93 protein-coding genes, 7 tRNA genes and 1 pseudogene (1 of these 101 cut by a window edge) are annotated in these 107637 nt (G+C 40.1%); 55 read left to right on the top strand and 46 right to left on the bottom strand.

Annotation, left to right across the window (positions count from 1 at the left end):
* The 8 genes from ACRC53_RS05285 to nuoN form a co-directional block, all read left to right on the top strand.
* Positions 1-1414: molybdopterin-dependent oxidoreductase (locus ACRC53_RS05285; protein WP_438642485.1), on the top strand; the 1414-nt coding region annotated here is incomplete at its 5' end.
* Positions 1411-2388: an NADH-quinone oxidoreductase subunit NuoH gene (nuoH, locus tag ACRC53_RS05280; RefSeq protein WP_438642484.1), complete on the top strand. Its 978-nt coding sequence runs from the start codon at positions 1411-1413 to the stop codon at positions 2386-2388. The genes ACRC53_RS05285 and nuoH, both read left to right, overlap by 4 nt.
* Before the next feature lie 25 nt (positions 2389-2413).
* Positions 2414-2953, top strand: a complete 540-nt coding sequence (nuoI, locus tag ACRC53_RS05275) for an NADH-quinone oxidoreductase subunit NuoI (RefSeq protein ID WP_438623120.1) — start codon at positions 2414-2416, stop codon at positions 2951-2953.
* An 11-nt stretch (positions 2954-2964) separates the two neighbouring features.
* Positions 2965-3495: an NADH-quinone oxidoreductase subunit J gene (gene nuoJ / locus ACRC53_RS05270; protein ID WP_438642483.1), complete on the top strand. Its 531-nt coding sequence runs from the start codon at positions 2965-2967 to the stop codon at positions 3493-3495.
* Positions 3495-3800: an NADH-quinone oxidoreductase subunit NuoK gene (gene nuoK / locus ACRC53_RS05265; RefSeq protein WP_438630226.1), complete on the top strand. Its 306-nt coding sequence runs from the start codon at positions 3495-3497 to the stop codon at positions 3798-3800. The genes nuoJ and nuoK overlap by 1 nt, the downstream gene beginning before the upstream one ends.
* Positions 3797-5644, top strand: coding sequence for an NADH-quinone oxidoreductase subunit L (gene nuoL, locus ACRC53_RS05260; RefSeq protein ID WP_438642482.1), 1848 nt, complete (start codon positions 3797-3799; stop codon positions 5642-5644). The genes nuoK and nuoL overlap by 4 nt, the downstream gene beginning before the upstream one ends.
* A 21-nt stretch (positions 5645-5665) precedes the next feature.
* Positions 5666-7183 (top strand): NADH-quinone oxidoreductase subunit M, encoded by a 1518-nt coding sequence (nuoM, locus tag ACRC53_RS05255; protein WP_438642481.1) that lies wholly within the window; start codon positions 5666-5668, stop codon positions 7181-7183.
* Positions 7184-7186: 3 nt separating this feature from the next.
* Positions 7187-8650, top strand: coding sequence for an NADH-quinone oxidoreductase subunit NuoN (gene nuoN / locus ACRC53_RS05250; protein ID WP_438642480.1), 1464 nt, complete (start codon positions 7187-7189; stop codon positions 8648-8650).
* Positions 8651-8783: 133 nt separating this feature from the next.
* On the opposite strand, the gene ACRC53_RS05245 is transcribed toward nuoN, so the two are convergent.
* From ACRC53_RS05245 to yciA, 5 genes and pseudogenes are all read right to left on the bottom strand, one after another.
* On the bottom strand, positions 8784-9896 hold the full coding sequence (locus ACRC53_RS05245; protein ID WP_438642501.1) for a methyl-accepting chemotaxis protein: 1113 nt from the start codon (positions 9894-9896) through the stop codon (positions 8784-8786).
* 12 nt (positions 9897-9908) lie between these two features.
* Positions 9909-10289: pseudogene (locus ACRC53_RS05240) on the bottom strand (cache domain-containing protein); the annotation flags it as partial.
* Positions 10290-10301: 12 nt separating this feature from the next.
* Positions 10302-10676 carry a hypothetical protein gene (locus tag ACRC53_RS05235; protein ID WP_438642479.1) on the bottom strand — a complete coding sequence of 125 codons (375 nt, stop codon included), beginning with the start codon at positions 10674-10676 and terminating at the stop codon, positions 10302-10304.
* 220 nt (positions 10677-10896) lie between these two features.
* Positions 10897-11292 carry a MerR family transcriptional regulator gene (locus ACRC53_RS05230; protein WP_438642478.1) on the bottom strand — a complete coding sequence of 132 codons (396 nt, stop codon included), beginning with the start codon at positions 11290-11292 and terminating at the stop codon, positions 10897-10899.
* A 228-nt stretch (positions 11293-11520) separates the two neighbouring features.
* Positions 11521-11961: an acyl-CoA thioester hydrolase YciA gene (gene yciA / locus ACRC53_RS05225; RefSeq protein ID WP_438642477.1), complete on the bottom strand. Its 441-nt coding sequence runs from the start codon at positions 11959-11961 to the stop codon at positions 11521-11523.
* A gap of 345 nt (positions 11962-12306) precedes the next feature.
* Between yciA and ACRC53_RS05220 the strand changes: the two genes are divergently transcribed.
* From ACRC53_RS05220 to ptsG, 3 genes are all read left to right on the top strand, one after another.
* Positions 12307-12798, top strand: a complete 492-nt coding sequence (locus tag ACRC53_RS05220; protein ID WP_438642476.1) for a glutathione peroxidase — start codon at positions 12307-12309, stop codon at positions 12796-12798.
* A gap of 287 nt (positions 12799-13085) precedes the next feature.
* Entirely contained in the window at positions 13086-14663 is a 1578-nt protein-coding gene (gene tyrR / locus ACRC53_RS05215) for a transcriptional regulator TyrR (protein ID WP_438642500.1), read from the top strand.
* Between the two features lie 683 nt (positions 14664-15346).
* Positions 15347-16804: a PTS glucose transporter subunit IIBC gene (gene ptsG / locus ACRC53_RS05210; protein ID WP_438642475.1), complete on the top strand. Its 1458-nt coding sequence runs from the start codon at positions 15347-15349 to the stop codon at positions 16802-16804.
* 171 nt (positions 16805-16975) lie between these two features.
* On the opposite strand, the gene ACRC53_RS05205 is transcribed toward ptsG, so the two are convergent.
* Positions 16976-18325: a dihydroorotase gene (locus ACRC53_RS05205; protein WP_438642474.1), complete on the bottom strand. Its 1350-nt coding sequence runs from the start codon at positions 18323-18325 to the stop codon at positions 16976-16978.
* Between the two features lie 255 nt (positions 18326-18580).
* Positions 18581-20638: a methyl-accepting chemotaxis protein gene (locus tag ACRC53_RS05200; RefSeq protein ID WP_438642473.1), complete on the bottom strand. Its 2058-nt coding sequence runs from the start codon at positions 20636-20638 to the stop codon at positions 18581-18583.
* Positions 20639-21004: 366 nt separating this feature from the next.
* Here ACRC53_RS05200 and hinT point away from each other — a divergent pair, with 366 nt between their 5' ends.
* From hinT to ACRC53_RS05160, 8 genes are all read left to right on the top strand, one after another.
* Positions 21005-21370, top strand: coding sequence for a purine nucleoside phosphoramidase (gene hinT / locus ACRC53_RS05195; protein WP_438642472.1), 366 nt, complete (start codon positions 21005-21007; stop codon positions 21368-21370).
* Positions 21367-21765 carry a YcfL family protein gene (locus ACRC53_RS05190; RefSeq protein WP_438642471.1) on the top strand — a complete coding sequence of 133 codons (399 nt, stop codon included), beginning with the start codon at positions 21367-21369 and terminating at the stop codon, positions 21763-21765. The genes hinT and ACRC53_RS05190 overlap by 4 nt, the downstream gene beginning before the upstream one ends.
* Positions 21766-21821: 56 nt before the next feature.
* Entirely contained in the window at positions 21822-22742 is a 921-nt protein-coding gene (locus ACRC53_RS05185) for a phosphotransferase (protein ID WP_438642470.1), read from the top strand.
* Positions 22743-22835: 93 nt separating this feature from the next.
* Positions 22836-23870, top strand: coding sequence for a beta-N-acetylhexosaminidase (gene nagZ / locus ACRC53_RS05180; RefSeq protein WP_438642469.1), 1035 nt, complete (start codon positions 22836-22838; stop codon positions 23868-23870).
* A 108-nt stretch (positions 23871-23978) separates the two neighbouring features.
* Positions 23979-24524 carry an alpha/beta hydrolase YcfP gene (gene ycfP / locus ACRC53_RS05175; RefSeq protein WP_438642468.1) on the top strand — a complete coding sequence of 182 codons (546 nt, stop codon included), beginning with the start codon at positions 23979-23981 and terminating at the stop codon, positions 24522-24524.
* 124 nt (positions 24525-24648) lie between these two features.
* Positions 24649-25941 (top strand): NAD(P)/FAD-dependent oxidoreductase, encoded by a 1293-nt coding sequence (locus ACRC53_RS05170; RefSeq protein ID WP_438642467.1) that lies wholly within the window; start codon positions 24649-24651, stop codon positions 25939-25941.
* A gap of 259 nt (positions 25942-26200) precedes the next feature.
* Positions 26201-26743: a heme NO-binding domain-containing protein gene (locus ACRC53_RS05165; protein ID WP_438642466.1), complete on the top strand. Its 543-nt coding sequence runs from the start codon at positions 26201-26203 to the stop codon at positions 26741-26743.
* 7 nt (positions 26744-26750) lie between these two features.
* Positions 26751-28088 carry an ATP-binding protein gene (locus tag ACRC53_RS05160; RefSeq protein WP_438642465.1) on the top strand — a complete coding sequence of 446 codons (1338 nt, stop codon included), beginning with the start codon at positions 26751-26753 and terminating at the stop codon, positions 28086-28088.
* A gap of 120 nt (positions 28089-28208) precedes the next feature.
* Here ACRC53_RS05160 and mfd read toward each other — a convergent pair whose 3' ends face one another.
* Together mfd and ACRC53_RS05150 are read right to left on the bottom strand one after the other, a co-directional pair.
* Positions 28209-31721, bottom strand: coding sequence for a transcription-repair coupling factor (gene mfd, locus ACRC53_RS05155; RefSeq protein ID WP_438642464.1), 3513 nt, complete (start codon positions 31719-31721; stop codon positions 28209-28211).
* Positions 31718-32290, bottom strand: coding sequence for a PilZ domain-containing protein (locus ACRC53_RS05150; RefSeq protein ID WP_438642463.1), 573 nt, complete (start codon positions 32288-32290; stop codon positions 31718-31720). Before ACRC53_RS05150 ends, mfd begins: the two co-directional genes overlap by 4 nt.
* Positions 32291-32620: 330 nt before the next feature.
* On the opposite strand from ACRC53_RS05150, the gene lolC reads away from it, so the two are divergent.
* The 7 genes from lolC to ACRC53_RS05115 all read left to right on the top strand — a co-directional run bounded on the left by lolC (position 32621) and on the right by ACRC53_RS05115 (position 39284).
* Positions 32621-33826: a lipoprotein-releasing ABC transporter permease subunit LolC gene (lolC, locus tag ACRC53_RS05145; RefSeq protein WP_438642462.1), complete on the top strand. Its 1206-nt coding sequence runs from the start codon at positions 32621-32623 to the stop codon at positions 33824-33826.
* A complete protein-coding gene (gene lolD, locus ACRC53_RS05140) occupies positions 33819-34523 on the top strand; it encodes a lipoprotein-releasing ABC transporter ATP-binding protein LolD (RefSeq protein WP_438642461.1) in 705 nt (234 codons plus the stop codon). Before lolC ends, lolD begins: the two co-directional genes overlap by 8 nt.
* Positions 34523-35767 carry a lipoprotein-releasing ABC transporter permease subunit LolE gene (gene lolE, locus ACRC53_RS05135; RefSeq protein ID WP_438642460.1) on the top strand — a complete coding sequence of 415 codons (1245 nt, stop codon included), beginning with the start codon at positions 34523-34525 and terminating at the stop codon, positions 35765-35767. The genes lolD and lolE overlap by 1 nt, the downstream gene beginning before the upstream one ends.
* A 25-nt stretch (positions 35768-35792) precedes the next feature.
* Entirely contained in the window at positions 35793-36746 is a 954-nt protein-coding gene (locus tag ACRC53_RS05130; RefSeq protein ID WP_438642459.1) for an SPFH domain-containing protein, read from the top strand.
* A complete protein-coding gene (locus ACRC53_RS05125) occupies positions 36740-37195 on the top strand; it encodes an NfeD family protein (RefSeq protein WP_438642458.1) in 456 nt (151 codons plus the stop codon). The genes ACRC53_RS05130 and ACRC53_RS05125 overlap by 7 nt, the downstream gene beginning before the upstream one ends.
* A 110-nt stretch (positions 37196-37305) precedes the next feature.
* Positions 37306-37842, top strand: coding sequence for a YaeQ family protein (locus ACRC53_RS05120; protein WP_438642457.1), 537 nt, complete (start codon positions 37306-37308; stop codon positions 37840-37842).
* A 344-nt stretch (positions 37843-38186) separates the two neighbouring features.
* Complete coding sequence (locus tag ACRC53_RS05115) at positions 38187-39284, top strand: ElyC/SanA/YdcF family protein (RefSeq protein ID WP_438642456.1); 1098 nt, start codon at positions 38187-38189, stop codon at positions 39282-39284.
* A gap of 83 nt (positions 39285-39367) precedes the next feature.
* Here ACRC53_RS05115 and ACRC53_RS05110 read toward each other — a convergent pair whose 3' ends face one another.
* Positions 39368-39796, bottom strand: a complete 429-nt coding sequence (locus ACRC53_RS05110; RefSeq protein ID WP_438642455.1) for a GNAT family N-acetyltransferase — start codon at positions 39794-39796, stop codon at positions 39368-39370.
* Positions 39797-39886: 90 nt separating this feature from the next.
* Between ACRC53_RS05110 and ACRC53_RS05105 the strand changes: the two genes are divergently transcribed.
* Complete coding sequence (locus tag ACRC53_RS05105; RefSeq protein ID WP_438642454.1) at positions 39887-41815, top strand: EAL domain-containing protein; 1929 nt, start codon at positions 39887-39889, stop codon at positions 41813-41815.
* 65 nt (positions 41816-41880) lie between these two features.
* Here ACRC53_RS05105 and ACRC53_RS05100 read toward each other — a convergent pair whose 3' ends face one another.
* Complete coding sequence (locus tag ACRC53_RS05100) at positions 41881-43470, bottom strand: ABC-F family ATPase (protein ID WP_438642453.1); 1590 nt, start codon at positions 43468-43470, stop codon at positions 41881-41883.
* Between the two features lie 258 nt (positions 43471-43728).
* Here ACRC53_RS05100 and earP point away from each other — a divergent pair, with 258 nt between their 5' ends.
* Positions 43729-44883 (top strand): elongation factor P maturation arginine rhamnosyltransferase EarP, encoded by a 1155-nt coding sequence (gene earP, locus ACRC53_RS05095; RefSeq protein ID WP_438642452.1) that lies wholly within the window; start codon positions 43729-43731, stop codon positions 44881-44883.
* A 45-nt stretch (positions 44884-44928) separates the two neighbouring features.
* Entirely contained in the window at positions 44929-45498 is a 570-nt protein-coding gene (gene efp / locus ACRC53_RS05090) for an elongation factor P (protein WP_438623153.1), read from the top strand.
* 72 nt (positions 45499-45570) lie between these two features.
* Here the strand turns inward: efp and ttcA are convergent, their stop codons facing one another.
* Positions 45571-46506 carry a tRNA 2-thiocytidine(32) synthetase TtcA gene (ttcA, locus tag ACRC53_RS05085; protein ID WP_438621823.1) on the bottom strand — a complete coding sequence of 312 codons (936 nt, stop codon included), beginning with the start codon at positions 46504-46506 and terminating at the stop codon, positions 45571-45573.
* Between the two features lie 320 nt (positions 46507-46826).
* Positions 46827-47174, bottom strand: coding sequence for a hypothetical protein (locus ACRC53_RS05080; RefSeq protein ID WP_438641009.1), 348 nt, complete (start codon positions 47172-47174; stop codon positions 46827-46829).
* 294 nt (positions 47175-47468) lie between these two features.
* Here ACRC53_RS05080 and ACRC53_RS05075 point away from each other — a divergent pair, with 294 nt between their 5' ends.
* A complete protein-coding gene (locus ACRC53_RS05075) occupies positions 47469-48389 on the top strand; it encodes a cation diffusion facilitator family transporter (protein ID WP_438642451.1) in 921 nt (306 codons plus the stop codon).
* 201 nt (positions 48390-48590) lie between these two features.
* Here ACRC53_RS05075 and uspE read toward each other — a convergent pair whose 3' ends face one another.
* The 10 genes from uspE to ccoN all read right to left on the bottom strand — a co-directional run bounded on the left by uspE (position 48591) and on the right by ccoN (position 57900).
* The gene (gene uspE / locus ACRC53_RS05070; protein ID WP_438642450.1) at positions 48591-49550 is read right to left on the bottom strand and encodes a universal stress protein UspE; all 960 of its coding nucleotides are present in this window, start codon (positions 49548-49550) and stop codon (positions 48591-48593) included.
* Between the two features lie 149 nt (positions 49551-49699).
* Positions 49700-50449, bottom strand: coding sequence for an FNR family transcription factor (locus ACRC53_RS05065; protein ID WP_438642449.1), 750 nt, complete (start codon positions 50447-50449; stop codon positions 49700-49702).
* A 65-nt stretch (positions 50450-50514) separates the two neighbouring features.
* Complete coding sequence (locus ACRC53_RS05060; protein ID WP_438642448.1) at positions 50515-51171, bottom strand: sulfite exporter TauE/SafE family protein; 657 nt, start codon at positions 51169-51171, stop codon at positions 50515-50517.
* A 13-nt stretch (positions 51172-51184) separates the two neighbouring features.
* Positions 51185-51412: a cbb3-type cytochrome oxidase assembly protein CcoS gene (gene ccoS, locus ACRC53_RS05055; protein WP_438642447.1), complete on the bottom strand. Its 228-nt coding sequence runs from the start codon at positions 51410-51412 to the stop codon at positions 51185-51187.
* A 3-nt stretch (positions 51413-51415) separates the two neighbouring features.
* Positions 51416-53911, bottom strand: a complete 2496-nt coding sequence (locus ACRC53_RS05050; protein ID WP_438642446.1) for a heavy metal translocating P-type ATPase — start codon at positions 53909-53911, stop codon at positions 51416-51418.
* Between the two features lie 59 nt (positions 53912-53970).
* The gene (locus ACRC53_RS05045) at positions 53971-54459 is read right to left on the bottom strand and encodes a FixH family protein (protein ID WP_438642445.1); all 489 of its coding nucleotides are present in this window, start codon (positions 54457-54459) and stop codon (positions 53971-53973) included.
* 176 nt (positions 54460-54635) lie between these two features.
* Complete coding sequence (ccoP, locus tag ACRC53_RS05040; RefSeq protein WP_438642444.1) at positions 54636-55640, bottom strand: cytochrome-c oxidase, cbb3-type subunit III; 1005 nt, start codon at positions 55638-55640, stop codon at positions 54636-54638.
* Positions 55637-55816 carry a cbb3-type cytochrome oxidase subunit 3 gene (locus ACRC53_RS05035; RefSeq protein ID WP_438642443.1) on the bottom strand — a complete coding sequence of 60 codons (180 nt, stop codon included), beginning with the start codon at positions 55814-55816 and terminating at the stop codon, positions 55637-55639. Before ACRC53_RS05035 ends, ccoP begins: the two co-directional genes overlap by 4 nt.
* Before the next feature lie 9 nt (positions 55817-55825).
* Entirely contained in the window at positions 55826-56446 is a 621-nt protein-coding gene (gene ccoO / locus ACRC53_RS05030; RefSeq protein ID WP_438642442.1) for a cytochrome-c oxidase, cbb3-type subunit II, read from the bottom strand.
* A 14-nt stretch (positions 56447-56460) separates the two neighbouring features.
* Positions 56461-57900, bottom strand: a complete 1440-nt coding sequence (gene ccoN, locus ACRC53_RS05025) for a cytochrome-c oxidase, cbb3-type subunit I (protein WP_438642441.1) — start codon at positions 57898-57900, stop codon at positions 56461-56463.
* Positions 57901-58163: 263 nt separating this feature from the next.
* On the opposite strand from ccoN, the gene ACRC53_RS05020 reads away from it, so the two are divergent.
* Both ACRC53_RS05020 and ACRC53_RS05015 read left to right on the top strand, forming a co-directional pair.
* Positions 58164-58640, top strand: coding sequence for a hypothetical protein (locus tag ACRC53_RS05020; RefSeq protein WP_438642440.1), 477 nt, complete (start codon positions 58164-58166; stop codon positions 58638-58640).
* Between the two features lie 132 nt (positions 58641-58772).
* Positions 58773-59234, top strand: coding sequence for an acyl-CoA thioesterase (locus ACRC53_RS05015; protein ID WP_438642439.1), 462 nt, complete (start codon positions 58773-58775; stop codon positions 59232-59234).
* A 3-nt stretch (positions 59235-59237) separates the two neighbouring features.
* Here the strand turns inward: ACRC53_RS05015 and ACRC53_RS05010 are convergent, their stop codons facing one another.
* Positions 59238-59960 (bottom strand): DUF3581 domain-containing protein, encoded by a 723-nt coding sequence (locus tag ACRC53_RS05010; RefSeq protein ID WP_438642438.1) that lies wholly within the window; start codon positions 59958-59960, stop codon positions 59238-59240.
* 328 nt (positions 59961-60288) lie between these two features.
* Between ACRC53_RS05010 and ACRC53_RS05005 the strand changes: the two genes are divergently transcribed.
* From ACRC53_RS05005 to ACRC53_RS04975, 7 genes are all read left to right on the top strand, one after another.
* Positions 60289-60364, top strand: a tRNA-Gly gene (locus ACRC53_RS05005).
* A 2-nt stretch (positions 60365-60366) separates the two neighbouring features.
* A tRNA-Cys gene (locus tag ACRC53_RS05000) sits at positions 60367-60440 on the top strand.
* 30 nt (positions 60441-60470) lie between these two features.
* A tRNA-Met gene (locus tag ACRC53_RS04995) sits at positions 60471-60546 on the top strand.
* Between the two features lie 64 nt (positions 60547-60610).
* Positions 60611-60686: transfer RNA gene (locus tag ACRC53_RS04990), tRNA-Met, on the top strand.
* 65 nt (positions 60687-60751) lie between these two features.
* A tRNA-Met gene (locus ACRC53_RS04985) sits at positions 60752-60827 on the top strand.
* Between the two features lie 65 nt (positions 60828-60892).
* Positions 60893-60968, top strand: a tRNA-Met gene (locus tag ACRC53_RS04980).
* 71 nt (positions 60969-61039) lie between these two features.
* Positions 61040-61115, top strand: a tRNA-Met gene (locus ACRC53_RS04975).
* A 446-nt stretch (positions 61116-61561) separates the two neighbouring features.
* On the opposite strand, the gene ribA is transcribed toward ACRC53_RS04975, so the two are convergent.
* On the bottom strand, positions 61562-62152 hold the full coding sequence (gene ribA, locus ACRC53_RS04970; protein ID WP_438642437.1) for a GTP cyclohydrolase II: 591 nt from the start codon (positions 62150-62152) through the stop codon (positions 61562-61564).
* A 297-nt stretch (positions 62153-62449) separates the two neighbouring features.
* Here ribA and nagK point away from each other — a divergent pair, with 297 nt between their 5' ends.
* Both nagK and cobB read left to right on the top strand, forming a co-directional pair.
* Positions 62450-63361, top strand: a complete 912-nt coding sequence (gene nagK, locus ACRC53_RS04965) for an N-acetylglucosamine kinase (RefSeq protein WP_438642436.1) — start codon at positions 62450-62452, stop codon at positions 63359-63361.
* A 139-nt stretch (positions 63362-63500) separates the two neighbouring features.
* Entirely contained in the window at positions 63501-64382 is an 882-nt protein-coding gene (gene cobB / locus ACRC53_RS04960; RefSeq protein ID WP_438642499.1) for a Sir2 family NAD+-dependent deacetylase, read from the top strand.
* A 163-nt stretch (positions 64383-64545) separates the two neighbouring features.
* Here cobB and potD read toward each other — a convergent pair whose 3' ends face one another.
* The 4 genes from potD to potA form a co-directional block, all read right to left on the bottom strand.
* A complete protein-coding gene (gene potD / locus ACRC53_RS04955) occupies positions 64546-65592 on the bottom strand; it encodes a spermidine/putrescine ABC transporter substrate-binding protein PotD (protein WP_438642435.1) in 1047 nt (348 codons plus the stop codon).
* Between the two features lie 122 nt (positions 65593-65714).
* Positions 65715-66488: a spermidine/putrescine ABC transporter permease PotC gene (gene potC, locus ACRC53_RS04950; protein WP_438642434.1), complete on the bottom strand. Its 774-nt coding sequence runs from the start codon at positions 66486-66488 to the stop codon at positions 65715-65717.
* Positions 66485-67342 carry a spermidine/putrescine ABC transporter permease PotB gene (gene potB, locus ACRC53_RS04945; protein WP_438642433.1) on the bottom strand — a complete coding sequence of 286 codons (858 nt, stop codon included), beginning with the start codon at positions 67340-67342 and terminating at the stop codon, positions 66485-66487. The genes potC and potB overlap by 4 nt, the downstream gene beginning before the upstream one ends.
* Positions 67326-68444 carry a spermidine/putrescine ABC transporter ATP-binding protein PotA gene (gene potA, locus ACRC53_RS04940; RefSeq protein WP_438642432.1) on the bottom strand — a complete coding sequence of 373 codons (1119 nt, stop codon included), beginning with the start codon at positions 68442-68444 and terminating at the stop codon, positions 67326-67328. Before potA ends, potB begins: the two co-directional genes overlap by 17 nt.
* A 425-nt stretch (positions 68445-68869) precedes the next feature.
* On the opposite strand from potA, the gene ACRC53_RS04935 reads away from it, so the two are divergent.
* From ACRC53_RS04935 to ACRC53_RS04915, 5 genes are all read left to right on the top strand, one after another.
* The gene (locus ACRC53_RS04935) at positions 68870-69523 is read left to right on the top strand and encodes a DUF2987 domain-containing protein (protein ID WP_438642431.1); all 654 of its coding nucleotides are present in this window, start codon (positions 68870-68872) and stop codon (positions 69521-69523) included.
* Positions 69524-69601: 78 nt separating this feature from the next.
* Positions 69602-70828 carry a peptidase T gene (gene pepT / locus ACRC53_RS04930; RefSeq protein ID WP_438642430.1) on the top strand — a complete coding sequence of 409 codons (1227 nt, stop codon included), beginning with the start codon at positions 69602-69604 and terminating at the stop codon, positions 70826-70828.
* A 310-nt stretch (positions 70829-71138) separates the two neighbouring features.
* Positions 71139-71513 carry an Hpt domain-containing protein gene (locus ACRC53_RS04925; protein WP_438642429.1) on the top strand — a complete coding sequence of 125 codons (375 nt, stop codon included), beginning with the start codon at positions 71139-71141 and terminating at the stop codon, positions 71511-71513.
* A 37-nt stretch (positions 71514-71550) separates the two neighbouring features.
* On the top strand, positions 71551-72060 hold the full coding sequence (locus ACRC53_RS04920) for a molybdopterin-dependent oxidoreductase (RefSeq protein ID WP_438642428.1): 510 nt from the start codon (positions 71551-71553) through the stop codon (positions 72058-72060).
* A gap of 44 nt (positions 72061-72104) precedes the next feature.
* Positions 72105-74351 carry a response regulator gene (locus tag ACRC53_RS04915; RefSeq protein WP_438642427.1) on the top strand — a complete coding sequence of 749 codons (2247 nt, stop codon included), beginning with the start codon at positions 72105-72107 and terminating at the stop codon, positions 74349-74351.
* Positions 74352-74366: 15 nt separating this feature from the next.
* On the opposite strand, the gene ACRC53_RS04910 is transcribed toward ACRC53_RS04915, so the two are convergent.
* The 13 genes from ACRC53_RS04910 to ACRC53_RS04850 all read right to left on the bottom strand — a co-directional run bounded on the left by ACRC53_RS04910 (position 74367) and on the right by ACRC53_RS04850 (position 89727).
* A complete protein-coding gene (locus tag ACRC53_RS04910) occupies positions 74367-75866 on the bottom strand; it encodes a SpoIIE family protein phosphatase (protein WP_438642426.1) in 1500 nt (499 codons plus the stop codon).
* A gap of 64 nt (positions 75867-75930) precedes the next feature.
* Complete coding sequence (locus ACRC53_RS04905) at positions 75931-76653, bottom strand: hypothetical protein (protein WP_438642425.1); 723 nt, start codon at positions 76651-76653, stop codon at positions 75931-75933.
* Positions 76654-76667: 14 nt separating this feature from the next.
* A complete protein-coding gene (locus ACRC53_RS04900; protein WP_438642424.1) occupies positions 76668-78869 on the bottom strand; it encodes an SLBB domain-containing protein in 2202 nt (733 codons plus the stop codon).
* Positions 78854-79288 carry a hypothetical protein gene (locus ACRC53_RS04895; protein WP_438642423.1) on the bottom strand — a complete coding sequence of 145 codons (435 nt, stop codon included), beginning with the start codon at positions 79286-79288 and terminating at the stop codon, positions 78854-78856. Before ACRC53_RS04895 ends, ACRC53_RS04900 begins: the two co-directional genes overlap by 16 nt.
* Before the next feature lie 95 nt (positions 79289-79383).
* Entirely contained in the window at positions 79384-79719 is a 336-nt protein-coding gene (locus ACRC53_RS04890; protein WP_438642422.1) for an STAS domain-containing protein, read from the bottom strand.
* A 55-nt stretch (positions 79720-79774) separates the two neighbouring features.
* Positions 79775-80410, bottom strand: a complete 636-nt coding sequence (locus tag ACRC53_RS04885) for a sugar transferase (RefSeq protein WP_438642421.1) — start codon at positions 80408-80410, stop codon at positions 79775-79777.
* Positions 80411-80412: 2 nt separating this feature from the next.
* Positions 80413-81603 carry a glycosyltransferase family 2 protein gene (locus ACRC53_RS04880; RefSeq protein ID WP_438642420.1) on the bottom strand — a complete coding sequence of 397 codons (1191 nt, stop codon included), beginning with the start codon at positions 81601-81603 and terminating at the stop codon, positions 80413-80415.
* A gap of 21 nt (positions 81604-81624) precedes the next feature.
* Positions 81625-82725, bottom strand: a complete 1101-nt coding sequence (locus ACRC53_RS04875; protein ID WP_438642419.1) for a glycosyltransferase — start codon at positions 82723-82725, stop codon at positions 81625-81627.
* Positions 82664-84178 carry a GumC family protein gene (locus tag ACRC53_RS04870; protein WP_438642418.1) on the bottom strand — a complete coding sequence of 505 codons (1515 nt, stop codon included), beginning with the start codon at positions 84176-84178 and terminating at the stop codon, positions 82664-82666. Before ACRC53_RS04870 ends, ACRC53_RS04875 begins: the two co-directional genes overlap by 62 nt.
* A complete protein-coding gene (locus tag ACRC53_RS04865) occupies positions 84168-84578 on the bottom strand; it encodes a hypothetical protein (RefSeq protein ID WP_438642417.1) in 411 nt (136 codons plus the stop codon). The genes ACRC53_RS04870 and ACRC53_RS04865 overlap by 11 nt, the downstream gene beginning before the upstream one ends.
* A 211-nt stretch (positions 84579-84789) precedes the next feature.
* Complete coding sequence (locus ACRC53_RS04860; RefSeq protein WP_438642416.1) at positions 84790-87273, bottom strand: hypothetical protein; 2484 nt, start codon at positions 87271-87273, stop codon at positions 84790-84792.
* 209 nt (positions 87274-87482) lie between these two features.
* The gene (locus ACRC53_RS04855) at positions 87483-88967 is read right to left on the bottom strand and encodes a glycosyltransferase (protein ID WP_438642415.1); all 1485 of its coding nucleotides are present in this window, start codon (positions 88965-88967) and stop codon (positions 87483-87485) included.
* Positions 88960-89727 carry an acyltransferase gene (locus ACRC53_RS04850; RefSeq protein ID WP_438642414.1) on the bottom strand — a complete coding sequence of 256 codons (768 nt, stop codon included), beginning with the start codon at positions 89725-89727 and terminating at the stop codon, positions 88960-88962. The genes ACRC53_RS04855 and ACRC53_RS04850 overlap by 8 nt, the downstream gene beginning before the upstream one ends.
* 144 nt (positions 89728-89871) lie before the next feature.
* On the opposite strand from ACRC53_RS04850, the gene ACRC53_RS04845 reads away from it, so the two are divergent.
* The 4 genes from ACRC53_RS04845 to ACRC53_RS04830 all read left to right on the top strand — a co-directional run bounded on the left by ACRC53_RS04845 (position 89872) and on the right by ACRC53_RS04830 (position 94991).
* On the top strand, positions 89872-91200 hold the full coding sequence (locus ACRC53_RS04845; protein ID WP_438642413.1) for a lipopolysaccharide biosynthesis protein: 1329 nt from the start codon (positions 89872-89874) through the stop codon (positions 91198-91200).
* Complete coding sequence (locus ACRC53_RS04840; RefSeq protein ID WP_438642412.1) at positions 91158-92549, top strand: O-antigen ligase family protein; 1392 nt, start codon at positions 91158-91160, stop codon at positions 92547-92549. Before ACRC53_RS04845 ends, ACRC53_RS04840 begins: the two co-directional genes overlap by 43 nt.
* An 82-nt stretch (positions 92550-92631) precedes the next feature.
* Positions 92632-93852 (top strand): glycosyltransferase family 4 protein, encoded by a 1221-nt coding sequence (locus ACRC53_RS04835; RefSeq protein WP_438642411.1) that lies wholly within the window; start codon positions 92632-92634, stop codon positions 93850-93852.
* On the top strand, positions 93849-94991 hold the full coding sequence (locus ACRC53_RS04830; protein WP_438642410.1) for a glycosyltransferase family 4 protein: 1143 nt from the start codon (positions 93849-93851) through the stop codon (positions 94989-94991). The genes ACRC53_RS04835 and ACRC53_RS04830 overlap by 4 nt, the downstream gene beginning before the upstream one ends.
* A 28-nt stretch (positions 94992-95019) precedes the next feature.
* Here the strand turns inward: ACRC53_RS04830 and ACRC53_RS04825 are convergent, their stop codons facing one another.
* Together ACRC53_RS04825 and ACRC53_RS04820 are read right to left on the bottom strand one after the other, a co-directional pair.
* Positions 95020-96090, bottom strand: a complete 1071-nt coding sequence (locus ACRC53_RS04825; RefSeq protein ID WP_438642409.1) for a glycosyltransferase family 4 protein — start codon at positions 96088-96090, stop codon at positions 95020-95022.
* A 265-nt stretch (positions 96091-96355) separates the two neighbouring features.
* Complete coding sequence (locus tag ACRC53_RS04820; protein ID WP_438642408.1) at positions 96356-97378, bottom strand: mechanosensitive ion channel family protein; 1023 nt, start codon at positions 97376-97378, stop codon at positions 96356-96358.
* Between the two features lie 274 nt (positions 97379-97652).
* Between ACRC53_RS04820 and ovoA the strand changes: the two genes are divergently transcribed.
* Together ovoA and ACRC53_RS04810 are read left to right on the top strand one after the other, a co-directional pair.
* Positions 97653-99788 carry a 5-histidylcysteine sulfoxide synthase gene (gene ovoA, locus ACRC53_RS04815; RefSeq protein WP_438642498.1) on the top strand — a complete coding sequence of 712 codons (2136 nt, stop codon included), beginning with the start codon at positions 97653-97655 and terminating at the stop codon, positions 99786-99788.
* A 138-nt stretch (positions 99789-99926) separates the two neighbouring features.
* A complete protein-coding gene (locus ACRC53_RS04810; RefSeq protein WP_438642407.1) occupies positions 99927-100871 on the top strand; it encodes a DUF808 domain-containing protein in 945 nt (314 codons plus the stop codon).
* 169 nt (positions 100872-101040) lie between these two features.
* Here the strand turns inward: ACRC53_RS04810 and ACRC53_RS04805 are convergent, their stop codons facing one another.
* Positions 101041-102363: a Na+/H+ antiporter family protein gene (locus ACRC53_RS04805; RefSeq protein ID WP_438642406.1), complete on the bottom strand. Its 1323-nt coding sequence runs from the start codon at positions 102361-102363 to the stop codon at positions 101041-101043.
* 229 nt (positions 102364-102592) lie between these two features.
* Between ACRC53_RS04805 and rlmG the strand changes: the two genes are divergently transcribed.
* From rlmG to ACRC53_RS04790, 3 genes are all read left to right on the top strand, one after another.
* Positions 102593-103714: a 23S rRNA (guanine(1835)-N(2))-methyltransferase RlmG gene (gene rlmG, locus ACRC53_RS04800; RefSeq protein WP_438642405.1), complete on the top strand. Its 1122-nt coding sequence runs from the start codon at positions 102593-102595 to the stop codon at positions 103712-103714.
* 184 nt (positions 103715-103898) lie between these two features.
* Complete coding sequence (locus ACRC53_RS04795) at positions 103899-104318, top strand: H-NS family histone-like protein (RefSeq protein WP_438642404.1); 420 nt, start codon at positions 103899-103901, stop codon at positions 104316-104318.
* A 519-nt stretch (positions 104319-104837) separates the two neighbouring features.
* Positions 104838-106697, top strand: a complete 1860-nt coding sequence (locus ACRC53_RS04790) for a peptidase U32 family protein (RefSeq protein ID WP_438642403.1) — start codon at positions 104838-104840, stop codon at positions 106695-106697.
* Between the two features lie 105 nt (positions 106698-106802).
* Here ACRC53_RS04790 and ACRC53_RS04785 read toward each other — a convergent pair whose 3' ends face one another.
* Positions 106803-107637 carry the 3' portion of a 3-deoxy-7-phosphoheptulonate synthase gene (locus tag ACRC53_RS04785; RefSeq protein WP_438642402.1) on the bottom strand. The gene runs 215 nt beyond the window's last position, so only the last 835 of its 1050 coding nucleotides appear in the window; its start codon lies off the right edge, out of view; its stop codon occupies positions 106803-106805.

Here is a 107637-nt window from a genome sequence, read left to right as displayed (position 1 = left end):
TATAGCTGATATAGCTGATATAGCTGATATAGCTGATATAGCTGATATAGCTGATATAGCTGATATAGCTGATATAGCTGATATAGCTGATATAGCTGATATAGCTGATATAGCTGATATAGCTGATATAGCTGATGTTGCTAATATTTTGCTTAATGCGAAAAAACCACTGATTATTTCGGGTACATCTGCAGGGTCTTTAACACTGCTTCAAGCCAGTGCGAATATCGCGATGGCATTGAAAAAGCATAAACCACAGGTTGGATTGAGCTTGGTTGTTCCAGAAGTGAACAGCTTAGGGCTGACTATGCTAGGGGCAAAACCACTGGATGATGCTTTTACCCGTATCAGCACAGAGAGCATTGATACAGCCATTGTTCTTGAAAGCGATCTGTATAGAACGTTTGCCGCCAATGTGGTGACTAACGGGCTAAAATCATTGCAATCAGTGATAGTGATAGATCATCAGCATACCGCGACTGTTGATAACGCAACTTTAGTGTTGCCGGCAGCCAGCTTTGCTGAAGCTGATGGCACAGTAGTCAACCACGAAGGGCGTGCACAGCGTTTTTATCAGGTTTACTCACCGGCCTATTACTCTGATGCAAACTTAGTCAATGAAAGTTGGCAGTGGCTGAGTGCGCTAAAAAGTCAAATAACGGATAGAACGATACAATGGGCTGATTTTGATGCGTTATTAAAACATTGTGCTGATTCTGTACCCGCTTTACGATCAATTACTGATGCCGCACCAAAAGCTGATTTTCGTATCCGCAGTTTGAAACTGGCTCGTTCACCGCATCGTTACAGTGGCCGTACGGCATTAAGAGCCAATATTAGCGTGCATGAGCCTCGAGTTCCTCAAGACAGCGGAACACCATTTTCATTTTCAATGGAAGGGTATTCCGGTACCAAAGAGTTATATCCGGATATCCCGTTTGCTTGGTCACCTGGTTGGAACTCACCACAAGCGTGGAATAAGTTTCAGCAAGAGGTGGGAGGATCATTAAAAGCTGGTGATCCCGGTCTGCGTTTGATTAATCCGAACCCTGATGCGGCGACTATTGCTCTGTATCCTGCAAGAATAAAAAACATTACTGCTCAGAAAAATAAATGGTTGGTTGTTGCTGATTATCATATTTTTGGCAGTGATGAATTGTCACAACGAGTGGGTGTTATTCAGTCACGGATCTCTACTGCATCAATGGGATTAAGTCATGCTGATGCACAACTATTAGGTGTTAATCAAGGCAGTGCCGTTTCGTTTACTTGGCATGATAACTACTACCGTCTACCTATTAGAATTAGCCCACATTTAACGCAAGGTATTGTTTCTATTCCCGTCGGTTTTGAAGGGTTACCCTTGAGTTTATTAGGGAAGTATATTACAGGCATTCAGGAGGCCGTATTATGATGAGTTTCTCTCCTGAGACGGTTTTGATTATTAGCTCTGTATTAAAATCAATTGCGATATTGTTAATAGTCGTCGGTTGCGGTGCATTCATGAGCTTCATTGAACGGCGGTTGCTTGGGTTATGGCAAGATCGCTATGGCCCTAATCGGGTTGGCCCGTTTGGTCTGTTTCAGATTGCCGCTGATATGATTAAAATGTTCTTTAAGGAAGACTGGATCCCTCCTTTTGCCGATAAACTTATTTTTATCCTTGCGCCACTCATTGCAATGGGGGCGTTTTTACTCACGTTTGCCATTATTCCGATAACACCGACATGGGGCGTTGCTGATCTGAATATTGGTATCTTGTTTTTCTTTGCGATGGCAGGTCTCGCTGTTTATGCAGTGTTATTTGCGGGTTGGTCGAGTAACAACAAATACTCATTACTGGGAAGTTTACGTGCATCGGCACAAACATTAAGTTATGAAGTCTTTATGGGGCTCTCTTTAATGGGGATCGTTACGGTAACTGGCTCATTTAATATGCGAGATATCGTTGCTGCACAGCAAGATATTTGGTTTATTGTGCCGCAGTTTTTTGGATTTGTGACTTTTCTTATCGCAGGTATTGCAGTCACACACCGTCATCCTTTTGACCAGCCTGAAGCAGAGCAAGAGTTAGCTGATGGATACCATATTGAATATGCTGGTATGAAATGGGGTATGTTCTTTGTCGGTGAGTATATTGGTATCTTGCTGGTCTCTACTTTATTGGTCACATTATTCTTTGGTGGTTGGTTAGGGCCATTTTTTCCACCCATTGTGTGGTTTGTCTTGAAAACTGCGTTTTTTGTTATGTTTTTTATTCTACTACGTGCGTCATTACCGAGGCCTCGTTATGATCAAGTCATGACATTTGGCTGGACATTTTGCCTGCCGCTCACGTTGCTTAATTTAATTGTGACCGGTGCCGTTGTTTTATATAACGCCCAATAAACTAGCATCACCAAGGACGATAAAGATGTTAAAAGAAATTATCATTGGTACGGGCACTCAGTTGCGAAGTTTATGGATGGTATTTGCACACTCGTGGCGTAAACGCGATACATTGCAATACCCTGAAGAGTCAGTTTATTTACCTCCTCGGTATCGCGGAAGGATAGTATTAACACGAGATCCTGATGGTGAGGAGCGTTGTGTTGCGTGTAACTTGTGTGCCGTAGCCTGTCCGGTGGGTTGTATTTCACTACAAAAAGCTGAAACATCCGATGGCCGTTGGTATCCGGAGTTTTTCCGTATTAACTTTTCACGTTGTATTTTTTGTGGCTTATGTGAAGAGGCTTGTCCGACGACAGCGATTCAATTAACACCTGATTTTGAAATGGGTGAATACCGCAGACAGGATTTAGTATACGAAAAAGAGGATTTACTGATTTCTGGGCCAGGAAAATATCCTGATTATAATTTCTATCGGGTTTCAGGTTTAGCTATAGCAGGTAAACCAAAAGGTAGCGCACAAGATGAAGCTCAACCGATAGACATTAAAAGCCTGTTACCATAAGGAGAGAGAGAATGAATATCCCTTTTTATGCAGCAGGTGCTATTGCGCTGATCGCCACATTTCGAGTTATCAGCAATCGCAGCCCAATGCATGCATTGCTATATTTGATTATCTCATTGCTGTCAGTTGCCATGGTGTTTTTCACACTAGGAGCTGAGTTTGCAGGAGCAGTTCAAATTATTGTCTATGCCGGTGCCATTTTAGTTTTATTTGTTTTTGTCGTCATGATGCTTAATATTGGCACATCAGAGGACCAAGAAAAACAGTGGCTAAAACCAAGAGTCTGGATAGGCCCCGCTATTTTATCTGCTTTACTTTTAGTGATTATCGCTATTGCTATAGGCAGTTTAGGTAGCGGTGTTATCGGTAGTTATGACGTCCCCTCTAAAGCGGTAGGAATATCACTGTTTGGGCCGTATGTTTTAGGTGTTGAGCTAGCATCTTTATTATTACTGGCCGGTGTTGTCTCTGCTTATCATTTAGGACGTGAAAATAAAGCAGCAGACAGTGCAATAAACCGTTCACAAGGAGACAAGAGATAATGGATATACCTCTTGAGCATGGATTATTGCTATCCGGCGCACTATTTGCCCTTGGTTTAACAGGGCTGATGATAAGACGCAACTTATTGTTTATTCTGATGAGCTTAGAAATAATGATGAGTGCCGCTGCATTAGCATTTGTTGTTGTTGGGAGCTATTGGGGGCAGGCTGATGGGCAGGTGATGTATATTTTTATCGTGACACTGGCCGCAGCAGAAGCAAGTATTGGATTGGCATTGCTGTTACAGATGTACCGGCGCCATCATACCCTCGATGTTGATGTCGTAAGCGAGATGCGCGGATGAATCTCTTATTTTTGACAGTCGTATTTCCATTGCTAGGTTTTTTAATTCTGGCTTTTTCTGCTGGTCGCTTAACTGAGAACATCAGTGCTGTGATCGGCGTTGGCTCGGTCGGTTTATCTGCATTGATTGCTGCCTATGTTGGTTATGACTTTATTAGTGTATATCCTGAAGGGGGAATATACACTCAATCCTTATGGCATTGGCTTTCGGTTGGTGATTTAAACGTTAATTTATCTCTCTATTTAGATGGATTATCACTGACTATGTTGTCGGTAGTTACTGGTGTGGGATTCCTTATCCATCTTTTTGCCTCTTGGTATATGCGTGGTGAAGAGGGGGTCTCTCGCTTTTTTGCTTATACAAACTTATTTATTGCCAGTATGCTTTTTCTGGTTTTAGGTAATGATTTATTGTTTGTATATCTAGGCTGGGAAGGTGTAGGGCTGTGTAGTTACTTACTTATCGGATTTTATTATCAGCACAGTAAAAATGGAGCGGCGGCATTAAAAGCCTTTGTGGTAACCCGTGTGGGTGATGTGTTTTTAGCTATTGGTTTGTTTATTTTATACCAGCAACTCGGCACGTTAAATATTCATGAAATTGTTACGCTGGCACCACAAAAATTAGAGCAAGGTGGGTGGCCTATTACACTTGCAACATTGATGTTACTCGGTGGTGCAGTGGGTAAGTCTGCTCAACTCCCCTTGCAAACATGGCTAGCTGATGCAATGGCTGGTCCAACGCCCGTTTCTGCTCTGATCCATGCCGCGACAATGGTGACGGCAGGTGTTTATTTAATTACCCGAACACATGAGCTATTTTTATTAGCACCTGATGTTCTTTATCTCGTGGGTATTATCGGTGCTGTGACACTGTTATTAGCTGGTTTTGCTGCGCTGGTTCAAACGGATATTAAGCGTATTTTAGCATATTCAACCATGAGTCAAATTGGTTATATGTTCTTAGCGCTGGGTGTGATGGCGTGGGATGCGGCAATTTTTCATCTGATGACGCATGCATTTTTTAAAGCGTTACTGTTCTTGTCTGCCGGTGCGGTGATTGTTGCCTGTCATCATGAGCAAAACATTTATAAAATGGGGGGCTTACGTAAATCACTGCCATTCATCTATGCTTGCTTTTTGGTTGGTGGAGCAGCTCTTTCAGCGCTTCCTTTTATTACCGCAGGTTTTTACAGTAAAGATGAAATTTTGTGGCAAGCACTCGCTTCTAATCACATTGGGTTGTTACTTGCTGGTTTAGTAGGGGCATTACTTACCTCTATTTACACGTTCAGATTGATTTTTATTGTATTTCATGGCCCAACCAGTATTGATGCGCATTCAGGTAAAGGTGTGAGTTACTATTTACCATTGGGCATATTAATGCTGTTATCAACATTTATTGGTGCACTCATTACGCCTCCATTAGCGGGGGTATTACCTATAAATGAAACAGTGTCTGATTTTAGTGCGAAACATCAACTTGAGCTTATTTCGGCATTGGTGGCATTGGTGGGTATTGTTATTGCTGCTACTTTATTTTTAGGTGATCGTCATCGGGTGAATAAGATGGCGCACTCTGCGCTAGGCCAAAAATTAGCTGTTTTATGGTTGAATGCATGGGGTTTTGATTGGTTGTACGATCATATTTTTGTAAAGCCTTATTTACTTGTTACGCAGAAATTACAAGCAGACCCACTAAATAGAGTGCTTAATATTTTCATGCTGGTGACTCGGCAAGGGAATAAGCTCGTTGTATCTACAGAAACAGGGCAGTTACGCTGGTACGTAACGTCAGTAGGGTTCGGTGCGCTGTTTATTTTAGCGTTGCTGGTGTTGTTTTAATTAGAATGGATTCTATCTGCCATGACACTACTGTGGCTCATCCTTATCCCCTTTATGGGTGGTTTTTTATGTTGGCTGGTTGAACGCGGCCAGTCTTTAATGCCACGTTGGATTGCATTGTTTTCTATGGGGTTAACACTAGGATTAGCCTTATATTTATGGATTACAGAGGATTTTACGCTATCGGCTATAAATGGTGTTCCACAATGGCAAGTTGAATATCAATTGCCGTGGATACCTCGTTTTGGCATTTCACTGCATTTAGCTCTTGATGGCTTATCATTGCTAATGGTCATACTCACGGGTTTACTCGGTGTATTAGCTGTATTGTGCTCATGGAGAGAGATTCAACGGCACTTAGGTTTTTTCCACTTAAATTTATTGTGGATTTTAGGTGGTGTAATTGGTGTATTTTTATCTATTGATCTTTTTCTATTTTTCTTTTTCTGGGAAATGATGTTAGTTCCCATGTATTTTTTGATCGCTTTATGGGGGCATAAAGCCTCTGATGGTAAGACAAGAATTACGGCGGCTACAAAATTCTTTATTTATACACAGGCAAGCGGGCTATTAATGCTTGTTGCGATATTGTCTTTAGTCTTTGTGCATTATCAAGCTACAGGAGTAATGACATTTAGTTATGAGGCACTGCTGCATACTCCAATGACTAAAAACATTGAATATGTATTGATGTTAGGCTTCTTTATTGCTTTTGCTGTGAAAATGCCAATAGTGCCATTACACGGTTGGTTGCCTGATGCCCATAGTCAAGCGCCTACTGCTGGTTCTGTTGATTTGGCAGGTATTTTACTTAAAACGGCAGCATACGGTTTATTACGTTTTAGCTTACCGCTTTTTCCTGAAGCATCAGCTAATTTTGCACCTATTGCTATGTCGTTGGGTTTGGTTGGCATATTTTATGGCGCACTACTGGCATTTGCACAAACAGATATTAAACGTTTAATCGCGTATACCAGTATATCCCATATGGGGTTTGTGCTTATTGCTATTTACTCAGGAACAACACTTGCTTTGCAAGGCGCTGTTGTTCAAATGATTGCTCATGGATTATCAGCTGCAGGGTTGTTTATTCTGTGTGGCCAAATTTATGAACGCTTACATACACGTGACTTACGTGAAATGGGAGGGTTATGGGGGCGAGTTCGTTATCTTCCTGCGCTATCACTGTTTTTTGCTGCAGCATCACTTGGGCTACCAGGTACAGGAAACTTTATTGGTGAGTTCTTAATTTTATTAGGAAATTATCAACTTACGCCTAAAGTAGCAGTGGTTGCAACATTTAGTTTAGTGTTAGCTTCAGTATATTCGTTAATTATGATTCAACGTGCATTTTATGGGCCAACTAAAGCAAATTCGCCTTTAGCAGAAATGAGCCAAAGAGAGTTCTTGATTATTCTTTTATTGGCATCATTACTATTATTGTTAGGGGTATACCCTCAGCCAATTTTAGATACCACAACGCAAGTGATGCTCAATGTTGAGTACTGGTTTAATTTAATTCCTGTGAATGGAGTGTAGATCATGGAGTTCCCACTACAGTCACTTATTGTTGAGCTACCGTTAGTTATTACCGGACTAACAGCACTTATTGTGATGATGGTTATTGCATGGAAACGTGAACACTTTTATGTAGCAACAGTGTCAGTGATTGGTTTAAATTTAGCCCTATTATCTGCATTGTTCAGCTCACACATACCTGCGCAGCAAGTTACACAACTATTACAATTTGATGGCTTTAGTCTGTTTTTTTCTGCTCTTATTCTAATTGCAACATTAGCTAGTTGTACTTTTGCATACTTATGGTTACAAGGTTATCCTGATAATAAAGAGGAGTTTTATCTTCTATTACTGATTGCGTCTTGTGGTGGATTAGTATTAGCAGGAGCTCGTCATTTAGCTGCATTATTTATTGGGATAGAATTAATTTCATTACCACTATTTGGTTTGATTGGCTATAGCTATCGAGAAAAGCGATCATTAGAAGCCAGCATTAAATATATGGTGCTTTCTGCTGCTGCTTCTGCGTTTATTTTGTTTGGTATGGCATTAGTGTATGCAGAAACTGGAAGTTTGATTTTTGTTGATATAGGGTCCTCACTACAAAACCATACGTTACATGAGCCATTGCTACTTGCTGGATTTGGTATGATGTTAGTTGGATTTGCGTTCAAACTGTCTTTAGCCCCATTTCATTTATGGACGCCAGATATCTATGAAGGTGCTCCAGCACCGGTTGCTACTTTTATTGCTACAGCAGGTAAAGTCGCTATATTTGCGGTATTTTTACGATTTTTATTGAGTACCCCTGCTGCTAATCACTTTGCAGTACAGCAAGTACTGAGCATTTTAGCTGTGTTATCTATTCTTTTTGGTAACTTATCAGCACTAATGCAAAATAATATTAAGCGTATGTTGGGTTACTCTTCAATTGCACATTTTGGATATGTGTTGATTGCTGTGGTAGCAGCAAAAAATATTGCAATGCCTGAGGAGTCTGTTGTTGTATATTTAGTGGCTTATGTGCTTACAGCACTAGGTGCTTTTGGTGTAGTAAGTTTAATCTCTAGCCCATATCGTGGCCGTGATGCTGATTTATTATATAGCTATCGTGGTTTATTTTGGCATCGACCAGTATTAGCTGCTGTATTAACTATTATGATGTTAGCACTAGCAGGTATCCCATTAACTCTTGGCTTTATTGGTAAGTTTTATGTTCTTGCTGTAGGAGTAGAATCAAAAAGTTGGTGGTTAACGGGTACTATTGTTTTAGGGAGTGCTATTGGTTTGTATTACTACTTACGCGTGATGATTGCACTGTATTTAGCCCCGCAAATGGTTAGAGCACGTGATACAGTAGACAATTGGGCAATGAGTGCTGGAGGCGTCGTGTTATTATTGTCAGCACTGTTAGTATTAATTTTTGGTGTTTATCCTCAGCCATTATTAACATTAGTTTCAATAGCAAGGATTATCCCGATACTATAATACGAGTAATAAACTGAATGATTGCTATTGTAATAGAATCTGAATGTTGAGCATAACTATCAACATATAAAAAAGGTACGCGTAATTATTAAGCGTACCTTTTTCGTTATTGACTTTATGTTTATAAAATAGATTACAATTTAAATTGCTGAACTTCGCTATTTAGCTGTTGAGTTAATATTGCAAGATGTTTGGCCTGTGTGCTTGAATATTGTGATTCTTGTGATAAAACAGTAGAAACCTCACGAATTGACTCTGTGTTTGTATTTATTTCTGCAGTGACAGAGGTTTGTTCTTCTGCTGCTGTTGTAATGTGGCTTGCCATATCGGATATACCTGCAATAGCAGAGCTAATTTGTTGTAAGCTATCACTGGCTGAATTAGCATCATTGACACTGGTCGTTGCTAATGAATGGCTGTTTGCCATAGTTGAAACTGCTCGTGATGTAGTATGCTGTAAAGTTTCTATCATATTTTGAATTTCTTGTGTAGAAGAGTGGGTGCGTTGCGAAAGAACCCTAACTTCATCTGCTACAACAGCAAATCCTCGGCCTTGTTCTCCTGCTCGTGCAGCCTCGATAGCTGCATTTAGTGCAAGTAGATTTGTTTGCTCTGCAATACCGGTAATCGTGGCAAGAATAGAGCTGATTGCGTGTGCATTGTGGTTTAGTTCGCTAATAATATCACTGGTGCTAGAGACTTCATTTGCTAGTTCACGAATGGAGTTCTGGCTTTGGTGCACTTGATGTTGCCCTTTAGTGCAGAGGGCAACTGCATTTTGTGCAGTATTAGCCGTTTGTTCAGCATGAGTAGCAATTTCTTGCGTTGCACTGGCCATTTCAGTTACCGCAGTAGCAACCATTGTAATTTCATCTTGCTGGGTTGATAGAGCAATACTGTTATTATTGGCAGAGTTGAATGTGCTAGATGATTGTTCCGTTAAATCATGAGTAATTATGGTTAATCGGTTAACCATGGTATGTAATCTTGCAACAAACAAATTAAACCCTGAGGCTAATATTCCTATTTCATCATGTTTATTTTTCGTTGTGATTTTAACAGTTAGATCGGCTTCTCCTGCTGCTATATCATTAATGGCCTTCGATACACGCTCAAGATCTTTAAATTGTTGCTTAAATACAAGAGTAAGGAATAAGCTGGATATAATAAGTAATACAATTGCAATTGTTGTTTGTTGGTAGATAAGTTGGGTAGTATGGCTCAATATAACCTTTGGGTTTATCATGTAAATGAGTGACCAGTCAGTATTTTTGATTTTTATCGCATAGACCAAATTATCTTCACCTGAAACATTAATCTTATTAATTGAGTTTGATGCTTCTAGTGATGCAATATAGTCAAGTGATAAAGAAGGATAGATACTGCTGATGTTTTTTTGCCATACAGATTGGTTTGGGTGGGCAACAATTAAACCATCTTTATTAATTAATATAGCATAACCATTACCAGGAATATCCATAGAGATAATTTCTTTCACTAATTGCTTTAGTGAAAGATCAGCGCCTACAACGCCAATTAATTGACCATTTTGATAAACAGGCTCAGCCATTGTCACAACCATTACGTTTTGAGTTGCACTTAAATATGGCGGAGTCATACTTAACTGATTGTGTTGACTAGCAAGTTTAAATCATGGTCGTTCGCGGGGATCATAATCTGCTCTGTTTAAACTTGGATCTTGACGGTACATTAGGCCTTCTGTTGTGCCATAGTAAGTTAGGCTAAATGAACCACTTTCGTGAGTTTGTTGAATGGCTGAAACAATATGGGTACTAGGAGCGTTTGCTAATGATTTTTTTAATGCAGAGAGAGCATACCCCTTGTTTAAAATCCAATCACTAACACTTGTTGCATAGGTTGAACCTAAGCGTTTAATTTCTATTTTTGCATTATTAAGAGCATCATTGCTTACTTTATAATTGGAAATAACAACAAGCGAAAAAGCCATAATCACAACGGCGCTAAGACTACAAGTAAGTAATCTTGTTTTAAGAGAAAAAGACATGTTGCTTCCTGCGTTGAATGTTTATTTATATGTAAGCGATAGGAGCAGTGCGAGGCGAATTTTAAATAGATAAAGCGGGTTTGTCTTTGCGCAAGATCACACCCATAGGTGATCTATGCACATAGTGATTTGACAAGTTCATTGCTTTATAACGATGTTACATGTAAATCGTCATTTTATTGGCGACATATTTTTGGCGTGCGATAAAAATATAGGTGGATTATTTTTTTGTTATTTGATTGGCTGCTTTTATGCAAATATTTTCAGCATGATTTAATTCATTCAATATAATGTGTATATCATTGAGTTGTTGTTTGAGTAGTATTTTTTTATCTTCAATTAAATTTTGCATATTTCTTATTTGAACTCTGTTGTTTTTAGGTGAGTCATACCAGTGAAATAATGTTTTTATTTCACTTAAACTAAACCCTAATCTTTTCCCTCGTAATATTAATTGTAGCCGGGTCCGATCTTGTCGACTATATATTCGCGTTAAGCCTTGCCGTGTAGGTGTCAGTAAACCCTCTGCTTCATAAAAACGTAAACTGCGAGGAGTAATCTCAAATTCAGTTGCCAAATCAGAAATAGTGTACTTTATTACTGAGGTGTTTGACATGAGTATCCCTATTTTTATAGTATGAAGCAAAAAATATTCATTAATGCTTTATTAACAATTAAAATAAATGAATATTTCAATTGATTGCATTATTTCCTTGTTAAATTGTGTATAGCGTCACATTTGTCATTCATAAATAAAACCGATAATAAATAAAAGCTATCGGCTTTATTGTATAACACAATTAAGATTGTACGATATGTTAAATCGTATTTATTAAATATGATATTACTTATTTATGGTTGATATCGCCAAATCATATTCAGGATTTTGTGTTTTAGGTACAGAACGTGCTAGCCCGTTAGAGTCAACGGCAACATAAGTAAAAATAGCTTCAGTAACACAGTACCGTTGACCGATTGGTTCACTAGATACTTTTTTAACCCATACTTCCATTCTAATTTTCATTGAGCTATTACCAATGTGCACCGCTTTACCGTAACAACAGACAACATCACCAACAGCTACGGGTTTAAGAAAGGTTATACCATCTACTGCAACAGTGACAACACGGCCATGGGCTATCTCTTTTGCTAGAATTGCGCCTCCGATGTCCATTTGTGACATAATCCAACCACCAAAAATATCACCATTAGGGTTGGTATCAGCAGGCATTGCTAAGGTACGCAGTAATAGCACACCTTCAGGTTTTCTAGGCTGTTCAGTCATACAGTGATCTCAATTTTTCACAAAGCAGCAAAATAAAAGGTAGAGTGCAACTTATTGGGCGCTTATGGCTGTGCACTTAACACTATAATTGTAATATAAAAAGTTAACATGCAAATACACGAATAAACTCGTAGTCAGGGTTGCAACAAATTAGTAGAACTTGCGAATAATGTCGATAAATTTTGTTGTAAAAATGAGGCTGCTGGATTGGTCACTGTATTTTATAGCGTAAGACACCTAAGGTTAGGTTTTGTATACACATAAAATTTAATTTGTGTAAGTAATGTTCTGTTAAAGATGAATCATTGTGCTAAAACTAGAGAGGCGCGTTAAAGGAGGTAACTAATGACATCGTTATATGATTTTGAGTTAACCGAGTTGACCGGTCATCCATTTGATGTGCAATCATTGAAAGGAAAAGTAGTGCTGATTGTTAATGTAGCAAGTCGGTGTGGTTTTACTCAACAATATGAGGGATTAGAGGCGTTATATCGAGAACTCTCTTCATTAGGATTACAGATTTTGGCTTTCCCTTGTAATCAGTTTGGCGAACAAGAGCCGGGAGCAGCTGATGAGATTATACATTTTTGTACATCAAATTATAATGTTACGTTTCCTATTATGCAAAAAGTAGAAGTAAATGGTGGAGGATCCCATCCCCTTTTCCGTTGGTTAAAAATACAAAGACCAGGTGTGTTAGGAACTACTGTAATTAAGTGGAACTTTACAAAATTTTTGCTTGATGGAAAGGGGAATGTAGTTGAACGTTACGCCCCTCAAACTGCACCAGAATCTTTACACGCTGATATAATTAAATATTTAGATCACCAAAAATAAGGTGTTTTAAGCTCTCTTTAACACTAAATTTATCTAAATATTCGTAATAAATAGCATTTTATTAGGTAACTGTTGCTGTTCTTTGATAGAAATATGTAACTATGTTTGAGAGCTATGCTGTATCTAACTATATGATGTTTATCTATTTATTGTTATCACTTAAGTGTGGACATTCTTTGGTTAGGGGTATCTCTGTCAAGAAATAATGACACGTATCTTCATCTACTGCACATAGCGGGGTATTATTGACTATATACGAAGCTAAACATCGTAAAGGTCAGGTAGATATGCGGCTGGAAGTGTTTTGTGAAGATCGCGTTGGGCTAACACGTGAGTTGCTTGATTTACTGGTAGGGCGAGGAATTGATCTTCGTGGTATTGAAATTGATATCTGTGGGCGAATTTATCTTAGCTTCCCTGAAATTGATTTTGAAAACTTTAGAAGTTTGATGACAGAAATTCGGCGAATAGTCGGAGTCACTGATGTACGTAAAGTTCGTTTTATGCCTGTTGAACGTGAGCATACTGAATTAAAGGCACTCATTCATGCTCTTCCTGATCCTGTTTTTTCAGTAGATGTCCGAGGGCATATTGACTTAGCTAATCATGCTGCGTTAGCTCTTTTTGCGATGAGTGAAACGCAGCTACATGATGAAAGTATTCAAACGCTACTATCTGGTTTTCATTTTCACCGTTGGTTTGAGCAAGATGAACCGGTTGCATGTATTGCTGAACATGTCAAAGTGCGTGGGCAAGAGTATTTGATGGATCTTACTCCTGTGTATATCACGCATGATGATAATCCACAGCAACCTTTATTGGCAGGTGCAGTACTCATGTTGCGTTCATCCGCAAAACGAGATTATGAATTAAAGCCAATACATGTGCATGATGAAGATAGTTTCGCTCATATTTTGGCTTATAGTCCAAAAATGAAGCAAATTGTCCTGCAAGCAAAAAAACTCTCTATGCTCGATGCGCCTTTATTAATAGAGGGTGAGACAGGAACAGGAAAAGAGATGCTTGCACGTGCGTGTCATTTACGAAGTATGCGTGGAAACCAGCCATTTTTAGGTTTAAATTGTGCAGCATTACCTGATTCTGTTGCTGAAAGTGAGTTGTTTGGCCATGCACCAGGCGCATATCCTGGCATCGTGGAGAGTAAAAAAGGTTTTTTTGAACAAGCAAACGGTGGTACTGTTTTTTTAGATGAGATTGGTGAAATGTCATCTCAGATGCAGGCTAAATTATTGCGTTTTCTCAATGATGGTACGTTTCGGCGGGTAGGTGAAGATCACGAGGTGAGTGTTGATGTTCGAGTGATTTGTTCAACACAGCACAATTTACTTGATTTAGTACACAAAGGTATTTTTCGTGAAGATCTTTACTACCGTTTAAATGTTCTAACATTAACAATTCCACCTTTACGGGAACGTCAGTTAGATATTCCGGAATTAGCAATGATGTTCATGGTACAGATTGCTCATGAAATGCAGATTGAGCAACCTATTGTTGTACCTGAGTTGATGCCATTTTTAACACAATACACATGGCCAGGAAATGTTAGACAGTTACGCAATGCTATTTACCGAGCATTGAGTCAGCTTGATGGACATATGATAACACCTCAATGTATTGATCTTCCAGAGCTTGAGGCTGAAGTAAACGTTGCAGATGATCAATTAATGGGCTCATTAGATGATATTACTAAACGTTTTGAACGTTCGGTATTGACTCGGTTGTATAGAAGTTATCCAAGTACACGTAAATTAGCTCGACGCTTGGGCGTTTCACATACTGCAATTGCAAATAAATTGCGAGAATATGGTTTAGGTAAACAGCATAGCGATGAATTTGATAAGTAAGCTGTTTAACTTAACGTTACATTGTGTTTCTTTTTCAAGCTGATTGTTTTGACTTTTTATTAAAACCACACGGTTAAATTACGCAGTAGGGCGTTTTAATCGATGTGGTTTTTTTGTATTAAAAACAGGCCATTATAGTTTTTAGCTGTTTTTATAAGGGTAAAGTATTAGAGGTTAAGTGTGCCGATAGGTTCGCATGCTGGTGAACTCTATATTATGCTTAATGAAAGAAAGGAAGTTGTACTTTCAATATATTGTCAATGCACTTAACCATAGAGTTATGTTGAAAAAGTGTAGGAATTTGTTTTTTTACAAAAAAAAATAACTTTACGCTTCTTTTTGTAATCATTACTTTAAAGCTTAAAATAAATTACTTTTTAAAGATTTTAATTGCACATTCTATCATGTATACAAAACATTTTTTATCTTGAATAATTACTTCGTTATCTGAAATATTTATTTTGTGATGCTAGTTGGTTTTTTTTGCAGGTTGATGATGTGATCTAGCTAAAAAAAATGATACGTAGTGCTGTTTGAGCTTGTTTTAATCTGACCGTCGTCAAACAATACGCCGACTTTATTTTCTATTATACCGTTAGATTACAACACAGCTTTTAACTTGCCATATCAATGGCTAACAAAAAATGTAACGATAATAAACTCACTCAGGAGTACAGAATCACATGATAAAGGATGCCTTTGCTGGCCTACAGAAAGTAGGTAAAGCGTTGATGTTACCCGTATCGGTTTTACCGGTTGCGGGTATTTTACTCGGTGTTGGTGCTGCTAACTTTAGTTGGTTGCCAGAGATAGTTTCTAACATTATGGAGCAGGCAGGTGGTTCTGTATTTGGCCAAATGCCGTTGCTATTTGCTATTGGTGTAGCATTAGGTTTTACCAATAATGATGGTGTTGCTGCATTGGCTGCAACAGTTGGTTATGGCGTTATGGCCGCGACACTGACTGTAATGGCCGGTGTTATGGGTGTTGAGAAAATCGATACGGGGGTGCTCGGTGGTATTCTGGCGGGTGCGTTAGCAGGATATATGTTTAACCGCTTCTATCGAATACAACTACCTGATTATCTTGGTTTTTTTGCCGGAAAGCGTTTTGTTCCTATTATTACAGCGTTTAGTTGTATTGGTTTAGGTGTGATTTTGTCTGTGGTATGGCCTCCGGTAGGTGCAGCTATTCAGGCATTCTCTAACTGGGCTGTACACCAAAATCCGGCTTTGGCATTTGGTATTTATGGTGTTGTTGAGCGTTCACTGATTCCGTTCGGTTTACACCATATCTGGAACGTACCGTTCTTCTATCAAGCCGGTGAAACCTGTGTTATCAACAGTAAAGTTGTTGCTGCTATTACTGCAGAGCCTGCATGTTTGGCTGAAGGTGGTAAGTGGATTACCGGTGAAATTCAGCGTTACCTGATGGGTGATCCAACTGCCGGTAACATGGCGGGTGGCTATATGTTTAAAATGTGGGGGCTACCTGCTGCGGCTATCGCCATGTGGCATACTGCGAAACCTGAAAACCGTGCAAAAATCGGCGGTATCATGATTTCAGCGGCACTGACTTCATTCCTAACTGGTATTACTGAGCCGATTGAATTTGCGTTCATGTTTGTTGCACCTGTGCTGTATATCATTCATGCTCTGTTGGCAGGTTCAGCGTATGTTCTGCTGATTTTGCTGGGCATGAAGCACGGTATGACATTCTCACACGGTGCAATTGACTTTGGCTTGTTCTACCACCTGTCTACAAATGGTTGGATGTTCTTTATTGTTGGCCCAATTTATGCCGCAATTTACTACATTGTTTTCCGTGTCGCGATTGTGAAATTGAATTTGAAAACACCAGGCCGTGAAGATGAAACAGCTGCAAGTACAACTGCATCAGGTTCAGAAATGGCGCAAGCATTGGTTGCTGCGTTTGGTGGCAAGCAAAATATTACCAGCCTAGATGCTTGTATCACTCGCTTACGTGTAGGAGTTGCTGATATAGCAAAAGTTGACCAAGCTGGCTTGAGGAAGTTAGGTGCTGCAGGTGTGGTTGTTGCAGGTTCAGGTGTCCAAGCAATTTTTGGTACTAAGTCAGACAACCTGAAAACAGATATGGATATCTACATGAGCAGCAATTGATGTTGTTTATTTAATGTTATCTATTGATAGATAACGTAGTTATATCAGTGTTGTATTTGTACAAAAAAGGGAGCTTTTGCTCCCTTTTTCTTTTTTTATGTTTTTCGTTTTATTTTCGTTGTTTTGTGTTTGTGCTGATTTTAGGTAATTTAATTAACTGTTTTTCGAAAATTAACGGCGATTAAAGCTAAGACGCTGACCTGGGCGTACACCGGTATGTGCTGCATTGCGGAAAACAATTTGACCATTGACAAAAGTAGTATCTATGCGAGCAGGAAAAGTGTGACCTTCAAACGGTGACCAACCGCATTGGTAAAATAAATTCTCTTTATTCACACTAAAGTGTGTATTTGGGTCAACTAAAACTAAATCGGCCCAGTAACCTTCACGAAGGTAGCCTCTGTCTTGCAGTTGGAATCGTTCAGCAACAGCATGGCTTGTTTTTTGTACTAACATTTCAAGGCTTAATGTACCTTGTTTATGCAGATCCAACAGTGCTAGCAAAGGGTGTTGAACTAATGGCAACCCTGATGGGGCATTAAAGTAGGTGTTTTGCTTTTCATCCCATGTATGGGGGGCGTGATCGGTAGCGATAATATCAATAACACCCTGACGTACGGCATCTTGCAAGGCGAGCTGATCTGCACGTGTTTTGACTGCTGGATTACATTTGAGCAGATGACCTAATTGGTCATAGTCTTGCTCATTAAAAAAAAGATGATGGACGCAAGCTTCGGCAGTAATCTGTTTGTTGCGTAATGCTTCTAATGTGGGAGCCGCTTCAAACAGCGCCAGCTCTTCTTTTGTTGTTATGTGTAACACATGTAAGCGAGTACCGTGTTTTTTTGCCAGTTCCACAGCCAGAGTCGAGGATTTTAAACACGCCTGAGTTGAACGAATATAGCCATGTTCATGTGCAGGAATGTTATCGCCATAACGGGTACGATACTCATCTTCTAGCAACTTGATGGTTGGAGTATCTTCACAGTGTGTTGCAATTAGCACAGGGCTTTCAGCAAAAATAGCCGCTAAAGTATCTGCATTATCAACCAACATGTTACCCGTTGATGCGCCCATAAAGATTTTAACGCCACAGGCTTGCTCTGGTGCAAGGCGACGAATTTCGTCAAGGTTATCGTTAGTTGCGCCGAGGTAGAAGCTAAAGTTTGCAACAGAGGAGAGTGCTGCCCGTGAGTATTTATCTTCGAGTGCTTGCAGGTTGGTGGTTTGTGGATTGACATTTGGCATTTCCATATAGCTGGTAACACCACCTGCAACTGCAGCGCGTGACTCGCTGGCAATTGTTCCTTTTAGAGGGAAGCCTGGCTCGCGAAAGTGCACCTGATCATCAATCATGCCAGGAATTAACAGCTTACCAGCAGCATCAATAACTTCTATTCCATTTGCTGCACAAATATTGCTGTGAATATGGCTGATTCTGCCATGCTCAATGAGCATATCGCCTTGTGTTTGGCGGCCTTCATTGACCATAGTGGCATTTTTTATCAATAACTTAGTCATCACTTCATCCTTCCAGCGTGGGTTATTTACTATACTGGAAATGTTTCGTAACGGGAATTAGCAGTAACCGAATTTCCACATGACAAGTTGTTTATTTTGAAGGGATGTTCGACATACACATATTCATGGTGTGTATGCCGAAAGAGAGTGATTTGATCAATAAGAGATCTGTATATTTATGTGCCCATATCGTTGTCTACATATACCTTGTAAAAGGTTAATCACAATGTAAATTAGATCGTAATATAAATGAGATCATAGTGTAAATTGCTTAACGAGCCGTTCTTGTGAAGTAGCTAGAGTTTCGAGTTGAGTACTGTTTCCCGCTATTTTTTCAATACTGTGAAAATTTTGATCAGCTAAACGCAATATCTCTTCTAAATTGCGGGCAATATCTGTTGATGTGGCTTCTTGTTCTGTAGCTGCATTGGCTATTTGCGCGTTCATATCGCTGATTTGGCCAAGCCCATCAAGAATAATTTTCATTGCATTACCGGTTTGGCTGGTTTGATTGACACTCAAAGACATATCATTAAGGCAGTTATCCATATTGCTCAGTGCAGTATGTGTACTGGTTTGTAATTCAGTGATCATTTTTTCGATTTGTCCGGTTGAGTCCGTGGTGCGTTTTGCTAATACACGCACTTCATCGGCTACAACGGCAAAACCACGGCCCATATCACCGGCACGGGCTGCTTCAATAGCGGCATTAAGCGCCAGCAAGTTAGTCTGATCGGCAATACTGCGAATAACGTCCAAAATTGAACCGATTCGCTCACTCATTTGGGCAACTATCTTAACTTCAGAGGAGGTATGAGTGAGCCGAGAAGAGAGTTGTTGGCTCGTGCTGATGTTGTTTTGTACTAAACTATCACTTTGTACCACAGTCTGTTCGAGTATGAGCACTTGATCAAGCGTGTGGTTAACACTGCGAGCGATCTCTTTTACTGAGTGTTCCATTTCTGCCATTGCGGTAGCGACACTGGTTGTTTGTTCACGTTGTGATTCTACTGCGGTATGTGCATTGGTTGTGTTAGCCTGATTAAGTAAAGTGACATGTGATAATTGTGTTGATGCATGGCCAATTTGTTCGAGGATATCGTGTAATCGTGTTGCCATTGTATTGATATGATTAGCAATTAAACCAAACTCATTGTTAGAGATTGTATTAATTCGACTTGTCATATTACCTGATTCAAGATCATGCAGTGTTTGCAAAATAGTGTGTACTGGTTTACGTATTGAACGAGCTAAAAACCAACCTGTAAGGGTAGCAAGTAGAACAACAATCGTTGAAATTGTGATAGAAAACCAAAAACCACCAGTATAGTTATTATTGGCTTGCTCGGTTAGCGTTGTCACTTGTTCAGTAGATTGTTGGCGTAATGCTTGTAGGAGTGCTAATGCACTTTTCATCAATTTAGATAATTCAGTGATATCTTGATCGACGGCATATTCACTGCGGGTAAAGTTATCATGTTGTTGTAAAACACCATCTTTACGCCCTGCATCAGTTAAAAAACCTTGAAACAGTTCACCATAGCGTTCGTGCAATATAGGCTCTTGTGTGGCGAGTGCTTTAAAAGAGTAATTGAGTCGGACAACATTCATTTTATTTTTTTTGATAGCAGCTTCAATGCTTGTAATATCCTTTGTGAGCAACGCCTCTGATGTGGTGTTATCCACTTCACGTAAGCTGTTGAAAAAAGACTCACTGGTTAATTTGAGTACATTATTATTACTATTATCAATCAATGCTTTTAGCCCATATTGTAATTCAAGCTTTTTATTTTGGAACGCTTGAACAGCTTGATTTAAGTTCTGGCGGCCTTGAAGTATCTGTTCGTAACGGGTAAATGTTGTGCTCGCAAGCGTAGAATAACGTTGTTCAAGATGATTCAATTGCATAATCTTTTCAGCATCTACAGGTTGTGTATTACCTGAGTGTTCAGTTGACGCGAGAGCTAGTGTTTTTACAGACAAGGTTGAGTCAATCAACTGATCGAGATATTCAATATGTTGGCGAAATTGCTGATGACCAAGATCAAATGTTTGCTGATAATGTGCAATCAATGTGGCATTTTGATTTGCAATAAAACCCGTGAGTGCATTATCCATTGTCAGCAAATTAAGCGTAAGTTCTGATGAGGTGTCTGTAACAGGAATGGCTTTTTTTATGACAACATCAAGACTATCTTTTAAACGTCCAGCAACATCGAGTGAAAATAAACTTGCAGCAATAAATGCACCAACAATAACAATGAAACTGATTGCCATATGGCGAATGACTGACGCGTTATTTTTTTTATCCATAAAATTCAACACCGCAAAAAGAGAGGAGTAACATCAATGTCTAATATGTGGTCTATCGGCTAATGACGTTGGGTGTTAAATCATAACTGCAATATGTTATTTCTTTTTCGAGACAGATAACGAAATAGTTATCATGTTGCGAGATATATACATTTTTGTGACTTGGGGTTTGTGGCTTTAATATTGTGTGATGACATGATAAAGCGAATGTACTTAATGGATGTTCGTAGTGTGCTATAAATGGTGATCCTTACGATATGATATTGTGAGTATATTATTGTTATTTTTAAATATCACTACAGTTGCAGTACAATAGTGTCAGCAATATAGTGTACGCAGTGCCTAACGTAATAAAGGAGTATAGATATGGCTGAAGAGACTATTTTTAGTAAAATTATTCGTCGTGAAATCCCGGCAGATGTCGTGTATCAAGATGAGTTAGTTACCGCATTTCGTGATATAAATCCACAAGCTCCAACCCATATTTTAATTGTACCTAATCACCTTATTGCAACAACCAATGATGTGACGATTGAAGATGAAAAAGCACTCGGCCGAATGATTACTGTTGCAGCTAAAATTGCATCAACAGAAGGTATTGCGGATGATGGCTATCGTTTAATAATGAATTGCAATCGTCACGGTGGGCAAGAGGTTTATCATATCCACATGCACCTTGTTGGTGGGCAGGTGTTAGGGCCACTATTAAGTACAACGGTGAATACACATTGATACGTTGTTTTGGGCGACTTGTTGGGTTAATTGTATTGACATGCGTGGTATTGTCAGGTTGTACAGCGACAACTTCTGGTTTTAAGATCGATCAGCAACAGCAAGTCGTTGTTGCAGATGCAGACTCTAGCCATGTCATTAAGGTTGAGCGTATTGATTCAACTAAAAAAAACCAGCGATTAACTGTACAAGTAGTGATTAAAAACCAACAAAAAACGGCGAAATTGTTGGAGTACCGTTTTTACTGGTACAACGCACAGGGGCTGGAAATTGATAGTGATAGCACACTTTGGCATACATTAACCGTATTAGCGAATGAGATTGGCCGTATTCATGCAGTGGCAACCGATCTGAATGCAGAGTATTTTCGGTTATATGTGCGTACCAAAAAATAAGTCTGCACTGTGCGTTTTTCTAGGCTGGCATATATGGTAACGGGTATGGATAAGGTATGTTGATAACCGACGATCCCATATTGCAGATTCTTGCTTTACCTTGCTGGCATAACCTAAAAGTTAGTTCGGTTGTGCCATTGATGGGCTTATCTGGGGGCAGTTTTCAGATCCGACTTGAAAATAATACTCTGTTCGTGGCGCGTAGAGGTGGTGAGCATGCTAAACAATTGGGGATTTGTCGGACTCAAGAGCAACAAGTGTTGCGATATTTAGCCATAGACCCCCATACAGCCTATCGAGCACCAACACTATTTTATGATAGCCCACAGTGGAGTATTTTAACGTGGGTTATCGGTAATATTTGCCCTGTTGATTATTTACAACATAAACAGGGTTTACAGCAGTTAGCAACGTGTCTTCAAGCTGTCCATCACTGCACATTGTCATTATCACCAATGTTGCTTAAACAGAGTGTTCCTGTCTTTGATATCAAGCAGCGTTTAGCTTTGTACTGGCAACACACAGTATCGTCACGAAAAACATCCGATTTACAACAACTATACAACGCATTTTCAGTACAAAAACCACCTTGTTTGAGCATGCCAATCCTAGCTCATCACGATCTGCACCCTGCTAACATGGTATTAACATCAACAGGGCTTGCACTCATCGATTGGGAATACGCCGCAGTAAATGCTCTTGCATGTGAAATGCTTTTTTTGTGTGATGCAAACCAATTTAGTGTGGAACAGTTACACGTGTTTTTACAATACTATTTGCCAGATCAACAAATACAATCGCTACTGTTAGAGGATATGGCACATTGGCGGCCATGGTGTCATTTTCTCACGTTATTATGGTTTGAAGTACGTTTTGGGCAAACAGGTGAATCGCAGTATGCAACGTGGGCTAGGCAGTATCAACATACGTTAAGACATAAAAACTTAACACAGATCCCCTCTATATTTGCCAGATGACTAGCTGCTTCCGCCAAATAGGGCATTACGATAAATTTTTTCCACTCTGATACACAATCAACGTTAGATGCAGGTAATTACAGGAGAAACACCATGGGCCCAGTCATGCTTGATGTGCTTGGTTATGAGCTTGATGCAGAAGAACGAGATATTTTGCGTCACCCACTTGTTGGAGGCGTGATTTTTTTTGCGCGTAATTATCACGATCGGGCACAAATGCAGGCTTTAATTAAAGATATTCGCCAAACTGTACAACGCCCATTACTGTTAGCTGTTGATCAAGAGGGTGGGCGCGTTCAGCGTTTTCGTGAAGGATTTACTCGCTTACCCGCTCCGCAATCTTTTGCTGCTTTAAATGCATGGCCACAGGCGTTATCGTTGGCTTTTGAAAGTGGCTGGATGATGGCCGCTGAACTGTTGGCAATGGATATTGATCTTAGCTTTGCGCCTGTGCTTGACTTAGGGCATCAGTGTGCGGCAATTGGTGATCGGGCATTTCACGATGACCCACAAAAAGCACTGGATCTTGCTCGCAGTTATATTGATGGTATGCACAGTGCAGGCATGAGCGTTACGGGTAAACATTTTCCAGGGCACGGTGCAGTACTTGCTGACTCGCACAAAGAGACTCCGCATGATAATCGCAGTAAAGCAGAGATCATGAACCACGATATGGCGCTATTCCGCCAGCTTAATCAGGAAGGGCGTTTAGATGCAGTGATGCCTGCTCATGTCATTTATACTGAGTGTGATGCTCGCCCTGCAAGTGGTTCTGAGTTTTGGCTTAAAGAGGTGTTGCGAAAGCAGTTGCAATTTGATGGTGTGATTTTCTCTGACGATCTGTCAATGGAAGGTGCTGCGATTATGGGCAGTTATGCCGAGCGGGCAGAGGCTTCACTCAGGGCAGGATGCGATATGCTGCTCGTATGCAATAATCGGCAAGGTGCTGTTGAAGTACTTGACCGTTTACCACTGACTCGCTCTGAGCGTATTGTGCATTTATTGCATAAACCTGCGCTAATACAAACTGAGTTAGAGGCTTCCACTCGTTGGATAAATAGCCATCAACAGTTACAGAATTTGGCTGTGCGCTGGCAAGATCATAAAGATAAATTACACGCTAACTAGCCATAGCAGTATACATAACAGTGGTATGCATAAGCGATGTGCGTAACGTTATGCATCAATAATCCATGAAAAAAACGTATCGTACTTATCACGTTTAAGGAATAGACCATGATCATCTATTTACACGGTTTTGATTCAACGAGCCCAGGTAATCATGAGAAAATTTTGCAATTGCAATTTATTGATCCTGATGTTCGGTTTATCAGTTACAGCACATTGCACCCGCGCCACGATATGCAGCATTTATTAAAAGAAGTGCACAAAGCTATTCAGCAAAGTGAGGATAAAACACCACTAATTTGTGGTGTTGGATTAGGAGCATACTGGGCAGAACGGATTGGTTTTCTGTGCGGCATTCGCCAAGTCATGTTGAATCCTAATTTACATCCTGAAAATAACATGGCAGATAAAATTGATCGGCCAGAAGAGTATTTCGATATTGCGACTAAATGTGTAGAAAATTTTCGTAAAAAAAATACAGGAAATTGTTTGGTGATCCTTTCCACTCAGGATGAAGTATTGGATAATCAAGCCTCTCAGGAAGAGCTAACAGAATTTTATAATATTGTGTGGGATAACACGCAATCCCATAAATTTAAAAGTATTTCTTCTCACCTTCAACGCATTAAGGCATTCAAACTGCAAGCATCATAGGCGATATAGTCTCTTTTTTAGTCTTAATCTGCTCTATCAAATAATGCATGCTTGAACAGTAGCCTTTGTGTGTTTGGTGTGATTTTTCATCATTCTGACCAAAAGTGGTAACGGGGGCTACGCCTTGAAAAAAATTATTGTTGTTGGCGGCGGTGCTGGTGGCCTTGAATTAGTAACCCGTATGGGGAATAAGCTCGGTCGCAAAGGCAAAGCAGAAATTACACTGATCGACCGCAACCAGACCCATCTGTGGAAACCGTTGTTGCATGAAGTTGCAACAGGCTCAATGGATGACGGTATTGATGCACTGAGTTATCGTGCACATGCGCATAACCACTATTTTCAGTTTCAACAAGGTACACTGATTAATGTTGATCGTGAGCGTCGTTCAGTGACATTAGCTGAAATTCGTGATGAAAATAATGAGTTATTAGTACCTGAACGTGAGCTATTTTTTGATGTTCTGGTTATGGCTCTGGGCAGTAAATCAAATGATTTTTGCACCGAAGGTGTGGCAGATAATTGTATCTTCCTTGATAGCCCTGATCAGGCAAATCGTTTCCATGAAGCGATGTTAAACCAGTTTATGAAGTTCTCAGCACAACCTGAGAAACAAGATAAAGTGAACATCGCTATTGTGGGTGGGGGAGCTACAGGGGTAGAGCTTTCTGCTGAACTGCATAATGCAGTGAAGCAACTGCACAGCTATGGTTTTGAAGCACTCGATAGCCGTCATCTGAATGTCACATTGGTGGAGGCCGGTGAGCGCATTTTACCTGCACTGCCAGTACGTATTTCATCTGCAGCACACCTTGAGCTGACCAAATTGGGTGTCAACGTGCGCACGCAGACAATGGTAACGAAAGCTGATGCCGGTGGTTTACATACCAAAGAGGGTGATTATATTCCTGCCGAGTTGATGGTTTGGGCTGCAGGGATCAAAGCACCTGATTTTATGAAAGATATCGCAGGGTTGGAAACTAACCGAATCAATCAGTTAGTTGTTGAACCAACATTACAAACGACCCGTGATTCACATATTTTTGCCATTGGTGACTGTGCAAGTTGCCCACAAGAAGATGGCTCGTTTGTGCCACCGCGCGCACAATCAGCACATCAAATGGCCAGCTTGTGCTATGACAACATTTTGGCACTGTTTGACGGGCGCGACCTGAAAAAGTACGTGTATAACGATCGTGGTTCATTGGTTTCACTGTCTAAATTTAGTACAGTAGGTAGCCTAATGGGGAACTTAATGCGCGGTTCAATGATGATTGAAGGGCGTATTGCACGGGTTGCTTATATCTCATTATATCGAATGCATCAGGTTGCGTTACACGGTTATATTAAAACCGGCTTGATGATGTTAGTTGGTCGTATTAATCGCGTTATTCGACCAACATTGAAACTGCACTGATTTTGCATTAACCCGCTGTGGTTTAAAAAGCATCACGTTATCGTGGTGCTTTTTTTATTTCAGCCGGTTATAAACAGCTTAGATCGCATTTTAAGGGTTACACCTGTAAATCTTGCTACTTTCATGGAGTAAGCCGAAAGAATGAACTAAGGTTTATAACAAGGGGAGTATCAAGAAGTATTTATCCTCCATATTAAACATAAGTGCGCAGCGACTAAAAGCTAACCACACATTAGCGTAATCGACAGAGAGTATGCAGATGAAAGGGATCGTGTTTACTGAATTTATGGATATGGTATCGCATGTATTTTCAGAGGATATGGTCGATGATGTAATAGATGACGCAAAGTTGCCACACGGTGGTGCCTATACCTCAGTCGGCACATATCCTTTTAGCGAAATGGCAAGCTTAGTAGCCGCTCTTTCCCAGCGTAGTGGTATTCCGCCTGGCGATCTTATTCATCAATTTGGTCAATTTCTGTTTGGCCGTTTTAGCCAGTTATACCCACAATTTTTAGTGGGCCACTCCACCACATTTAGCCTGTTAGCGGGCATTGAAGATGTTATTCATGCGGAAGTAAAAAAACTGTATCCCGATGCTGAGTTACCTGCCTTTGAGGTGCTTGAGCAGACAGAACAGCGTCAACTGTTGCAATATCGCTCACCACGTTGTCTAGATCGTTTAGCACAAGGCTTGGTTGAAGGCGCATTATTGCATTATTGCCAAACCGGTTGTGTTATTTTGCATCCACAGCAAGATAAATCGACATTAATTGAAATTACGCTTACGTTAACTGCTTAATATTATTATGGATAACGCTCACTCTGATATTCTGAAATTACAACGGCGCATAGAAAGAGAGCGCAATGCGCGTAAAGAAGCCGAGCGTTTACTTGAGGTAAAGAGCCTTGAGCTCTATTCAGCCAATATTCTATTAGAGGGTGCAGCGAAAAGCCTTGAAGCGCAAATTGCCGTTCGTACCGAAGAGTTAAAACAAGCCCTTATTCGATCAGAACAAGCAGTGAAAGCAAAAAGTGAATTTTTTGCGATGATGAGCCATGAAATTCGCACACCAATGAATGGAGTGCTGGGCATGGCAGAACTGCTTGCAGCTACACCACTTAATGTAGAACAGAATGAGTTTGTTGAAACTATTCGTTCATGTGGTCAGTCGCTCATCTCTCTTATTGACGGTATTCTTGATCTTTCGCGTATTGAAGCTGGAAAGTTGAGTTTAGAAGAGTCTGTGTTTGATTTAAGTGAGCTACTTTACAGTATTATTACACTCTTTAGCCCTAAAGCAGTAAAACAAGGCACTGGCTTAGAGTTAAAAGGGGCGAAGGGAAAACACTTTTTTTATGGGGATATGACACGATTACGGCAAATTATATCGAATTTAGTCAGTAACGCTTTGAAATTTACTGAACAGGGTTGCGTAAGTGTTAAGTTAGAATTAATGCCGATATTTCCTGAATTAGAAGAACAACGTTATTTTCAAGTAACTCTACATGTAGAAGATACAGGTATTGGTTTAACTGATGAGCAGCAAAGCCGTTTGTTTAAGCCATTTGAGCAGGCAGACAGTTCAACAACACGCCGTTTTGGTGGAAGTGGATTAGGTCTGGCAATTAGCCACCAGCTTATCCATATGATGGGTGGGCATATTTCTGTGGTTAGTGAATGGGGTAAAGGCAGTTGTTTTACCATTAGCTGGCCAATGAAAGTAGCAACAGGCATTGATCAACCTCTATCGATATTACCTATGTTGCCTGAATACATTAAACTACAGCATATCTTATTGGTAGAAGATAACAAAACGAATCAACGTCTTTCATTAAAAATTTTAGAAAAACTGGGGTTACAGGCACAACTTGCAGAGAACGGTGCTGAGGCAGTTGCGTTTGTACAGCAGTTTCAGCCTGAAATTGTACTGATGGATATTCAAATGCCTGTTATGGATGGCCTTGAGGCAACACGCCAGATTCGTGCGTTGCCACTGTTACAACCCGTGATTATTGCGTTAACGGCCAATGCTATGCTGCAAGATAGGGAAGAGTGCCAAAACGCAGGAATGGATGGTTTTCTCAGTAAACCCTTTTCAACACAAGATTTAGTCACGGTTCTTAGCTTGCACGCAAATCGGTAATTATGTTGCAGACAGCGTTGAAGAATAAAAAAGCACAGCCTGTTTTTTGATGCTGTGCTTTTTAATATTAGTGAGTATGTATACTTAACATAACTCATATTGAGCTATGTATAGCTTAACTTACTGATTGATCTTATGCGTTTCAAAATTGCCAAGCAGTTGTTCGATATATTCAATGCGCTTTTTACGATCAAGTAACTGAGCAAAAAACTTGAGCTTAGTTGGGCCATCCAACCGGAATTGCTGTGGTTGCTGTAACAGTGAAATCAGATAAACAGGGCTAATGTTAGGTTGGTCATTAAACTCAATATAACCACCACTGTCAGAGGCCTCTACACGTTTGATACCCAAGCGATGTGCTCGCAGACGAATCCGTGCAACACTGAGCAAGTGGCGTGCAGGGTCGGGCAGTAAACCGAAACGATCAATAATCTCTGATTTTAGCTCATCGAGTACCGCTTCATTTTCTGCGCTGGCGATCCGCTTATAGAGCGATAGCCGCATATTCACATCTGGCAGATAATCATCTGGCAACAGAGCAGGAATGCGTAGCTCCACTTCCGTTTGTCCGCGAGTCAAATCATCGAGTGAGGGCTCTTTACCATTACGCAGCGCATCGACAGCACTCTCTAGCATCTCCATGTACAAGGTAAAACCGATAGACTCAATCTGCCCGCTCTGATCATCGCCCAGTAGCTCACCTGCACCCCGAATCTCCAGATCGTGCGTTGCCAGAGCAAAACCAGCCCCCAGATCTTCGAGTGAGGCAATAGCCTCTAGACGCTTGCGTGCATCGTCAGTCATGCGTTTGGGCGGTGGTGTGAGCAAATAGGCATAAGCCTGATGGTGTGATCGGCCCACTCGTCCGCGCAACTGGTGCAATTGAGCCAGCCCGAAATGATCGGCATCATCAATAATAATGGTGTTGGCAGTCGGGATATCAATACCTGTTTCAATAATGGTGGTACACACCAACACATTAAAGCGTTGATGATAAAAATCAGACATTACCCGTTCTAAATCGCGCTCACGCATCTGGCCATGGCCGATGGTGATACGCGCTTCTGGCACTAATTCGGCCAGTTTTTCAGCAGTTTTCTCGATACTGTCAACCGCATTATGCAGATAATAGACCTGACCCCCTCTGAGTACTTCACGCAGAATGGCCTCACGGATGGTTAAATCGTCATACTCACGTACAAAGGTTTTCACTGCCATACGGCGTGCTGGTGGGGTGGTAATAATAGATAAGTCACGCATACCGCTCATGGCCATATTCAGCGTGCGCGGAATAGGGGTTGCCGTTAGAGTGAGAATATCAACATCGGCGCGCAGTGCTTTGATCTTCTCTTTCTGGCGGACACCAAAACGGTGCTCTTCATCCACAATTAACAGGCCGAGATTGCTGAATTTAATATCATTTTGCAGCAGTTTATGCGTACCAATTAAAATATCAACTTTACCTTCAGTCACATTGTGCTGTATCGCTTGCTGCTCTTTTGCACTGCGAAAGCGAGACATCACTTCAATATTCACCGGCCAGTTGGCAAAACGATCACGGAAGTTTTCAAAGTGCTGTTGTGCTAACAAGGTAGTGGGCACGAGTATGGCTACCTGGCGGTGGTTTATCACAGACAAAAATGCTGCACGCATGGCCACTTCAGTTTTACCAAAACCAACATCACCACAAACCAGCCGATCCATCGCATAAGGCTGAGTCATATCGGTTAATACGGCATTGATCGCATTGCGTTGGTCTTCGGTTTCATCAAAAGGAAAGGTACTGCAAAATTGCTGATACTGTTCACGATCGTGCTTAAAAGCAAAACCGGGTTTCAGTGCTCTGCGGGCATAAATATCGAGCAGCTCGGCGGCAACATCACGCACTTTTTCTGCGGCTTTACCACGGGCTTTTGCCCATGCCTCACCCCCAAGTTTATGTAGCGGCGCAGTTTCATCTGCACCACCACTATAACGGCCAATTAAGTGCAGTGATGAAACAGGCACATACAGTTTGGCTTCACCCGCATACGTGAGCACCATGTATTCTGCGGTAATTCCGCCAGTTTCTAGTGTGGTTAACCCACCATAACGCCCCACACCGTGTTCAAGATGCACCACCGGTTGCCCGATCCGCAATTCAGCAAGATTACGGATAATCGTTTCGGTGTTGATGGTTTTTCGGTTATCGCGTCGGCGTTGGCTAATTCGCACACCGAGCAAATCACTTTCGCAAATCAAGCCAAGAAGAGGTTGAGTTGCTGCATCATAGGTGGTGATTTTTTCATCAGGCTGTGTGATATCTCTTGTATTCAGGATAAAGCCTGTTTCGGCACTTCCAACCATTAACACCGGCTCTGGCTTGCGGGTATCTCTAATTTCGTGCAGGTGATGAATGGTTTTTGGGCGTAATTTCAGTGGTGAAAGTAAATCGAGCAGCGTTTCTCTGCGGCCTTCACTCTCAACAGAAAACACAACTGCACCGGTAAAGTTTTCAAGAAAATGGCGCAATGCCTGTAATGGTTCTTTATGCTGATGCTGGAGTTTTATCTCAGGAAGAGCCACTAGGGGAAGGTTTTCGCGGCCAGCTCGTACATCCAGCGGGGCTTGTTGCAAATGAATATTGGGGTACTGCTTAAGATGGCCATTAAGCTCATCAACCCGTTGCCATAATGCCGAAGGATCAAGCAGTGGGCGCATTGGGTCAATTCCCCGATCATGATGGCGTTTTGTGGCATCACTGTAAAAACGGGTTGCGGCTTCAGCGGTATCACCGACTGTTACAATCAGTATATTATCTGGCAAGTGATCAAACAGTGTGGTCATCTGCTCAAAAAAGAGCGGTTGCCAATATTCAATGCCGGCAGGAAGCGTATTTTTACTGACTTGCTGATAGATATGTTCAGGATCGCGGCGGATCTCAAACTGCTCACGCCAGCGGCTACGAAAGCCCTCTATGGCTATTTTATCCGTTGGGAACTCACGCGCAGGCAACAGATCAATATGTGTAACCTCACTCAGCGTTCGTTGTGAGTCTGGATCAAATGTTCTGATTGAGTCTATTTCATCATCAAAAAAATCGAGCCGAAATGGTGTCTGGCTGCCCATCGGGAACAGATCTAACAGCGCACCACGGGTCGCAAACTCACCGTGTTCCATGACTTGTTCGGCAGGGCGATAGCCTGCTTGCTCTAATTGCACACGCAGTTTATCAAGTGAGAGTTGATCCCCTTTTTTGACCAACAGGGCATGTGAGAGTAAAAAATCGCGTGGACATACCCGTTGCATTAATGTATTCACCGGCATCACTAGCATACCACTGTGCATTTTTGGTAACCGATATAAGGTTGATAGCCGTTCAGAAATAATATCTTGATGCGGCGAAAAGCTATCATACGGTAGTGTTTCCCAATCGGGAAAAAGCACGGGTGAATCGTCACTAAATTGCCGGATCTCTTGTGTTAGGCGCAAAGCTGTTTGGCTGTCTTTTGTGACAAGCAAGAGAGGGCCATTATGCTGCTGACCAATTTCTGCTGCGGCTAAAGCGAGTGACGAGCCAACTAATTGCCCGATATATCGGTGATCACCGGCATTGACCGGTAAGTTCAGATTAAGATAATTACTTTGTGTCATAGATTAGGCTTTACTCTGAGTTCGGCACGTTGTTTAAGCTGTTGCTGTTGTATATATAAGGCGGCTCTGATTAACAGATCTTGATCGTTATCACGTAAATGGGTAAAGCGAATCTGTACAAGAGGTTGGCCCTGTTCTATTTCAATCGCCATAACTTCACCGTAGCAATAAATGGCCGCGGCAGGATGAGGCAAAAAAATCTTAATACACATATGCGTATTAATAGCAGGAAGATCTTTACAAAAATAGCGTAAACCTCCAGCACTGAATGAGTGTGTGGTATAGCGATGAATAGGTTGATCTTCTTGCCATAAAATCGAGTGGATTAAGAGATCAATTTTTTGTTGTTGTATCTGCAAGCAATTCACTAAATCATCAGCAACAGCACCTATATTTTGCAATGAACGGATACTGCTCGCATCAAGATGGGCAATTTCTGCAGTAATACGAAAAGGCAAGGGGATCTCTTGTTCAAATGTGACCTGATCAGGTAACGGAATATCTGTAGCTAACGGCGAGATGTTGACAGATAAACACTGTTGAACAGAAAAAAAGTGTCCTTTATCCATAGTAAAGCGAAAGCCTGATTTATATCGTTAAGAGAATATTATCAGAGATGTTATACAAAGAGAAAATGCAACAATAAAACGATAGTAAGTGAGATAAGATGCATAACCTAACATAGGTTTACCTCTACTTCTTAAGAGTTAAGGGGAATGTTTGTGCCAGATTGTGATATCTGGCAATGTTAAATGCTAATCTTGTGTAAGTTTCGCTATAAATAGTGAATAATATCACTCAGTAACCTTGTGTATTTATTCCGGTTGGCAAGAAAAAACGCTGATTTTCTGTTTCATCGGGTTAATCTCATTTTCACTTTACGGTCAAGCCTACTTCTTATGTTTACTCCGGCTTCAATATTTATTGGCTTACGTTATCTGCGCGGTCGCACGGGTGATCGTTTTGGGCGTTTTGTTAGCCGCTTATCCACCATAGGGATAACGCTTGGGGTATTATCCCTGATCATTGTACTGTCGGTGATGAATGGCTTTGAACGCGATTTGAAAGATAACACTCTGAATTTAATGCCTCAGGTCTTGATTACTTCAAAAGAAGGGGCAATTAATCCAACGTCGGTTCCATTTAGCCAACTGGCAATGATCCCAGATGTTGTAAAGCATGCCCCCTTGGTAATGGGCGATGTCATTATTCAGAGTGCAAAAAATATTGGTGCAGGTGTTATGTTGGGTATTGATCCGAAAGAGGGAGATCCACTCTCTTCGTTTCTTGTTGACTCCTCGCTCGATTCATTAAAGCCCAGTGAATACCATGTAATTTTAGGGGATACTCTGGCCAGTCAACTTGGCGTTATGCAAGGTGATAAAATTCGCCTCATGGTCACTAGTGCTTCGCAATTTACCCCAATGGGGCGTATCCCTAGTCAACGTTTGTTTACAGTGTCAGGTATGTTCTCTGTTGGCAGTGATATAGATGCATCACAAATTTTAGTGAATATTCAAGATGCTGCACGGTTAATGCGTTTACCAAGCGGCGATATCAGTGGGTGGCGTTTATTTTTAAAAGACCCATTTGATGTAGAACAAGCGGCTAAAACCCCACTTCCAGACCACCTCATTTGGGAAGATTGGCGCGCGCGGAAAGGTGAGCTTTTTCAGGCAGTAAAAATGGAAAAAAATATGATGGGATTACTGCTGAGTCTCATCATCACGGTTGCTGCTTTTAATATTGTTACCTCATTGAGTTTAATGGTCATGGAAAAGCAAGGCGAAGTTGCAATTTTACAAACATTAGGGCTTAACGCACGCCAAGTGATGGTTATTTTTATTACCCAAGGGGCTTCTGCTGGCGTGATAGGAGCACTGTTTGGGGGAGCGTTAGGTACGCTTATTGCTACAAATCTTAATAATATTTTATCCCTTTTGGGAATCGATCTTTTACAGAATACAGCATTACCCGTCGTTATTGAGCCATTGCAAGTTATCACCATTATTCTTTTTGCCGTTATCGTTGCTCTGTTATCGACCCTATATCCTGCTTGGCGCGCATCAGCTGTCAAACCTGCCGAGGCATTACGTTATGAATAAGCCACTGTTAGTTTGTGAAAATCTTGTCAAAACCTATCGCGAAGGTGGTATGGAAACTGACGTATTGCGCGGAGTTTCATTTACTTTAGCAAAAGGGGAGCTCGTCGCCGTTGTTGGTAGCTCTGGGTCAGGAAAAAGCACACTGCTGCATTTACTAGGTGGGCTAGATAAACCTACTTCAGGGCAAGTGTTATTTCAGGGTAAAGATGTGTATGCCATGAGCAATACCGAACAGGCTAAACTGCGTAATGAGCATATTGGCTTTGTGTATCAATTTCATCATTTGTTGCCTGATTTTACCGCATTAGAAAATGTGGCCATGCCACTGTTAATTGCTGGCGAGTCACCTAAATTTGCCCAACAACGTGCACAAGATATGTTAACAGCAGTAGGTTTAGCTCGGCGTGTAGAACATCGGCCATCAGAAATTTCAGGTGGTGAACGTCAGCGCGTTGCTATTGCTCGCGCACTGGTCAATCAACCTTCACTGGTCTTGGCTGATGAGCCTACGGGTAACCTTGATCAGCGTACTGCTGACGGTATTTTTGAGCTATTGGGTGAATTAAACGCACGGCACGGCACAACCTTTTTAGTTGTAACACATGATCTGAATCTGGCAGGTCGGTTAAGTCGACAGCTAGAGATGCGTGATGGTTTGCTTACCCGTGAACTTAGTGTCAAAACAGGAGGGCGCTAATGCTGCGTCCGTTATCACTGTTTATCGGGTTACGTTATAGCCGAGCGCGCCGCCGCAACGGTATGGTGTCATTTATCTCGGTTATCTCTACACTGGGTATTGCACTGGGTGTTGCTGTTTTAATCATGGGCTTAAGTGCCATGAATGGTTTTCAACGAGAACTCAATGACCGTATTCTGGCCGTTGTACCACACGGTGAAATTACCCCTGCAGAAGGTAGCCTGCTTAATTGGCAAAAAGTCGAGACAAGGTTACAACGTCACCCCGGAATTGTGGCAACTGCGCCTTATGTCACCTTTACTGCATTAGCAGATCAAGGAACACAGCTTAAAGCCGTACAAATCCGTGGAGTTGATCCGGCCTCTGAAGAGAAGATCAGTGCATTACCCCAATTTGTTTTAGGGGATGCATGGAAAACATTCCGTTCTGGTAAAAATGAGCTTATTTTGGGAAAAGGGGTTGCTGACTCACTTGGTCTTAAGGTTGGCGATTGGTTGACACTGATGATCCCAAACCCAGATCCTGAAATGAAGCTGCGGCAGCCAAAACGTATCCGTTTACAAATTACAGGATTATTGCAGTTACATGGCCAGCTTGATCACACCTTTGGCATGGTTCCCCTGCGTGACGCACAAGAGTATCTTGACTTAGGTGAAGGGGTTAGTGGTGTAGCCATGAAGGTCGATAAAGTCTTTGAAGCAGCAAAAATTGTGCGTGATGCAGGACGCTTAACGGGCGTATATGGTTATGTACGTAGCTGGATGGGCACATATGGCTATATGTACCGTGATATTCAGATGGTTCGTGTGATCATGTATCTGGCTATGGTATTAGTGATCAGTGTGGCCTGTTTTAACATTGTCTCTACGCTGGTTATGGCCGTAAAAGATAAACAAAGTGATATTGCTGTGTTGCGGACAATGGGCGCAAACAACCGAATCATCCGTAATATTTTCCTGTGGTACGGTATGATGGCTGGAATGGTTGGCTGTGCTTTTGGTGTAGTTGGTGGGGTTGTATTATCACTGAATTTAACCCGTATTATTCGTGCAATAGAGACACTGGTTGGGCATAAATTTTTGTCGGGTGATATCTATTTTGTTGACTTTCTTCCTAGTGAATTGCGTATACAAGATGTGGTTTTAGTTGCTCTTACTGCCATTGTTTTAAGTTTACTGGCCAGTCTTTATCCGGCATGGCGGGCAACGAAAATTGATCCTGCCCGTATATTAAGTGGCCAGTAATTGAAATAATCAAGGATGTTAACTGATGGATATTACTGTATTTTCACCTGTATTTGCTCTTGTCATTGTGGCATTTATTATTGTTGTTACTGCATTTAAAATTGTTCCGCAAGGTTATCAGTGGACAGTCGAGCGTTTTGGCCGTTACACCAATACACTCGTGCCTGGCCTAAATTTTGTAATCCCCTTTATTGATCGTGTTGGGCATAAAATCAATATGATGGAGCGGGTATTAGATATCCCTTCACAAGAAGTTATCTCTAAAGATAATGCAAATGTCACTATTGATGCAGTCTGTTTTGTTCAAGTGTTTGATCCGGCAAAAGTTGCGTATGAAGTCAATGATCTGGAGAACGCGATTCGTAACCTGATTATGACCAATATTCGCACCGTATTAGGTGCACTTGAGCTTGATGAGATGCTCTCACAGCGCGATACCATCAACAGCCGTTTGTTGCGGATTTTAGATGAAGCGACCAATGCATGGGGAGTAAAAATTACCCGTATCGAGATCCGTGATGTGCGCCCACCACAAGAGTTGATTGCCGCAATGAATGCGCAAATGAAAGCTGAGCGAAATAAGCGTGCAGATATTCTTGAAGCAGAAGGTGTTCGTCAGGCAGAGATCCTGCGTGCTGAGGGTGATAAACAGTCACAAATTTTAAAAGCTGAAGGGGAGCGTCAAGCCGCATTTTTGCAGGCTGAAGCGCGTGAGCGTGCTGCAGAAGCCGAAGCACGTGCAACCCAGATGGTTTCTGATGCAATCAGTGCCGGTAATATGCAAGCGATTAACTACTTTGTCGCACAAAAATACACAGAAGCGTTGCAGGCTATTGGTCAGGCTGAGAACAGCAAAATTGTGTTAATGCCATTGGAAGCGAGTAGTTTAATTGGCGCTATTGGCGGCATCTCCGAGTTATTAAAAGCAGATCCGACCGTTAAAAATAGTGCAAATAAACAAGGCGAACGTTCGTGCTAAGTGCATTTTCTGCATGGTCAGCGTTGCACTGGATTGTTTTAGGTCTGGTGCTATTAGCTTGTGAAATGCTCGGTACTGCGGGGTATTTGCTATGGCTTGGGCTTTCTGCATTAACTGTTGCATTACTGCTCTGGTTGATCCCACTGACTCTTGCTGTGCAGTGGGTTTTATTTGCAGTATTCAGCGTAGTGGCATCGTTACTTTGGTGGCGTTGGCAATATAGAAGAGATAAACAAGATCAACAACATACCCAATTAAATCAACGTGGAAATACGCTAATTGGGCGGCAAGGAAAACTGACTGAACCCATGCAAAACGGTATTGGCCGGTTAACCTTAGGTGATACAACATGGCGCATTCAATCTGACATTGATTTACCCGCTGAGTGTGTTGTTGAAGTTGTGTTAGTCAACGGCATTACTTTGCATGTAAAAAAGATATCGATATAACATATTATATAACTATGTAATTACCTATTTATCACCCCTTTCTTTCTGTTGCCATAAAGCCTATGGCAACACGTTATTGTATTAAAAAAGCAGATTACAAAGAGAATACCATGGCCTTAAAAGCGACTGTCTATAAAGCAAATATTAACATTGCAGACATGGATCGCCATCACTATCAAGATGTAGATTTAGTCATTGCCCAGCATCCATCAGAAACTGAGTTACGGATGATGGTACGTTTATTAGCATGGATTTATCATGCTGATGAACGATTATCCTTTACTAAAGGGTTATGCGCAGAAGATGAGCCAGAAATTTGGATTAAAAATTATCATGGTGGTATCGATTTGTGGATTGATGTTGGCCTTCCTGATGAAAAAAGAGTTAAAAAAGCCGTTAATCAGTCAGAAAAAGTAGTGTTATATACTTACAGTGAACGCTCTGCTCGTATATGGTGGGAGCAGAATAAAAATAAACTTAGCCAATATAAAAACCTGTCTATTTACTTTGTTCCTGATGAGCAAACAACAATATTAAGCCAATTTGTACAGCGAACTATGCATATTCAGGCGACTATCGAAGATAGTATAGTATGGTTTTCTGACACAACAAAAAATAGCCAAGTTGCATGTGAAAAATGGCAGTAATTAATATTTTATTACTCAATAAGTAAGATTAATTAAGTGAGTGTAGATAAAAATAGAGATTATTTTAAGTAAGCTACCATAAGTAAATAAGAGAATTTTTTTTATTAATGGATCTGATGACTTAATTCTAGATAAGGTGTCACTTATAAAACAACAAGGTGACACACTTATTATAACAGTGTGTTTTTATTTCGTAAAAACAGTTGGCCTTATAAAAAACGTGATCTAAAAAGCAGTAGATATTAATAAATACGTATATTCTTTAAAATACCGAACAATAAGGTAATTTACTGATATTTTTTTATATTATCTACCTTGGTGCATGTTGTATTTGTGAGGGTTCAATGAAAAATAAGACTCATAGTTTAATTGCATATTCTCTTGCTGTTGCGTTGCTATCGCCAACATTCTCTGTATTTTCTGCAACTGAAACGTTACATCCGCAAAGTAAATATACTGAGTTAATGACACAGCGGCAGGTTGTCGATCAATTACTTCAACAAGCAGTAGATGCGTTTAAATCACCTGCACGTATATCGCATGCCGGCTTTACCGCTAAACTACCAAGTAATATGGAGACAGTGGCTGAGCGTTTATTAACGGCATATACATTAGAACCATATCGTGCAGATCTGCTTTTTAGTGCTGCAAATGCTTATATTTACAATAAAGATATCAATAAAGCGATTCAAATTTTTGAAAAAGTACTTACTTTAGCGCCTGATGATTTAGATGCTCATACCTATTTAGCCACATGGCAGCGATTTAATGATAATCAAGCAGAAGTAGATAAGCATTTAAACAGCCTTAAAGTACTGAGCCCAGCACGTTATCAGCAACTACAAAAGCTATTTGCTGTTGTTGATACGGTAAGTAAAATGCCTATTCGTGATACATTACCTGGCCCTTTAGGCGCTGATTCAGCAATTGTAGTACTTGGTTATGCACTTAATCCTGATGGTTCTATGCATGATATTTTAATTAAGCGTTTAGAGAAGGCATTAGAACTGACAAACCAAAGCCCTCAGGCTTTAGTGATTGTTACAGGGGGTGTTCCACACAATAACCAAACTGAAGCTGATTTAATGCAAAAATGGTTAGTTCAAAAAGGTGTTGATGCTAAACGTATTGTTCAAGATAACTATGCCACTTCTACGGTAGAAAATGCATTGTATAGTCGATATGCACTTACTCAACACCGTATTAAACAAGCAGTAGTGTTGAGTTCAGGAAGCCATGTACGTCGAGGACAGGCGTTGTTGCAAATAGCAACATGGGAAACTGGTCCACATGATATTACATTTGAGTCTATTGCAGCACCAGATAAAGCATTAGAGGAGTTGCAACAGGTTTCTAAAGATGATCTTTTAGGTATTTATCGTGATTCTTTACGTGTTATGGGGATGTGGAGCTTTCGAAGCTCACCTCTGTTAGAGCGTTAATCGATATATCACATCAACCTTAACAATATTGTTGGAGTTGATGTGAAGCAAATAAACAGAAGAATAAATATAAAATATACAGTTTAGCGAGTAGATTTATATAGAGTATATATAACGTCCTCTCTATTTTTTGTAGTACTTTTCACCCAACCTTGTGCTTTATAAAAATGATCTGCACGAGTATTTATCGCCGTTTCTAATGTTATACAGTCAGTGCCACGCTCAAATAACCAATCTATCGCCAATTTAAGTAATTGTTTACCTAATCCCATACCTTCATAGTTTGGATTTACAAATAACGCCCAGATAGAGTTATCTTCTGAAGCAGCATAAGAAAAACAGACTACTTTTCCATGTATTTCACATACCCAACCTTTTCCACACTTATCTAAGTAATCTTTATACATTTGATCTGTAATTACATTCGGATTTGAAAGTGTATTTTCTTTTACAGCTAATCGAATCTTTGACATAGCTGGAATGTCAGCTACTGTAGCTTCACGGAATTTCATATAATTACCATAATGTTTTTACTTAGTACAATATTATACTTGTTATATGAAAAATAATCTCTATTGAGAAAGATGGTTAGGTTTGTGTAAATGCACTATCTTTTAATCATGATACGCGTTTTTTCAGAGAGTGAGTTGAAAAGTATAGGTTTACATGCGTTTGATAAATTTGATGGGATGCACAGTATGAATACTCTATGTAGAGCATTGTTATATCGATTGACCCTATTATTAATAGTGCTTTGTACTGCACTTATGTTAGCCATATTTTTACTCATTAAATATGTTCTGATCCAACCAGAGTCAGTTGTTTTTCACAAAACAACCGAATCTGATTTTTTTGAATCGACATTTATATTGCCATCATTATCATTCCATTATATTGAACCGATAATTGATGACGAGAGTAAAAAGGCATTAACTCTAAGAGGGAAAGAAGAATTGAGTGGTACGTTCAACTTTTTACTCTTGTGGTTAGCTCTTTTTTCTACAGTATTTATTATTATTACTGTAGTCGTTTACCGTATTTTTTTGCAAAAAATTTTAAAACCACTATATGAATTAGTAGAAAATCTTCCAATGTTTTTCATTCATCATATAGAAGGCGGTGATTCAAAACTTTATAATTCGCAGTCAAATATTAAAGAATTTAGTGCTATTTCACTCGCTTTTAATAAAATGCAACAAAAATACATCTGCGAATTTAATGCTCAGATTGAGGAAATATCACGATTACACCGTGAGGCTTATCAAGATGTCACTACTCATTTAGCTAACCGCCGATGGTTTCGTCAACAATTAGATACTGCTAGTCATGAAGGTGTTGCGGGTGTCCTCTTTATTATCGATCTTGAAAAATTGTCATATTATTATGAAACAATCAGCAATCAAGATGCGGATAGAATAAGTTTGCGTATTGCCACATTGTTGCGTGAACAATGTGCTACTTATCCTAATGCTCTTATTGCCCGTACACGTTTAGCAGAGTTTGCAATTTGGTGTCCACGATTATTGGCTGAAGTGGCTGATCAATGGGCAAAAATATTATTGGAAAATATTAATCAAACAATAATTGAATATGAGGATATACAACTTAGTCAGACTCATAATACGTGTTCAATAGAGTTACCTACATTATTAGGTGGTGCGACAACACATGGTCGCCAAACCAGTCAAGCACTCTTGAGTGCAGCAGATATGGCGCTGCAACGGGCGAGAAAGTCAGCAAAACACTACTATATTCATCAGGATACATTTTCACCGGTATTGAATGATAATCATGCATGGCGTGCGGCTATTTTACGTATTATTGAGAGTCCAGCACAATGTATGAATGCTATTTTGCAACCTGTTTTTGATAAAGAGGGAAATATATTACATCAAGAGGCTTTTATTCAACTAAAATTAAATGAACAGTGGGTTATGGCTGAAGATTGGTTGCCAATGGTTGAAGCAGTTGGGTTATCTGTACAGCTGGATATGGCAGTAATCAGTTATTTAGCCCAGCAGCAGGCTGATAAAGCGGTGGCGATTAATATTAGTATGCTGAGTGTGCATAGCCATGATTTTATCCGTTATTTACAACAGGCTAAATTTTTACATCAACATCTTATTTTAGAGGTTTCAGAGTCCGCACTATTGATGAATATAGAGCGCGCTAAATTTTTTATTCAGCATATAGAAAATAGTGGCTGGCGATGGGGGCTTGATCAATTTGGGCGCATTGCAGAAAAAGGGAATTACCTTGCTCAATTTAAGCCAGAATACATTAAACTTGATTACAGTTATACCCGTTGTATTGATGCTAGTGCAGATATGATGGCGCGTAATGTTGTTATTTCATTGTGTCGGTTAATTTATCAATGTTCATTATATGCGATTGCAACACGAGTAGAAAGTTTAGAGCAAAAACAGCAGTTGGCTCAGTTATCACTCAATGGATTTCAAGGGTTTGGTATTTGTGTATCACAAAAAGAGACAACACAATTAAGTTATCAATTATCAAAATATGAAGAATAAGAGCTCTCATCGTATAAATAAAACAGAGAGCATTTAGCTCTCTGTTTTTATTTATTAGTGTTGTATTACAAACCTTGACGACGCAAATACTCATCGTAAGTGCCGTTAAAGTCTTGAATACCCTCAGGGGTTAATTCAATAATACGGGTGGCAAGTGAAGAGACAAACTGACGGTCGTGGCTGACAAAGAACAATGTGCCTTTGTAGTTTTCCAATGCCAAGTTCAGAGATTCAATAGACTCCATATCCATATGGTTAGTCGGTTCATCCATCACTAAAATATTCGGCTTTTGCAGCATCAGCTTAGCAAACAGCATACGGCCTTGTTCACCACCGGAGATCACCCGTACTGATTTGAGAATATCATTTTGCGAGAACAGCATCCGGCCAAGCATGCCACGGATAACCTGCTCATCATCGCCCGGTTTTTTCCACTGATCAAGCCAGTCATACAGGTTCAGATCACAATCAAACTCGTCGGCATGATCTTGTGCATAATAACCAATGTGCGCATTTTCTGACCACTTAATCGTGCCGCTTTGTGCTTCCATCAAGCCGACTAAGGTGTGCAGCAGGGTAGACTTACCCACACCATTCTGGCCGATAATCGCAACGCGTTCACCCACTTCAGTCATCAAGTTAAAGCCAGAGAAAAGGGTATTGCCATCATAGCCCTGAGCCAGCTTTTGAACTTCAAGTGCGTTACGGAACAGCGTTTTTTCCTGTTCGAAACGAATAAATGGATTCTGACGGCTTGATGCTTTTACTTCCTCAAGCTTAATTTTATCCATCTGACGCGCACGTGATGTTGCTTGTTTTGCTTTTGAGGCGTTTGCAGAGAAGCGGCTGACGAAAGATTGAAGCTCGGTCAGTTGTGCTTTTTTCTTGGCGTTATCTGCTAATAGACGCTCACGCGCTTGTGTTGCCGCAGTCATGTACTCATCATAGTTGCCAGGGAATAGGCGTAGATCACCATAATCCAGATCGGCCATATGGGTACAAACACTGTTCAGGAAGTGGCGGTCATGCGAAATAATGATCATGGTACAGTTGCGCTGATTCAGCACATCTTCTAGCCAACGGATAGTATGAATATCCAAGTTGTTGGTTGGTTCATCAAGCAGCATGATATCAGGTTCAGCAAACAGCACTTGTGCCAGTAATACCCGTAGTTTCCAACCCGGTGCTACGGCACTCATCAGGCCAAAATGCTGCTCTAGTGGAATACCTACACCAAGCAAAAGCTCGCCAGCACGCGCTTCAGCAGAGTAACCATCCATTTCAGCGAACTGAACCTCAAGATCGGCTACTTTCATGCCGTCATCTTCGCTCATTTCAGGCAGATTATAGATGCGATCACGCTCTTGCTTAATTTCCCACAGCTCCTTGTGCCCCATGATGACGGTATCAATTACGTTGTACTCTTCATACGCGAACTGATCCTGACCCAACTTGGTCATACGCTCATTGACATCAAGGCTGACATTACCAGCGCTTTGCTCTAATTCACCGCTCAGAATTTTCATGAAGGTGGATTTCCCACAACCGTTAGCCCCGATCAGACCATAACGATTACCTTCACCGAATTTAACGGAGATATTTTCAAAAAGCGGCTTGTCGCCGAATTGCATTGTGATATTGGCTGTGGAAAGCAAGGGTGCGTACCTAAAACAGTGAATGAAATGAGATGATGAGCATCACACAGATGTTCAATTAGAGGCGCAGACTACAGGTTGAACGGCTTTTGAGCAACCGTCAGCGGGAAAAAATCGTGCTTGCAGGCAGAGATCACTGCTTTTTAATGCAATTCCTCAGTAGTGTGATTGAGATCTCACCATTCAAGGCACTCATTTCGCAGATGAAATAGCGTAAAATAACCTATAAAAGGCTAATCAATGTGCAGGCAATGCAGTATGAGTGAACAGCGTTATGACTGGGATATTTTTTGTACAGTCGTGGATAATTATGGCGATATCGGCGTGACGCTGCGTTTGGCGCGTCAATTGACCACTGAGTATCAACAGAGGGTACGCTTGTGGGTTGATGATCTGGCGTCATGTGCCCGAATCTGTCCCGGAGTAGATGCACACCGTGTGCAGCAGCAGTATGTTGGGATAACCCTCTGCTTGTGGCAAGCAAAGCCACAGGGTGGAGCAGAGCCTGTGATACCCGCTTACAATGTGATTGAGGCTTTTGCCTGTGAGCTGCCAGAGTATTTCAGAGCACAGATGCGCCAGTGTACGGTAGCACCTTGTTGGTTAAATTTAGAGTATCTGAGTGCCGAGCCGTGGGTCGAGGGGTGTCATGCACTGCCATCACTGCAGTCTGATGGCCTCACTAAACACTTTTTCTTTCCAGGATTTACAGCAAAAACCGGCGGTTTATTGCGTGAGCAGGGGTTATTGGCTGCGCGTGAACAGTGGCAAGCTGATCCGCATGCTATCGGTTGTTACTGGGAAGAGCGGGGAATCATGCCTAAGTGTGAGAATGAGCAGTGGGTCAGCCTGTTTACGTATGAAAACCCAGCTTTACTTACACTTATTCAATATTGGGCTGACGCTGAAAAACCGGTGCGCTGCTTAGTACCGGAAGGGCGAACCTTAACCTATCTGACAGAACAGCTCGCATTGCCAGCATTACAGGCAGGCGATCACTGGTGTAACGGTCATCTTCGCTTGGAGGTATTGCCGTTTACTGATCAGGCCGGATTTGATCGTTTACTCTGGAGTTGCGATCTGAATTTTATTCGCGGCGAAGACTCTTTTATCCGAGCTCAGTGGGCAGGCGTTCCTTTTATCTGGCATATCTATCCGCAAGAAGAACAGGCACATATCGAAAAATTAGATGCCTTTTTAACCCGCTATCTTGAGGCATGGCCAACAGCGCTGGCCGAACCTATGAGGCAGTTTTGTCAGGGTTATAATTCAGGTCAGTGTGAGCTAAAAGCATGGTCTACTTTAGATAATGAGTATGATTTGCTGAAAAAACAGGCACTCGAATGGGCAAATACGTTAGCTTTGACAGAAGATTTAGCTTGTCAGCTAGTGAAATTTTCACAAAGCAGTTAGAATACGGCGCTTTTCAAAAACTCTTGTTGAATACAGGAAATACCGATGAAAGTTGCTCAGGAAATCCGTGCCGGTAACGTAGTTATGATTGGCGGCGAGCCAATGATTGTACTGAAGTCCGAATTTAACAAATCCGGTCGTAACTCTGCCGTGTGTAAAATGAAGCTGAAAGGCCTGCTAACTGGTGCGGGAACCGAGACAGTCTTCAAAGCTGACGAAAAAATGGAAGATATCATTCTGGAGCGTAAAGAGTGTACTTACTCTTACTTCGCTGACCCAATGTATGTATTCATGGACAGTGATTACAATCAGTATGATATCGAAACTGAAAACTTGGGCGAAATGCTGCACTACATGGTAGACGGCATGGAAGATATCTGCCAAGTGACCTTCTACAACGATAAAGCTATCAGCGTAGAACTGCCAACCACTATCGTTCGTGAAGTTGCTTACACCGAGCCGTCTGCGCGTGGTGATACTTCAGGCAAAGTGATGAAGCCAGCAACACTGGTCGGTACTAACTACACGCTGACCGTCGCTGACTTTGTACAAATTGGCGATATGATCGAAATCGATACCCGTACCAATGAGTTCAAGCGCCGTATCAACAAGTAATTGATTGATCGTGTAAGAACATGTTGGTGTGAAAATAAAAAGAGAGCGCAATGCGCTCTCTTTTTTTTGCGGTTATTTCAGCTCAACAATATCAAGACGTTCGCCGATATTGACGACCAAATCTTCATCATCTTCTAAACCCACTGGTTGCAGAGGGATCTCTTGTCTATCAAACGCAATATCCCCGCCATCAACCACTTCGCTGCCGGCATGAATAGATTTGAAATCAAACAATGCGCTATCACACATGTGTGAAGGAACAATATTTTGCGTTGCGCGGAACATGGTTTCAATTCGACCCGGATGGCTCTTATCCCAGCCACGTAACATCTCTTTGATGACCTGACGCTGCAAGTTTGGTTGTGAACCACACAAGTTGCACGGAATAATCGGGAAGTCACGCACCTCAGCATAACGTTCGATATCTTTTTCACGGCAATATGCCAGCGGACGGATCACCACATGCTTACCATCATCACTGACCAGTTTTGGCGGCATACCTTTGAGTTTTCCACCGTAGAACATATTTAAGAACATCGTCTCGAGGATGTCATCACGGTGATGCCCTAATGCAATCTTGGTTGCACCCAACTCAGTCGCCGTACGATATAAAATACCGCGGCGCAAGCGTGAGCAGAGCGAACAGGTAGTTTTACCTTCGGGGATCTTATCTTTAACAATAGAGTAGGTATCTTCTTCAACAATTTTGTACTCAACACCGATACTTTCCAGATAAGCAGGCAGGATTTCTGACGGAAAACCAGGCTGCTTCTGATCCAGATTTACGGCAATCAGTTCAAAATTAATTGGCGCACTTTGCTGCAAATTACGCAAAATATCGAGCAGCGTATAACTGTCTTTACCACCGGACAAGCAGACCATAATTCGGTCGCCTTCCTCAATCATGTTAAAGTCAGCAATCGCCGTGCCGATTTCACGGCGTAAACGTTTTTGCAGTTTATTGAAGTTATACTGTTGTTTTTGATTAAGATCTTGTGTCATCGTCATATTTCTAATGCTGATATTCTCTAAGATGCAAACATTGCATCTGGTACAATAAATCTATGCCGCGTATGGTACGGTTTTCTGCCGTTATTACCACAAAAATTGCGACAAAAAAAAGCCCGCAGAGCGGGCCAGTAGATTACTCTTTTCCGTGATAACTGTTCAGGGCAGCCATTCCGTTGGCTTTGGCAGATTCAATATCTGCCCATTGAAGTAACTCGTCACGAGTCATGGCCTACTCCTGAATAACGGCATATCGAAAATTCGATACGTTGAAGAATATACCTTGAACATGTGACAATAACTAGACTCTCAGGCTGTTCTCAGCAGCCACCACAGCTTCCGCAGCGCCAATCGGCCAGATTAATGGCCTCATAAAACCAGCGTAAGTGCATTTCATCAGCCGGAATTGCGTGATCAATAAAACAGTCAACAACCCAGTCGGCATGCTTAATAATCCACTCATCACAATGTAGCCCTTCGGCAAATAGTGGGTCATCTGGTGACATAAAAGAGTAAATCCCATATGTATCCATATGATTTTCATTATTTTTATCAGGAATGTTCAGTAATGCATCGTTGTAGGTAATGATCCAATGTCCTAAACACAGCGTATTTCCTGCTCGACTCCAGCGTGCCGAGAAGGGGTTTTCAGAATTTATTGTCATCATGATGATTAGCGTAAACGTGCTTAAAAGTGTGTTTTTAATATCTTTTGTGATTATAAAACGATAAACACGATAAGTCTTATCGGAAAGAGGAAGATAGAGTCGGGTACAAATATTATCTGTATGCTATCTTCTAGCTGTTTTTGACTCTACAGTTGCGGTCTGAGCAGGGCTTAATGAGCCACATTCGACTCCCTGTCCTATATGGCGTGTGCTGCATAATTTTTGCTATCTAAAACGTCGGCTCAAAAACATCACTCATGTGTATCATTTTTTTATTTGAATGGAGGAACACTTATGGTTGCTATTAACCATGCCCTTATTAGGGAACGTCAGGCTTTAAAACTGTCATTGGCCGGAACAATCATTATGTCTGGCTTTGGTATTGGTTATGGTTTATCTGTTGGATCTGATGCTATCTTTATGGATGGTTTGTTTTCATTGCTCAGTATGGCGATGACAGGGCTCGGGTTAATGACCGCCTATCTGGTTGCTCGTCCAGATGACCACCGCTTTCAATATGGCTACGCTCACCTTGAACCTCTGATTAATGTGGTAAACGGCAGTATTATTTTACTGACGTGTATATACGCATTTTTCAATGCTCTTCTCTCTATTCGTACCGGTGGACATGCGGTTAACCTCGACAGTGCATTAATCTATGCATCGCTATCAACCCTATTTTGTTTAACGGTATATTGGTTTGAATCTCGGGTTGCCCGCTCGGTAAACTCAGAGCTGGTCAGTGTAGATGCCAAAGAGTGGTTGGTAGATAGCTTATTAAGTGCCACCATATTGGTTGGATTTTGTATTGCTAAATTGCTCGAACCTACCCAATTTGCTTGGATGAATCTATACATTGACTCCGTAATGGTGTTGGTACTTGCTTTGGTTGCGATGCTGATCCCCATTAATGTGTTACGCCGTAACTTACGTGAAGTGTTACTTGTTGCACCGCGCTCCTCACTTTCAGATCATTTAGATCAAACATTATCGCATATTGCCACTCGTCACGGGTTTATCGAATACTCCAGCCATTTGGCAAAAATTGGTCGTCGCTATGAAGTTGAAGTGAATATTCTTGTTCCATGCGAAGGGGATTGGGGTATACACCGACAAGATAATATTCGTGCTGAATTATGGGCTGAGTTGGGGGATGAGCTGGGGAGTGACCCATGGCTGTCGCTCTGCTTTACCAGTGAGGCTCGCTGGTTATAAAAGAGTATAAAGATTTATATATAATCAAGCGAATTAACACAGACGACATACAACTCAAAGGCCATAAAAATAAAACGGCAAGGCTAATAAAAGTAAAGAGAAATAAAAATAGCCTTACCGAATATGTATAGAAAATAATAGCTATGCTGTATTGATTATGTATACAACAAAACTATGTTTATACATGTGCTAATATGTTAATTAACTCTCTGCATCAATGGGGCAGATAAACCCTTCTGGTTTTACGGCCAATAAATCACAAGTAAGCCGATCAATCACATGTTCAGCCGTATTACCGATAAATGCGGCTGAAAATCCAGTGCGACCAATTGTGCCTAAAATGACTAATTCAGCATCAAGTTGAGTCGCGATATCAGGAATAACCTCTTCAGGTAAACCCTCAACAACATGGGTATGTTCAACATCAATATTATTGTGTTGGCGTAATGCCTTCATACCTAATAAGTGATGCCCACGAATAGCATCATTATAAGTTGTAGGATCAAACTCAGGAATATCAATAGTAATATTGAGAGGTGTTGAGGGATATGCGTTGACTAAATGAATTTCTGATTGTGGCAGTGCTTTACTCAAGGTTTGAGCTTCGTCGAGCAATTTTTGGTTCAATTCCAAATGGTACTCTTCGTCACTGGATAGATTTACAGCCACGATTAACTTATTATATTCCCGCCATGTTTGCGCTTTTACCATTAAAACAGGGCATGGGCACTTGCGTAACAGATGCCAATCTGTTGGTGTAAAGATGAGTGACTCTAATCCATCATGCTGATGAGTCGCTTTGATCAGTAAGTCATGCTTTCCTCGAATTACCTGTTGAATAATAGCTTCAAAAGGGCGGTTATGCCAAACAACGTTAATGTTAATAGAAACGGCATTCTCTTTATACGCATTAGAATGCGTACATTGAGCCAGTATATCTTGAATCCAACTAATACGCTGCCCAACAACACCATTACGCATAGCTTGCCGTTCATCGGCAGAGAGCATCGATGTCATTTCATACGAAAAGTCATAGATAGATAAAAAAGCAGTAATGGTTGTACCTTCTTCTTGTTGAGCAAGATAGATAGCACGGCTTAATGCAGGTTGATCTTCTTGATTAGGATCAATTGCAACAAGAATATTACGGTATTTAAGCATACAGTCCCCCTATCTTTGAGGCTACTGGTTATGGAATGACAGATATTGATCGTACGTATTATATAAATAGCAGAATGAGAAAGTCAGAAGAGAGACACGGGTCAAGAATATGAGTAATCGTTGACCCTTGTTAAGGTTTTGAGTTAAAACTACGCTGATTTATTGTTACCAGCCAACACTGAAAGAGCATCGATATCATTGATAGTAATGTATTTACCTTTAACTACTAAAATATCAGATTTTTGAAAACGGCCAAGTAAACGGCTAATCGTTTCAACGGTTAAGCCAAGGTAGTTACCAATATCACCCCGTGTCATCGTGAGTCGAAACTCACGCGGTGAAAAACCACGTGCAGCAAAACGATGTGATAAATTGTAGATAAAAGCAGCTAAACGTTCCTCTGCATTTTTCTTTGATAGCAGCAAGATCATGTCTTGATCAACTTTGATTTCACTGCTCATTAAACGCATCATCTGCTGACGCAGTTTGGGCATTTTACCTGAAAGATCATCAAGCACTTCGTAAGGGATTTCACACACCATTGATGTTTCGAGAGCTTGTGCAAAACTAGGGTGTGTCATTGAATTAATAGCATCAAAACCAACGAGATCACCGGCTAAGTGAAATGCAGTAATTTGCTCATCACCTTGTTCGGTAATGGTATAGCTTTTTATCGTTCCAGAACGGATCGCATAGAGCGATTTTAATTCATCACCAGCTTTAAACAGTGCTTGGCTTTTTTGTATTGGTTTTTTTCTCTCGATGATATTATCTAACTGATCCAATTCACTTTCATTGAGGGTAAATGGGATACACAATTGACTAATGCTACAGTCTTGACAATGGATAGCACAGCCACCGGATTGGATGCGACGAATTGTCTTTTTCTCTGGAATCATACTGTATAACACTGCCTAATATTGATTTTAGTCAATTTTATCACGTTTGTTTGTCAATTGGCTAATTATGTCAGTTGTTGAATGGCAACATAAGCTGTTTGTAATCCATAAACAAACAGTAACAATGCCGATGTGCGTTTTAGCATTAATGTTGTAAGCCATTTTCGCAAGTATTCAGCCACATGACCGACAGTCAGCATAGTTGGCAATGTACCTAAGCCAAAAAATAACATGATGATTGCCCCTGATATTGCACTACCAGATGCTGCAGCCCAACTTAAACTAGAGTAAACAAGCCCACAAGGTAGCCAGCCCCAAATAAACCCCATTGGAAAGGGTATCAGTGGGTGACGTAGCGACAACATCTTTTGTGCAATAGGCGTTAAGCCACGCCAAAAAAACTGCCCGATACGTTCAATTTTTTGCAGACCAAACCACCATTGCCCCATATATAGTGCGAGTAAAACCATCATTCCAGCAGCACATAAACGCAATATAGCTAGAGTATATTTTGCAGTACTCAGTTCAGTCAGAGAAGCAAATACTCCACCAATAACAAATCCTGCAAAAGTATAAGCAGTGATCCGCCCAATATTATAAAGAAAAAGAGCCCTTATTTTTTGTATAAGTGAATGATCTTTAGGTAAGGTAAATGTTAATACAGCAGAAATGCCACCGCACATACCTAAACAGTGCCCAGCACCTACAAGGCCAACTAACATAGCTCCTATTGCATCAAACGCGATCATGATGAGTTTGGTTAAGAGAAGTCGGGCGTGGTGGCGTGTTTTTTTCAGGTATTATTGCGCTATTTTTTTCTGTGGCCTCATCTTCAAATAAAATTTGCATACCTTGACGATTTAAATCTTCAAATTGCTCTGATTTTACTGCCCATAAAAAAATTAGAACAGCAATTAGTACAAATAGCATAGTAATTGGAACAAGAGTATAGATAATATCCATGTATTACCTCATTAGCCGCAATGAATTAATCACGACAATTAAAGAGCTCGCAGACATACCTAAAGACGCAATATAGGGTGGTAACATTCCAGCTATTGCTAAAGGTAAAATAATTAAATTATATCCTAATGCCCAAGCTAAGTTTTCACGAATAATTTTACGAGTACGTTTAGCCAGTTCAATGGCAAAAGGAATTTTAGCTAAATTATCTGATAGTAAAACAACATCTGCAGCATTTTTAGCAAGCTCAACACCACCTCCCATAGCAACGGAAATATGTGCACCTGCAAGTACAGGTGTATCATTTATACCGTCACCAATCATCATAACAATATCACCTTGTTGCTGTTTTTGTTTTAGGTAATGGAGTTTTTCAGAGGGAGATAAGCCTTTTGAACAATGATTAATAGAGAGTTGATGTGCAACATGATTAGCTGCTGTTGATGGATCACCGGTAAGCAAATGAACGTGAATATGATGTTTGTGTAAATGCTGTAAGCATGTTTTGGCCGTTACTCGAATAGGGTCTTGTAACCAAAAGCATGCGATAACTTGGTGGCTATTGGCTAAATAAATAGGCAGATTACCTTGCTGTATGTGTGCGAAGCTATCATCTTCATTTTCTGTATTAGGGAGTGTAATATATTGCTCAATAAAGGAACGATGACCTATTCGATAGGTTTCTCCGTGAATAATACCAGATAGTCCATTACCAATGTATGTGGTAATTTGCTCGGCAGTAAGAGAAGAGTCTTTAATTGTACGTTGAAAAAGCTGTGCTATAGGGTGAACACTGTGCATTTCAAGCGCACAGGCATAAGAAAATGCACGTTCTTTTGTCCAACAGTATTGATTGTCTTGGCAAGCTACTTTAGCTTGTTCTGAGTCTACGAGTTGATGATTTAAATATGGTGTTTTTTTTATGTGTGGATATAAGATAGTATCGATACAGATCATCTTTCCTTCTGTTAATGTGCCGGTTTTATCCATTGCGACACAATTAACTTGGCATAATGTTTCTAATACATGACTTTTTCGAATTAATATCCCATTTTGGCTCATTCGTGAAATAACACTGGTTATTGCCGTGGGTGTCGCTAATGCCAGAGCACAAGGGCAAGTTGCAACTAAGACTGAAAGCGTTATCCAGAATGCTTTTTCTGGTTGATACAGATGCCAGCCACACCACGTTAATCCTGCAATTAATAATAGCCCCCAAACGAAATAACGTGCAATTTGATCAGCAAGTAAAATAATCGCCGGTTTTGTTTGTAAGGCTTGGTCTTGTAAACGTAATATCTCAGCAATAAGACTATCAGGCCCCGTATGAGTAACTTGTGCAAGCAAATTACCTTCACCATTAATTGTACCGGTATAAATACAATCTTTCGGGTTTTTAGTCACGGGTAAATGTTCACCGGTTAACATGGACTCGTTGATATCACTACGGCCAAAGATAATTTTTGCATCAGCCGGTATAGCTTCACCTGGGCGAATAATTATCATATCGCCAGGCTGTAAACTTTTGGCTGCCACTTGTTTACCCGATTCAAGTGTGGCAATAGTAGGAATAAATTTAAGTAAGTTGCTTGTTGCCTCAGTTGCAATGCGCCGAACTCGCATTTCAAGAAAACGGCCCAAAAGCAAGAAAAAGGCAAACATGGTGATAGATTCAAAATAAACCTCACCACTATCAATAATAGTGGCATATGCACTAGCAATATAAGCGCCAATAAGAACAAAAGAGACAGGAACATCCATATTCAATGCGCGAGCTTTTAAACTACGCCATGCACTATGATAAAAAGGAAGAGAGGAGTATAAAATTACAGGTGTTGACATAATAAAACTGACCCAGCGAAGATACCACCGCTGTATGTCATCAAGATCGCTAAATGCATCTAGATAGAGTGCTATAGCAACCATCATCACTTGCATGCTGGCTAAACCGGCTACGCCGAGTTTACGTAAATAATTATTCATCGCATAGCGATATTGTTGTTCGTGTTGTGTAATTTCAAATGGTGCTGCGTGATAACCAAGCTGTTGTAATGACAGTAGTAGTGTACTTAATTTAACACGCTGATCATCCCACTTTAAACGTGCTCTTTGTGCAGTTGCATTTACTTGTATTTGGCTCACACCTGCAATTTTACTAATATGTTTTTCTATTAACCATGCACATGCTGCGCAAGTCATATTATCTAACGATAAAGTGACATCAGATACTCCTTCTTGTTGCTTCACAAACTCAGCTTGCACTTCTTTAATATCGTAGTGCTGTAAAGTGTTTAACTCTGTAGGAATAAGTTCAGCTTTTTCTGCTGTTGCAGTACGGTATTGGTAGTAAGAAGTGAGACCGCTATCTACAATGGTTTGTGCTACAGCTTGGCATCCAGGGCAACACATAGGTTGACGATGGTTAAATATAACCACAGAAAAGTCTGTGCCAGCAGGGATTGAATCATTACAGTGGTAACAAACACTGATGGTATTCATATTATCAAAACCTACTTAATATGCTGCTATAACAGCAGTCTTGAGCACTATAAACATACTCATGTGTGCCCATAAACAGTAAATGTTTGATGACTAGGAAGCATAATTTGAGTTTGCAGTCGCCATTTTTTATCAAATGGCTCAATACTGACGTACCATTTACCTTGTATAGCTAAAGGTAATACAAAGCGATAAGTACCACTATAATCTGCGTTAATCATCAAATGTAGATCTTTATCTTGTAGAGTTGGATGATAAAAGTAAATTTTTAATGCTGGATAATGAGGTAATTGACCTTTATCAAAATTTAATGAGGCTTGTGTCCCAGTAATATACAATGAGGCTTGAATGCCAGCATTATTTGCGGTTTGAAGACGGCTAATATCTTCGTTAATAGCCTTACCTTTATTGTAATAATCATCTACAACAAGGCTATCTTGGGTATTCATTGCTAGTGTTAGTGTGTAAAAACTAGCAATAACAGCAACGACAGGTAAAGTAATTAAAAACCAAGGCCAGAATTGTTTGTACCAAACTTGTTGAACCATATTTCACATCCATGCTTAATGTATGGTGTTATATTTCACAGATACATTAATGTATTATTGTAAGTTTATATTTTATGCTGTTGTATGGCTAACGTTTTTAGAGCTATGTGTTAGGGTATAGACAATTATTTTATCTATACCCTAGTTTATACGTTATTGTTTTGTTCAAAAATCACTTATTTGTGTGTTGCCATATCAGTTGTACTCTTATTGCTGTGGCTAAGGCTATAGACATAGGCAGACAGAATATGAATTTTTTCATCGCCTAAGACTTTATCCCATGCAGGCATAACACCTTGTCGGCCATATTTCACAGTCTCTTCAACTGTTGCACGGCTACCGCCATATAACCAAATTTGGTCGGTAAGGTTAGGCGCTCCAACAGCAGGATTTCCTTTACCGTCGGGCCCATGGCATGCAGAACATAATACAAAGCGACTCTTTCCTGCTTCAGCCTCACGCGGATCAACTTTTCGACCAGATAAACTTAATGTATAGCTTACCACCTCACGGACACCATTAGGGCCTAGTGTTTCTAGCCATGCAGGCATTGCACCTTGACGGCCATGTAAAATAGTGGTTTTAATAATTTCAGGTGCACCACCATAGAGCCAGTCATTATCTGTTAAATTAGGAAAGCCTTTTTGTCCTCTAGCATCAGATCCATGGCATAACGCACAGTTTTGTAAAAATAGGGCGCGGCCTACTTTGAGTGCATTATCATCTGTGGCGATTTCTGTTAATGGGCGTAATGTTTTTCCATCAGCTTGATAAGCGAGGCGTTTAAAGGTTTCGCCATACACTTTATCAGCGTGTACTTTTTCTTGATCATATTGAATATATTGACCACTTTGTTCAGCTTGTGTGCTCGCACTTGTTGATTCTTGAAGAGATAGCACATTTTTATTAGCACTGTGCCAATTGAGCAGATTTCCCCAAGAGCCTAATCCGGGATAAAGCACAAGATAACCGAGTGCAAATACAATGGTCATCCAGAACATATAACGCCACCATTTTGGTAGGGGGTTATTGATCTCTTTAATACCATCATAGGTATGGCCCATGTCGGCACCTTCATCGATACCGGTTTTATCTTTCGTACACCACCGTAATAGCAGAGCACAGCCAAGAATACTGCCAAGGGTAATAATGGTAATCCAAAGGGTCCAAAATAGACTCATTCTTGCTTACTCCCTGCTTGCGGCACAGATTGTTGTGGTTTTTCATCAGCAAAAACCAAATTAGCCGCTTCCTTAAACCGAGCATGACGTTTTTTACTGTAAGCCCAAAATATAATGCCTAGAAAACTGACAAAAACGGTTACGGTATAGATGCTATGGATAATGCCAAAGTTCATTGTCCGCTCCTACTGTTTCATTGCCAAGCCAAGAGATTGTAAATAGGCTATTAGCGCATCCATTTCTGTTTTCCCTTTAACATCTGTTGGCGCAGAAGCAATTTGCGCATCAGTATAAGGAACACCAAAATTATCGCGAAAGAGCGCCAGCTTTTTACCGGTTAACTCGCCGGTTAATACATTCTCTTCTAGCCATGGGAATGCAGGCATGTTTGATTCTGGTACAACAGCGCGTGGGTCAATTAAGTGTTCACGGTGCCATGTATCAGAGTAACGGCCACCAACACGTGCCAAATCAGGTCCAGTACGCTTTGAACCCCATAAGAATGGATGTTCCCACACTGACTCTCCAGCAACTGAGTAGTGGCCATAACGCTCGGTTTCTGCACGTAATGGCCGAATCATCTGGCTATGGCATACATGGCAGCCTTCACGAATATAGATATCTCGGCCTTCCATTTGCAGCGCGGTATAGGGTTTTAGATCGGAGACTGGCTGAGTCGTCTCTTTTTGGAACATCAGTGGAACTATCTCGACTAATCCACCAAGGCTAATAGCAATAACAATAAGAATTGCTAACAAACCGATATTTTTTTCAATGATCTCATGGCGATTACGTTGGTTGCTCATGACTATCTTCCCTGTTATACCGACTCAGAGGTTGGTTCAATAGCTTCATGTTCTTTGTTATCTGAAATAACGGTTTTATAGGTGTTGTATGCCATGATGAACATACCTGCCACAATAAATAGACCGCCAACAAAGCGAATAAAGTAGAACGGATAGGAAGCTTGTAATCCTTCAACAAAAGAGTAGGTTAATGTTCCATCCATATTAACTGCACGCCACATAAGCCCTTGCATTACGCCTGATATCCACATTGCAACGATATATAATACAGTGCCAATAGTGGCTAACCAAAAATGGACATTAATAAGCCGCACGCTGTACATCTGTTCTTTATGAAAAAGAATAGGAATTAAATGATACAACGATCCAATTGAGACCATAGCGACCCAACCAAGTGCACCAGAATGTACATGGCCGATTGTCCAGTCAGTGTAGTGTGATAGAGCATTGACGGTTTTAATGGCCATCATCGGGCCTTCAAACGTTGACATGCCATAAAATGAGAGTGAAACCACAAGGAAGCGGATAACAGGATCATCACGCAGTTTATGCCATGCACCTGATAGTGTCATAATACCGTTAATCATGCCGCCCCAAGAGGGAACAAACAAAATAACTGACATGACCATACCTAAAGATTGTGTCCAATCGGGTAGGGCTGTGTAGTGTAAATGGTGTGGCCCTGCCCAAATATAAAGGGAGATCAACGCCCAAAAGTGGACAATAGAGAGCCGATAAGAGTAAACTGGGCGGTTTGCTTGTTTAGGGACGAAGTAATACATCATACCTAAAAAACCGGCAGTGAGTAGAAAACCCACCGCATTATGGCCATACCACCACTGTACCATGGCATCTACAGCACCAGAATAGAGTGAATATGATTTAGTGAATGTAAGGGGGATCGCCATGCTGTTGATGATATGCAATGCAGCTACAGTGATAATAAATGCCCCAAAAAACCAGTTTGCAACGTAAATATGTGGTGTTTTACGTTTAGCAATTGTGCCAAAAAAGCAAATAGCATACGCAACCCAAACAACAGCAATTAAAATATCAATTGGCCATTCGAGCTCTGCGTACTCTTTAGACGTGGTATAGCCTAAAGGTAATGAGATGGCTGCACTCACAATAACTAATTGCCAACCCCAAAAAACAAATTGAGCTAATTTAGGGCTAAAAAGAACGGTTTGAGTTGTGCGCTGTACAACATAAAAAGAGGTAGCCATGAGTGCCGATGTACCAAAGGCAAAAATGACTGCATTAGTATGTAGTGGGCGTAAATGGCTATAAGTGAGCCACGGTGTTTCGAAATTGAGTTGGGGCCAAATAAGCTGTGCTGCAATTAATACACCTACAGACATACCCACAATACCCCAGACAATAGTCATCAGGGAGAATTGGCGCACGACTGTATAGTTGTAGGTTTGCTCAAGCGTATTCATCTGTTGAGTCATGATGATGTGCTTCCGCTGTTGTCGCTATCAACTACACTAATGTTTCCCTGTGCAGGAACATCTCTCTTTTGTATGCCATGTACTTTTGCTAATTGCTTTAAAACGTGGCATTTTTCGTTTGTGATTCTACTTTAGCTGCAAATAAAGCGCAGCAAAAAAAACACACATTTGTTACGGTGAAATAACAAAATTGTGTGTCTTGTAACGCTAGGTTTTAGCTTTGTGTGAAATTCGTGCAATTACCAACAACAAGAGGGGGTCTTGTGGCGGCAGAAAAATTAACACGTTTGCGTTTTATTCAGATTGTTTTCATCATGGTTTTTTTTCTTGGTTTGTTTGTATGGAGAACATTTGACAACCCTGTTGGAAAAAAGATCACACGCATATCAACAGCGTGTTCTTTAAATGAAGGGGCGTGTTCTTTACAGGAAAGCAGTACCGTGGTTAGTGCTAGTAAAGTCAATATTGCCAAAGTCACATTAAGCTCTTTGCCACCTAAAGCGGAGTATCCATTACAATTAGTGATTACGGGGGTTACTAAAAATACAATAGTCTCTGCCTATGTAGAGGGGAGAGATATGTTCATGGGAAAGATCCCTGTTGTTTTTTCGTTTGAAAATGGTCGCTGGATAGGTGATTTTACGGTGGGGTCGTGCACCAGTGAGCAAATGGTGTGGCAAGTCAATATCACACAAGGGAATACATTATCAACAGTCTTTTTTACTGTGAAGAGGGCATAAAAAAATAATTACGAAAAAGCTAATATATAACTGTAGCACATAAGTATAAATCAATGCGTACCGTAAGTTCATCGCGTGTATTTTATACAATCGGTAATTCATGGTTATTGATATTCAAGGAGGAGGTGGGCAATGAGTGGGTTAAAAAAGAGTGAGCAAGAAAATATTGCTATATCAAAAAGGGGAGTGAAATCTGTAAATATTACAGTCAGAGGATACCATCTTGATGTTTATCAGCATGTTAATAATGCAAGATATTTGGAGTTTTTAGAGGAAGCTCGTTGGCAGTGGCTTGAAGAGAGTGGTGATCTTGCATGGTGTGAAAAACATGCGGTAGGTTTTGTGGTGGCGAATATCAATATCAGTTACCGGAAACCGGCTTTGTTAAACCAGCATTTGCAGATTAGTTGCCAACTGACGAAATTGAGTAAGCACAGTGGGTTATTAACCCAATTCATTCATTGTGCAAAAAGTGGCGATATAATTGCAGATGCAATAATCACTTTTGTATGTGTAGATTTACAAACCCAGCGTGTATTGTCCATTGAGGGTGAACTACAACAACGTCTGGGCCATTGGCTGGTTATTGAGTAAGCCTTATGTGACATTACTCTGTTGCATAAAAGTTGTTTTGCGCTGTTCAAAACGTTGGATGAGATCGTCGATAGCCTCTTGTTGATAAGGCATTAGGCCACTGGCAACCATACGTTTGCGTCCAACACCAATCTCTTTTCCCTGTTCAGAAAAAATAAACTCTAGCGTTACGTTGCCACGTTTACCTTCAATATCCATCGTTGCATTACTTAGTTTAACGGTGGGATTGGTAAAATCGAGCGAATCCATTTCGAGAGTCATGCTTTCGTAAATAACAAGGGGTCTTGTTGGATGGATCATATGCTGTGATTGTTCCATTAACGGAACCATGATATGCGGGAAATTCATGCCTGAGAATGCAACGTAGTTTCGAATCACTTGCTCGGTGATCTGTTTATTGGTTGTGATATTACCCGCCCGTGTTAGGTTGAGGTAATTTTTACCCTGTTGATCTGTCACACACCAGCGGTCATTTGATTGAGGTGAGAGTGTTAAGTTGATACCATCAGTAACCATTCCTGCAAAATCAAAGTGCATTTTCTGGCTTAAACCTAGCTTATTGATAGTTAATGCAAATAGCAAATCACCAGGAACACAAAAACGCTTTGCGTCTGTATCATGAATAGGGTTGAAATCACCAGCAACTTTTTTAGCAAAATCACTGGCTTGTTCACGGCTAAAATAGAAGTGTTCAGGATTACTGTGATAAAACGGAGCTAGAAACATGAGTCAGTATCAACTTAAAATAAAGAACATGTATGCAGTGTAGCGAAAAATGCGGATGAAATGGTCTAGCCAGTGAAAATATTAAATTTAGACCTGTATTAAAACTAGAACAAGTAAAGTGTGATCGGTACATTCTTTTTATAAAAAAACATCAATTTGATTGATATTCACTCAAGTCGTTTGATTATCATGCAATTGCATTTTTTTGATAGAATAGTTTATTGACATCCTGCAGTAATCAGGTAATATCTGCATCCGTTCCCGGTAACAAATAAACATAACATGTTGAAGTTAAAGGGAAAGTAAAAGCATGTTAAATGTCGTAAGTGCGGGAATAGCTCAGTTGGTAGAGCACGACCTTGCCAAGGTCGGGGTCGCGAGTTCGAGTCTCGTTTCCCGCTCCAAAGGCGTGTTAACAAAGTGGTTATGTAGCGGATTGCAAATCCGCCTAGTCCGGTTCGACTCCGGAACACGCCTCCAAATTACGGTTTAGCAAAAGTGACATTTAGTCGCGGGGTGGAGCAGTTGGTAGCTCGTCGGGCTCATAACCCGAAGGTCGTTGGTTCAAGTCCAGCCCCCGCAACCAGTTTAGAATCAGGTGTTTGGCTTTTGTTTTATTAGAGTAAAACTTCTGAAAGGTAAAGATTAGTCGCGGGATGGAGCAGTTGGTAGCTCGTCGGGCTCATAACCCGAAGGTCGTTGGTTCAAGTCCAGCTCCCGCAACCAGTTAAAATCAGTGTTTATGTATCTTAGGTCTTAAAGATACATAAATATTTGAAGTAAAGATCAGTCGCGGGGTGGAGCAGTTGGTAGCTCGTCGGGCTCATAACCCGAAGGTCGTTGGTTCAAATCCAGCCCCCGCAACCAGTTAAAATCAGTGTTTATGCATCTTAGGTCTTAAAGATACATAAATATTTGAAGTAAAGATCAGTCGCGGGGTGGAGCAGTTGGTAGCTCGTCGGGCTCATAACCCGAAGGTCGTTGGTTCAAGTCCAGCCCCCGCAACCAGTTTAAAAGAAGAGAAATATTTTGTTTGCTGTTTAGGGCATAAAACAAATATCAGTACAGTAAAGATCAGTCGCGGGATGGAGCAGTTGGTAGCTCGTCGGGCTCATAACCCGAAGGTCGTTGGTTCAAGTCCAGCTCCCGCAACCAAATTTAAAACCACAGAGAAATCTGTGGTTTTTTCTTGCTTCAGAGATCCGCTTATTCTGTCATAAAATACATAGACTATTTATATTGCTAAATAGTAGTGTATTTTATTTTTCTCGCCTCATCATGCTATCCCATTTTCTTTTTTGATCGTTAATCTGCTGCTGTTTTAAGCGTATTTTTTTTATGATCGCCTGTTTTTTCTGCTTTTTTTGTACGATATTGGCAATAAAAAGAAAACAAAAAAAGATCAGTAACAGTATCAAAAAATTTGCAGACATATACCAACCTTATGCGACTAATATCGACATGAGCAGTAGACTGTATAGTTCATCATGATTACATATAGTATATGAAGTATACAGTCTGTAATGTTAGTATTTTTGTGCTATTGTTGAAGAGTTATAATAATAAATATAGGTATAAAATATCTAATGATAAAAGAGGGATTATTGATCGAGCATATGCCCCATTTTCATCGCTTTTGTTGCTAAATAGTGCTCATTTTTGGGGTTTTTACCAACTAAAAGTGGGACTCGTTCGACAATATTTATTCCAGTTGCAGATAGAATATCTACTTTTTTAGGGTTGTTAGTTAGTAAACGAATATTTTGAACGCCAAGTTGAGTAAACATGTCTGAGCATAAAGTAAAATCACGCTCATCATCTGCAAACCCTAACTGATGGTTTGCTTCTACTGTGTCAGCACCTTGATCTTGCAATGCATAAGCACGAATTTTATTTAGCAAGCCGATACCTCGTCCTTCTTGACGATGATATAGCAAAACTCCACGACCTTCTTCTGCAATACGCGTTAATGCTGCTTCAAGTTGAAAACCACAATCACAGCGCAAGCTGAACAAGGCATCACCGGTAAGGCATTCTGAGTGAACACGCGCTAAAACAGGATCGTCTCCTGAGATATCACCAAAAATCAGAGCAACATGATCTTTTCCCGTTTTGAGTTCTTCAAAACCGATCATTCGAAAATCGCCCCAAGGCGTCGGTAATACGGCTTCCGCCACCTGTTTTAATTTCATTGTTTTACTCCTGCAAATAGATTGCATTAACTCATTGAGTAAGGCCGGTAAATAAACAGTGCATTTTGCTATAGCAACCGGATGAACGTAGCTCATTCTACCTTGAAAAGATGGAGAGCAGAAACAGCTATGTTTATGCCAATAAATTGCGAAATAGCCCATGATATTACACTTGATATTCTAATTTTGTTCGACCAACTTTAGTTTTGTGCAATAATTAACCTATTGATTATTAATGAATACCGCAGCATAAGCAGGGTTTGTAGCGATACAGTAAACTTTATAAGGACGTGTGCGATGTATTATGGTTTGGATATTGGCGGAACAAAAATTGAGTTTGGTGCATTTGATACTGATTTAGTACGAGTAATGCGTGAACGGGTGACGACACCAGCGAGTAGCTATGATGATTTCTTATCTGCTATTGTAAATTTAGTGCGTGCTGCTGATGCAAAATTAGGCGTAGAAGGGAAAATAGGAATTGGTATCCCCGGTATTGCTGATGTTGATACGGGTAAATTGCTGACATCAAATATTCCGGCAGCCATGGGGCAAACGTTAAAACATGATCTTGAAGTGCTTCTAGATCGTGAAATTAGAATTGAAAATGATGCTAACTGCTTTGCCTTGTCTGAAGCCTGGGATGACGATTTGCGAGAGTATCCCTCTGTGCTTGGCTTGATTTTAGGTACGGGTGTGGGGGGGGGGATTGTTATCAATGGTAAAGTACATGCTGGACGAGCCAACATTGCAGGTGAGGTTGGCCATATCCGCTTACCTTATGATGCCTTGAAGCTGTTAGGTATGGAGAATGCCCCTATTTTTTCTTGTGGCTGCAAGAAAATGGGTTGTATTGATAATTATCTCTCTGGGCGTGGTTTTGAGCTTCTCTATGCTCACTATTTTGCAGAAAAGCTTTCTGCACAGGAAATTATTGAGCATTACTATGCCGGAGAGCGATGTGCTCTACAGCATGTTGATCGCTTTATCGATTTATTAGCTATTTGTCTTGGTAATATTCTGACGGTGCTTGATCCACATGTTGTTGTTATCGGTGGGGGCTTATCAAACTTTGCGTTGATTTATGAAGAGTTACCTAAGCGTTTGCCAGAGCATTTGCTGAATGTGGCTAAAGTGCCGCGGATAATTAAAGCTCGCCATGGTGATGCTGGTGGGGTACGTGGGGCAGCATTTTTACATTTATCATAACCTTTGATAATAATCACAGATTGCTAGTGAGTCAGCCATTATCTGCTCATTAGCAGTCTGTTGAAATGTGGTTGTTACACTAAAGGCGAACTTTCTTTTTTGTTATTAGCATGACATGGTTATCATGTTTCGGTGGATTATGCATCGGGAAGATAGCGTGTTCGGGTCGGTAAGCGGTAAAAGGTCAATGAGAAAAAGAGTACGCCAACGTTGCCGTATCTGGCTTTTTTATCGAAAAAAAGCGAACCGCTTGAGTCTATCTTTTGCTAAAAATGAAAGAGGTTACAGTGTGCAAAACAATAATCAGATTGGAAAAGTTGTTGTATTAACCGGTGCCGGTATTTCCGCTGAATCTGGCATTCGTACTTTTCGAGATCAAAACGGGTTGTGGGAAGAGCACCGTATTGAAGATGTCGCAACACCAGAAGGTTATCTGCGTGATCCTGTATTAGTTCAGCGATTTTATAATTTACGCCGAAGTGAGCTACTTTCTCCGGCATTAGAACCGAATGCTGCGCATCTTGCATTGGCTCGATTAGAGCAGGCATTGGGTGATGATTTTTTACTGGTGACACAAAATATCGATAATTTGCATGAAAGAGCAGGGAGCCGGCGGGTGATCCATATGCACGGTGAGTTATTAAAAGCACGTTGCTCTGAGTCAGGCCAAACAATTGACTGGAAAGGGGATTTGACTGTTGATGATACTTGTCATTGTTGTCAGATACCCGTACTGTTGCGTCCGCACATTGTCTGGTTTGGTGAAATGCCATTAGGAATGAATGATATTTATACCGCATTGGCAGATGCTGATGTGTTTATTGCTATCGGGACATCCGGTAATGTGTATCCGGCAGCAGGTTTTGTGCATGAAGCAAGCTTGAGTGGCGCACATACAGTTGAGCTAAATTTAGAGCCAAGTTTGGTGCAAAGTGAGTTTGCGGAAAAACAGTATGGTATTGCCAGCCAGTTAGTACCGGAGTTTGTGGCCGCGCTGTTGACTAAACCTGTTGTTTGTTAATCATGGTTTACCGATAAAACGTTAACATTAACAGATAAAAAAATGCCGATCATGGTGGTGATCGGCATTTTTTATAACAAGGGTGCAGAAGATATCATCGCACCTGATGACCAGTGTGATTACTCATCGATAGTGCGATTATGCGTTCCTTATCAGTAGACGATTAACGTCCGGCTTTGAGCTTTTGAAAATAACTTTCATACAGTTCATTAGCTGAACCAACATCGCTTTGCCATTCACCAGCCAAAATGGTTTTTTCTTCCGGATAAATAGTTTTATCGGAAACCATCTCTTTTGGCAATAACGGCTGTGCGGCTTTAACCGGTGTAGGGTAGCCAATTTCTTCAGCCACTTTTGCTGCTACATCAGGGCGCAGTAAGAAGTTGATTAGCTTGGTCGCGCCTTCAGTATTTTTTGCATTTACAGGGATAGCTAGGCTATCCATCCAGAAAATAGCGCCCTCTTTTGGCCAGACAATCTGTACAGGAGTACCTTCCTGACGGGCCATATAGGCTGAACCATTCCACAGCATCCCCAGATTGACTTCACCAGCAATGTACGGGTTTGCGGGGAAATCTGAATTGAATGTCAGCACATTTGGCATCAGTTTTTGTAGCTCGTGGTAAGCTGCTTCAATCTGCTTTGGATCGGTTGTGTTTGCTGAATAGCCTAATTTACGCAGTGCAAGATGGAAAAATTCACGTGCATCATCCATCATCAGCAGGCTGCCGGCATATTCAGGCTTCCACAGATCAGCCCATGATGTGACGCTGCTTGCATCAATCACATCCGTATTTACACCGATCCCTGTTGCACCCCAAATGTAAGGAATGGAGTAATCGTTGTTAGGGTCAAAAGGTTTGTTAAGCAGAGCAGGGTCTAAGTTTTTATAGTTAGAGAGCTTTGCTTTATCAATTTTTTGTAGCATACCCTCTTTACGCATTTTATCTACGTAATAGGTTGAAGGTACGACAAGATCGTAAGCATTGGCTTTATCCAATGTCTTGAGCTTAGCATACATGGTTTCGTTAGATTCATAGGTAGAGTAAATTACCTTGATTCCAGTCTCTTTAGTAAATTCTTCTAACAAGCCAGAAGGGATATATTCTGACCAGTTATAGAAGTAGACCACATTATTCTCTGCCGCATTCGCAACTTGAATGCCGAGCGCCATCATCCCCGCAACAAGAAGACGTGACCATCGTTTCATTCAAGACTCTCCTCTAAGTAAATAGAATAATGAGGGGATCATTAAAAAATGTGTTATCCCCAGCCAGTTTTAAAATATCAATTTTACGATATATCACTACGTTTGAATACATATGTAAGTTTTTATGTCACTTTTTTGCGTAACAACAACTGGCTTGTAATGATCAACACTAGCGATCCCGCTAACATGAGTGTTGCGAGTGCGTTGACTTCAGGTGATACACCCACTTTAACCATAGAGTAAATCTTCAGTGGTAAAATTTCGTAGGTTGGGCCAGTCACAAAAGATGACACTACAACATCATCAAGTGATAGTGTAAAACTGAGCAGCCATCCAGCGGCAACCGCAGGCATAGCTAATGGCAGCAAAATCTTACGTAAAATGACGGTTTCACTTGCGCCCAGATCTTTTGCAGCTTCAAGCATTCTGACATCAAATCCTTTCAAACGTGAGTACACAGTAACCACAACAAAAGGAAGGCAAAAAGTGATATGTGCAAACAGTAATGACCAAAAACCCAGCGAAATACCTACTACAACAAACAGTGCTAAGAGTGAGATGGCCATGACAATATCGGGTGACATCATCACTACAAACAACATGCCACTGACAAAAGGTTTACCTCGGAAACGATACCGAAATAGCGCAACGGCTGCCATAGCACCAATCAGTGTTGCCATTGTTGCTGAAAGCACAGAGATAGTAATGGAGTGCAATGCAGCTTGTATCAGGCTGTCATTGTTCATTAGTCGCTCATACCAGTTAAGGCTAAAACCTTCCCACCTAATGCCATATTTTGATTTATTAAAGGAGTTAGCAATCAAAATGCCGATAGGAATATACAAGTAAGCATATACCGTAAGCATAAAACCGCCACGAAATATACGTCCTATCATTCTAGCTCACCCTTACGATTGAGCAGTTTTCCTACTCGATAATAGATAAATAGCAATAGCCCCATCAATAGTGTTAGCGTTACGCTAGTTGCCGCGCCAAATGGCCAATCACGGATATTAAGGAACTGGCTTTTGATTACATTACCAATTAATAAGTTTTTTGCACCGCCAAGTAAATCAGAGACATAAAACATCCCCATGGCAGGAAGTAAAACCAAAACGCAACCGGCTACAATCCCTGGCATTGTCAGGGGAAGGATCACTTTGATAAAACGCTGAAGTTTATTTGCACCTAAATCACGTGCAGCTTCAATGTAAGCATCATCGAGCTTTTCAATGCTGGAATAGAGTGGCAGCACCATAAAAGGCAAGAGAATATACACCAACCCCATAATAACAGCCGTTTCGGTATACATTAGCCGCAGAGGTTGATCGATGATACCAACAGAAAGCAGTAACGTATTAAGCAAACCTTTTGTACCAATGAATATTTTTAAACCATATGTACGGATCAGAGAATTAGTCCAAAACGGGACTATCACTAAAAAGAGCATGATAGGCCGCCATTTCTCTTTCATTCGTGCAATAGTATAGGCAAATGGATATCCAATAAGCAGACACAAAAATGTTGCGATCATGGCCATTGAGAGCGAATGCCACATGACTTCGGCGTAGAGTGGATCAAACAGACGGGTATAGTTATCCAGCGTAAAAGTAAGCTGGATTAAATTTGCATCATCACGGACTAGAAAACTAGTACCAATAATCATGAGATTTGGAATAAAAACAAATAACACTAACCAAGCAACAATGGTGGTGATAACAATATTTTGAAACTTACGCGTTGTCTTCATCGGCGAGTACCACCTCCCAGCTTTCAACCCATGTTACAGCAACTTTTTGGTTGAGTGAGTGATCAACATCAGGATCATCTTCATTAAAAAATTCACTGACCATGACTGATTTACCACTTTCAAGTTCAACGGTAGAGTCTAATGTCATACCTTTATAGTTACGTTCACGAACATAACCAATGATGCCATCTACCTGATCGGTGTTGTGGATTTCGTCAATCCGCAAATCTTCAGGGCGCAGCAATACATTAACCTTATCACCTGCCGATACATCCATCATGACATTATGAATATGGCATTCACGGCCTTCGACATTGGCCAGCACGCGATCAACATCAACACGCGCGATAATATTAGCTGTGAAAATATTAATTTCACCGATAAAGTGGGCTACAAATAAGTTGCGTGGCTCTTCATAGATCTCGCGTGGTGTTCCGTCTTGTTCAATGCGACCATCACGCATAACAATAATGCGATCTGACATGGTCAGGGCTTCTTCTTGATCATGCGTAACGAAAACAAACGTGATACCGAGTTTGCGTTGTAAGGCTTTTAGTTCATTTTGCATCTGCTTACGCAGTTTGTAGTCAAGTGCTGAGAGTGATTCATCAAGCAATAATATCTTTGGCTTGTTGACTACTGCACGTGCAATAGCAACACGCTGTTGCTGCCCACCGGAAAGCTGATGCGGACTGCGAGTTGCCATATCATCAAGTTGCACCATGCGAAGTGCATCCATCACGCGTGGTTCAATTTGGTGGGTAGGAACTTTTTGCATACGCAGACCAAAAGCAACATTTTCAAACACCGACATATGGGGAAAGAGTGCATAGCTTTGGAATACGGTATTGACGTGGCGATGTTCTGCCGAGATATCAGTAATATCTTGGTTATCAAGAATAATACGACCTTCATCAGCATTTTCAAGCCCTGCAATTAAGCGCAGAACAGTTGTTTTTCCGCAACCTGAAGGCCCTAAGATGGTTAAAAATTCACCGTCATTAATGGTGAGATCAAGATTCGAGATGATATCCTTACCATCAAATCCTTTACGAATGGCTCGGAGTTCTACTACCGGCGAATGAGAACGTTTTTCAGTCATTTAGCTTCTTACTCTATCCTTAATGTGTACAGATAGAACCATCTTTGGAAAAGACTGTTAACCAAAGATGCCACTGAGTATAAAAAAGAGCGCGAATAATAAGGGTAACGCCCCAGAATGGAAAGCCGTTTTCCCTTTAACTGGATAATTTTCCTCTTTTCATCTCTAAAGCACAAATTATAGTGTGTTGGATCTGTTTTTTATCAAGCAACCTAGCAATCTTTTGCATTAATCATGTTAATTATTGTGTTTTCAGGTGAAAATATTATGTGAAATGTAATTTACCATGACGAAAGGGCATTGCTATGCATGTGGCTGTTGTTTTGAATGTGCACAACAAAATTCAAAGTAAAAAAATAACAATAAAAGAAAAAGGCTTATTAAACACTGTATATAAAGTGCTTTATCACGGGTGTTTGTGTTTTTTGGGAGCGTCAGCAGGTTATGCTCATGCAGCGAGCCAAGTGTTCGAATATAAGACATTTTATGATGATGTTTCACGAATAAATCGCCCTGATGAAGCGAAGTTAGCGGCACGGTTAGCCTATTTTTTACGTGATCCACAAACAAAACAAGGCTGTCAGATCACACGTATAACAATGAGTTCAGGTCGGCATAACGAGCAAATAAACATTGATGCTACAGGTGAGATACGAGTTCCACAAGACAGTAATCTTCGCCGTATTAACCCTAATATCATGATTGAAACGGCTAATACACTACCTTGCGATATCTCAGTTCAAGTACTTGCTACCCTACCTATGACAAACACTATTTCTGGCCAGCAGTTACAGTTGTTAGTGGCAGATATGAATGCGCTTTACCAGCGGTTGGGAACATTTTTTACACGTAGCCGTATGCCTAAAGTAGGTGGGGTGATCGTTCGTTTTCCAACAGAAACGGGTCAGATTACGGTAGAGAATACCAATAACTCTGTTACAGCATTAGAAACGCGTATTATTGAATATAAGCAGCATGAATGGACAGTTGATTTTACACGATTTTCGATCACAAAAAGTGATGTGCTGACCTTTTCTGTTAAACCAACGAAAATTATCCCTTTTATTCAACAGGATTAAGCAAAAGACTGACCTACCGCAATATGTATTTGCATTACCTTTGCATAATAAGGTAATGACAAATAAGGCGCAAAGATAATGAATAAACTATTAGACCGATTTTTCTTTTATCTGGCATTTGATACACAATCTAAGGTTAATCAGCGGTATGTGCCAAGCTCAGAAGGGCAAATGGCGTTAGCTCAGGCATTGCGTGATGAAATGCAAGAGATGGGTTTGGTTGATATTAGTTTAGACAAGTATGGTTGCTTAATGGCAACATTGCCAGCCAATGTCGATCAGTGTGTACCTACAATTGGTTTTATTGCCCATCTAGATACTTCGCCTGATTATTCAGGAAAGCATGTTGAACCACAGGTGATTGAGAATTATCGTGGCGGAGATATTGCTCTAGGTGTAGGTGATGAGTTTTTATCACCGGTGACATTTCCAGTATTACATGAAATGTACGGTAAAACATTAATTACCACTGATGGTAAAACCTTACTGGGAGCGGATGATAAAGCGGGTATTGCTGAAATATTGACCGCAATAGCACGCTTACAAGCCGAAAATGTGCCGCACGGTGATATTCGCATTGGGTTTATTCCTGATGAAGAGATTGGCCGAGGTTCACACTATTTTGATGTGGATAAGTTTGCAGCACAATGGGCTTATACGGTTGACGGCGGTGGAGTAGGCGAGCTCGAATATGAGAACTTTAATGCTGCCAGCGCGGTGATCCAGTTCCACGGTAATAATGTACATCCAGGGTCTGCAAAAGATGTCATGGTTAATGCGTCGGCATTAGCTATGCAGTTTCATGCGGGAATGCCAGCGGGTGAAACACCTGAGTTAACTGAAGACCGCGAAGGTTTCTTTCACCTTAATCAGATGAAAGGTTCAGTTGAAAAAGCAGAGCTGCATTATATGATCCGTGATTTTGATTGGCAGCATTTTGAAGCACGAAAGATATTTTTATCTGAGAAAGTTGCAGCATTTAATTTAGGGTTGAAGCGTGGATGCTGCGTTGATATCAGCATTTCTGATTCCTATTTTAATATGCGGGATAAAATTTTAGAACATCCACATGTGATTGCTATTGCAGAACAGGCAATGCGTGAGTGTGGTATTGAGCCTAAAATTAAACCTATCCGAGGAGGGACTGATGGTGCATACCTCTCGTATCGTGGTTTACCTTGCCCAAATATTTTTACAGGTGGGTATAATTTCCATAGTAAACATGAGTTTGTCAGCGTTGAGGGAATGGAAAAAGCTGTTGAGGTTATTGTGAAAATTGCATCACTTACAACAATGCTGTCTTGATTTTTACAGAAGTAAATCAGGACTACCTATGAATACAATATAAAAGCATCTTATATAAGATGCTTTTATATCATCTGGCTATATTAATTATTAATTGCTCGTTTTTTATTATTTTCGCTTTTACTCTCACTCTCTACCATTTTTAGATAATACAGGCAGATACCGGTGAATATTTTTGTACTGAGTGCTATCTTTTTTATACGGGTAAAAGGTTAAGACTATTTACTTACAGACTGCGTAATAACCTCTTACTTCTATATTGATTTTAGTAGCTATACATAATATGCATTTTCTGTGACAAGGAGTATTTATGGCTCAACTTCAGGCACTTAAAGCGTCTTCTATTGAGCGGCTTGATTTACAAGTGCTAAATGAGTTGCAACAGGAGATTGGTGATGATGTGCTTGTTGATATCATTCAAGTCTACTTAATAGAACTTGATGAACATATCATACAAATGACTGATGCGCATAACGTAGGTGATTTTATCGCGTTAGGTAAATTAGCGCATTGTATTAAAAGTAGCTCAGGATCTTTAGGCGCAAAAGATTTGTATCATGCTGCTTTACGATTAGAGATGCATTGTCGTAATACTGAAATAGACGCTAGTGAGTTAGCTTACGTTGATTTTATGCAGTACAGTGAGCCAACAAAGGCAGCATTGCAAGATTATCTTGCATCATAAAATAATGGATATAAAACTCAAAACAGGAGTGTTTTAAATGAAATTAAAAGGATTAGTTTATGTAGCAGGGTTAATGCTCTCTGCGCTGTTATATCCAGAGCTTAGTTTAGCAATTGGTCATATTACAGATGAGGCTGTATTAACTATATCAGGTGATATTGGTGAAAGAAATCAAGGCGAAACGGCTGTGTTTGATGAAAAATCACTTGATGCACTACCTCAGCATAAAATTACGACTACAACACCGTGGTATGAGGGTGAGAAAACATTTGAAGGGCCACTGATTAGAGATGTTCTCGCTTTAGTTAAATCAAAAGGAAAGAGTATTACTTTTGTTGCGTTAAATGATTATGAATCAAAGATTCCTGTATCTGACATTAATAAATACGATGTGATTTTAGCAAGAAAAATAGATGGAAAAATGTTGAGTGTAAGGGATAAAGGGCCTCTATTTGTTATTTATCCATTTAATACTCACCCAGAGTTAAGAACGAAATTATATTATAGCCGCTGCGCTTGGCAAGTAGATTCTATAAAAATAGAGTAATGGATATGCTAATAGATAAATTAATGCGCTAAATAAGGGATAAAATGAAAACAAATTATCGGCTGCTTGTCGTTATCTGTCTTGTTTTATTAGGGACATTTATAAGCATAGCTTCTGTTCAATATAAGCAGTTTGATGATTTAAAGAAAAGCGCCAGTATTGGCGATGATAATTTGATGTGGACTTACTTTCAGTTGCAAAATGAATATTATCGTTTGCAGTATCAATTGTTGAAAGTGGAGTCTGAAAATGGCAGTGCATCGTCAATGCGAGCATTACAACTTCGGTATGATACTTTTATTAGTCGTATAGGATTAGCATTACACAGTAGTGATAGCCGTGAAATATTGGTTGATCAACCTATTTATCACCAAATAAAAAAAGAGTTACCTAATTTTATTTACTATGCAGATACCCTTTTAGGACCAGATGTTATACCTGTATACAATAAGGAAAAGTATCAAACACTCATTGAACGTGTCAATGCACTACAATCTTTACTTCAAAAAACAAATTTACAGGTTAATACCTCTTTTACTGCATTAGATGAAAGTAGAAAGCAAACTGTAACCAACCAAATTGCTATAACAACTGCAATTGCAACATTGCAACTAATGCTGATTGTTATTTTTGGTTTTGTTGCATGGAGTCAGTTACAACGGAGTAAAAAACAAAACCATTCATTGATGTTATTAACTGAGAAATTAGAAGATGCGCGTTTTCAAGCAGAAGCAGGAAATCGCGCAAAAAGTGTTTTTTTAGCGAATATGAGCCATGAGATTAGAACTCCAATGAACGGTGTTATTGGCATGATTTCATTGCTTGAAGACAGTACATTGAACTCACAACAAGCAGATTATTTAGCAACAGCAAAAGATTCAGCCGAGCATTTACTTGGATTACTTAATGATATTCTTGATGTGTCGAAATTGGAAGCTGGGCATGTACAGTTAGATGTGTCTCCATGTTCATTATCAAATTTACTTATTAACACACATCGTTTAGTGGCAAATGCAGCGGATCAAAAGGGATTACAGCTTATACTTGATTATCCACCTGATTTACCCGCATGGGTTGAACTTGATTCTATTAGAGTTAGACAAATTATTATGAATTTAATCAGTAATGCGATTAAATTTACAGAGAAAGGGGTTATACGTATAACTGTTTATAGTAAGAACGTATCGCTTGATTTTTTTGAAATTTCTATTGCTGTTGAAGATACGGGTATTGGTATAGCTGAAGAGATAATACCTAAATTATTTCAACGATTCTCTCAGGCTGAATTATCAACAACTCGTTTATATGGTGGTTCAGGTTTAGGTTTAGAGATTTCAAAAAATTTAGCACAAATTATGAATGGTGATATTACATTGACAAGTCAACTTGGAAAGGGCAGTTGTTTTGTTTTTTCTTTTAAAGCAAAGAGTGCTCAAGCACCATTAACTGACAAGTGTCAAAGCATACAATGCCATCAATGCACACCACAAATTAACATTTTAGTTGTTGATGATAGTGCTGCAAATCGTAAGTTTATTTCTACCTTACTTATCGGGCATGGGCATAAAGTTCAAACAGCTGAAAATGGGCTTATTGCAATAGATAAAGTGAATAGTGATGTATTTGATTTGGTTTTCATGGATATTCAAATGCCACTGATGAATGGTTTAGATGCAGCTATAGTTATTCGTAAATATGCAGATGATAATCATCGTGAAATTAAAATAATTGCATTGACTGCTGATGCACTAGAAGGTGCAAGAGAAACTTATATTCAAGCAGGAATGGATGATTACTTAACTAAACCTGTTAAAGCGGCAGGATTACAAGCAGTAATTGCAAAACATTTTGATGCACGTGATTATCATTGCGCACCACATGAAGCTTCTGAAATAGAGCAAATATACAGTGCTAAATCATTATTAGTGGTGGATGATAATAAAGTTAATCTAATGGTTGTAAAGGCAATGCTAAAAAAGATGGGGCATTTAGTTGATACGGTTGTCTCTGGAGAAGAGGCAATAAACGCAGTAAAAAATAAAAGTTATGATATAGTTTTTATGGATTTACATATGCCTGGTATGGGAGGAATAGAAACAACGCAAGCAATTATCAATAATATGCGAGAAAGCTCGCCGAAAATAATTGCTTTAACTGCAGATGCAACAATAGGTGTGCGTGATGAATGTTTATCAGCAGGCATGGTTGATTATTGCACTAAACCACTTACAATGAGTAAGTTAAATGATACAATTAATCGAACATTAATTAAAGATTCAATTCTAGCATAATTATTTTCAGCCTTTTTATATGGGTCTTTCAATTAAAACAAAAGTCATATCATCCTCTGGCATTTCAGCGTGAGTTATATCAAACCAATGAGATATTTTTTTTGCAGCTAGTTCAATAGGTTCTGTTAATGAAGAGAGTAAGATGTGACTAATTTCAGTTTCATAATGAGAGCTAAGTGTTTCGCTTCGTGACTCTAATAATCCATCAGTATAAAGCATGAGCCTTTGTTTTGGCTTTAATTGCAGAGTAAGTTGATTGTATTGCGTATCTTCAGTGATACCCGCTAACATACCACTAACGGGTAGAATATCTATGCCTTTTTCAGTAATTAACCAAGGTTTAGGGTGGCCAGCACTGGCTAATTGAATATATTCGTTATTAAGCTCTGCAGCAATACATGTCGTGAGTGCCCCACTGAGTAGAGAATCATTTATCATGCTTTGGGATAGTTTATTTAAGAGAAGATTAACGCCTTCATTTTTATATAACCCATAGATTAAACCACGAAAGTAGCCTGCGTGTGCATATGCAAAAAATTTAGCCTGTTCACCATGCCCCATAATATCGCCAAGTAGTATAAGCTTATCATGTTGTAATAAATAATCACCACCACCTGCTGATGCTACTCGGCTTTGTACTACAAGATTATAGCCATCTATTTTTTTGGGGAGTTGTGGGCGTAAGCCTGCGGTAACTTTGGGGTCGAGCCGTTGATTTATTCGGATTTTAAGATTTTGGCTTCGTTGTAGTACACGTGATACTATGTCAAGCAATTCTACTTTTTTCACTGGTTTAACAATATAGTCATCTACACCTAAGCGGGTAGCAATTTGACGAGTATCATTACTTGAGTTTCCTGTGATAAAAACAAAAGGAAGTATATCGGTTTCAATGTGACCTGCTAGGTTTTTACGCATACTGAGACCATCCATGCCCTGCATTGATATATCAGAAAGGATTAAATCTATTTTATTTTTTTTTATAAATGGAATGGCTTCTTCTGCTGAAGAAAACGCAATGATTTGATATTTGTTTTTTAGGTAGCTTTGTATTATTTTACGAATCACAGGATCATCATCGACCAGTATAATAGTAGGTAGTTTGACTTGAGAGCAAAGTGGATTAGATATAACAAGTTTGTTTATATTTTCTGGTGTGCGCGAATAAACTGACTCTGCAAATAATGACTGAATTAACGCAATACCATATCCCCCCTCAGCTAAAATGTCTGGTATATTACTCTTATTATTATAAACAGTTGTTTCACCTCCATCATCTTCAATTATCATTATCCATTCGTTATTTATATAGGATAATGTTAACTGAATAAAGGTGGCAGGAGGGGTAGTATGTCTGACTATATTAGTTGCTGCTTCTGTAAAAGCAAGTAACCAGTGCTGTAATTCTTGCTGTGCTATATTGTGTGAGTTTAATATTGAATTTAAATTACTTCTCAATTCACGAACTGAAAGTAGCGATGCTGTTTTTTTTAATATCCATTCGTTTTTTAACATGCGATAATCCTTTAGGTAGTGGATGTTTTAGAACTGTTTTAAAATATGTAGTATTGGTGATTTATTATAGTTTAAAAGATAAAATTGCTATTTTTCTTATTCGAGTTCTTAATTTTTCCATTAACAAAGGAAATCGATGTTCTAATCGGTATGTTTCTCTTGTTAAGTCACTAGCAAGAGAGGGATTAAATCTATCATTGGCAATAAAACCAATAATATTGCATTCTGTTTGTTTTAGTTTTTTTAATGTATCTTTTATCTCACTTTCTTGAGTGCGAGAGAATAAAACAGAGAGTACAGTAGCATCACAACATGCACAGGCAATTTCACTGGGTAAATATTTTGGTTCTTCTAATGTAATAGGTGGAATATCAAAAATGATGATGTCATAGTGCTCAGTGAAATCGTTTAATAATTGAGTGAAATTTTTTCTATACCAGCGATCACTTGGTTCAACACGAGTGAGTGTTGTCGCAAGAGAAAATAAAGATGAAACCTGATGAATAGTGGGAAAGTTAAGTGAACTTGTGTTTGGTACATTATTAACAAGTGCACTGCCTATGTTAGGGTATAATGCCGGTAAAATTGGTGCGGTAATCGATAACTCAACTAAGAGTGTGCGCATATTTGCTTGAACACAACGCTTGGCAAAGGCAAGGGCACTACTTGATACACCTTCTTGATGGACTGCTGAGGTAATAGCGAGTGTGCGAATACCTTTTGATAGTGCACGATCAAATAAAATATCAATCTCTTTATGATATTCAGGCTCTTTTTCTTTAGTCATGTTGTACTCAACCATTAAATTTTAATTAGTAAAGTAAGTACAGAAAGAATCGTAAATATATCTGTCATTCCACCCATAAATACAGACCAATTACTGTCTTTAGTGTCAGGGATGTATACTGTATCGCCAGCTCGTAAAATAGGTAATTGGCTAAAATTAGGTGACTTCATAAAATCAAGTAAATTAAATGTACGTGCTTGGTCGTTCTTTCCACTCTCAGACAGATTAGCAATAATAATTTTTTGTACATAAGCTGAACTTGTTGGGCCACCGGCCTCAGCTAACAGATCAAGTAGTGTCATACTTTCATTAAAACGATAACGTCCAGGTTTACCAATTGCACCCATTATTCTCACTGTTGACTCTTTACTTGAGTCTAGCCATAACCGATCTTTTTCAGGGATATAGATAGAGTCACCTGTAACGACTTTAGGTAATAAACTTTCATCACCTGATTCAAAATAGAGGGATAAATCTAGTTTTGTTACATTAGCTGAACCACCATTACGATGAGCAACGCGTATATTACGCAAGTCTGCTTTTTCAGTTGGGCCATCTGCTGCTGCGAGAATATCTAAGAAACCCATTTCTGATGTAAATGCATAGCGTCCAGGTGCGCCAACTTGACCCATTATATAGATTGAATTTTCAGGTGCTTGCTGTACCCATTGTGATTTATTATCTTTTGGATCATTGGGTAACTGTGGAATATTAATGGTGTATCCTGCACGGATATTTGGAATTTGCTCTAAGTTTCCACCCTCTTTGAGAAATTTAGTAAGGTCAAAATATATAGGTTTAGCTTGTTTACTATTTTCAGTGATTAAAATTTGCACTTTTGATGTGTCTGCTTTATCTGATGGCCCTCCTGCATTAGCGAGAAGATCAAGCAATGACATTTCATCTGACCACTCATAACGGCCGGGCTTATTAACTTGCCCAATTACCATTACAGCGTGTTTAGGTGATACTTTTAACCATGATTTTTCATTGACATCTGTTTTTTCAGGGATAAATATTGCATCACCGGGTGTAATTACGGGTAACTGTCGGCGAGTTAACCCTTCAGTGTATCCTTGTAGGTCAAAGGGCTCAATTGAACCATCAGCACGAATAATACGAATTTGTCGGCTTTCTGAATAGCGAGTTGGCCCACCTGCATTAGCGAGGATATCCATAAATGTATCACCTTTACGGCTCTCATAAGCACCAGGCTTTGCTACTTCACCCATAATATAGACAGTACGTGTACCTTTTTTAATTTGTTCTTCATCTTTAGGAATGAAAATAGTACTACCTGGCGCAATTTCTGGCATAAATTGCTTATCACCCGTATCAAGAAATTTCTTAAGATCAAAGAGGGTGGGCTCATTATTGCTAATCACTCGAATGCGCTCAACACCTGCATAGCGGGTAACGCCTCCTGCGCGCATGAGCATGTCTACTACGGTTTCACCAGATTTAATGCTATATGCGCCAGGAGTGTTTACTTCACCAAAAACTTTAATCGCTCGCTGTGCATCGGCGGCATCACCACTTTTTGACAATGTTGCTGCGTCAAAATCAATTTGAACATTACCTGTAAGAGGGGATGCAGGAATAAACACTGTATCAAGTGTTTGTAATGAAGGCATCTCACTGGAGTCACCAGTATCAAGATAGTGTTTATAGTCAAAAGCAATTTTTTGATTTTTACGTTGAACTTGAATATTACTAAGTTGTGCTCCGGGTACTAAACCGTTAGCTGACTCGATGGCGAGTTGAACATTAGCATTTTCAGGTAATTGATAGCTTCCCGGTTTTCGTACATAGCCCATGACATTAACAAGCAGCAACCGTTCTTTTATACGCACACTAAATCCTGAAAGGTCTTTAAATACAGTTTGCAGTTGCTTACGTATCTGTGGCGTAGCCTCAGTGAGTGATAAACCCCATAGTCTAATATCACCAATTTCAGGAAGTTGAAGATTACCTTCGCGGTTAATTTGAAATGGTTCATTAAATGCTGCTTCACCAGGAAGATTAATAAAAATAAGATCTCCTGGACGTAATGTATCAGATACTGTCTCTGTTGATACAGATGAAACAGGTTGAGCATGAACAGAAATTAACCCTAACAAAATAAAATATAAGAAAAATATTGGCTGGATAAGTCTTAGCCAGTTCATGCTGCGCTCCTTGCTTTTATTTATCAACAGCCTTATAGCAATCGCCATTCACTTAATCGGTTATGAGTAGAGCTTGCGCAGCCTGTCTTCTTTTGTAAATTGGCCAAATCTTTTTCTGCTTGCTGAATCTCATTTTTCCATAAATTAAGATTGTATAGCCCATCATGCCATAATCGTGCGTGTAACTCGCGCTCAATTAATATTTTGTGTTGCTCTAATTGGATTAGTCTACTCGGCATACAGATTTTTAATGTAGGGCTAAATTGTACCAGTTGTGTGACTAATGTCTCTTTATAATGCAATATTTGGTTGATATTTTCTATATAGTCATCATGTTTCTCTGTTTGATTAGGTAATACAGTAGGCCTAATTTCAGCCATACCACCACGCCCATTTGAAGGCCAAGTTGTACAGCCGATAAGAAAACTACCGAGTATAATTAAGGTGATTTTTTTATATCCATTCATTTTGAGAAATTTATCATAATAAGCACTTTATCATAAAAAATAGATGGTTTGATGCACTTTTATTAGTGATGGGTATAGTTCAGTGATTTTTATAATCACTCGCTGGTTTTAACAACAAAGTCTTTAATTGTACTATAGCATTCAATAGTGTTGTCAATATGTAGAAGTTTTAATAGTTCTCTTGGCTGCCCTTGATCGCAAATTAATGAAAGTGTGAGTGATTTTGCTTTTAGTCTTTTATATAAAAACACGAGCGCACCAATTCCTGATGAATCAATAAAATGAACTTCGTTGATATCAATTAACGTATTATGATTTTGTACTGCAAGCATTTCAAACGTCTCTCTATGTTCACTGACATACATAGCATCAAGCTCGCCATGAAGAGTCATTACTTGCCAGTTATTTAAAGTATATAACATTGGTTTCATTATTATTTATCCTTAAATTTTGGAGTGCAGTCTGCTATGAATGATACTGACTTGTTTATTGACCACGCTTACCAACCATCACTTTAATAGTGCGCCAAGCAATATTCAAATCGAGCTTTAACCATTGCCAAGGGCGAGTTAATGCTAATGAGTAAGCAAGGTCATATGCTAGTTTACTGCGAACATCATCTAAACTTTCATCATATCCCTGATTGACTTGTGCAAGCCCAGTGATGCCAGGTGCGATACCGTAAGTGCGTTCAACATAAAAAGGGATGGCATCTTCTAATGTGTTACAAAAATGAGGCCGCTCAGGTCTTGGACCAATAAGCGACATATCGCCACGTATTACATTGATAAATTGTGGTAATTCATCTAGCCGTGTTTTACGTAAAAAATGACCAATACGAGTGATCCGTGGGTCATTTTTTGTTGCCCATACAGCACCACTTGTAGCTTCAGCATCTTGACGCATTGATCTGAATTTGATCATATAAAAAAGCTCTACATGATCAGGAAAGATACGCCCTACACGCTGTTGCTTGAAAAAGATCGGCCCTTTGCTTTCAAGCTTAATAGCAATAGCAATAAGAGGCCAAAGTGGGAGTGTGAGCAAAATACCGAATAATGCACCGATAATATCCATCATTCGTTTAGCAAAGGCAGTCACTGGATGAACATAGTGTGACATGATTACTCTCCTTGTTGATTAGCTCGTTTCCAACGACCTTTCTCTCTACCTAATAAATAGCGACATGTACCAATAAAATTATACCAATGCCCATTTACAAGATATTGAACTTTTTTTGCACTATCAGGCCAGGCTATTTTGGGATTAAGATTCATAACAATAATAGATATATAGCCAATGAATTGAAAAATGAATAGAAATATAAACAAAGGTATTGCTATTGAGATATAGAGTGATAATAAAAGTATTGTTAGCAAACAAAATGGCATAAGAACACGTAAGCCTTTTCCTGAGATAAGATTAAATGCATTCCAACGAAAACGGGGATGAAGAAGTTTTCGCAAACGCCATATCTGTTGTGTATTACCAGCAGCAATACGTTTTCGCCTTTTAGCTTCAAGTTCAGGTGAGGCAGTTTCAAGCTCAAGTGATAGGCAGCGTGGCTCATATACAGCACGATAACCTTGAGCAATCGCATTCATGGGAAGAATAAAATCATCATTAATAGTATCAGCTTCAATTGGGTTAAGGCATTCGCGACGAATAAAATAACATGCACCATGCATACCTAATACAGAATTTAGTGATGACTCTGACTGCTTAATCTGAGATTGATATTGCCAGTAGTGTGACTCACCGAGTGATCCGGCTTGTAAAACACGATAGCCTGGCCCTACAACACCAATATCTGCATGTTTAAAATGAGCTGCAGCAGTTAAAAAAGTATTAATGGGTAATAGTGCTGATACATCACTAAATGCAACAATAGGGGAGGTGATGTTTGTAATTGCATCATTAATAATAGCTATTTTCCCTCGATTAACGGTAAACTCTTCGATAATAAAAGGTAGCCATTGGCACTCTGGTTCATTGAGTGTTTTTTGTGCAATTTCAACAGTGCTATCAGTACAACCATCGCATAATAGGCGAATAGTAAAATTTGCTGCTGGATAATCTTGTGCGGCAAGATTACGAATTTTTTCAGCAATAGAGGTGGCTTCATTATATGCAGGAATAATAAGGGTAATATCAGGAAGTGATAAATCTTCCTTTGTTTTTGTATAGTGGCGAACTGTGATCTCTGGAAGTGCATATACTCGGCGTTGACTTATTTTTTTTAATAAAAAAGGGTAGAGAAAATGGTGGTAAATAATTAAAAAAACAATAAATATAAAAATACTAAGTGCGATCATGTACCGATTCCTTGGCTGCTTTTATCGTTTGGTACTTTGATAAAGAGATAAATATTGTGTTGCCATATTTTGCAAACTGGCATTTTTTTCTACAAATGAGCGAGATGTCGTTTGTTCTTGTAATGTAATACTATGCTCTAGTGCTTTAGCTAATAACTCAATATTTCCAAATGGGACTAATTGACCAGATTGTGGATCAATACACTCTTTGCAACCACCCACATTAGTGAGTACAACAGGAATACCACATGACTGTGCTTCAAGTGGTGATAAAGGTAATCCTTCTGCTTCGGAAGCAAGACAAAAACTGTCTATAGCATGGTAAAATACTGACATATCATTTATTAACCCTAAAAAATGAACTCGATGGATAATATTGAGTTCATATGCTAGAGTTTTTAATTTTTGTTCTAATGAACCAATTCCTGCAAGTGCTAGATGTAAGTTTGGGCACTGTTTAAGTGCATAAAATAATCCAGCATGCCCTTTAACCGTCTCCAATCGTGCTGCGCAGCCTACTATTTTTTCTTTTATAGGTAAGTTAAGTTGTTGACGTGCTTTTTCTCTACTTCCCATAATAAAGTAAGTTGTATCTATACCATTGAGAATAACAATTGGGTTGGTTTTTGGGAGATGCTCTCTGAGACTAACAGCAACTTGCTCGGAATCGGCAACGATTATTGGATTTATAATATTAACCAGTAATCGTGCGAGATAGCGACGTTTTTTATTATTTAAGTGCCAAGCATCATGCTCGGTATGAATAATGGTTTTAATATTCGCAATTCGGGCAGCTAACCCCCCATAGAGTAATGGGCCAATATGATGAGTATGTACTACATCAGGCTTTGATTTTTTTAATAATTGTATGAGTGTAAAGAGCAAGCTAAATTTTAACCCCGCATTTTTACCAAGAAATAGTAAGCTGCTTTCTGAGTTTTCGATAATATTCTTTACACGAGGCCAATTTTTACTAGCTTGCTCACCGTTTCCTTCTAGGCTAATAAGTAAAGGTTGGTGATTATGTTGATAGATGCGGTGCAGCTCTAATGCTATGGTCTCAATACCACCCGGCGCTAAGTGCTGAATGATTTGTGTTATCCTGCGCGGGGCGATTTTCATATTGCTCTATTTCCTGATTGTAAGGAATCCGTATTAATATAGGTACACCTAATAGCATAGACAACTTATCGCTACGATGCACGGTACTGTCTGTTATTTCTGCAATGAGTGCAAAACCGCAACCAATGGCAATTCCAGTAATGATGCCCGCAATAACAAATACAAAAAGGGGAGGTGTACTCGGTGATGTAGGGGTAAATGGTGGGTCAATAACTTTGACACGATCACCTTTTTCAAACTGTCCGAGTGCACCAGTGACTTGTGCTTTTTTATAGCGTGTAAGTAAATCTTGATAGATTTCACGCTGAACTTGAAGATTGCGTTCAAGTTCTGACATTTGTCGCTCTACATCACCAAAACTTCCAACGCTATTTGAGGCCTCTGAAAGCATTCTATCAATACTATTGAGCTCTTCTTGCAGTGATTTGACGTTTGTTGCAGCTTTTTGTAACTCTTTTAATTGAGAGTCAAGTAAGGTATCGTTTTTATTTGTTTGGCTCGTATTACTTTTATTGTTATTTTGAGACAAATTGAGTAGTTGATTGAGATCTGAGCTGTCAATTTTAGGGATGGAATTTAATTGTGATTGTCGTTCATCTTCAAGTTGTTTTAAACGATAAATGGCTGCTTGGATTTTACTGTGCGAGTCTGTATAGCGTGTGCGTAACAGTGATATTTCGTTTGTGGTATTGACTATTTGCTGCTCAAGGTTTGCAATAATAGGATTAACTTGTGATATGCCATTTTGCAATGCATGCAATGCTGCTTTTGCACCTGCTAGTTGAGTTAATCGCTCTTCTTGTTTATCTTTTAAGGTATGTAATCGATTTACATTCGAACTGTATAAATCAGGCAGTTCTGCTGCTTGCCGACGTTTAAAATCAGCTAAGTTTTTTTCCGCTTTATTGAGCTCTGCTTCTTGTTTGGTAATTTGTTCTTTTAAAAACTTCTCTGAACCACTAATAGATGATTGCTCAGGTGCGAGGACATTATCTAAAAAACGTTGGCTGATAGCTTGTAATATTATTGCACTATTTTCAGGGCTTTGGGTTTTAAAACGTAATTGAACTAAATCACTGCCAACTAAATTTAGTGTAACAGAAGAGGAGAGTAGATTAATTTTATTATCGTAATCACTTTGACTAGCATTTTTAGGCAGTAAATTTGCATCATCAATAACCATTTGCAAAACATAGCGGCTGTGCAAAAGGCTATCAAGTGCGGCAAAGCGATCTTTTAAATTGGTGGAAACAGAGAGGTCTTCCAAAAAAGGGTTTAATTTTGAGGTTTCTTGAATCAGGAGAGTGGTATATGACTGGTATTGTTTTGGCGTAAAAATGCCAATGAGTGTTGCTAATAATGGCATTATTAATAAAGGGGTAATAATCAGAGCACGCCTTCTCCATGCACCATTTAATATGGCACATAAAGAGAGATAGAGGTTACTGTTCACGGCTCACCTCAACGTGCAAACTGTCTGCACGTGCTTGCGGAGTATATTGCAAGTTTAGAGTAATAGGCCGGGCAATAAGCATTTTTTCGATAAGTTTTAAACGTTGATGGGCCTGTTGGGCACTATGAAGAGGGTTTCCTTCTGCAGGGCCAACAGATACAGTGAGTGCATTAGGGTCTTGTTGTGCGATAAATCGATAAAACTGCGTTTCATCTTCAGCTAAAAGTGTATAACTCTCTTTCGGATATGCGGCATTAAAACTTTGTGAATGTGCACCTTGTACTGCCCGCAGTTGTTGTATTGCAGCAAGATCAACTGACTGTTTGCTACTTGTTTTTGTGCCACAGGCAACAAGTAGAAGTATGAAAACAATATGGATTATTGTGCAATAGCGTTTCATTTTCACTGACTTTCCTTTACCTATGATAGGTGCTATTACCGCTTTAACCGCGTTTAGCAGTAAAGCACTCTTTTTTGCCATCCTTGTGTTATACAGTATAAGTCACATTGTTATTATAAATAAAAGAGTGTTCTAAAAAAACTTAGAAATAAAACGTTTATTTTACATTTTGTTTTATCCTATATACATATCATGATTGCTATGATTTTCGTTATGTTGATTTTGCAGACAGTTGAGCGAGTACTTGAATCTGATTAATCCACTGATTCAGTGTTTGTTCAGGGAGTACTTCGGCTGCATGCCATGTGTCGGGCATCTGATCCCATATTTTTTGTCGTAATATTTTAGCGGCTGGCAATGTTTTACTCTTGTGGTCAAGCCAATATAACCAGCGTAAATCTTCTATACCTGATGTTATTGCAAACAGAGAGCGATCAACATCAGGAATTGCATTGCAATAAGTCGTCATAGGGTATAAAAATTGGAAATCAGCTTCTCGGCCATCAGTGGGGTCAAAAGGATCAGCCGTTGGCATACGCGCATGCCATTGCATGTAACCATCAGCACCAGAACGCCACAGATAAAAACCACTTGCTACTCGCTTCGCCCCTAAGTTATATAACCAAACTTGAATATCTTGTTTTTTTAATATGGATATTTGCATGCTATCAACACCAAACCCTGCATTGATAAGTGCAAGATTAATGTGCTGTAACAGTGCATTTTGCATAGGGTGATTAAAGTGTGCAGCCAGTTTTGTTTTAGGTGACTTTTGGCGCAGATTATCGGCAAATTGAATTAATTGTGGAATATCATTGATATTCGGTTCATCGGCTAAACTCCACGCAATGGGCTTGGTGGTTTGCTGATCTATTTCGGTAATGCGTGCAATAGTGGCGTTATCGCCCATTATTTCTCTTGCTCTTTTGAGCGGTGTGTAGGCTAGTAGAGTGGTTGAAGGTGTCAGTTTTATTGCTACATCAAGATCTTGCTGAAAGGTTTGTATATTATCATTAGTTGGAGTGCTCAAAGGGGGAGCATATGTGGTTAGGCCTGAGTTAGAGAGCCAAAGCATATCGCACTGTGCTGCGGCATTTGTTTTATTTGCATCAAACCAACTTAAATGCGGTGCTTTATCAAGGTAGACACCAATCGGTAAGGGAATATCAGGGAGTATGATATCTAACACCTTAATACTAAACGGTGTATTAATAAGTTGATGTGCAGTTTTTATCTGAATATTTCCTTTATAGATACCCGCAGGTGTGTTTGACGGTATTGATAATGCAACATTCAGTAAACGTGGTTGATTAGGTGATAAAGGAACAGTTTGGGTATCACTACGTAGGTAATCGGCATTAACAGAAAGTGCATTCGTTTGTGCTAATGGCCTGCGCCATAACCATTGACCCCAGCGTAATTCACTATTTAAAGTTACACCTTTAAGTGTTGGTGGCTGTACACTAATATTTGCGGTTATGGCTTCTTTAATACTGTTGGGGTCAATGACAAAATTCAGATTAAGGTGGCTATTTGAACCTGTTTGTGCGAGAGATTCTGTGAGTTGTTTTTTATCTATTAATGATATTAAAGTGGCATTAACAGGCAGTGCGGCTGGTGTTGAATTTATATTCCAATTTTCTCGAAATAAAGTGGCAAGACGAATGTCAACGGTTTCTGCTGGTGTGAGTATTTTTTGATTTCCAGAGGAGGGCCTTATCATCCTATTTTCAAGATTTTTATCAGGCCAAAGAAGCAGTGCCGATAAAAATTGAGCATCTGTTGAGTCACCGTCTAGGGTAATGATCATATCACCATCAGGTTGCGTGAAGGTATAGTCTATACTGCCACCTCGCTGTTGCTGGATTTGTTGCCATACATCGCCATTGGGTTGCGCTTCATTTTTTGCACCAGCCATATAGCGTTGAGAAACCCATGTTTCAGGTGTCATTTTTTGTTGCCAAATGACATTTTGATTCACTTGGATACGGCGTTCTAGGGGATGTGGCAAATATTCCCATTCCCCTCGATCTTCTGTCCAAAGCCTTAAATGATAGCTACCTGCTGGCAGAGAAAGGCGTATTTCACTAATACCCCGTAATCCATCATTGAGTAATGTTGAACCGCCAGCGCGCTCTATAACTGACATAGGGCCTTTTAAATGGGGATCAGTTTCACTGATACGGGTAAAGCCACTAAAGGGCGGGCGTGAAGCTGCACCAAAATCCCATGCGATAATATCTTCGGAAAATTGTAACCCTTTCTCTGATCTGATTTTATTGATAATCAAAGATGGTGTTTCAGTATTAAACAGATATATAGCCCGTATTTTTTCAAGGTTAAGTGGTGTTTTGTTGGGCGTTTGTAGGGCACTTAAAGGTAGACGCAGGCGAAAGTTTCCTGAAGGAATAATACGTTCTTCATTCACTCTTGAGTTATATCCGGTAGAGTTTGCATCATCGATACGGACCACCAGCAGGTTATTTTTTGTTGAAGGGTTACTCCCCTCAATAATTAAGTCATCATTCTTAGGCCATTGTTGATCGGTGGTAAATTCCCAATTTTGCGGTAACAGATGTTCAGCATACAGAGGTAAAGAGAGTATTGACTGGTGTTTGTCTGCTAATTCAACTGAGTTTGGTTGAGTTAGTGTAAATGTGGGGATAGATGGTTCATCAGCTCGCACTGTTTGCATGGGTAAGAAAGAGGTAAGCAGAGTAAAAAGAAACAAAAATAGTATGGATAAACTAGAACGAGTATATTTTAGGGATATTAGGGATATTAGGGATATTAGGGATAGATACTTTATACGAATGATTAATCTACGCGAATACAGACCTGTTTGCTTATATGCAGACCAATATAAGTGATGACATAATAAGTGAAGGTGAGAGTAAGGGGAAATCATAGACGATCCAACAGAAGGTTAAGGTCATTCACTCTAGCTTCCCAGCTCTGTTCGGTAACTCGCTGGTAACGTTCATGGCGCTGCATACCTAACTGAATAACAGCATCCCAATCAGGAGAGGAGTGTTTTAGCCATTGGCTAAATTGTTCTATATTAGCAGGCTCATTGTAAGTATGGTCAGTTTCTAAGCTATTGATCTCTAGTGATGTAGGCAATTTATTGTTGCTTTGCTCAAACATATAACTTTGTTTAGGTGTATCTAGCGCCGCAAGTTGTAACGCCATACAAAAACTATGGGCAGAGTTAGCGGTATGGATGAGATCACGATAACCATCAAGTGCGGGGAAATCGGTGCATACAATGGGTTTTTTTGCGGCCAAATATTCACGCAACTTAAGCGGGTTACAGGCTCTTATTTGTGCATTATCGTAAAATGGCAGCATAGAAACTTGCCAATATTGCACATAGGCGGGAAGATCATGGTGTGCTCTAGGGCCTAAAATATAGATATTTTTGATACCATGAAAAGCTGAAATATCAGTTTGAATTGGGCCTATTAGGACAAAATTCCAGTTTGTTAATGTACGGGCAACTTCGGCAAGTAGTTCAACGTTTATCCATGTTGAGAGACTGCCATAAAACCCAGCGATAGGTTTTCCAATAGGTAAATCAACGGCCCGTGCTTGGGGTTGAGAGAACAGTTGTATATCCACACCGTGTGGAAGGAGTTGAGTTTTTTCTGGTGGAAACCGGGATGCTAATGTTGGGCTTGCCGCGAGGATAAGGTCTGCTTTTTCAACAAGTTCTTGTTCTAATGGATGAATAGCTTGATGATCGACTCCTGCTAAGGCAGAGAAATCATCACCACAATAGTAGATTACGGCGCGCTCATTTAATGTATCAATGAGATCTACCCCAGTGGGCAGAGACAACCACAAAATAGGTGATGTGATGTGATGCTTTTTCATCACGCTGAGGATCTGTTTTTTGAGCAGGTAACGGTTAATTGGCCTTGCCCATGCAACGCCTGGTAAGGGTAAAGCCAATGGTGCGATAACAAAAGGTGCATTCAATGTTGAAGTGTCTTGAGATATAGCTTCATATTCAGATGATGAGTCTGTATTTTCAAGCTTTGTAGTTTGATGTTTTGTTGCTTCAATATTTGTATTATCAAGTGTCATAGCCTCAACAACGGTTGTTTCCACAATATGCGCTTGCGTATGTGAGTTTATGTCCGAATGTTTTTTTTTCTGGTAATGGTGACGTAAAATTGCCCATAATTTTTGCCATAAACGGGTTAAATCACGCCGATTAAAGCGAGGTCTACGTAAGCCAATAGAGTTAACCCAGATAATCTGACGATCATGTAATAGGCGTTTAATCAGATGTTGAGTACTACTTGGATGGCCGCCCCAATCTTCACCTAAAACGACTAATGGCGGTTTATCCGCACGGTTTTCCATATTTTGATGGTTATTCATGAGAGGGCTCGCGTACAAAGGGCTGAGAACCTGCTGCTAAAGAGAGGAGTGATTCAGAGGGAAGGGCTTTGATTACTTTGGCTGGAATACCGGCTGCAAGTACACGTTCAGGTAGATTATGGGTCACAATACTGCCTGCTGCTACAACAGTACCATAGCCGATATGAACACCAGCATTAACCATAACCCCTGTTCCTAGCCAAACTTTATCTTCTAACACAATATCACCGACTTGATCTTCATGCTCTGCTAGGCCAGCAGCACGCTCTTCAGGGTTTAACGGATGACCTGGAAAACCAGCTAAAAAAACTTTTCCAGCCATAAATACATCATTACCAATCTTAATTTTTCGGCCAACAGCAAATGTAGTTTGCCAGCCGATATGACAACGATCACCAATTTCTAAATGTGCAGCACTCGTGGTTTGGCGGCCAATAAATGAAGAGACACCACTGATTTGGCATTTTTTACCAATGCTAATGTGCAACGGGCCAATAACTTGTGGCATACCGCTATACAGGTAAAGCTGAGAGGCAGGTGCAGTCAGTCGACTTTGAAATAGAGGAGTCCAGTACAGTATGCGTAGTAATCCTGACAGCATATTTTTAATGATGTAATGCAATGTGTATAACATTCGGTGTAAGGGGGGGAACACAGGAAAAGAGCAGGAGCGTAGCTGTTTTGCTGTGCGCCATATCCAGCGTGCATAAGGCGATTGCCCCTGTTTGGCCCATAACCGAAGGTGACGTATCCATGTCATGACTGCAACTCACCTTAGAAAAATGAAAGAGTAATACTTAATTATTAAGACTCTTTTGCTTATTTTGCCAGTTTATCTAGTCAATAATCAGAAACATGACTATAAAGATCTGATAACTTTTTAGCTTGTTGTGGTATGGACACCATGCGAATAAATATTCCAGCAGCATTGCAGCAGATGTTTTTTTATGGCCTTGGGCTGATCCTAATGAAGGGGATCTCACTGCTCATGTTGCCAGTTTTTACCCACTATTTGTCGACAGCAGAGTTTGGGCAACTAGAGGTGTTACTTGCACTGATTAATATCGGTACATTATTGCTAGGGCTAGGGTTAGTTGATGCGTTATATCGCTTTGCCGGCGTATCGCATACATCAGAAGCACGAAATCATGTTGCAGGTGCTCTATTTGGTCAGACTTTGATGATTGCAACTTTTGGTATTCTGGTTCTTTTTCCTTTTGCAGCAAAGATTGCAGCATTATTGCCAGGTGGGGTGCCTGTTTCCGTTATACGCTGGGTTTTGCTTTCTATCGCTTTAGAAGGCGTTATTGGTATTCCATTGGCGTGGATACGGATGAAAAGTATGGCCCGTTTTTTCTTCTTATGTACGGCCGGAAGAGTGGTGATACAAGCGTTTCTAATTTGGATTTTTCTGCGCAGTGGTCACGGTGTGAAGGGGGTGATAGTGGTAGGCGCTCTTACTAGCTTAGGGCAGGCGATGTTGATGGGCTATTGGCAGTGGCGTGATACAGGTGCTCATTTTAAATTGCAAAGTAGCATGCATTATTTACGTTATGGTTTTCCTATTTTAATTAGTGGGTTAGCGGGCTTTGCTATAGCAGGATTAGATCGTTGGTGGTTAGCCGGTTCTGCTGGGGAAACCGAGTTAGCTTATTATGCCGTTGCTGCTAAGTTTGCATTGGCTGCTGGGTTAATTTTACAGCCCTTTGCTCTGTGGTGGTATCCTAAGCGTTTTCAATTATTACTTGATGAGAACGGATTACAAAAAAACGCTGATTTTGCAGAGTTTGGTGCATCCTGTGGTTATTTATTAGCAGGTGTTGTCGGTATTATTTCACCTTATTTAATTATGATATTAACACCTGTTGATTATCATCCTGCAATACAATTAGTACCATGGCTGGTGGCTGCCATGGCTTTTAAAACACAATCTGAATTAATGAATGTGGGTTGTTATAGCCAATCAGATAGCAAGATACAAATGAATATTCATCTAGTCACTAGCCTTATTGGTGTGGGTGGATATGCAGTGTTAATTCCTTTTTTTGGTGTTTTTGGCGTTATCATTAGCCAGTTATTCGTGAATGTATTACGTGCAGGATTATTTTTATATTATAGCCAGAAATTATTATTTTTACCTTATCGGTGGTATGGGGTAATAAGTTCTGCATTATTAATGGGGGGAGCAATATGGATAGGCCAGTGGTGGGTACTCCAACACCCCATTTTATAGTTCGCCATGGTAAGCCAATCATTATTAGTACACTACTTTGTTTTTTAGTTTCTGTTATCTGGTGGTTTGTGCCATTACCATTAATTGGCCCTGTTTTGGGTATGCTGACTATTGGGATTTTATTGGTTTTTCGCTTTCCATTTTGGGTGGTTTTGGCATTTATTGCGTTCTCTTTTTTCCGTATTCATGAAGTTATCCCTCAGCTTAATCCGTTGCGGTTACCACAACTTCTTGCTGTAGCTGCATTGGCTGTATTGTTATGGCACACGTTAATGACAAAAAAAATACAACCATTTTGGTGTTCAGAATTTAAATGGCTAAGTATTTTTTTTGTGTTAGTCACTATCGGTGTTTTTATGGCTGCAAACCGTGGTGAAGCGTTGGCTGCTTGGAATGGTACATATGTGAAAATTGTCACAATGACATTTGCTATTGCATGGTTGATGGATAAACCAACTGATTTCTCTATGGCCACGCGAGTATTTATTAGTTGTGGTTTGCTTGTAGGTATTGTAGCTCTTTATAACAAAAGTGCAGGAATTGGGTTAGTAGAGGAGACCCGTGTGACTATTGGCCGAGAATTGGGTTCAGTGTTAGGAGACCCAAATGATTTAGCATTAGTGCTATTATTTCCTGCTGGATTTTCGTTAGCGACAGCACTTGAGTCACGGGCACATAAAATAGAGCGTTTTTTTGGCTTTGCCGGGTTTTTAGTTAATTTGTTAGCTATTATTGCAACACAAAGTCGGGGTGGTTTACTGGGTATTTGTGCAGTAATGGCTGTTGCTGGTTATCGGAAAATAAAATCAAAAGTATTATTGTTTTCTTTAGGTACTGTTGCACTATTAATTTTATTTGCTGTTGCTGGAATCAGTGGTCGTAGTTCTGGTGGTGCAGCAGAGGATGGAATAGATGCCTCTGCGATGGGGCGGTTATATGCATGGGAGGCTGCATGGGGAATGGCAGTTGCACACCCATTTCGTGGTGTTGGATTAAATAATTTTTATTATAATTACTATTTTTATAGTCCGCACTGGGATGGATTAAATCATGCGGTTCACTCTACATGGTTTAATGTATTATCTGAGACCGGTTTTTTAGGGCTGATAGTTTTTTTAATTATGTTATTTTCAACTTTATGGCATGTTTGGCATGTTGCTACTCATTTGAATGACTCAGCACCATATTCAGTATCCATTGCAATTAATGGAGTGGTTTCAAGCATTATTGGATTTTGTATTTCAGGCACTTTTCTCACGCAAGGTTTTACATGGCCGGTTTATTTACAACTGGCTATTGCTGTAGCAGGAATGCGCGCAATTGAGAAACAGCGAGAGTTACGTTTGTAAGTATGCCGATATACAGTAATTTTCTTATTTTAAATAAGATATTGGCGTGATAGTAAAATTTAATGAAAGGATGATGAATATCATGCTGACCCCTATTTTATTTGTTCATTATGGTGAAACATGGATACGAGGCAGTGAGCGTTGTTTATTAGATTTATTGACAAGGCTAGATATTCAGCAATATTTACCGATAGTATGGAGTAATAATCAAGCGTTATTAACGCAAGTCGCATTACTGAATGTGACGGTATACTTTACCCCTTTTACATTACTGGGTGGCTGGTCCTCTCCACGTTGCGACCTCCGTGCTTATTGGAGATTGATTAGGCAAACCAGTCATATTATCCGTGAGCATAAAATTAAACTGATTCATTGCAATAGTGGTGCGCCTTGTCAGTGGGTAGTACCTGTTGCACGCTCTTATCATTTACCCTTACTTGCACATTTGCACGCACGTTATCAGCCACGTGATCGTTACAGTTTATTGCTTCATCAGGTGTCATGTGTTGTTGGTGTAAGTAGGCCCGTGATTGAGGGTCTCATTGATGATGGAGTGCCTAATGAGCGTCTTAACGTTATTTATAATGGTATTGATGCTGACCGATTAGCATCTCATTCGATTGTAGATATTCGCCAGCACTTTGGCATTCCTGAAAAGAGATTATTGCTCATTACTGTTGGCTCACTCATTGCTCGAAAAGGAATGGATATTCTTATCAATGCTATCAAACAGTTAAGAGATAAACAGTGTGATGTGGCATTGGTTATGTTAGGTGAAGGTGATGCTCATTTTGCACTTACGCAGCAAATTCACGATCTTGGTGTAATGCAATACGTCTTTCTTGGGGGGGAGATAACCGATGTTGGTGGATGGCTACGCGGAGGTGCTGACATTATGGTATCTGCTGCGCGTGAAGAGGTATTTGGTCTTGTTTTAGCTGAGGCAGGATGGGCAGGCTTACCCGTTATTGCTCCAAAAGTGGGAGGAATACCTGATGTTGTGGCTGATCAATTATCAGGTGTATTGTTTCCTGCAGAAGATGTTAATGCGCTAGTTGCAGCGATAGAACAATTATATAACTCACCTGAACAACGGTTACAAATGGGAAAAGCTGGCCAATTACGCGTTTCACAGCAATTCTCTGTTGAGCGTTATGTCCAAGATATTCAGGTTATATATCAGCAGCTATTAACAAATTCAACAACATATCTTACATGGTATAACGGTTGGCGATGCTTTCCTGGGTTATTACGTTGGGTCTGGCTACGTATGTGTGCTTTTTTTTCAAGAGGTACAAAATGACAAAATGTATTTTATTGCTTGATCCTATTGCATTTAATGGTGGTTCAAAAATTGCTAACCGCTATTTTTTAGGGTTGTTACCAGAAGAGAGTGTAAAAATCACAGTGCTTACTCGGAATGCAGGTGCTTGGAAAACAACAGGGTGGCGTACAGTTAACTTATATGAATTGCCGTTTGTTCGTACTGCTGAGTCGGGAATACCCTATTTTTTACGGCATCTCTTTTTTGCGTTACAAGTATTATTACTGCGTATTCGTTTAGGAATGGGAAGCTTATTGGTGGGTGGATCAGGGCCAGGCGTAGATTTGGCGTTGTATTTGAGTAAATTAATTGTGTCAGCCCAGATAATACAATTAGTTCATGGCCCTGTGGCGTGTTCACGCACTTGTGGGCGTTGTTTAAAAATGGCAGACCGAGTACTGTATTTAGCCAGTTGCCAAGAGTCACTGAAAGCGGCATTGCGTGCTACAGGTGAGACAGACGAAAAAATCAATCAACGTTTACACAGTGATACTTGGTCTATTATGCAAAATGGTATTCCTCGTTCACGCTGGCCATCGGCCATGATACCCATTAACGCAAATACAAAAGAGCGGCCTGTGAGGATTTTTTGGGCGGCATCACTCTTAAAGTGGAAGGGTTTAGATCTGCTGCTTCATGTTTTACAACAAGCGGCGATAGATACACCCAACACTGTTGCTTGGGAAACAGAGATCTGTTTTTTGCGCCCTAAAGACATTACGCTACCAGTAACACAAATATCGCAAACTATTTCCAACGTGCATTGGCATGAAGAGCCAGATAATCTTGATCAAATTCGTTCTGCCTGTACTGTTTTTATTTCAACCAGTAAAAATGAACCTTTTGGACTATCTATTCTAGAAGCTTTGTGTGTGGGTTTATGTGTCATTATCCCAGCAGATGGTGCATATTGGGATCAAAAACTTGAGCATGGGATAAACTGTTTGAAATATCAACCTGATAGTAGCGAAACATTGTTGCAGTGTTTAACACTATTACAACAGCAACCGGCATTAATACGTCAGTTAGGAGAGGCCGGTGAGAAAGTTGCGGCCACATTTAGAGCTGAAATTGTCTATCAGCAGCCGCTTGAAGTCATTAAAAAGCTGATATGTTAATTTTTTAGGTATTGATAATGAGACATATTTAAATCGACAGTGCTAATGCATATTGCGCTATAATTTGAGGAACAACGGCTTCGGGTGTGTATTGATTGGCTATTAATTCTTGCGCACATTGTTGTAGTTGAGTTCGAGTAGTATCATCTAATGTTAACCAATGCGCAATGGCTTGGTTCATTTTAGGTATATTTTCAGCTGGAATTAGCCAACCATTATAATTATCTCGAATTAAATCACCTAAACCACCAATATTAAATGTACAGACAGGTATACCATGAGCAAGAGCTTCAAGTGCGGCAAGTGGCAACCCTTCTGCCCGTGAAGTGATACAGAGTAAATCAATATCAGGCCAAATTTGTGCCATATCAGTACAAAAACCGTGGAAAATCACTTGGTCATCATACTGGGCTTGTAATTCTGTACGCATCGGGCCATCACCATATAAATGAAACTCAGCATAAGGGTGATCTTTGGCCAACTGACAAAAGATATCAGGGCCTTTCTCATAACTTAAACGACCGACAAAACCAATACGAGTATGTTGGTTAATATTTAATTTTGTCGGCATATTTACAAAATTAGGAATAACAGTGACAGGTTTATATAGACGTTGAGCAATACTTTGGCTTACTGCAATTCTAGGTGCTAAATATGCGGTGAGTAAATCAAGCATAGTATAAAATCGCAAACGGCCTGTGCCTATATCCCCTGAATGATAAGTGGATATAACTTTTATACCAGATAAATAGCCAAAAACACGGCATATAATACCTGCTTTATAACCATGTGAATGCAATAATGCCGGACGATTTTTGCGCATGTTTCGAATGAAATCACGCGAGCCATGACAAATATAATAGGGAATATTAAGACGTTTTAATCGGTTGATATTTGGGCTTGAGCCGTAGTCATCCATTAATACCACCGTTGGGTGGAGACCTTGTTTTTGTAATGCTTCAGCTAATGTGAATACATGATTTTCAATACCCCCTATCTGGCGACTATCTAACACAAGCCAAAGAGAGTTATGAGTACAAGCAATGTTTAATTTAGAGAGCATTGTTGCTGTGTTTACATTATCAATGTGTTGTTCCATAACAGAGTCTACTCTTCCTTTATCGTGTTTTAATCTAATTTACATTACATGTATTTTTTAATATAGCACAATAATCAGGAGTGATTTTTATTATTGTTATTTTTACATTGATAATTAAAGAGGGGGATATCATTGAATATGTATTAATGCTATTTCGCTATAATTTTATCATTTGTCAAAAATGTTTTATGTTCATTATTTTTTAAATAAGAGAGTATAGGGGCAGTTAAAGTCACTAGCCCCTGTAGGATATTGCAAAATAAAATTAAGATGACTCTTTATCAAGATAGAGCGTTTGACTTGGAAATGCGAAATCAGCGTTATGTTGATGTATAATCTCAATCATTTTTAGATAAACATCTTGCTGTACACGTAGCCACTCAGCCCATGCTGTTGTTCGAGTAAAACAATAAATCATAATACTTAAAGACGAGCTTGCAAATTCATCAAAATAGACGAGCAGTGTTTGTTTGGTATCAATATCTGGATGCGTTTTAAGCATCTGATTAATATCATTAACAACATCACCGATGACTGCTGCATCTTGGTAGCGTAAACTTAATGTGGTTTTTATCCGGCGATTAGTCATTCTTCCCGGATTTTCTACGCTAATTGATGAAAATACAGAGTTAGGTACATACAGTGGGCGATGATCAAATGTGGTTATTTTCGTTAACCGCCAGCCGATTTCACATACTGTACCTTCAATATTGCGATCAGGTGAACGGATCCAGTCACCTACGTTAAATGGACGATCAAAATAGAGCATCAAACCAGAGAAAAAGTTACTGATAATATTTTTAGCGGCTAAACCAATGGTAATACCACCAACGCCACCAAAAGTCATTAATCCCGATAGGCTTAATCCAAAATGCTGGCCTACTAATAATATTAGTGTAAGAACAGTAATAGATTTGAGTAAGCGAGCAATTGCTCTTGATGTAGTAACATCATTTCCTTTTTCAATTTGTGACGTTTCTATTCGCATGATAAGTGCAAATACATATTTAATCACAATGGCAGAGATTAACGTTATGTTAATTGTGCCAATCCACTCTTGATAATCGTAGGATAAATGAAGGTGCTTTAAAAATATACTCACTGTTTCGGTTATAGTAAGTAAAATAATACACCAAAAAACAATTGAAGAGATGCAGGATAATACAGAGGTAAAGGCTTTTTTGTGGTTATTAAATCTCCGGCTTAAAAAGAAAAACCATACTCCGATAGCAAAAGCGGAAACTGATGTTAGCAATACAAGCTCAATAATTAAGTGAGATGTAAACATAGAGATAAAACCATGAGTTATGTTAATGATTGCATAGCCACGATACCGTATATAAAGCGATAAAGAGCAACTTTTTTTAGTCTGCCAGTAATGATAGATATACGTCTATAATTAAAGTGTGGCTAAATATGAACTCTATGGGTTAGTCATTCACAAAATAAAATTTTATGCTATTTACTGACCATAAATATTAGGGATATCACCATTAAACTTAGGGAGAGCAGCTTTTATGGCGTTGCAGGTAAAACATACGGTGTCAACACAGCATATTGTTATGCGACAAAATAGTGTGGCAGGGACAGTATTGTTAATAGGGGATGATCTTGAACAAAAAAGATCTGAGATATTAGCCACATTTTTAGATGTATTTACACGTTATGAAGCATTGTTTACGTGTCTATGTGATGAGCAAGCGTGGTTTACTAAAGCAATAAGTTTGCGTCATCCATTAATTTTTTATTATGGCCACACTGCAACTTTTTTCATTAATAAACTCATTGTGGCTCAGTTATTATATACGCGTTTAGACCCTGACATTGAATCGATGATGGCCGTTGGTGTTGATGAAATGAGCTGGGATGATCTCAATGAGCTGCACTATATATGGCCAGATCTAACGACGCTGAGAGATTATCGGGCGCGGGTAAAAGCTTGTGTTAGTAACTTTATTGAGCAGATGCCACTGTCGCTACCAATACGAGATGATAGCCCAGCATGGGTTATTTTAATGGGGATAGAGCATGAGCGCATCCACCTTGAAACTTCATCTGTGTTAATCCGTCAGTTACCACTTTCGTGGGTTAAACCTAATGCCATGTGGCCGATTTGCCCAATAGTCGAGCATCAACGAGCCCATGTACCAAATAATAGTTTGATTGCACAGCCAGGAAATACGTTGTTATTAGGAAAAGATCGCTCTGCTACAACTTATGGTTGGGATAATGAGTATGGCCAGCGTACAGCGGCATTCGATGATTTCTCTGTGTCGCGTATGCTTGTGAGTAATGCAGAGTTTTATCTGTTTGTTGCCGATAATGGTTATATGCAACAGCAGTGGTGGAGTGATGAAGGATGGCGTTGGTGTCAGTTTGCAAAAACAGTGCAACCCTCATTCTGGATCGGAGATGCAAATCAACCAGAGAAATTGCGTTTGCGTTTGATGTTACAAGAAGTGCCAATACCATGGAACTGGCCAGTAGAAGTGAATCAACTTGAAGCTGATGCGTTTTGTCGTTGGAAAGCGGCTGCAACAGGGTTACCAATCAAACTACCCAGTGAGGCACAATGGGTACAATTACGGCAAGCAATCGAGATTGATCACCCTGCATGGTTAGCAAAAGATACATCTGTACCGGCTAATATTGATTTGGCATATTGGGCTTCACCATGTCCTGTTGATTATTTTATACATGGATCATTGTGTGATGTGGTTGGTAATGTTTGGCAGTGGACTTCTACCGCAATTGATGGCTTTGATGGGTTTGCTGTTCACCCGTTGTATGATGATTTTTCAACGCCAACCTTTGATGGAAAACATACCTTAATCAAGGGCGGTTCGTGGGTATCGACTGGAAATTTAGCGACACAGCATGCACGGTATGCGTTTCGTCGACACTTTTTCCAGCATGCTGGATTTCGTTATGTTGCCTCGAATTACCAAGAGCCTGATATCATTAATCCCTATGAAACAGATCAGTTAGTTGGGCAATATCTTGATTTTCATTATGGGCAATCACACTTTTCAGTGCCTAATTTTGCTACGCAATTAATTGAACTTGTTATTCCGCATTGTCGGCAACGCAATCGTGCTCTCGATATTGGCTGTGCTGTTGGCCGAGCCAGTTTTGAATTAGCGCGCTATTTTCAAGAGGTTGATGGCGTTGATTACTCAGCTCGTTTTATTGATATCGCTTTATCACTAACCTTACAGCAAGAGTATCGTTATGCCGTTCCAACGGAAGGGGAGTTACTTGAGTATCGGAGTATCCATCTTTCCCAATATAACCTGCCTAAAAATACAGTAGAAAAAGTACGGTTTACACAAGGAGATGCCTGCAACCTTAAAGATAAGTATCAACAGTATGATTTGGTTTTTGCTGCAAATTTAATCGATCGATTAGTAAATCCAGCTCTGTTTTTAGAGAGTATGACAAAGCGCATCGTCAAGGGGGGAGTCTTGTTATTAGCATCACCCTATACATGGTTAGCACACCACACTCCAAAAGAGCACTGGCTAGGTGGAAAAAAAGAGAATGGTGAATCATTAAATAGTTTTCAACAACTTAATCAACTATTAAATACCCATTTTGAATTAATTACACCACCAACAGATGTACCCTTTGTCATTCGAGAAACCACCCGAAAATATCAACATACACTTTCGCAAGTAACACTTTGGCGTAAAAAATAACCATTGTCTTATTCTTCAAGATAAAACAAGCAAATTTTATCGGGCATTTGCGGCATAATAGAATATATTCATGTGATAAATGTGTAGGGTGTACATCTCTACACATCATCGAGATTGTGTTTTTTTGCAGAGGAAAGTATGGCTGGTGCGAGTTTTTTTGCTTTATTAGATGATATTACGGCAATTTTAGATGATGTTGCTTTAATGACAAAAGTTGCAGCCAAAAAAACAGTGGGAGTGCTTGGGGATGATCTTGCACTGAATGCCCAACAAGTCTCAGGGGTAAAGGCTGATCGTGAATTGCCTGTTGTTTGGGCTGTAGCAAAAGGCTCTTTTCGTAATAAACTTATTTTAGTGCCAATGGCACTGCTAATTAGCGCATTTATTCCATGGGCAATTACGCCGCTGCTTATGTTGGGTGGCATGTTTCTCTGTTTTGAAGGGTTTGAGAAGATTTTGCATACACTTACTGCATCATCACATCCTTCGTCAGAGAACGAGAAGGCTAAACCGCTTGAAAATATGGACGATCAGAGCTCGCTGGTAGCAGAAAAAGATAAAATCAAAGGGGCTATTACAACAGACTTTATTTTATCAGCAGAGATTATTGCTATTGCATTAGGTACAGTTGCTGGAAAATCGCTATTATTGCAGTTTTCTGTACTTGCAGTAGTCTCAATAACAATGACTGCGGGCGTTTATGGCCTTGTTGCTGCAATTGTTAAACTTGACGATGGTGGGCTGTATTTAATGCAACGTCAAGGACAAGGTAAAATAACACATTTACTGCATAAAATTGGGAAAATTATTCTATATTCAGCCCCGTATTTGATGCGTGGATTAACAGTTGTAGGTACTGTTGCCATGTTTATGGTAGGGGGAGGTATTGTGGCTCATGGTGTGCATATTGTGAGTTCTATGATGAATAATATAACTCTATATGTTGGCCATTATGCTTATTTAGGCAATGTTTTAGCTATTATGATGCCTACTTTACTGAATGCACTTTGGGGAATAGTGGTTGGTGCACTTGTATTTATAATCGTTTCACTTTGTGGCCGATTACGTACACTTTGGCAATAATACAGATCTAAATGTTTGATAAAAAGTAAAATGGCATGCGATATACTGTGCTTTGTATAATCTAAAATAAAGCGTTAGCTTGTATGCTAACGCTTTATTGCTACATTCAATTTCTCATCGTTATGATTCTTGGGAAGATAGATGTATTCACGAATACTCAATCAATGGATTATAAGATCATTGCAGCAAGCCAACCAAACATCAGTAACGGAATATTGTAATGAATAAAGGTTGGAACAACAGTATCCCAGATATGATCATGTTGCCCATCCATATTTAAACCTGATGTTGGACCAAGCGTAGAGTCAGAAGCAGGAGAGCCAGCATCACCTAGTGCGCCAGCAACACCTACAAGTGCGATGGTTGCCATTGGTGAGAAGCCAAAAGAGATACACAGCGGAACATAGATAGTTGCAATAATAGGCACAGTTGAGAATGAAGAGCCGATACCCATCGTAATTAACAAGCCAACTACCAACATCAAAAATGCACCCAAAGCACGGTTGTGGCCAATGACATCAGTAATCGAATGTACCAGAGTTTCTACACTGCCGGTGGCTTTCATTACTGCGGCAAAACCGGATGCTGTGATCATAATAAACCCGATCATCGCCATCATTTGTACGCCACGGCTAAAGACATCTTGCGTATCACGCCAGTTAATCACGCCACCAATAATAAAAATAATAAAGCCCATCAATGCGCCAAGAATAATCGAGTTGGTATATAGCTGTACACCTAACGCACCTAAAATTGCAGCGCCTGCCACCCACAAATGTTGAGGCTCAATACGTTTTTTCTCTGGTTCAGCGGCAAGAATTTTTGCTACATCATAGTGGCGTGGTTTTCGATAGCTAAAAAATACAGCCACTAATAAACCAACTATCATTCCCATAACAGGAAGCGCCATCGCCGTAGGAACTTGATTGGCAGTAACGTGCAAACCATTATTGTTGAGATTTTGCAGCAAAATATTATTGAGAAAGATACCGCCAAATCCGACAGGAAGGATCATATAGGGCGCTGTCAGGCCAAATGTAATGGCACAAGCCACTGCGCGCCGATCCATATTGAGTTGTGCCATCACATGTAATAATGGCGGAATAAGAATTGGTATAAACGCAATATGAATTGGGATTGCATTTTGTGATGAAATAGCAATGATGGCAATAGCAAGCAAGAGTAAGTATTTAAACCAGAATACTTTATTTGCACTCGCCTCTGAGCCTAACTTTTTGATCACAAATTGTGCGAGAACATCAGTAATACCTGAACGAGAAATTGCTACAGCAAATGTACCTAACATTGCATAACTTAAGGCAATTTCAGCTCCACCACCTAAACCACCTGTAAAGGTATCTATGGTTTGCTTTAAATCCATTCCACTAATAAGCCCACCTAAAATTGCTGAAAACGTTAATGAAATCACAACGTTTACCCGCAATAAACTTAACAACAACATGACACAAACGGCAATGACAACGGCATTCATAGGCAATTCAAATGTAATAGTTAATGAGAGTAAGTGTAAGATTCCGTATTCATACCCATTTGTCGAGCATAAATTTAAATATTATGTCAGTAAGGTGTGAATCAGTGTCATACCTTTTGCAAAGATGACACTGTTAACCTGTTTTTATACCAATGAATATCAATACAGCGTCGACATTTCACGTTAAAATAACGATATAAATTGAATCATACGCGTATGGAGTTGGGGCATGAGCCATTTTGAATCAGGATCGCTGACATTAAATTTAGTGCGTTATCCTGAAGAGAACACTTCTGAATTACAAGCATGGGAGGCTGCAGATGAATACTTATTACAGGAGTTAGTTGAGCATCAAATCAATGGCCCTGTGATTATTTTTAATGACAATTTTGGTGCATTAACGTGTGCGTTACATGCGCATAAACCTGTGTCAGTAAGTGATTCGTATGTAAGTCAACAGGCAATACTAAGAAACATGCAACGTAATAAACTAGTGCCTGAACAGGTTATTTTGCAAGATTGTATGCAGCCTTTGCCGCAAAATCCAGCACTTGTTATCATTAAAATTCCAAAAACATTGGCACTATTAGAGTATCAACTGCTGTCATTGCGTGCGGTGATTACACCTACAACACGTATTATTGCAGGGGCAAAAGCACGTGATATTCATACCTCTACGCTAAATTTATTTAGTCAAATTATTGGTGAAACAACCACCAGTTTAGCGTGGAAAAAAGCACGGTTGGTTTTTGCGCAAATAGCACCTCGCCCAGAACGTAAAAATCCCTATCCAACCACATGGATACTGGAAAATAGTGGTGAAAAAATTCAAAACCATGCAAATGTTTTTTCACGGGCTTCTTTAGATATTGGTGCACGATTTTTTATGCAACATTTACCTGTTAATACGCAAGGTAATATTGTTGATTTAGGGTGTGGTAATGGTGTTATCGGGTTGACAACACTCAAAAAAAATCCAGATGCACATATTATTTTTATTGATGAATCTTATATGGCGGTTGCTTCTAGTCATATTAATATACAAGATAATTACCCACAAGATTTAACACGTTGTGAATTTATTATTGGTGATAGTTTACAAAATATAGAAGCTAACTCGATTCAGTTAATATTATGTAATCCACCTTTTCATCAACAGCAATCTGTTACCGATCATATCGCATGGCAAATGTTCCATGATGCAAAGCGTTGTTTGAAAAAGGGAGGAGAGCTGCGTATTATTGGAAACCAGCATCTAGGGTATCACCTAAAATTACGCCGCTTGTTTGGTAACTGTAGTACAGTGGCAGCAAATCAGAAATTTGTCATTTTACGGGCAATAAAAGAGTAAGAGATGCTGAGGTGATATACTTATTAATGATACAAATAAAATGTAAAAAGAATTAATAATTGATTAGGATAGATTGGCTTTATCCTATTTTCGTTCTAAAATAGAACTTCATGGTTATCATTACTTATTTGTAGTGCTTGATAGCTAACTATTAGAAAAATATTTGTTAGTTGTGTTAATTATTATGTCTCAAGAAATTATTGCTCTATTTAAAAATATACGTTCACTGCGTGCTTTTGCACGTGAAGTTGACTTTGAAACGTTAGAATCAGTATTAGAGAAACTCTCTCTTGTTGTAGAAGAGCGTCGTGAAGAAGATTCTGTGCAAAAAGCACAAGAAGAAGCCCGTGCTCGCAAGTTAGAGCAGTATCGTGAAATGCTAAAAGAAGATGGCATTGATCTAAGCGATTTACTACAAATTTCTGCTACAAAAGCACCGATTAAAGCGCAAGGAAAACGTGCGCCACGTGCACCAAAATATGAATATTTAGATGAGAACGGTGAAGTAAAAACGTGGACAGGCCAAGGCCGCACACCAGCATTGATTGCAAAAGCATTGGAAAACGGTGAGTCTTTAGATAATTTCTTGATCAATAAGATTTAATGACATATTGGGATGATGTTGCCGTTACTTCATACCCCTATAGCGTGATAAATATATAACTCTATTTGTGAGATAACAGTTATTACCTGTGTAATATTAAAGTTAGCTTATATTTATATGAATCAAAGAGCCTGTAGAGGCTCTTTTTTACATTATGCTAAATGCACAGAGTTAACCTACAGTGTGAGCAATATAAAAAATCAACGCGTCATTTTTCTTGTTGGTTTACTGAGTGTGATGAACTATGCATATGAATAGTGGTACATTTTAAATGTGTGCAAATTTAAAATGAATACGTGCTGTCATTAATTAATGAGATAAATAATAGTGTACGTATGATCATTACACCGTTGCAATAATTCATGAATAAGAGTTAGCTTTAAATCAAACAAGTAAATATTAGCGTGGCATGAATATAAGAGAAAACAGTGTAATGTGAATATGTGTTGTCATACTCAATTTGTTATACACTGTATGTTTGCGTTTTATGATGGTTTTCTAACAGAGTTTTGCTGACTGATGATGGTACAAAATAACCGGCTTGAACTGCTTGCTCCGGCAAAAAATGCAGCCTTTGGTATTGAAGCGATAAAACACGGTGCAGATGCCGTTTATATCGGTGGTCCGGCATTTGGGGCGCGATCTAATGCAGGTAACAGTGTTGCAGATATTGAACTGTTGACCACCTTTGCCCACCGTTATGGCGCTCAGGTGTTTGTGGCACTCAATACTATCCTTAAAGACAGTGAGCTGGCAGAGGCTGAATTACTGACTCATCAGTTGTGGAACGCGGGTGCTGATGCCCTAATTGTGCAGGATATGGGGCTACTACAGCTCGATTTACCGCCGATTGCGTTGCATGCCAGCACTCAGTTGGATAACCGAACCCCTGAAAAAGTGAAGTTTTTGCAAGATGTCGGGTTTTCACAGGTGGTATTAGCCCGTGAATTATCGTTAGAGCAGATAGCCGCTATTTCTGCCCAAACTTCTGTACAACTTGAGTTTTTTATCCATGGCGCACTTTGTGTTGCTTACAGTGGCCAGTGTTATATCAGCCATGCGCTGACCGGACGCAGTGCAAACCGTGGCGAATGTGCGCAAATCTGCCGTGTACCTTGCTCACTGAAAAACCGTGAAGGCGAGGTGTTGGTACAAGATCAACACCTATTATCGCTTAAGGATATGAATCAGAGCGCAAACTTACCGGCAATGATTGATGCGGGCGTGCGTTCATTCAAAATTGAAGGGCGCTTAAAAGATCTGTCGTACATTAAAAATGTGACAGCATGGTATCGTCAGCAGCTTGATACAATTTTAGAGCAGCGTCCTGAATTGAGCCGTTCATCGGCGGGGCGTAGCCAGTACACCTTTAGTCCAAATCCGGATAAAACCTTTAATCGCGGCAGTACCGACTACTTTTTGTTGGGAAGACAACCCACAATTGCTTCGTTCCGATCACCCAAATATATTGGCGAAGAGGCTGGAAAAGTTACCCGAGTTGGGCCTAACTGGTTTGAAGTTAGCAGCCAGACAACCTTTAATAACGGTGATGGATTATGCTATTTCACCGCGCGTAATGAGCTAAGTGGGTTGCGGATCAATCGGGCCGATGGGCATCGCTTGTTTACTGCCGAGCCAGTGCGCGGATTAACCGTGAATACCGTGATTTATCGCAACCATGATCAGCAGTTTGATGGTGTGTTGGATAAAGAGTCAGCCACCCGTCAGATTGCCGCTGATCTCAGTTTTACCGAAACAGAGCAGGGCTTTTGCCTGACGATGCAAGATGAGCAGGGTTTTGCGGTTGAGGTGATGCTCGAGGCGGAAAAATCGGTTGCCAATAACCCTGAGCGTGCTTATCAAACGGTACGCGATCAGCTAGGCAAACTTGGTAATACGCTATTTTACCTGCGCAAGATAGAGGTGACGTTGTCACAGGCGTGGTTTATCCCAGTGTCTGCACTCAACACATTACGGCGCGAGGCGTGCGAGAAACTTGAGCATGCCCGTACACAAGGGTATCAGCGCCCGCTGCGCCATACGGCAGAGGAAAATGCCACCTTCCCGCAAGATACCTTGAGTTATTTAGGTAATGTTTACAATAAAGCGGCAGAAGCCTTTTACCGTGATCACGGTGTGAACGAGGTTGCACCGGCTTATGAGCTGAATCAGGAAGATGATGAAGTTTCCCTGATGATCACCAAACACTGCTTACGTTATACCCAGAACATGTGCCCAAAAGAGGTGAAAGGGTTGAAACCGGATCCGTTGGTACTGGATATGGGTAACGATACGTTTCGTTTGAAATTTGATTGTAAGCGTTGCGAAATGCACGTCATGGGCAAGTTAAAAAAGGGCAAATCAGCGCGCGTTGTTTGATATGAAACCCTTAACAACCGGTGCTTGAAATCAAATTATTGAGTATGCGTTGCAGAATGCATGCGATTTAAAAAACTCCCCATAACGGGGAGTTTTTTGTGAGTGCTAAAAGCGGCTGGCTACTGCAGTCGCGAGTTTTTCGAGCAGAATTTCTGTGTCCGCCCAGCTCAGGCATGGATCAGTGATTGACTGGCCATACACCGCGGCCTGACCATTAACCACTTTTTGGCTTCCTTCCACCAAAAAGCTTTCAGCCATGATCCCCGCAACCGCACGAGAACCGGCTTCAATTTGTGCGCAAATGTTATCGCACACATCGAGCTGACGGCGGTGAAGCTTCTGGCAATTGCCGTGGCTAAAATCAACCACCAGATGTTCTGCCAGATCAAACTCACGCAGGCGATCACAGGCTTGCGAGACATATTTCGCCTGATAATTGGGGTCTTTTCCGCCGCGTAAAATGATATGCCCGTAAGGGTTACCCGAGGTGCGGTAAACGGTCATCTTGCCGTGTTTATCGGGCGATAAAAACATGTGTGATGCACTCGATGCACGTATGGCATCAATGGCGATACGTACATTCCCATCAGTACCATTTTTAAAGCCAACCGGACACGACAGCGCAGAGGCCATTTCACGGTGGATCTGGCTTTCTGTGGTGCGGGCACCAATTGCGCCCCAACTGATCAGATCGGCAATATATTGGCCTGTGACCATATCCAAAAACTCAGTGGCTGTTGGCTGACCAATTTTATTGATATCGAGCAACAGCTTACGCGCTATTTTGATACCCTGATTGACCTGAAAACTGCCATCAAGATAGGGGTCTGAAATTAACCCTTTCCAGCCGACAACCGTACGCGGCTTTTCAAAATAGGTGCGCATAACAATGAACAGGCGATCATGATACTGCTGGTGCAGGGCATACAACCGCTGTGCA

Source organism: Plesiomonas sp. (assembly GCF_051652165.1).
Lineage (GTDB): Bacteria > Pseudomonadota > Gammaproteobacteria > Enterobacterales > CAMTGL01 > Plesiomonas.
Note: the sequence above shows the minus strand (reverse complement) of the source record. Positions and strands in the feature narration are given on the sequence as shown.

What these genes read in the sequence shown, in the direction of transcription:
- ACRC53_RS05060 (WP_438642448.1), bottom strand. Translation starts at nt 51,171, where the DNA reads ATGTTAGTTGGCCTTGTAGGTGCTGGGCACTGTTTAGGTATGTGCGGT.
- ACRC53_RS04820 (WP_438642408.1), bottom strand. Translation starts at nt 97,378, where the DNA reads ATGTTTACATCTCACTTAATTATTGAGCTTGTATTGCTAACATCAGTT.
- ACRC53_RS04920 (WP_438642428.1), top strand. Translation starts at nt 71,551, where the DNA reads ATGAAATTAAAAGGATTAGTTTATGTAGCAGGGTTAATGCTCTCTGCG.
- ribA (WP_438642437.1), bottom strand. Translation starts at nt 62,152, where the DNA reads ATGAAATTAAAACAGGTGGCGGAAGCCGTATTACCGACGCCTTGGGGC.
- ACRC53_RS04805 (WP_438642406.1), bottom strand. Translation starts at nt 102,363, where the DNA reads ATGAATGCCGTTGTCATTGCCGTTTGTGTCATGTTGTTGTTAAGTTTA.
- ACRC53_RS05105 (WP_438642454.1), top strand. Translation starts at nt 39,887, where the DNA reads ATGCACTATCTTTTAATCATGATACGCGTTTTTTCAGAGAGTGAGTTG.
- ACRC53_RS04835 (WP_438642411.1), top strand. Translation starts at nt 92,632, where the DNA reads ATGCTGACCCCTATTTTATTTGTTCATTATGGTGAAACATGGATACGA.
- nuoH (WP_438642484.1), top strand. Translation starts at nt 1,411, where the DNA reads ATGATGAGTTTCTCTCCTGAGACGGTTTTGATTATTAGCTCTGTATTA.
- hinT (WP_438642472.1), top strand. Translation starts at nt 21,005, where the DNA reads ATGGCTGAAGAGACTATTTTTAGTAAAATTATTCGTCGTGAAATCCCG.
- yciA (WP_438642477.1), bottom strand. Translation starts at nt 11,961, where the DNA reads ATGACTGAACAGCCTAGAAAACCTGAAGGTGTGCTATTACTGCGTACC.
- pepT (WP_438642430.1), top strand. Translation starts at nt 69,602, where the DNA reads ATGAATAAACTATTAGACCGATTTTTCTTTTATCTGGCATTTGATACA.
- earP (WP_438642452.1), top strand. Translation starts at nt 43,729, where the DNA reads ATGAGTGAACAGCGTTATGACTGGGATATTTTTTGTACAGTCGTGGAT.
- nuoN (WP_438642480.1), top strand. Translation starts at nt 7,187, where the DNA reads ATGGAGTTCCCACTACAGTCACTTATTGTTGAGCTACCGTTAGTTATT.
- ACRC53_RS05110 (WP_438642455.1), bottom strand. Translation starts at nt 39,796, where the DNA reads ATGAAATTCCGTGAAGCTACAGTAGCTGACATTCCAGCTATGTCAAAG.
- ACRC53_RS04850 (WP_438642414.1), bottom strand. Translation starts at nt 89,727, where the DNA reads ATGACATGGATACGTCACCTTCGGTTATGGGCCAAACAGGGGCAATCG.
- ACRC53_RS05165 (WP_438642466.1), top strand. Translation starts at nt 26,201, where the DNA reads ATGAAAGGGATCGTGTTTACTGAATTTATGGATATGGTATCGCATGTA.
- ACRC53_RS04885 (WP_438642421.1), bottom strand. Translation starts at nt 80,410, where the DNA reads ATGTCACACTATGTTCATCCAGTGACTGCCTTTGCTAAACGAATGATG.
- ACRC53_RS05230 (WP_438642478.1), bottom strand. Translation starts at nt 11,292, where the DNA reads ATGTCAAACACCTCAGTAATAAAGTACACTATTTCTGATTTGGCAACT.
- ACRC53_RS05050 (WP_438642446.1), bottom strand. Translation starts at nt 53,911, where the DNA reads ATGAATACCATCAGTGTTTGTTACCACTGTAATGATTCAATCCCTGCT.
- ACRC53_RS04845 (WP_438642413.1), top strand. Translation starts at nt 89,872, where the DNA reads ATGCGAATAAATATTCCAGCAGCATTGCAGCAGATGTTTTTTTATGGC.
- ycfP (WP_438642468.1), top strand. Translation starts at nt 23,979, where the DNA reads ATGATCATCTATTTACACGGTTTTGATTCAACGAGCCCAGGTAATCAT.
- ACRC53_RS04810 (WP_438642407.1), top strand. Translation starts at nt 99,927, where the DNA reads ATGGCTGGTGCGAGTTTTTTTGCTTTATTAGATGATATTACGGCAATT.
- mfd (WP_438642464.1), bottom strand. Translation starts at nt 31,721, where the DNA reads ATGACACAAAGTAATTATCTTAATCTGAACTTACCGGTCAATGCCGGT.
- ttcA (WP_438621823.1), bottom strand. Translation starts at nt 46,506, where the DNA reads ATGACGATGACACAAGATCTTAATCAAAAACAACAGTATAACTTCAAT.
- ptsG (WP_438642475.1), top strand. Translation starts at nt 15,347, where the DNA reads ATGATAAAGGATGCCTTTGCTGGCCTACAGAAAGTAGGTAAAGCGTTG.
- ACRC53_RS05035 (WP_438642443.1), bottom strand. Translation starts at nt 55,816, where the DNA reads ATGAACTTTGGCATTATCCATAGCATCTATACCGTAACCGTTTTTGTC.
- ACRC53_RS04825 (WP_438642409.1), bottom strand. Translation starts at nt 96,090, where the DNA reads ATGGAACAACACATTGATAATGTAAACACAGCAACAATGCTCTCTAAA.
- ACRC53_RS04840 (WP_438642412.1), top strand. Translation starts at nt 91,158, where the DNA reads ATGGATAGGCCAGTGGTGGGTACTCCAACACCCCATTTTATAGTTCGC.
- ACRC53_RS04880 (WP_438642420.1), bottom strand. Translation starts at nt 81,603, where the DNA reads ATGATCGCACTTAGTATTTTTATATTTATTGTTTTTTTAATTATTTAC.
- ACRC53_RS05120 (WP_438642457.1), top strand. Translation starts at nt 37,306, where the DNA reads ATGGCCTTAAAAGCGACTGTCTATAAAGCAAATATTAACATTGCAGAC.
- ACRC53_RS05245 (WP_438642501.1), bottom strand. Translation starts at nt 9,896, where the DNA reads ATGATAAACCCAAAGGTTATATTGAGCCATACTACCCAACTTATCTAC.
- lolD (WP_438642461.1), top strand. Translation starts at nt 33,819, where the DNA reads ATGAATAAGCCACTGTTAGTTTGTGAAAATCTTGTCAAAACCTATCGC.
- ccoS (WP_438642447.1), bottom strand. Translation starts at nt 51,412, where the DNA reads ATGGATATTATCTATACTCTTGTTCCAATTACTATGCTATTTGTACTA.
- ACRC53_RS04865 (WP_438642417.1), bottom strand. Translation starts at nt 84,578, where the DNA reads ATGAAACGCTATTGCACAATAATCCATATTGTTTTCATACTTCTACTT.
- ACRC53_RS05160 (WP_438642465.1), top strand. Translation starts at nt 26,751, where the DNA reads ATGGATAACGCTCACTCTGATATTCTGAAATTACAACGGCGCATAGAA.
- nuoK (WP_438630226.1), top strand. Translation starts at nt 3,495, where the DNA reads ATGGATATACCTCTTGAGCATGGATTATTGCTATCCGGCGCACTATTT.
- ACRC53_RS05015 (WP_438642439.1), top strand. Translation starts at nt 58,773, where the DNA reads ATGAGTGGGTTAAAAAAGAGTGAGCAAGAAAATATTGCTATATCAAAA.
- ACRC53_RS05065 (WP_438642449.1), bottom strand. Translation starts at nt 50,449, where the DNA reads ATGATTCCAGAGAAAAAGACAATTCGTCGCATCCAATCCGGTGGCTGT.
- ACRC53_RS04790 (WP_438642403.1), top strand. Translation starts at nt 104,838, where the DNA reads ATGATGGTACAAAATAACCGGCTTGAACTGCTTGCTCCGGCAAAAAAT.
- lolC (WP_438642462.1), top strand. Translation starts at nt 32,621, where the DNA reads ATGTTTACTCCGGCTTCAATATTTATTGGCTTACGTTATCTGCGCGGT.
- ovoA (WP_438642498.1), top strand. Translation starts at nt 97,653, where the DNA reads ATGCGACAAAATAGTGTGGCAGGGACAGTATTGTTAATAGGGGATGAT.
- ACRC53_RS05080 (WP_438641009.1), bottom strand. Translation starts at nt 47,174, where the DNA reads ATGATGACAATAAATTCTGAAAACCCCTTCTCGGCACGCTGGAGTCGA.
- ccoO (WP_438642442.1), bottom strand. Translation starts at nt 56,446, where the DNA reads ATGAGCAACCAACGTAATCGCCATGAGATCATTGAAAAAAATATCGGT.
- tyrR (WP_438642500.1), top strand. Translation starts at nt 13,086, where the DNA reads ATGCGGCTGGAAGTGTTTTGTGAAGATCGCGTTGGGCTAACACGTGAG.
- ACRC53_RS05220 (WP_438642476.1), top strand. Translation starts at nt 12,307, where the DNA reads ATGACATCGTTATATGATTTTGAGTTAACCGAGTTGACCGGTCATCCA.
- ACRC53_RS05200 (WP_438642473.1), bottom strand. Translation starts at nt 20,638, where the DNA reads ATGGATAAAAAAAATAACGCGTCAGTCATTCGCCATATGGCAATCAGT.
- cobB (WP_438642499.1), top strand. Translation starts at nt 63,501, where the DNA reads ATGCATCGGGAAGATAGCGTGTTCGGGTCGGTAAGCGGTAAAAGGTCA.
- ACRC53_RS04915 (WP_438642427.1), top strand. Translation starts at nt 72,105, where the DNA reads ATGAAAACAAATTATCGGCTGCTTGTCGTTATCTGTCTTGTTTTATTA.
- nuoJ (WP_438642483.1), top strand. Translation starts at nt 2,965, where the DNA reads ATGAATATCCCTTTTTATGCAGCAGGTGCTATTGCGCTGATCGCCACA.
- ACRC53_RS05235 (WP_438642479.1), bottom strand. Translation starts at nt 10,676, where the DNA reads ATGTCTTTTTCTCTTAAAACAAGATTACTTACTTGTAGTCTTAGCGCC.
- ACRC53_RS05130 (WP_438642459.1), top strand. Translation starts at nt 35,793, where the DNA reads ATGGATATTACTGTATTTTCACCTGTATTTGCTCTTGTCATTGTGGCA.
- potB (WP_438642433.1), bottom strand. Translation starts at nt 67,342, where the DNA reads ATGAAGACAACGCGTAAGTTTCAAAATATTGTTATCACCACCATTGTT.
- ACRC53_RS04855 (WP_438642415.1), bottom strand. Translation starts at nt 88,967, where the DNA reads ATGAATAACCATCAAAATATGGAAAACCGTGCGGATAAACCGCCATTA.
- efp (WP_438623153.1), top strand. Translation starts at nt 44,929, where the DNA reads ATGAAAGTTGCTCAGGAAATCCGTGCCGGTAACGTAGTTATGATTGGC.
- ACRC53_RS04860 (WP_438642416.1), bottom strand. Translation starts at nt 87,273, where the DNA reads ATGCAAACAGTGCGAGCTGATGAACCATCTATCCCCACATTTACACTA.
- ACRC53_RS05075 (WP_438642451.1), top strand. Translation starts at nt 47,469, where the DNA reads ATGGTTGCTATTAACCATGCCCTTATTAGGGAACGTCAGGCTTTAAAA.
- ACRC53_RS04910 (WP_438642426.1), bottom strand. Translation starts at nt 75,866, where the DNA reads ATGTTAAAAAACGAATGGATATTAAAAAAAACAGCATCGCTACTTTCA.
- nuoI (WP_438623120.1), top strand. Translation starts at nt 2,414, where the DNA reads ATGTTAAAAGAAATTATCATTGGTACGGGCACTCAGTTGCGAAGTTTA.
- ACRC53_RS04890 (WP_438642422.1), bottom strand. Translation starts at nt 79,719, where the DNA reads ATGAAACCAATGTTATATACTTTAAATAACTGGCAAGTAATGACTCTT.
- nuoL (WP_438642482.1), top strand. Translation starts at nt 3,797, where the DNA reads ATGAATCTCTTATTTTTGACAGTCGTATTTCCATTGCTAGGTTTTTTA.
- ACRC53_RS04795 (WP_438642404.1), top strand. Translation starts at nt 103,899, where the DNA reads ATGTCTCAAGAAATTATTGCTCTATTTAAAAATATACGTTCACTGCGT.
- ACRC53_RS04895 (WP_438642423.1), bottom strand. Translation starts at nt 79,288, where the DNA reads ATGAATGGATATAAAAAAATCACCTTAATTATACTCGGTAGTTTTCTT.
- ACRC53_RS05185 (WP_438642470.1), top strand. Translation starts at nt 21,822, where the DNA reads ATGTTGATAACCGACGATCCCATATTGCAGATTCTTGCTTTACCTTGC.
- ccoN (WP_438642441.1), bottom strand. Translation starts at nt 57,900, where the DNA reads ATGACTCAACAGATGAATACGCTTGAGCAAACCTACAACTATACAGTC.
- ACRC53_RS05150 (WP_438642463.1), bottom strand. Translation starts at nt 32,290, where the DNA reads ATGGATAAAGGACACTTTTTTTCTGTTCAACAGTGTTTATCTGTCAAC.
- rlmG (WP_438642405.1), top strand. Translation starts at nt 102,593, where the DNA reads ATGAGCCATTTTGAATCAGGATCGCTGACATTAAATTTAGTGCGTTAT.
- ACRC53_RS04905 (WP_438642425.1), bottom strand. Translation starts at nt 76,653, where the DNA reads ATGACTAAAGAAAAAGAGCCTGAATATCATAAAGAGATTGATATTTTA.
- potC (WP_438642434.1), bottom strand. Translation starts at nt 66,488, where the DNA reads ATGATAGGACGTATATTTCGTGGCGGTTTTATGCTTACGGTATATGCT.
- ccoP (WP_438642444.1), bottom strand. Translation starts at nt 55,640, where the DNA reads ATGAGTCTATTTTGGACCCTTTGGATTACCATTATTACCCTTGGCAGT.
- nuoM (WP_438642481.1), top strand. Translation starts at nt 5,666, where the DNA reads ATGACACTACTGTGGCTCATCCTTATCCCCTTTATGGGTGGTTTTTTA.
- lolE (WP_438642460.1), top strand. Translation starts at nt 34,523, where the DNA reads ATGCTGCGTCCGTTATCACTGTTTATCGGGTTACGTTATAGCCGAGCG.
- ACRC53_RS04830 (WP_438642410.1), top strand. Translation starts at nt 93,849, where the DNA reads ATGACAAAATGTATTTTATTGCTTGATCCTATTGCATTTAATGGTGGT.
- uspE (WP_438642450.1), bottom strand. Translation starts at nt 49,550, where the DNA reads ATGCTTAAATACCGTAATATTCTTGTTGCAATTGATCCTAATCAAGAA.
- ACRC53_RS04875 (WP_438642419.1), bottom strand. Translation starts at nt 82,725, where the DNA reads ATGAAAATCGCCCCGCGCAGGATAACACAAATCATTCAGCACTTAGCG.
- potA (WP_438642432.1), bottom strand. Translation starts at nt 68,444, where the DNA reads ATGACTGAAAAACGTTCTCATTCGCCGGTAGTAGAACTCCGAGCCATT.
- potD (WP_438642435.1), bottom strand. Translation starts at nt 65,592, where the DNA reads ATGAAACGATGGTCACGTCTTCTTGTTGCGGGGATGATGGCGCTCGGC.
- ACRC53_RS04900 (WP_438642424.1), bottom strand. Translation starts at nt 78,869, where the DNA reads ATGGCGATTGCTATAAGGCTGTTGATAAATAAAAGCAAGGAGCGCAGC.
- nagZ (WP_438642469.1), top strand. Translation starts at nt 22,836, where the DNA reads ATGGGCCCAGTCATGCTTGATGTGCTTGGTTATGAGCTTGATGCAGAA.
- ACRC53_RS04925 (WP_438642429.1), top strand. Translation starts at nt 71,139, where the DNA reads ATGGCTCAACTTCAGGCACTTAAAGCGTCTTCTATTGAGCGGCTTGAT.
- ACRC53_RS05045 (WP_438642445.1), bottom strand. Translation starts at nt 54,459, where the DNA reads ATGGTTCAACAAGTTTGGTACAAACAATTCTGGCCTTGGTTTTTAATT.
- ACRC53_RS05010 (WP_438642438.1), bottom strand. Translation starts at nt 59,960, where the DNA reads ATGTTTCTAGCTCCGTTTTATCACAGTAATCCTGAACACTTCTATTTT.
- ACRC53_RS05115 (WP_438642456.1), top strand. Translation starts at nt 38,187, where the DNA reads ATGAAAAATAAGACTCATAGTTTAATTGCATATTCTCTTGCTGTTGCG.
- ACRC53_RS05205 (WP_438642474.1), bottom strand. Translation starts at nt 18,325, where the DNA reads ATGACTAAGTTATTGATAAAAAATGCCACTATGGTCAATGAAGGCCGC.
- nagK (WP_438642436.1), top strand. Translation starts at nt 62,450, where the DNA reads ATGTATTATGGTTTGGATATTGGCGGAACAAAAATTGAGTTTGGTGCA.